95 protein-coding genes, 1 tRNA gene, 17 pseudogenes and 4 other annotated features (1 of these 117 cut by a window edge) are annotated in these 115343 nt (G+C 39.8%); of the genes and pseudogenes, 106 read left to right on the forward strand and 7 right to left on the reverse strand.

Translation table 11 applies throughout. The features are described from left to right. The 14 genes and pseudogenes from pnpS to rplT form a co-directional block, all read left to right on the forward strand. On the forward strand, window positions 1-1190 hold the 3' portion of the coding sequence (gene pnpS / locus RGF10_RS05915) for a two-component system histidine kinase PnpS (protein WP_318508063.1). It extends 577 nt beyond the left edge of the window; only the last 1190 of its 1767 coding nucleotides appear in the window; its start codon lies off the left edge, out of view; it ends in the stop codon at window positions 1188-1190. Between the two features lie 279 nt (window positions 1191-1469). Beyond that, a pseudogene (gene polA, locus RGF10_RS05920) lies at window positions 1470-4105 on the forward strand (DNA polymerase I). A gap of 25 nt (window positions 4106-4130) precedes the next feature. After that, window positions 4131-4957 (forward strand): annotated as a pseudogene (mutM, locus tag RGF10_RS05925) (DNA-formamidopyrimidine glycosylase). Between the two features lie 81 nt (window positions 4958-5038). Further along, window positions 5039-5674 (forward strand): sporulation membrane protein YtaF, encoded by a 636-nt coding sequence (gene ytaF, locus RGF10_RS05930; protein ID WP_318508065.1) that lies wholly within the window; start codon window positions 5039-5041, stop codon window positions 5672-5674. A 24-nt stretch (window positions 5675-5698) separates the two neighbouring features. Then, a complete protein-coding gene (gene coaE / locus RGF10_RS05935) occupies window positions 5699-6301 on the forward strand; it encodes a dephospho-CoA kinase (RefSeq protein ID WP_318508067.1) in 603 nt (200 codons plus the stop codon). Between the two features lie 891 nt (window positions 6302-7192). Beyond that, window positions 7193-8222: pseudogene (locus RGF10_RS05940) on the forward strand (glyceraldehyde-3-phosphate dehydrogenase). A gap of 171 nt (window positions 8223-8393) precedes the next feature. After that, window positions 8394-8852: a transcriptional regulator NrdR gene (gene nrdR, locus RGF10_RS05945; RefSeq protein ID WP_318508069.1), complete on the forward strand. Its 459-nt coding sequence runs from the start codon at window positions 8394-8396 to the stop codon at window positions 8850-8852. Between the two features lie 54 nt (window positions 8853-8906). Further along, a complete protein-coding gene (locus RGF10_RS05950; protein ID WP_318508071.1) occupies window positions 8907-10292 on the forward strand; it encodes a replication initiation and membrane attachment family protein in 1386 nt (461 codons plus the stop codon). Between the two features lie 15 nt (window positions 10293-10307). Further along, a complete protein-coding gene (gene dnaI, locus RGF10_RS05955; protein ID WP_318508073.1) occupies window positions 10308-11240 on the forward strand; it encodes a primosomal protein DnaI in 933 nt (310 codons plus the stop codon). A 136-nt stretch (window positions 11241-11376) separates the two neighbouring features. Then, the gene (gene ytxC, locus RGF10_RS05960; RefSeq protein ID WP_318508075.1) at window positions 11377-12249 is read left to right on the forward strand and encodes a putative sporulation protein YtxC; all 873 of its coding nucleotides are present in this window, start codon (window positions 11377-11379) and stop codon (window positions 12247-12249) included. Between the two features lie 419 nt (window positions 12250-12668). Further along, window positions 12669-14600, forward strand: a complete 1932-nt coding sequence (thrS, locus tag RGF10_RS05965) for a threonine--tRNA ligase (protein WP_318508077.1) — start codon at window positions 12669-12671, stop codon at window positions 14598-14600. A 241-nt stretch (window positions 14601-14841) separates the two neighbouring features. Then, window positions 14842-14972: a sequence feature (ribosomal protein L20 leader region), on the forward strand. A 154-nt stretch (window positions 14973-15126) separates the two neighbouring features. Continuing rightward, complete coding sequence (gene infC / locus RGF10_RS05970) at window positions 15127-15630, forward strand: translation initiation factor IF-3 (RefSeq protein WP_318508079.1); 504 nt, start codon at window positions 15127-15129, stop codon at window positions 15628-15630. A 16-nt stretch (window positions 15631-15646) separates the two neighbouring features. Further along, window positions 15647-15847 (forward strand): 50S ribosomal protein L35, encoded by a 201-nt coding sequence (gene rpmI / locus RGF10_RS05975; protein WP_318508081.1) that lies wholly within the window; start codon window positions 15647-15649, stop codon window positions 15845-15847. A gap of 28 nt (window positions 15848-15875) precedes the next feature. Next, window positions 15876-16235: a 50S ribosomal protein L20 gene (gene rplT / locus RGF10_RS05980; RefSeq protein ID WP_318508083.1), complete on the forward strand. Its 360-nt coding sequence runs from the start codon at window positions 15876-15878 to the stop codon at window positions 16233-16235. A gap of 321 nt (window positions 16236-16556) precedes the next feature. Here rplT and RGF10_RS05985 read toward each other — a convergent pair whose 3' ends face one another. Continuing rightward, window positions 16557-17468, reverse strand: coding sequence for a nuclease-related domain-containing protein (locus RGF10_RS05985; RefSeq protein ID WP_318508085.1), 912 nt, complete (start codon window positions 17466-17468; stop codon window positions 16557-16559). Window positions 17469-17552: 84 nt separating this feature from the next. On the opposite strand from RGF10_RS05985, the gene RGF10_RS05990 reads away from it, so the two are divergent. The 3 genes from RGF10_RS05990 to RGF10_RS06000 all read left to right on the forward strand — a co-directional run bounded on the left by RGF10_RS05990 (window position 17553) and on the right by RGF10_RS06000 (window position 19606). Then, window positions 17553-17816, forward strand: coding sequence for a DUF1294 domain-containing protein (locus RGF10_RS05990; RefSeq protein WP_318508087.1), 264 nt, complete (start codon window positions 17553-17555; stop codon window positions 17814-17816). Window positions 17817-17945: 129 nt separating this feature from the next. Then, complete coding sequence (locus RGF10_RS05995; RefSeq protein WP_318508088.1) at window positions 17946-18443, forward strand: dUTP diphosphatase; 498 nt, start codon at window positions 17946-17948, stop codon at window positions 18441-18443. A 77-nt stretch (window positions 18444-18520) separates the two neighbouring features. Further along, entirely contained in the window at window positions 18521-19606 is a 1086-nt protein-coding gene (locus RGF10_RS06000; RefSeq protein WP_318508089.1) for a M42 family metallopeptidase, read from the forward strand. A gap of 87 nt (window positions 19607-19693) precedes the next feature. Here the strand turns inward: RGF10_RS06000 and sspI are convergent, their stop codons facing one another. Then, window positions 19694-19903: a small acid-soluble spore protein SspI gene (gene sspI, locus RGF10_RS06005; RefSeq protein ID WP_318508091.1), complete on the reverse strand. Its 210-nt coding sequence runs from the start codon at window positions 19901-19903 to the stop codon at window positions 19694-19696. Between the two features lie 125 nt (window positions 19904-20028). On the opposite strand from sspI, the pseudogene RGF10_RS06010 reads away from it, so the two are divergent. From RGF10_RS06010 to uvrC, 15 genes and pseudogenes are all read left to right on the forward strand, one after another. Continuing rightward, window positions 20029-20791 (forward strand): annotated as a pseudogene (locus RGF10_RS06010) (TrmH family RNA methyltransferase). A 63-nt stretch (window positions 20792-20854) separates the two neighbouring features. Then, window positions 20855-21151, forward strand: a binding site (T-box leader). A gap of 266 nt (window positions 21152-21417) precedes the next feature. Beyond that, window positions 21418-22461 carry a phenylalanine--tRNA ligase subunit alpha gene (gene pheS / locus RGF10_RS06015; protein WP_318508093.1) on the forward strand — a complete coding sequence of 348 codons (1044 nt, stop codon included), beginning with the start codon at window positions 21418-21420 and terminating at the stop codon, window positions 22459-22461. An 18-nt stretch (window positions 22462-22479) separates the two neighbouring features. Beyond that, entirely contained in the window at window positions 22480-24894 is a 2415-nt protein-coding gene (gene pheT / locus RGF10_RS06020; RefSeq protein WP_318508095.1) for a phenylalanine--tRNA ligase subunit beta, read from the forward strand. Between the two features lie 160 nt (window positions 24895-25054). Further along, window positions 25055-25306, forward strand: coding sequence for a cell division protein ZapA (gene zapA, locus RGF10_RS06025; protein ID WP_318508097.1), 252 nt, complete (start codon window positions 25055-25057; stop codon window positions 25304-25306). A gap of 11 nt (window positions 25307-25317) precedes the next feature. Further along, window positions 25318-25857, forward strand: a complete 540-nt coding sequence (locus tag RGF10_RS06030) for a CvpA family protein (RefSeq protein WP_318508099.1) — start codon at window positions 25318-25320, stop codon at window positions 25855-25857. A gap of 177 nt (window positions 25858-26034) precedes the next feature. Next, window positions 26035-27753, forward strand: a complete 1719-nt coding sequence (gene polX / locus RGF10_RS06035; RefSeq protein ID WP_318508101.1) for a DNA polymerase/3'-5' exonuclease PolX — start codon at window positions 26035-26037, stop codon at window positions 27751-27753. 28 nt (window positions 27754-27781) lie between these two features. Next, entirely contained in the window at window positions 27782-30139 is a 2358-nt protein-coding gene (locus RGF10_RS06040) for an endonuclease MutS2 (protein WP_318508103.1), read from the forward strand. Window positions 30140-30172: 33 nt separating this feature from the next. After that, window positions 30173-30577: a DUF350 domain-containing protein gene (locus RGF10_RS06045; protein WP_318508105.1), complete on the forward strand. Its 405-nt coding sequence runs from the start codon at window positions 30173-30175 to the stop codon at window positions 30575-30577. 443 nt (window positions 30578-31020) lie between these two features. After that, window positions 31021-32727 (forward strand): AMP-binding protein, encoded by a 1707-nt coding sequence (locus RGF10_RS06050; RefSeq protein ID WP_318508107.1) that lies wholly within the window; start codon window positions 31021-31023, stop codon window positions 32725-32727. A gap of 269 nt (window positions 32728-32996) precedes the next feature. After that, on the forward strand, window positions 32997-33581 hold the full coding sequence (locus tag RGF10_RS06055) for a fatty acid metabolism transcriptional regulator FadR (RefSeq protein WP_318508109.1): 585 nt from the start codon (window positions 32997-32999) through the stop codon (window positions 33579-33581). A 41-nt stretch (window positions 33582-33622) separates the two neighbouring features. After that, on the forward strand, window positions 33623-34396 hold the full coding sequence (locus RGF10_RS06060; RefSeq protein WP_318508111.1) for an enoyl-CoA hydratase: 774 nt from the start codon (window positions 33623-33625) through the stop codon (window positions 34394-34396). Between the two features lie 91 nt (window positions 34397-34487). Next, window positions 34488-35261, forward strand: coding sequence for an electron transfer flavoprotein subunit beta/FixA family protein (locus tag RGF10_RS06065; protein WP_318508113.1), 774 nt, complete (start codon window positions 34488-34490; stop codon window positions 35259-35261). A 61-nt stretch (window positions 35262-35322) separates the two neighbouring features. Further along, window positions 35323-36300: an electron transfer flavoprotein subunit alpha/FixB family protein gene (locus RGF10_RS06070; protein WP_318508115.1), complete on the forward strand. Its 978-nt coding sequence runs from the start codon at window positions 35323-35325 to the stop codon at window positions 36298-36300. A gap of 186 nt (window positions 36301-36486) precedes the next feature. After that, a complete protein-coding gene (trxA, locus tag RGF10_RS06075; protein WP_318508117.1) occupies window positions 36487-36801 on the forward strand; it encodes a thioredoxin in 315 nt (104 codons plus the stop codon). A 277-nt stretch (window positions 36802-37078) separates the two neighbouring features. Further along, window positions 37079-38857: pseudogene (uvrC, locus tag RGF10_RS06080) on the forward strand (excinuclease ABC subunit UvrC). Window positions 38858-38925: 68 nt separating this feature from the next. On the opposite strand, the gene RGF10_RS06085 reads toward uvrC, so the two are convergent. Continuing rightward, window positions 38926-39384: a YslB family protein gene (locus tag RGF10_RS06085; RefSeq protein WP_318508119.1), complete on the reverse strand. Its 459-nt coding sequence runs from the start codon at window positions 39382-39384 to the stop codon at window positions 38926-38928. Between the two features lie 410 nt (window positions 39385-39794). On the opposite strand from RGF10_RS06085, the gene RGF10_RS06090 reads away from it, so the two are divergent. From RGF10_RS06090 to yihA, 25 genes and pseudogenes are all read left to right on the forward strand, one after another. Continuing rightward, entirely contained in the window at window positions 39795-40403 is a 609-nt protein-coding gene (locus tag RGF10_RS06090) for a succinate dehydrogenase cytochrome b558 subunit (protein WP_318508120.1), read from the forward strand. Window positions 40404-40474: 71 nt separating this feature from the next. Further along, window positions 40475-42232: a succinate dehydrogenase flavoprotein subunit gene (sdhA, locus tag RGF10_RS06095; protein ID WP_318508122.1), complete on the forward strand. Its 1758-nt coding sequence runs from the start codon at window positions 40475-40477 to the stop codon at window positions 42230-42232. 6 nt (window positions 42233-42238) lie between these two features. Further along, a complete protein-coding gene (gene sdhB, locus RGF10_RS06100) occupies window positions 42239-43000 on the forward strand; it encodes a succinate dehydrogenase iron-sulfur subunit (RefSeq protein WP_318508124.1) in 762 nt (253 codons plus the stop codon). Window positions 43001-43316: 316 nt separating this feature from the next. After that, window positions 43317-43541, forward strand: a complete 225-nt coding sequence (gene gerE / locus RGF10_RS06105) for a spore germination transcription factor GerE (RefSeq protein ID WP_019154738.1) — start codon at window positions 43317-43319, stop codon at window positions 43539-43541. A 160-nt stretch (window positions 43542-43701) separates the two neighbouring features. Next, entirely contained in the window at window positions 43702-44151 is a 450-nt protein-coding gene (locus RGF10_RS06110; protein WP_318508129.1) for a MarR family winged helix-turn-helix transcriptional regulator, read from the forward strand. A gap of 11 nt (window positions 44152-44162) precedes the next feature. Continuing rightward, window positions 44163-44978 (forward strand): glutamate racemase, encoded by an 816-nt coding sequence (gene racE, locus RGF10_RS06115; RefSeq protein WP_318508131.1) that lies wholly within the window; start codon window positions 44163-44165, stop codon window positions 44976-44978. Between the two features lie 265 nt (window positions 44979-45243). Continuing rightward, window positions 45244-46329 (forward strand): GerMN domain-containing protein, encoded by a 1086-nt coding sequence (locus RGF10_RS06120; protein WP_318508132.1) that lies wholly within the window; start codon window positions 45244-45246, stop codon window positions 46327-46329. A gap of 122 nt (window positions 46330-46451) precedes the next feature. Continuing rightward, window positions 46452-47196 (forward strand): annotated as a pseudogene (gene rph / locus RGF10_RS06125) (ribonuclease PH). Between the two features lie 52 nt (window positions 47197-47248). Further along, window positions 47249-47859 (forward strand): annotated as a pseudogene (locus RGF10_RS06130) (XTP/dITP diphosphatase). After that, window positions 47856-48380: a metallophosphoesterase family protein gene (locus tag RGF10_RS06135; protein WP_318508134.1), complete on the forward strand. Its 525-nt coding sequence runs from the start codon at window positions 47856-47858 to the stop codon at window positions 48378-48380. Before RGF10_RS06130 ends, RGF10_RS06135 begins: the two are co-directional and overlap by 4 nt. A gap of 144 nt (window positions 48381-48524) precedes the next feature. Continuing rightward, window positions 48525-48598, forward strand: a tRNA-Arg gene (locus RGF10_RS06140). 620 nt (window positions 48599-49218) lie between these two features. Then, window positions 49219-49477 (forward strand) — a binding site (T-box leader). Window positions 49478-49559: 82 nt separating this feature from the next. Next, window positions 49560-51278 (forward strand): acetolactate synthase large subunit, encoded by a 1719-nt coding sequence (gene ilvB / locus RGF10_RS06145; protein ID WP_318508136.1) that lies wholly within the window; start codon window positions 49560-49562, stop codon window positions 51276-51278. Then, window positions 51275-51793 (forward strand): acetolactate synthase small subunit, encoded by a 519-nt coding sequence (gene ilvN / locus RGF10_RS06150; RefSeq protein WP_318508138.1) that lies wholly within the window; start codon window positions 51275-51277, stop codon window positions 51791-51793. Before ilvB ends, ilvN begins: the two co-directional genes overlap by 4 nt. 37 nt (window positions 51794-51830) lie before the next feature. After that, a complete protein-coding gene (gene ilvC / locus RGF10_RS06155) occupies window positions 51831-52871 on the forward strand; it encodes a ketol-acid reductoisomerase (RefSeq protein ID WP_318508140.1) in 1041 nt (346 codons plus the stop codon). After that, the gene (locus RGF10_RS06160) at window positions 52838-54385 is read left to right on the forward strand and encodes a 2-isopropylmalate synthase (RefSeq protein WP_318508142.1); all 1548 of its coding nucleotides are present in this window, start codon (window positions 52838-52840) and stop codon (window positions 54383-54385) included. Before ilvC ends, RGF10_RS06160 begins: the two co-directional genes overlap by 34 nt. Window positions 54386-54667: 282 nt before the next feature. Beyond that, entirely contained in the window at window positions 54668-55780 is a 1113-nt protein-coding gene (leuB, locus tag RGF10_RS06165; RefSeq protein WP_318508143.1) for a 3-isopropylmalate dehydrogenase, read from the forward strand. 113 nt (window positions 55781-55893) lie between these two features. Next, a complete protein-coding gene (leuC, locus tag RGF10_RS06170) occupies window positions 55894-57309 on the forward strand; it encodes a 3-isopropylmalate dehydratase large subunit (RefSeq protein ID WP_318508145.1) in 1416 nt (471 codons plus the stop codon). Window positions 57310-57371: 62 nt separating this feature from the next. Then, window positions 57372-57956 (forward strand): 3-isopropylmalate dehydratase small subunit, encoded by a 585-nt coding sequence (gene leuD, locus RGF10_RS06175; protein WP_318508147.1) that lies wholly within the window; start codon window positions 57372-57374, stop codon window positions 57954-57956. A 331-nt stretch (window positions 57957-58287) separates the two neighbouring features. Then, the gene (locus tag RGF10_RS06180) at window positions 58288-58764 is read left to right on the forward strand and encodes a tetratricopeptide repeat protein (protein WP_318508149.1); all 477 of its coding nucleotides are present in this window, start codon (window positions 58288-58290) and stop codon (window positions 58762-58764) included. A gap of 13 nt (window positions 58765-58777) precedes the next feature. Then, window positions 58778-59314 carry a hypothetical protein gene (locus RGF10_RS06185; RefSeq protein WP_318508151.1) on the forward strand — a complete coding sequence of 179 codons (537 nt, stop codon included), beginning with the start codon at window positions 58778-58780 and terminating at the stop codon, window positions 59312-59314. A gap of 170 nt (window positions 59315-59484) precedes the next feature. Further along, window positions 59485-60774 carry a trigger factor gene (tig, locus tag RGF10_RS06190; RefSeq protein WP_318508153.1) on the forward strand — a complete coding sequence of 430 codons (1290 nt, stop codon included), beginning with the start codon at window positions 59485-59487 and terminating at the stop codon, window positions 60772-60774. Window positions 60775-61213: 439 nt separating this feature from the next. Further along, a pseudogene (gene clpX, locus RGF10_RS06195) lies at window positions 61214-62480 on the forward strand (ATP-dependent protease ATP-binding subunit ClpX). A 771-nt stretch (window positions 62481-63251) separates the two neighbouring features. Beyond that, window positions 63252-64925, forward strand: a complete 1674-nt coding sequence (gene lonB, locus RGF10_RS06200; protein WP_318508155.1) for an ATP-dependent protease LonB — start codon at window positions 63252-63254, stop codon at window positions 64923-64925. Between the two features lie 151 nt (window positions 64926-65076). Continuing rightward, window positions 65077-67410: an endopeptidase La gene (lon, locus tag RGF10_RS06205; RefSeq protein ID WP_318508157.1), complete on the forward strand. Its 2334-nt coding sequence runs from the start codon at window positions 65077-65079 to the stop codon at window positions 67408-67410. Next, a pseudogene (gene yihA / locus RGF10_RS06210) lies at window positions 67397-67977 on the forward strand (ribosome biogenesis GTP-binding protein YihA/YsxC). The gene lon and the pseudogene yihA overlap by 14 nt, the downstream one beginning before the upstream one ends. Here yihA and RGF10_RS06215 read toward each other — a convergent pair. Then, window positions 67968-68528 (reverse strand): LiaI-LiaF-like domain-containing protein, encoded by a 561-nt coding sequence (locus RGF10_RS06215; RefSeq protein WP_318508158.1) that lies wholly within the window; start codon window positions 68526-68528, stop codon window positions 67968-67970. The pseudogene yihA and the gene RGF10_RS06215 sit on opposite strands and share 10 nt — an antisense overlap. Window positions 68529-68896: 368 nt before the next feature. On the opposite strand from RGF10_RS06215, the gene hemA reads away from it, so the two are divergent. The 9 genes and pseudogenes from hemA (at window position 68897) to ysxE (ending at window position 78038) form a co-directional block, all read left to right on the forward strand. Continuing rightward, a complete protein-coding gene (gene hemA / locus RGF10_RS06220; RefSeq protein ID WP_318508160.1) occupies window positions 68897-70243 on the forward strand; it encodes a glutamyl-tRNA reductase in 1347 nt (448 codons plus the stop codon). A gap of 14 nt (window positions 70244-70257) precedes the next feature. Next, complete coding sequence (locus RGF10_RS06225) at window positions 70258-71091, forward strand: cytochrome C assembly family protein (protein ID WP_318508162.1); 834 nt, start codon at window positions 70258-70260, stop codon at window positions 71089-71091. Between the two features lie 15 nt (window positions 71092-71106). Next, the gene (gene hemC / locus RGF10_RS06230) at window positions 71107-72039 is read left to right on the forward strand and encodes a hydroxymethylbilane synthase (RefSeq protein WP_318508164.1); all 933 of its coding nucleotides are present in this window, start codon (window positions 71107-71109) and stop codon (window positions 72037-72039) included. After that, window positions 72039-72821: a uroporphyrinogen-III synthase gene (locus RGF10_RS06235; RefSeq protein ID WP_318508166.1), complete on the forward strand. Its 783-nt coding sequence runs from the start codon at window positions 72039-72041 to the stop codon at window positions 72819-72821. The genes hemC and RGF10_RS06235 overlap by 1 nt, the downstream gene beginning before the upstream one ends. A gap of 18 nt (window positions 72822-72839) precedes the next feature. Further along, window positions 72840-73821 (forward strand): annotated as a pseudogene (hemB, locus tag RGF10_RS06240) (porphobilinogen synthase). A gap of 225 nt (window positions 73822-74046) precedes the next feature. Next, window positions 74047-75336 carry a glutamate-1-semialdehyde 2,1-aminomutase gene (gene hemL / locus RGF10_RS06245; protein ID WP_318508168.1) on the forward strand — a complete coding sequence of 430 codons (1290 nt, stop codon included), beginning with the start codon at window positions 74047-74049 and terminating at the stop codon, window positions 75334-75336. Window positions 75337-75654: 318 nt separating this feature from the next. Beyond that, window positions 75655-76083, forward strand: coding sequence for a hypothetical protein (locus tag RGF10_RS06250; protein WP_318508169.1), 429 nt, complete (start codon window positions 75655-75657; stop codon window positions 76081-76083). Window positions 76084-76150: 67 nt separating this feature from the next. Beyond that, window positions 76151-76894 carry a LysM peptidoglycan-binding domain-containing protein gene (locus RGF10_RS06255; RefSeq protein WP_318508171.1) on the forward strand — a complete coding sequence of 248 codons (744 nt, stop codon included), beginning with the start codon at window positions 76151-76153 and terminating at the stop codon, window positions 76892-76894. Between the two features lie 91 nt (window positions 76895-76985). Continuing rightward, a complete protein-coding gene (ysxE, locus tag RGF10_RS06260; protein ID WP_318508173.1) occupies window positions 76986-78038 on the forward strand; it encodes a spore coat protein YsxE in 1053 nt (350 codons plus the stop codon). Between the two features lie 50 nt (window positions 78039-78088). Here ysxE and RGF10_RS06265 read toward each other — a convergent pair whose 3' ends face one another. Further along, window positions 78089-78280 carry a hypothetical protein gene (locus RGF10_RS06265; RefSeq protein WP_318509341.1) on the reverse strand — a complete coding sequence of 64 codons (192 nt, stop codon included), beginning with the start codon at window positions 78278-78280 and terminating at the stop codon, window positions 78089-78091. Window positions 78281-78496: 216 nt separating this feature from the next. Further along, window positions 78497-78732 (forward strand) — a binding site (T-box leader). Between the two features lie 79 nt (window positions 78733-78811). Between RGF10_RS06265 and RGF10_RS06270 the strand changes: the two genes are divergently transcribed. The 36 genes and pseudogenes from RGF10_RS06270 (at window position 78812) to pheA (ending at window position 110858) form a co-directional block, all read left to right on the forward strand. Further along, entirely contained in the window at window positions 78812-81457 is a 2646-nt protein-coding gene (locus tag RGF10_RS06270; protein WP_318508175.1) for a valine--tRNA ligase, read from the forward strand. A gap of 554 nt (window positions 81458-82011) precedes the next feature. Further along, window positions 82012-83319, forward strand: a complete 1308-nt coding sequence (locus RGF10_RS06275; RefSeq protein WP_318508177.1) for a bifunctional folylpolyglutamate synthase/dihydrofolate synthase — start codon at window positions 82012-82014, stop codon at window positions 83317-83319. Window positions 83320-83553: 234 nt separating this feature from the next. Further along, window positions 83554-83814: a type IV pilus modification PilV family protein gene (locus tag RGF10_RS06280; RefSeq protein ID WP_318508179.1), complete on the forward strand. Its 261-nt coding sequence runs from the start codon at window positions 83554-83556 to the stop codon at window positions 83812-83814. Between the two features lie 192 nt (window positions 83815-84006). Continuing rightward, window positions 84007-84135 carry a prepilin-type N-terminal cleavage/methylation domain-containing protein gene (locus tag RGF10_RS06285; protein WP_318508180.1) on the forward strand — a complete coding sequence of 43 codons (129 nt, stop codon included), beginning with the start codon at window positions 84007-84009 and terminating at the stop codon, window positions 84133-84135. Next, window positions 84132-84434 (forward strand): hypothetical protein, encoded by a 303-nt coding sequence (locus RGF10_RS06290; protein ID WP_318508182.1) that lies wholly within the window; start codon window positions 84132-84134, stop codon window positions 84432-84434. The genes RGF10_RS06285 and RGF10_RS06290 overlap by 4 nt, the downstream gene beginning before the upstream one ends. A 5-nt stretch (window positions 84435-84439) precedes the next feature. After that, window positions 84440-85141, forward strand: coding sequence for a hypothetical protein (locus RGF10_RS06295; protein ID WP_318508183.1), 702 nt, complete (start codon window positions 84440-84442; stop codon window positions 85139-85141). 384 nt (window positions 85142-85525) lie between these two features. Beyond that, window positions 85526-86542: a hypothetical protein gene (locus tag RGF10_RS06300; protein WP_318508184.1), complete on the forward strand. Its 1017-nt coding sequence runs from the start codon at window positions 85526-85528 to the stop codon at window positions 86540-86542. Between the two features lie 78 nt (window positions 86543-86620). Further along, window positions 86621-87931, forward strand: a complete 1311-nt coding sequence (locus RGF10_RS06305) for a VanW family protein (protein WP_318508186.1) — start codon at window positions 86621-86623, stop codon at window positions 87929-87931. A gap of 19 nt (window positions 87932-87950) precedes the next feature. Further along, complete coding sequence (locus tag RGF10_RS06310; RefSeq protein WP_318509343.1) at window positions 87951-89615, forward strand: GspE/PulE family protein; 1665 nt, start codon at window positions 87951-87953, stop codon at window positions 89613-89615. Window positions 89616-89626: 11 nt separating this feature from the next. Beyond that, entirely contained in the window at window positions 89627-90667 is a 1041-nt protein-coding gene (locus RGF10_RS06315) for a type IV pilus twitching motility protein PilT (protein ID WP_318508188.1), read from the forward strand. Window position 90668: 1 nt separating this feature from the next. After that, a pseudogene (locus RGF10_RS06320) lies at window positions 90669-91879 on the forward strand (type II secretion system F family protein). A gap of 105 nt (window positions 91880-91984) precedes the next feature. Beyond that, window positions 91985-92443 (forward strand): type II secretion system protein, encoded by a 459-nt coding sequence (locus RGF10_RS06325; protein WP_318508190.1) that lies wholly within the window; start codon window positions 91985-91987, stop codon window positions 92441-92443. A 38-nt stretch (window positions 92444-92481) separates the two neighbouring features. Then, window positions 92482-93231 carry a prepilin peptidase gene (locus RGF10_RS06330; protein ID WP_318508192.1) on the forward strand — a complete coding sequence of 250 codons (750 nt, stop codon included), beginning with the start codon at window positions 92482-92484 and terminating at the stop codon, window positions 93229-93231. 26 nt (window positions 93232-93257) lie between these two features. Continuing rightward, on the forward strand, window positions 93258-93422 hold the full coding sequence (locus RGF10_RS06335) for a hypothetical protein (RefSeq protein ID WP_318508194.1): 165 nt from the start codon (window positions 93258-93260) through the stop codon (window positions 93420-93422). After that, window positions 93400-94251: a type IV pilus biogenesis protein PilM gene (pilM, locus tag RGF10_RS06340; RefSeq protein ID WP_318508195.1), complete on the forward strand. Its 852-nt coding sequence runs from the start codon at window positions 93400-93402 to the stop codon at window positions 94249-94251. The genes RGF10_RS06335 and pilM overlap by 23 nt, the downstream gene beginning before the upstream one ends. Before the next feature lie 2 nt (window positions 94252-94253). Beyond that, window positions 94254-94643, forward strand: coding sequence for a hypothetical protein (locus RGF10_RS06345; RefSeq protein WP_318508197.1), 390 nt, complete (start codon window positions 94254-94256; stop codon window positions 94641-94643). Further along, entirely contained in the window at window positions 94621-94899 is a 279-nt protein-coding gene (locus RGF10_RS06350; RefSeq protein WP_318508199.1) for a hypothetical protein, read from the forward strand. The genes RGF10_RS06345 and RGF10_RS06350 overlap by 23 nt, the downstream gene beginning before the upstream one ends. Beyond that, window positions 94896-95732 (forward strand): hypothetical protein, encoded by an 837-nt coding sequence (locus tag RGF10_RS06355; RefSeq protein ID WP_318508201.1) that lies wholly within the window; start codon window positions 94896-94898, stop codon window positions 95730-95732. The genes RGF10_RS06350 and RGF10_RS06355 overlap by 4 nt, the downstream gene beginning before the upstream one ends. A gap of 148 nt (window positions 95733-95880) precedes the next feature. Further along, a complete protein-coding gene (locus RGF10_RS06360; RefSeq protein ID WP_318508203.1) occupies window positions 95881-96984 on the forward strand; it encodes an SPOR domain-containing protein in 1104 nt (367 codons plus the stop codon). A gap of 211 nt (window positions 96985-97195) precedes the next feature. Continuing rightward, window positions 97196-97769, forward strand: a pseudogene (locus tag RGF10_RS06365) (Maf family protein). Between the two features lie 69 nt (window positions 97770-97838). Continuing rightward, a pseudogene (gene radC / locus RGF10_RS06370) lies at window positions 97839-98511 on the forward strand (RadC family protein). Window positions 98512-98670: 159 nt separating this feature from the next. Further along, window positions 98671-99695: pseudogene (locus tag RGF10_RS06375) on the forward strand (rod shape-determining protein). Window positions 99696-99801: 106 nt separating this feature from the next. Then, a pseudogene (gene mreC, locus RGF10_RS06380) lies at window positions 99802-100687 on the forward strand (rod shape-determining protein MreC). After that, window positions 100684-101202 carry a rod shape-determining protein MreD gene (gene mreD / locus RGF10_RS06385; RefSeq protein WP_318508204.1) on the forward strand — a complete coding sequence of 173 codons (519 nt, stop codon included), beginning with the start codon at window positions 100684-100686 and terminating at the stop codon, window positions 101200-101202. Before mreC ends, mreD begins: the two are co-directional and overlap by 4 nt. Before the next feature lie 97 nt (window positions 101203-101299). Beyond that, window positions 101300-101980, forward strand: coding sequence for a septum site-determining protein MinC (gene minC / locus RGF10_RS06390; protein WP_318508206.1), 681 nt, complete (start codon window positions 101300-101302; stop codon window positions 101978-101980). A gap of 1 nt (window position 101981) precedes the next feature. Then, window positions 101982-102786: pseudogene (gene minD, locus RGF10_RS06395) on the forward strand (septum site-determining protein MinD). A gap of 177 nt (window positions 102787-102963) precedes the next feature. Further along, window positions 102964-103746: a peptidoglycan DD-metalloendopeptidase family protein gene (locus tag RGF10_RS06400; protein ID WP_318508208.1), complete on the forward strand. Its 783-nt coding sequence runs from the start codon at window positions 102964-102966 to the stop codon at window positions 103744-103746. Continuing rightward, entirely contained in the window at window positions 103739-104605 is an 867-nt protein-coding gene (locus RGF10_RS06405) for a M50 family metallopeptidase (RefSeq protein ID WP_318508209.1), read from the forward strand. Before RGF10_RS06400 ends, RGF10_RS06405 begins: the two co-directional genes overlap by 8 nt. A gap of 39 nt (window positions 104606-104644) precedes the next feature. Beyond that, complete coding sequence (locus tag RGF10_RS06410; RefSeq protein ID WP_318508211.1) at window positions 104645-106123, forward strand: Rne/Rng family ribonuclease; 1479 nt, start codon at window positions 104645-104647, stop codon at window positions 106121-106123. Between the two features lie 189 nt (window positions 106124-106312). Further along, entirely contained in the window at window positions 106313-106621 is a 309-nt protein-coding gene (rplU, locus tag RGF10_RS06415) for a 50S ribosomal protein L21 (RefSeq protein ID WP_318508213.1), read from the forward strand. A gap of 12 nt (window positions 106622-106633) precedes the next feature. Then, the gene (locus RGF10_RS06420; protein WP_318508215.1) at window positions 106634-106966 is read left to right on the forward strand and encodes a ribosomal-processing cysteine protease Prp; all 333 of its coding nucleotides are present in this window, start codon (window positions 106634-106636) and stop codon (window positions 106964-106966) included. 12 nt (window positions 106967-106978) lie between these two features. Then, window positions 106979-107269 carry a 50S ribosomal protein L27 gene (gene rpmA / locus RGF10_RS06425; RefSeq protein WP_318508217.1) on the forward strand — a complete coding sequence of 97 codons (291 nt, stop codon included), beginning with the start codon at window positions 106979-106981 and terminating at the stop codon, window positions 107267-107269. A 286-nt stretch (window positions 107270-107555) separates the two neighbouring features. After that, complete coding sequence (locus tag RGF10_RS06430; protein ID WP_318508218.1) at window positions 107556-108095, forward strand: sporulation initiation phosphotransferase B; 540 nt, start codon at window positions 107556-107558, stop codon at window positions 108093-108095. Between the two features lie 73 nt (window positions 108096-108168). Further along, a pseudogene (gene obgE, locus RGF10_RS06435) lies at window positions 108169-109462 on the forward strand (GTPase ObgE). A 29-nt stretch (window positions 109463-109491) separates the two neighbouring features. Then, on the forward strand, window positions 109492-109947 hold the full coding sequence (locus RGF10_RS06440; protein WP_318508220.1) for an ACT domain-containing protein: 456 nt from the start codon (window positions 109492-109494) through the stop codon (window positions 109945-109947). 59 nt (window positions 109948-110006) lie between these two features. Continuing rightward, on the forward strand, window positions 110007-110858 hold the full coding sequence (gene pheA / locus RGF10_RS06445) for a prephenate dehydratase (protein WP_318508222.1): 852 nt from the start codon (window positions 110007-110009) through the stop codon (window positions 110856-110858). A 78-nt stretch (window positions 110859-110936) separates the two neighbouring features. Here the strand turns inward: pheA and RGF10_RS06450 are convergent, their stop codons facing one another. Further along, window positions 110937-111467: a transcription repressor NadR gene (locus tag RGF10_RS06450; protein WP_318508224.1), complete on the reverse strand. Its 531-nt coding sequence runs from the start codon at window positions 111465-111467 to the stop codon at window positions 110937-110939. A 206-nt stretch (window positions 111468-111673) separates the two neighbouring features. On the opposite strand from RGF10_RS06450, the gene safA reads away from it, so the two are divergent. After that, entirely contained in the window at window positions 111674-112453 is a 780-nt protein-coding gene (gene safA, locus RGF10_RS06455; protein ID WP_318508226.1) for a SafA/ExsA family spore coat assembly protein, read from the forward strand. Window positions 112454-112464: 11 nt separating this feature from the next. On the opposite strand, the gene RGF10_RS06460 is transcribed toward safA, so the two are convergent. Then, the gene (locus tag RGF10_RS06460; protein WP_318508227.1) at window positions 112465-112692 is read right to left on the reverse strand and encodes a hypothetical protein; all 228 of its coding nucleotides are present in this window, start codon (window positions 112690-112692) and stop codon (window positions 112465-112467) included. 165 nt (window positions 112693-112857) lie between these two features. Between RGF10_RS06460 and RGF10_RS06465 the strand changes: the two genes are divergently transcribed. From RGF10_RS06465 to nadE, 3 genes are read left to right on the forward strand one after another with little or no spacing between them, the layout of a single operon-like run. Then, entirely contained in the window at window positions 112858-113535 is a 678-nt protein-coding gene (locus RGF10_RS06465) for a hypothetical protein (RefSeq protein ID WP_318508229.1), read from the forward strand. Beyond that, complete coding sequence (locus RGF10_RS06470) at window positions 113525-114499, forward strand: phosphotransferase (protein WP_318509345.1); 975 nt, start codon at window positions 113525-113527, stop codon at window positions 114497-114499. The genes RGF10_RS06465 and RGF10_RS06470 overlap by 11 nt, the downstream gene beginning before the upstream one ends. Before the next feature lie 34 nt (window positions 114500-114533). Continuing rightward, entirely contained in the window at window positions 114534-115274 is a 741-nt protein-coding gene (gene nadE, locus RGF10_RS06475; RefSeq protein ID WP_318508231.1) for an NAD(+) synthase, read from the forward strand. The last annotated feature ends 69 nt before the right edge of the window (window positions 115275-115343 follow it).

Consider the following 115343-nt stretch of genomic DNA (forward strand, 5'->3'; position numbering starts at 1 on the left):
TTGAATCGGCAACAAATGTTGCGATGGAACTGGCAAAAGGGAATTACCGAGCTAGAACCTTTGAGGATCATGTTGACGAAACTGGGATGCTCAGTACCTCTATAAATATTTTGGCCAGAAATCTTCAGGAAATGATGAAGGCAACAGAAATGCAACAAGACCGCCTGACCACGTTAATTGAAAATATGGGAAGTGGTCTCATTTTAATTGATAATCGCGGCTATATTTCGTTAATCAATCGGGCATTTAAAGAGGTTTTTCATGTAAGGCCTGAGAGATATTTATATCGTGTTTATTACGAGGTTATCGAACATCGAGAAATTTCTGATTTAGTCGAGGAAATATTCATTACAGAGCAGCAAGTTAAGCGCCATATGGTACTTCCACTTGGGATTGATATCCGCCATTTTGAAGTATTTGGAGCACCGATTATTGGGACAAATGATGTATGGAAAGGAACCTTACTTGTTTTCCATGACATTACCGAATTGAAGAAGCTAGAGCAAACTAGAAAAGATTTTGTTGCTAACGTTTCACATGAGCTTAAAACTCCGATCACTTCAATCAAAGGATTTACCGAAACACTTTTGGATGGGGCTAAGGATGACCCGGAATCGTTAGAGGCCTTTTTAAATATAATTTTAATGGAAAGTGATCGTCTGCAAACGTTAATTCAAGATTTATTAGAGTTATCGAGGATTGAACAGCACCGCTTTAAACTAGATATTAAAGAAATTAATCTTATTTCGATTTTGAATGAAGTAATTACGATGTTAAATAAAAAAGCGACCGAAAAAGGAATTGCGATAACGTTTGAAACACAACATGAAAGCCTAATGCTTGAGGGGGATTTGTTTCGACTTAAGCAGGTTTTTATCAATGTCATTAATAACGCCATTATGTACACTCCGAAAAATGGGAAAATCACCATATTAATGGAAGAAAAAGAGAGCAAAGTGCAAGTAAAAGTCGTAGATACAGGGATTGGAATCGAAAAACATGAGATTCCGAGAATATTTGAACGCTTTTACAGAGTTGACAAGGCAAGAAGTCGAAACTCAGGGGGGACTGGTCTTGGTTTAGCAATCGTCAAGCATTTAATCGAAGCGCACAAAGGGACGATATCAGTGAAAAGTGAGGTAGGAAAAGGTACCACCTTTACGATTTTACTGAAGAAAAAATTAACCTAACTGGAATTCTCGTAAAAATTAATGAAGATGTAATAGTCTGTTTATATTTTGTTAATAATTCACCAGTAAACTAAAAGATGTAATCCCCACCCCCATTAAATATGCATGGCTAAAAAAACGAAGGTTAATCCCCCCTTCGTTTTTTTGTCGTTCCCAATAGAACACTAGTCCCCCAGTCGCACATCTAATTCATAATCTCCCCTTTGGTTTTACTAAACAACTCATGATAAAATGGGGAAAAGATAGTGGCTGCATGCGTGATAAAGGAGGATAAATCGCTTGAGTAAAAAACTCGTTTTAATTGATGGGAATTCGATTGCTTATAGAGCTTTTTTTGCATTGCCTTTGTTAAATAATCAAAAAGGTATACATACAAATGCTGTTTACGGCTTTACGATGATTTTAATGAAAATTCTTGAGGAAGAAAAGCCAAGCCATATTCTTGTAGCTTTTGATGCTGGAAAAACGACCTTTAGGCATCAAACGTTTACTGAATACAAGGGTGGTAGACAAAAAACACCACCAGAGCTTTCTGAACAATTTCCGTTTATACGCGAACTGTTAGATTCATATGGGATCTCTAGGTATGAGCTTGAAAATTATGAAGCCGATGATATTATTGGAACCTATTCTCGCCAAGCAGAAAAGGACGGTTTTGAAGTTAAAGTTATTTCAGGGGATAAGGATTTAACTCAATTGAGTTCTGAAAACATCACAGTCTGTATTACAAAAAAAGGAATCACCGATATGGAGATTTATACTCCTGTACATATCCAAGAAAAATATGGACTAACTCCTGGCCAAATTATCGATATGAAAGGTTTAATGGGGGATTCCTCTGATAACATTCCAGGTGTCCCTGGAGTTGGAGAAAAAACAGCCATTAAGCTATTAAAGGAGTTTGATACGTTAGAACAGCTTTTGTCTTCTATTGACAAGGTGAATGGAAATAAATTAAAAGAAAAATTGGCAGAGTTCACCGAACAGGCGAAGATGAGTAAACAGCTTGCGACAATTACAACGGAAGCCCCTGTTGAATTAGAAATATCAGAAATGGAATACGAAGGATATCAAAAGGACAAGCTAGTCCAGCTTTTTAAAGAACTTGAATTCCAAACATTATTAGAGCGGATTGGAAACGACACAGAGGAGGAATCAACACAAGAATTACAAACGATTGATTTTGATGTCATTGAGGATGTAACGGAACAAATCCTAACCTGGAGAAACGGCTTTTTATATTGAAATTTTGGAGGAAAATTATCAGCATGGAAAGATCATTGGGCTTTCTCTTGCAAATGACAACGGGAATTATTTTATTACTTTAGAGAATGCCTTGAAATCCTCAACCTTTAAAGAATGGGCCGAGGATGAAACGAAGCAAAAAATTGTCTTCAATGCAAAACGAACTGAGGTGGCATTACGACATCATCATATACATTTAAGCGGGATTACATTTGATTTATTGCTTGCTTCCTATATTCTTAATCCGTCTGAAACGGGTAATGAGGTAGCTGCGATTGCCAAACGCTATGAATTTCATGATGTGATGACGGATGATCAAGTTTATGGAAAAGGGGCAAAACGCCAAATTCCAGAGGTTGATAAGCTTGCGGACCATATAGTTCGGAAAGCGTTCGCGCTGAAAATTCTATCAGAAAAGCTCGTTTTGGAATTAACAGAAAACCAGCAATATGAATTATTTACAGATTTAGAAATGCCTCTTTCACTCATTTTAGCCGATATGGAGTTCCAAGGAATCAAAATTGATGAAGACCGACTTCTTAAAATGGGAGAGGAGAACAATCATCGTCTAGCAAGTCTTGAAAGGAAAATTCATTTACTTGCAGGTGAGGAATTCAATATTAATTCACCGAAACAGCTCGGTATTATTTTATTTGAAAAATTAGGACTAACGGCAATCAAAAAGACTAAAACGGGATATTCCACTTCGGCTGATGTTTTAGAAAAGCTTGAACATCATCATGAAATTATTCGTGAAATCCTGCATTACCGTCAATTAGGGAAATTGCAGTCCACCTACATTGAGGGTTTGTTAAAGGTCATGGATCCGATCACGAAGAAAGTGCATACACGATTTAACCAGGCTTTAACCCAGACTGGAAGATTGAGCTCGACGGATCCTAACCTGCAAAATATTCCAATACGATTAGAGGAGGGGCGGAAGATCCGCCAAGCCTTTGTTCCATCTGAGCCAGGCTGGTTGATTTTTGCTGCTGACTACTCGCAAATTGAATTAAGAGTGTTGGCTCATATTGCCGAGGATCAAAAGCTAATTGAAGCTTTTAATGCAGGATTAGATATTCACACGAAAACCGCTATGGATGTATTCCATGTCGAAAAAGAAGAAGTGACGAGTAATATGCGTCGTCAAGCAAAGGCGGTTAACTTTGGTATTATCTATGGAATAAGTGATTATGGTCTTTCGCAAAATTTAGGGATTACAAGAAAAGAAGCAGGGCGATTTATCGAGCGCTACTTAGAAAGCTATCCAAGTGTAAAAGAATATATGGAAGAAATCGTTCAGGATGCCAAGCAAAAAGGGTATGTCTCAACATTGCTCCAACGTCGTCGTTATATCCCAGGAGATTACAGCACGTAATTTTAATGTCCGTAGCTTTGCGGAACGAACCGCGATGAATACTCCAATTCAAGGGAGTGCGGCTGATATCATCAAAAAGGCGATGATTGATATGGCAGCTAGACTAAAAGCTGAAGGAATAAAATCAAGACTATTGTTACAGGTGCATGATGAATTGATTTTTGAAGCTCCTGAGGAAGAAATTGAGATTTTGAAAAAAATTGTTCCAGAGGTTATGGAGCATTGCATCGAGCTGATGGTGCCATTAAAGGTCGATTATGCATACGGACCTACTTGGTTTGATGCGAAATAATCGTGGAGAAAGGTGGAAATAAAGCTTGCCAGAACTACCAGAGGTAGAGACTGTTAAGAGAACGTTAGAGGCCTTGGTCATAGGCAAAGAAATTGAGCGTGTTTCTGTTTTTTGGCCGAAGATGGTGAAGCGTCCCGATGAAGTGATCCAATTCCAGGATGCATTAAAGGGGCAGACAATTCATTCGATGGGAAGACGCGGTAAATTTATCATTTTTTACAGTGATGATTTTGCACTCGTTTCTCATTTAAGAATGGAAGGGAAATATGGTGTGTTCCAGGGACGAAGCCGGTTGAAAAGCATACTCATATCATTTTCCATTTTACTGACGGAACAGAACTTCGCTACAAGGATGTTCGTAAGTTTGGAACGATGCATTTGTTTCAAAAGGGAACGGAATTTGATCAAGAACCATTAGCAAAATTAGGCTTAGAGCCATTTTCCCCGCAATTTACAAAAGATTATTTGGCGCAAAAACTGTCAAAGACTAATCGAAAAGTAAAAGTACATCTGTTGGATCAAGGGACTGTTGTCGGTCTTGGGAATATTTATGTTGATGAAGCGTTGTTTCGGGCAAGGATTCACCCGGAGCGGATCTCATCGACTTTAACGAGCGCTGAAATTGAGGTGCTTCATGAGGAGATTGTTAGAACCTTATCAGAGGCGGTTGAAAAAGGCGGGAGTACGATTCGATCTTATGTTAATTCGCAAGGTCAAATTGGGATGTTTCAATTGGAGTTATTTGTTTATGGTAAAAAAGCAGAGCCGTGTCAAAGATGTGGTACTGAGCTTCAGAAAATAACAGTTGGCGGTCGGGGAACTCATTTTTGCCCGTCCTGTCAGAAAATATAAAGAACTTAAGAGCTTCATTTAACAATGGATGGGCTCCTTCCATATACTATCGTAGCGATTGACAGGAAGGAGCCCTATATTATGGCCCAGATGATCTCACTTTTTCTACTAGCGTTTGCTGTCAGTCTTGACAGTTTTAGTGTAGGCTTCACTTATGGTTTGCGGAAGATGAGGATACCGTTACTATCCATTTTAATTATTTCATGTTGTTCCGCTGGAATCTTAATTTTGTCGATGACGGTTGGGCATTTTATCGAAAAGCTGTTCTCACCGGATGTTGCCCAAAGCCTTGGAGGGATTGTTCTCATCTTGCTAGGGGCCTGGGTCTTATTTCAATTTTTTCGTCCAGAAAAAACAAAAGACCTACCTCATGATGAAAGTCCTTTGATTAATTTGGAAATAAAATCGTTGGGACTTGTTATCCAAATATTAAGAAAGCCAATGTCTGCCGATTTTGACCAATCTGGCACGATTACAGGTTTAGAGGCATTCATGCTCGGATTAGCTTTGTCACTCGATGCATTTGGGGCTGGAATTGGTGCAGCCATGTTAGGCTATTCACCTCTATATTTAGCCATCTCGGTTGCGGTCATGAGTTCATTATTTGTTTTTATGGGGATGAAATTAGGTGTGCTATTTGCACGATATGAGTGGATTCAAAAGTTTTCTTTTATCCCAGGTATATTATTAATCATAATTGGAATTTGGAAACTGTAGTAGTCAAAAGGGAAGGGAAAATATATGTCAGTCATTATTGGGTTAACTGGAGGAATAGCGAGCGGAAAAAGCACCGTTTCAATGATGCTGAAGGAGCTTAATATTCCGGTAATTGATGCAGATGAGGAAGCGCGCTTAGCGGTTGAAAAAGGTGAAAAAGCTTATTTGGAGATTGTCGCTTACTTTGGTGAAGAAATACTATTAGCGGATGGCTCCATTGATCGCCTTAAATTAGGAAGTATTATTTTTCCAAATGAAGATAAGCGTGCAATATTAAATAGTATCGTTCATCCAGCCGTGAGAGAAAACATGCTCCGAAAAAAGGAGCAGTATCTCATCGCAGGATATGAATTTATTGTATTAGATATTCCACTCCTATTTGAAAGTAAGCTAACGCATATGGTGGAAAAGGTCATTGTTGTATATGTGGATGAACAGACCCAACTGGCTAGACTAATGGAGCGCAACGGTTTTTCAGAAGAAGAAGCAATGGCGCGAATTGCCTCCCAGCTTCCGTTAAAAGACAAATTGACTTTGGCTGATGCTGTGATTGATAACAATGGTTCAATCGACGACACAAAAAAACAATTAATTAATATTTTAACAAATTGGGGTTTTACTAAATAGGATTGTAAAAGAGGAGCTTATTGTGGTGACTGGTTCTGTTAACTATCGCAAACATTAAATATGTAATGCAAAATGACCTTCAAATTTTATGCTAATTTGGAGGTCTATTTTTGTTGATATAAAAGGATTTCGATAAAAATTTTGGGAGAATTTATAGGGGAATTTGTATATTAAAATGTGGGGGTACAATTGCCAGTAAATAGTACCGCCGCAAAATACGCTGCAATTTACTGGCAAATGGGTATTAAGTTCAGGCTCTGTTGTATCTTAGTATCGACTTGACTAGAAACGAAAAATAAGGGAAGAAAATCCACTTAAATTGGGAAATATCCCCATTTCCCGAAAGATAAGGGAAGTTTTTCCCCTTATATGGTCCAAAGCCTTGAATTTTGTCCTATTTAAAGCCGTTAAAGGTAAATTCTTCCCTTATATCCACTTATTTAGCCTCCTCTATATACATTAGGGGAAAATTTTACGCTTATGAATTCTTATACCTACACAAAAACTTGTACGTTAGAAGGCAGAAATAATTCACAATCCAAAGCCCTTGCTAGTTCCAATGTTTTTTATTCTCTCTATCCTTACAAATTGTCCTACCTTTTATAGTACAAAAAAGGATTACATTTTTGTTTGCATTTTCCTGTGCATATAGATGTTTTGCAATAGGAAACGGAACCTATTATTATTTTGGCTCCTTTTTTTGTGTTTATTGTTTGCTTGTGTTCAACACATTCAATTTATTATGTAAGCATAATTAACGTAATTACTACTTTTAATTGTAAAACTTTTATAATTTCCGCATTTTATTGAGTACAAATTCGTTTTAATATGTTATACTAATTACAATAAAATGTTGAATAAAGTATAACATATTGCGAAAGGAGCCATAAAATGAAGACAAAGGTCGCGATTAATGGTTTTGGACGAATTGGAAGAATGGTATTTAGAAAGGCAATTCTTGAAGATGATATCGATGTGGTGGCGATCAATGCTAGTTACCCAGCAGAAACGTTAGCACATTTAATTAAATATGATACCACTCATGGCAAATTCCCTGGTGAAGTCATTCCAAATGACGATTGTCTTATTGTAAATGGAAAGCGTGTTCAGTTATACGCGAACCGTGATCCGAAGGAATTACCATGGGGCGCAATCGGAATCGATATCGTCATTGAAGCAACTGGAAAATTTAACGCACGTGAAAAAGCAGCATTACACTTAGATGCAGGAGCAAAAAAGGTCATCTTAACTGCACCTGGAAAAAATGAAGATGTAACGATCGTTATGGGTGTAAATCAAGACAAACTTGACATTGAAAAACACGATATTATTTCAAATGCCTCGTGTACAACGAACTGTTTAGCCCCTGTAGTGAAGGTGCTTGAAGAACAATTTGGAATTGTAAATGGTTTAATGACAACCGTACATGCCTATACAAATGACCAAAAAAATATTGATAACCCACATAAAGATTTGCGTCGTGCTCGTGCCTGCGCTCAATCCATCATCCCAACTTCTACAGGTGCAGCCAAAGCGCTTTCATTAGTGTTGCCACAAATGGCTGGTAAACTTCACGGAATGGCCTTACGGGTTCCAACACCAAATGTTTCATTGGTGGATTTAGTTGTGGACTTAAAAAGAGACGTAACGGCTGATGAAGTAAACTCTGCATTCTTAACGGCTGCTGCCATGTCCATTAAAAGGGATTTTAGATTTAACAGATGAGCCACTCGTTTCTGTTGATTTTAATACAAATGAACACTCAGCCATTATTGATGGTCTATCGACAATGGTTATTGGCAACAACAAAGTAAAAGTACTTGCATGGTATGATAATGAATGGGGTTATTCTTGCCGTGTAGTTGATTTATTAAAGCATGTAGCAAAAGTAATGGAGAATTCTCCCATAAAAGTTGGTTAATCAACCTTAATCTTTTTATCAAACTGCTTGCCGATTTTCGGTAAGCAGTTTTTTTTCGTCTTTTTTTGCGATTGTTTCTGGGAGCCCTTGTCCTAGCCACGTCTTTTTTATAAGATAGTATGTAGAATAAAGATGATAAAAATACCTTTAGGAATTGGAGCGCTGACGAATATGAAATGCCCTTCATGTCAACACCATAATACACGTGTTCTCGATTCTCGGCCTGTTGATGAAGGGAAGTCGATTCGCCGGAGACGTGAATGTGAACAATGCAGTTATCGGTTTACCACCTTTGAAAAAGTAGAAGAGATTCCGCTTATTGTCGTGAAAAAGGAAGGTACAAGAGAAGAATTTAATCGTGAAAAAATCTTAAGAGGTCTGATTAAGGCCTGTGAAAAACGACCTGTCGCCTTGAAAGAATTGCAGGACATTACTCATGATGTTGAAAAAGAACTCCGAAATCAGGGGGTTTCTGAAATAAAAAGTGACAGTATTGGCGAAATGGTTATGGATAGGCTGGCGAAAATTGATGAAGTAGCCTATGTGCGCTTTGCCTCTGTTTATCGCCAATTTAAAGATATTAATGTATTTATTGAGGAATTAAAAGAGTTAATTAAAAAGGAAATTTAACCCGAGCTAAGAGAACGATTTAGCTCTTCTTTTTTTACGAAAGGTATGATGCTCATGACCCAGCATTGGCAGGAGATAATTCCAATTGATCGTTATGTTGTAAACGCAAATGGATTACTCCATGAGTACGATCGGAAAGTACTGACATTTTTATATCAGCCATTGATTGGTGCTAAAAGCTTAAGCTTATATATGACGCTTTGGGGAGAGTTAGAAGAAAATCGCCTTTGGTCAAAGCCGAGCTCTCATCATCGATTAATGCTTTTAATGGACCTAAACCTAAACGAGATTTATGATGCAAGGCTAAGACTTGAGGGGATGAACCTTCTTACCACTTTAGTTCGTGATGAGCAAGAGGAAAGGGATTTCATCTATCAACTTAAACCACCACTTGCACCAGATAAGTTTTTTACAACGGATTTATTAAATATTCCTTTATATCGGAAAATTGGCGATCAACAATATGCTCGGATAAAACAATTCTTTAGTACAAAGCGGGCAGAGGGTATTAAAGGCTTTCAAAATGTAACGAAGGGCTATGAAGAAGTGTTTGAACTTATTCCTCCATCTGCTATGAACAGGTCACCAAATATGTTCATTGAAAAAGGGCAGGAGCACGTTAGTAGGAGGAAAAATGACGGGATTCAATTGGCCCATTCCTCTTTTAATTTTGAATTATTGACGGCAGGATTAACTGAAAACTTAGTACCAAAAAGTGCTCTAACAGAAGAGGTAAAGGAAGCGATTAGTCAGCTTGCATACCTATATGGAATTGACGCCATTCAAATGAAAAATATCGTAATCGATGCCACAGATCATAACGTGACCGATATTTCTGCTTTAAGAAAATATGCGAGGGATTGGTTCGAGTTTCACCATGGTGGACTGCCAACATTGGTGGACCGAACGCAGCCTGTTTTATATAAATCAATACAAACGGAACCAAACACTGAAGAAGAAAAGCAAATTTCTTATTTTGAAAACACCTCACCACGGCAAGTATTGCGTGATACTGGTGGCGGGGAGCCTTCAAAAGTTGATTTAAAGATTATCGAGGATATTCTATTTCAACAAAAGCTTCAGCCAGGGGTCGTAAATGTTCTAATTCAATTTGTCATGTACAAAATGGATATGAAGCTTCCAAAAAGCTATATTGAAAAAATTGCAAGTCATTGGGCCCGTAAAAAAATAAACAATGTTAAAGACGCAATGACGATTGCTAGAAGTGAGTATAAGGAATACCAGCAATGGGCTCCAAAGGATAATAATAATAAGAAAAAGACAACACAGAAAAAAGCGACAAGGACGGAATTGCTGCCTGATTGGTTTAATGAGACCGGCAATCAGAAACCGGCTGTTCAGGTCGACGAAGTCGATGATACTGATTTCGAAGCGAAAAAACGAGAGCTACAGGAAAAAATTAAGAATTTAAGAAAATAGGAGGTGAATCCTTCAATGGAAAATATTAAACAAACACTTAAAAGACTCGGGGCAAACGAGAGCTTTCAGCAGCGTTATCAAAAAATGCGCCAGGATATTATCAATAATCCGGATGTGCGGGCATTTTTAACTGAGCATCGAGATGAATTAACCAATGACATTGTTGAAAAAAGCTTAATGAAGCTCTATGAATATTCTACGCAAAGCAAGGAATGTCGTAATTGTGCGAGCCTTGATACGTGTGCGAATTTAATGAAGGGCTACCATCCAGAGCTTGTGATTAGACGAAATGTGATTGAAATTCAATATGATCGCTGTCCGCGCCAAGTCATGTATGATGAGAAGCGTAAAAATGAAAAATTGATCCAAAGCATGCATTTTCCAAAGGATCTGCTACATGTGACTTTTAAGGATATTGATGTAAACACAAACGGAAGATTACAAGCAGTTGAAAAGGCGTACCTCTTTGTTGAAGATTATGTAGCAGGTAAAAAGCAGAAGGGCCTGTACCTATATGGACAATTTGGCGTAGGGAAATCCTTCTTATTAGGTGCTATTGCCAACGAATTAGCCGCCCAACAGGTCCCTTCCATGATTGTCTTTGTTCCGGAGCTTTTCCGTGAGCTAAAAAATTCGATTGCCGATTCAACCTTAAATGAAAAGCTTGAAACGCTAAAAAAACAACCTGTGCTCATGCTCGATGATATCGGAGCCGAAACGATGTCGAGCTGGACAAGAGATGAAGTATTAGGTCCGATTTTACAGTACCGAATGCTTGAAAACCTACCTACTTTCTTTACTTCAAATTTTGATTTTCATGAGCTGGAGCATCATTTAACCTATACCCAGCGCGGTGAGGAAGAAAAAATGAAGGCGCGGAGAATTATGGAGCGCATTAAATATTTGACTGATCCCATTCAAATTGACGGACCGAACCGTCGTCAATAAATAATGATGTTAGTTTTAAGCCAGTGAAGTGTTCACTGGCTTATTTTTTATGTGCTGAATCGGTACGTTTGCTTCTATTTTTGGACATCCCCCCATATACATAGAATCAGAGATTTCAAAAAAAGGGGGAATTTGGTTGATTGAAATCCATTTTCAGCGGAGAGAGGATGCCATGCCTTTTTATCGCTTATTAAAAAAGAACCTATTAACCTCTCAACCTGACAATCATATTCTTCTTTCTGAGGACAGCACTATAATAAAAATCAAAACAGAGGCTTTGACTGACCAAGCCTTCGATGAAATAAAAAAACAATTTTATCACTTCATTCTTCATACAAAATGTGACGAATGGTTTCGTTCTATTATTACTGATCAGTTTTTTTATTCTGATGAGGAGGAAATTCAGCAAATCCTTGAAATCATCCATTCCATCTTAGAGGGAGAACGCAAGGAACTTGCTGAGCTTGTTAAAGACAGAGAAGAGAAAAATCTTTTAAAACAGGCAATTCATCAGGTGATGAAAAAGGAAATTGCGTTTTCATTCGATTCGTTTGTAACCTTTAGGTTGCGTGAATTTTTTTCCAGGCTAGAGAAGTATGTGGAGCTTTCAATAGACGAATACAAGCTGGAGCAGGAATATCAAATGTTTATTCAAACATTGCGTGATTTTGTTTCGACTCGGTCGGCGATGCTTCGTTGCTTGCATATTTTGATTGATGACGATGTGATGTTCTTTGATGAGCAATTCACAGAAATCAAGCGTATGCAGTTAACGAAGATGATTGACCGTAAGTTGCTCATCAATCATCCAGTCTATGTAGATTCAACAACGATTGCCCCCTTATTATCGATTGCTCCTAAATCCATTTACTTATACTCAAAAGAGCCCGAACAACCATTAATCCGTACAATTCGAAATATTTTCGAAGAGAGAGTATTAATCGAAAGTATTTCGCTCTTTAAGAAACGAAAGCTCGAGTGTATTGACAGTGAAAAAAGAATCCCTTGATTTTCCTAAAATGACACACTATAATTACGTACATAAAACAATAATCATTTTTGTGATGATAAGGACATGGGTATTCTTTTACGGTTTCAAGAGAGGGAAGACAGGGCTGGAAGCTTCCCAACACGAATCGAATGCTTACCACCTTTGAACTTCAGCTGTGAATGGGATGAAGCATAGGCTATAAGTCTTACTTTCATTAGTAGTAGCTGACGGCGCTGCCGTTACCAGAACCAAAGTCGTTTTCTGAATAGGTTGGCCGTTTGTGGCTAGATTCGGAAAAATGTGAACTAGGGTGGAACCACGTGTTTAATAAACTCGTCCCTTCTATAGGGACGAGTTTTTTTATTTTACCGCGCTAAAGCGGTGGGGGACAGTCCCCCATCGCGTTAAAGCGCTACATAAAAGAGGAGGAAAAATCAATGGCAGATGTTGTGAAAATTACGTTTCCAGATGGAACAGTAAAGGAGTTTCCTCAAGGAACGACAACAGAGGAAATTGCTGCTTCCATTAGTCCAGGACTAAAAAAGAAAGCCATTGCCGGTAAGCTTAACGGGCAAATGATCGATTTACGCCGTCAGATTGAAGAGGATGGAGCGATTGAAATCGTTACTCCTGAACATCAGGATGCATTAGAAGTGCTTCGCCACAGTACTGCTCACTTAATGGCTCAAGCCATAAAGCGTATATATAAAAACGTAAAACTTGGGGTTGGCCCAGTAATTGAAGGCGGTTTTTATTACGATATTGACTTAGAGCAATCGTTAACTCCAGAAGATCTACCTTTAATTGAAAAAGAAATGGCAAAAATCGTTAAAGAAAATATTGAAGTGGTTCGTGAAGAAGTGAGCCGCAATGATGCCGTTCAAATTTACAAAGAAATTGGCGATGAATACAAGCTCGAATTAATCGAAGCCATTCCTGAAGAAGAAACGGTTACTTTGTACAAACAGGGTGATTTCTTCGACCTTTGCCGTGGTGTTCATGTGCCATCAACAGGTAAAATTAAGGAATTCAAATTATTGAGCATTGCCGGTGCTTACTGGCGTGGAAATAGCGATAATAAAATGCTTCAACGAATTTACGGAACTGCTTTCTTCAAGAAAGAAGACCTTGCAGAGCACTTAAGACTTCTAGAAGAAGCAAAAGAACGGGATCACCGTAAAATCGGCAAAGAGTTAAATATTTTTACAAACTCGCAATTGGTCGGTCAAGGTTTACCATTATGGTTGCCAAAGGGTGCAACAATTCGTCGTATAATTGAGCGTTACATCGTTGATAAAGAAGTTAGCCTAGGTTATGATCACGTGTACACTCCAATCATGGGTAGTGTAGATCTCTATAAGACATCTGGTCACTGGGACCACTATCAAGAAGATATGTTCCCGGTTATGGATATGGACAATGAGCAACTCGTCTTACGTCCGATGAACTGTCCTCACCATATGATGGTTTACAAAAACTCCATTCACAGCTACCGTGAGCTGCCAATTCGTATTGCGGAGCTTGGAACAATGCACCGTTATGAAATGTCTGGTGCTCTATCAGGCTTGCAGCGTGTTCGCGGAATGACTTTGAATGATGCCCATGTTTTCGTCCGTCCAGATCAAATTAAAGATGAATTCAAACGTGTTGTAAACCTTATTTTAGAGGTATACAAAGATTTCGATCTTGGAGATTATTCATTCCGTTTGTCTTATCGTGATCCACAGGATACTGAAAAATATTTTGATGATGATGCAATGTGGGAAAAAGCGCAAAGCATGTTGAAGGAAGCGATGGATGATTTAGGTTTAGATTATTATGAGGCAGAAGGTGAAGCTGCATTCTACGGTCCAAAGCTAGATGTACAGGTGAAAACAGCTCTTGGTAAGGATGAAACATTATCGACTGTACAGCTTGATTTCTTATTACCTGAACGATTCGACCTTACTTATGTTGGCGAAGATGGCAAACCTCATCGTCCGGTTGTTATTCATCGTGGGGTTGTATCAACCATGGAGCGTTTTGTTGCCTTCTTAATCGAGGAATACAAAGGAGCCTTCCCAACATGGCTTGCACCAGTTCAGGTTCAAGTAATTCCAGTTTCTCCTGATGTTCATTTTGATTACGCAAAAGAAGTTCAGGCTCAACTTAAAGCAACAGGTTTCCGTGTTGAATTAGACGGCCGTAACGAGAAAATCGGCTATAAGATTCGCGAGGCACAAATGCAAAAAATTCCATACATGCTCGTGGTTGGTGATAAGGAAGTGGAAACGAAATCAGTGAACGTCCGCAAATATGGCGAACAAAATTCTGAAACTATTTCGTTTGAGCAATTTATTGCGGATTTAAAAGCGGAAGTGAATCGTTAATAGTAGAATTCACCAAATAGCTACCGCGTTACATGGTCAGATGGGCCGTGCTGCTTCATAAATAAGCGGTATGGCTCGTCGATGATGACCGTGTGTAAAGGCGTGTTTCTTTACTTTTAAAAAAAGTGCTTGTCAAAAGCCGAATTGTTTGTTAAGATTCTCTTTGTTGCTAAAAAAATTTCGGTTTGACACACTGTCATTCTTTGTGATATAGTTACTCTGGTAAATTGAATACGAGTTTGAGAAAAAGAAGAAGCACCCGCTTCTCACCTGATTGACGCTAAAGCGCTGTCGGCAGGTTTACGGATAAACATGACTGTTTTGTATTGTTTTCGTAAGTGTGGGTGAATTCATCCACACTTTTTTATTTGCATTATAAGCGGTTTTGTATGTGCCAATTCAACTTTGAGCGTAATCAAAAGGTGAGATTCGGTGTTAGGAAACAACTTCTCCGATTTTCTAATTCTTGATCCAAACGTTGTATTCGCTGAAAAAACCTTGGAGGTGTCTAACTATTAGCAAAGACATGTTGTTAAACGAGGGTATTCGTGCCCGTGAAGTTCGTCTCATTGACCAGAATGGCGAGCAGTTGGGGATTAAGACAAAAACTGAAGCTCTTGAAATCGCTGCACGCGTTAATCTTGATCTCGTTTTAGTTGCTCCGAATGCAAAGCCTCCAGTAGGCCGTATTATGGACTACGGAAAATTTAGATTCGAACAACAGAAGAAAGAAAAAGAAGCGCGTAAAAATCAAAAGATCATTACTACTAAAGAAGTTCGCTTAAGTCCAACAATCGATGAGCATGATTTTAATACAAAATTAAAAAATGCAATTAAATTCTTGGAAAAAGGCGATAAAGTAAAAGCATCAATCCGATTTAAAGGACGTGCGATTACTCATAAAGAAATTGGTCAACGTGTTTTAGTTCGTTTTGCGGAAGAGTGCAAAGAAGTTGCAACTGTGGAATCACATCCAAAAATGGACGGCCGTAGTATGTTTATGGTCTTAACACCTAAAAACGACAAGTAACAAGGAGGAAGCTCTAATGCCAAAAATGAAAACTCACCGTGGCGCTGCAAAGCGTTTCAAAAAAACCGGATCAGGTAAACTGAAGCGTTCACACGCTTATACAAGCCACTTATTTGCTAACAAATCTACTAAAGCAAAGCGTAAGCTTCGTAAAAGTGGAATTGTTTCTAAAGGCGATTTCAAACGCATTCGTTTCTTATTAACTAACATTAAGTAATCTCGAACGTATATAGGAGGGAAATTACATGCCACGTGTTAAAGGCGGTACAGTAACGCGCAAGCGTCGTAAAAAAGTTCTTAAATTAGCAAAAGGTTATTTCGGTTCAAAACATACTTTATATAAAGTAGCTAACCAACAGGTTATGAAATCATTACAATATGCATTCCGTGACCGTCGTCAGAAAAAACGTGATTTCCGTAAATTATGGATCACTCGTATCAACGCAGCTGCACGTATCAACGGTCTTTCTTACAGCCGTTTAATGCATGGTCTTAAGCTTGCTGGTATCGAAGTTAACCGCAAAATGCTTGCTGATCTTGCTGTAACTGATGCACAAGCATTCGCACAATTAGCAGATGCTGCTAAACAACAATTCAATAAGTAATTATTGATTAAAATGCCATTCTCGTTTTGCGAGGGTGGTTTTTTTGTTGTTTTGTTTTGGGGAGTGGATTCTTTCGGTGATTGTGCCCGTAAGCTGCGAAAAGAGGTGAGGAGGTAACAATCAACGCATGATCGTACCCGATAGCCCATGAAAAGAGGAGAAGAGGTAACGATCAAAATCTGATTGTACCCGCCAACCCTAGAAAACAGGAGGAGAGGTAACGATCAAAGTCTGATCGTGCCCGCCAACCCTCGAAAACAGGTGAAGAGGTAACAATCATCGCCAAAAAGCTCAATGCAAGACTCGCTACAAAATAAAATGTTAGATATAATAAGACGATTGGCCATGTCTCAAAAGTTTATAATTTTTCATCAAAATCCTACGTATCTTTTTCTTTGATTTAATCACATTGCACCAATCTGAGACCAATTTTACTGTGATTTTAATATCCGGAAAAAGGAATATTAATTCATTGACAGCGCGAGTGATTGCGGATTCAATATCTTCAAAATGCCCACATCTCTTACAAACCAGCTTGTCCTCTTTGTATTCGGTTGTTAAAGAATGACAAGGTCCACAAAGCATCCCCTTCGCTAGACTATCATAGCTATATTCCGGTATTTTCATGTTTTTTGAAACGTTAATATGATGAGATAGTATTTCTTCGGCGATCCGATAGTGTACGTCAGTTAATGTTGATGATGTCCTATTTAACTTATGGAGAAAACGCTTAAGTTGTGTTGGGAAAATAATCTGTTGATTTCTTGGGGCATGGTATAGGTGAAAATGAGGGTTAACAAAAATTAAATACGGCTTAATTGTAATTTGGATTCCAAGTTCCTTAGCAAATTGGCGAAATAATGTTTCGTTACGTTCCAATTGGATGAGTGGATTTTTTATATCAAATTTAGGAACGGCATACCATTTATTTTCCTCTATGTAAAAATCACCTTCAAAATTTTTGACTTCGAATTGGTATAATGTATTTTGTGAGAATAAAAAGGTATCGTTTTGAAATTCGTTGTTGTTTGATTCTAGGAGGATATCATTTAAGACGAGGCAGTTAAGCGAGAGGTTTGTGAGGAGTAGTTGGTCGAAGATTAGTTCACCAGCATAACCCTTTTCTAAATTAGAATAGTAAAGTCGTTCTTTGTCAGTTAACTTAAGTCTCGCGTTTAGAGACCTCATATACTTTAGTGTAACAGGAACGAGACGCTGTTTCAAAATTTCCATATTCCATCTCCAATCTTTATATTGATAGTTTTATTTTAGAAAAAATAAGAATGGTTTACAAGCAAGAATAAGGAGGTAAGAACTTTGAACATAATCATATGGATTTTAGTAATCATGAATGTTGTGGGATTCTTTTTAATGGGAGAGGACAAAAGAAGAGCCAAAAAGCACGAATACAGGATTTCGGAACGAACACTTTGGCTAACTGCGATCTTTGGTGGAGCCTTTGCGATGACGATTGCCATGTATTTCTTTCACCACAAAACTAAGCATATGGCCTTTAAAATTGGCTTTCCGCTCGTTTTCATAATCCAAGCAGTCGTTTCTATCTACTTTTTGTTAAAATAAAGATAGAGACTTAACCCATTTTTCGGGGATGCGTTAAAAGGTACACTCGTCATTTTCCTTGCAAAAGTCATTCAATATGAGAAAATTGCCACCTAGGCAAAATTAACAAAATGAGGAGCATTAAAATCAATGAATCTAGAAAAATTATTCACGATGCAAAAAGGCTTAGACAGCCATATTGAAGCACAACATAACCTGCAAGCAGAGGACTTGTTTGATCGCAAGGTCCTAGCACTCCTTGTTGAATTAGGAGAGCTCGCAAACGAAACTCGATGCTTTAAATTTTGGAGCTTAAAACCAGCATCCGCCAAGGAAGTAATCTTAGAAGAATTCGTTGATGGAATCCACTTTATTTTATCGCTCGGAATTGAAGCTGGATTTACTGAACAAATTAGCATTAGCGATGATGAACAGCAGAATCAATCAGAGTCGTTAACTGAACAATTTTTAGAGCTGTATCGCATCATCGAGGTGTTCAGAACAACGCGCTCCTTACAGGATTATCAAGCGCTATTTCAGGCTTCACTACATTTAGCTAAATTATTAGGTTTTTCGGCTGTCGAAATCGAACAGGCATATATTCAGAAAAACGAAGTAAATTATGAAAGACAGAAACAAGGGTATTAATCGGCACTTTTTACAATAGGGATGCCGTTTTGTATAATGAAGGACAACAATACTACATATTAAGGGAGTCGAACGACATGGCAAAATTTGATGAAACGTTAACAATGCTAAAGGACTTAACGGATGCCAAAGGAATTCCCGGCAATGAGCGCGAAGTTCGTGAGGTCATGACAAAGTACATAGCACCGTTTGCAGATGAAGTGACAACAGACAATCTCGGAAGCTTGATTGCGAAAAAGGTTGGAAAAGAGGGCGGACCTAAAATAATGGTGGCCGGCCACTTAGATGAAGTCGGCTTTATGATTACAAATATTGATGAAAAAGGATTTTTACGCTTTCAAACCGTTGGCGGCTGGTGGGGGCAGGTTATGCTGGCACAGCGGGTTACAATTGTAACAAGAAAAGGCGAGGTGACAGGTGTAATTGGTTCGAAGCCACCTCATATTCTGTCCGCAGATGCTCGCAAAAAGCCAGTTGAAATAAAAGATATGTTCATTGATATTGGTGCATCGAGTCGTGATGAAGTGAAGGAATGGGGCGTCAAGCCAGGCGATATGGTCGTGCCGCATTTCGAATTTACGGTGATGAACAATGAAAAAATGCTACTGGCCAAAGCATGGGATAACCGAATTGGCTGTGCCATTGCTATTGAGGTACTAAAAAGACTTAAAGGAACAGAACATCCAAACGTCGTTTATGGAGTCGGTACAGTGCAGGAGGAGGTTGGCCTTCGTGGTGCCAAAACTTCCTCGTATAAAATCGAACCAGATATTGCGTTTGGCGTAGATGTTGGAATTGCTGGAGATACTCCAGGGGTTTCAGAGAAAGAGGCGTTAGGCAAAATGGGTGCGGGTCCGCAAATTGTTCTTTATGATGCATCGATGGTATCCCATAAAGGCTTGCGCGACTTTATTACAGATGTGGCGGATGAACAGGAAATTCCTTATCAATATGAGGCGATGCCTGGTGGGGGAACAGATTCCGGTGCGATTCACCTGTCCCATAATGGCGTGCCAGCTTTATCAATAGGGATTGCAACGCGCTATATACATTCTCATGCTGCGATGCTTCATCGCGATGACTTCGAAAATGCTGTTAAATTGGTCGTCGAAGTGATTAAACGCTTGGATTGCGAGACTGTTGATCGGATTACCTATCAATAAAATAAAAAGAGGTTACTGTAATGAACTGCAGTAACCTCTTTTATATGCTCAGTTGTAAGTGCCCAAGCCGCTGCTTAAGTAAACGTCTTACTTCTTTAACCCACTCTCAAGCATCTGTAACATTTCAACACGATCATCCTCTGAGGCTGTTTGCCAAATTACTTCAAATAAAACGCCAAGACCAGGTAGCATCTTTTCCTCACCATTTTGAATCGCATCGACAATCGTGTCACGAAGCTCATCCTGTGAGTTCCCTGATACATTTTGTATAATAGCATGACGTAAATTTAAATTCATTTTTATTCGCTCCTTTATTATCCATTTCCATTACTACTCTAGCATTTGCGATAAAACGTTTTTTTATGTATCGTAATTAGGCTATAATATAGAAATTGAAATCGAAATTTAGAGGAGTGACCATTGTGAAGCACATTCACTCTGTTAAAAATCCACAGATAAAAGAATGGAAAAAGCTTTTAACAAAAAAAGAACGCGATAAAACGGGGACATTTTTAATTGAGGGCTTCCACCTCGTTGAGGAAGCGTTGAAAAAAGAAGGAGCCATCCTTGAGTTAATTATTCAAGTGGAAGTTGATATCCCTATGAAATGGGATGTTGGCGCAATTCCGATTACAAGTGTGACCGAGGATGTCATCAAAGTATTATGTGATACAGAGGCTCCACAAGGTGTAGTGGCAATTTGCCAACAAGAGCAAATGGATCGGACGAAAGTGTCAGGTAAAACATTCTTATTCATTGATGCTGTTCAGGATCCAGGGAATGTTGGAACGATGATTCGGACTGCAGATGCAGCGGGCATAGATGTGGTAGTCGTAGGGAAGGGCAGTGTCGACATTTATAATCCAAAGGTTTTGCGCTCGGCACAAGGTAGCCATTTTCATTTACCGATTATAACGGATGACCTTCAACCTTGGCTCGAAAAGCTCATACAAGCAGAAATACCAGGTATACGGGACAGCGCTTGAAAATGGACAGGTTTATACTGAGGTACTGCCATCAACAAGCTTTGCCTTAATTGTTGGAAACGAGGGCAGTGGCGTTAATAAAGACTTACTTGCTCAAACAACAAAGAATTTGTATATCCCAATTTTAGGTAAAAGCGAATCGTTAAATGTTGCAGTTGCATCGGGCATTTTACTTTACTACTTAAAAAAGGGCAGTTAATTTTCTAGAAACATTTGAATATGCTAGAAAAATATACTATAATTAACTGCAAATTGCATGAACAAAAAAACGATGATGGAGAAAAGTAGCTTATTGCCTGCCATTTAGGGAGAAAATGCCGTTGACTGCAAGCATTTTTATGGAATAAGGGTAAGTGAAGTTCACCTCCAGGAGTTGGCATTGGGACCAATTCATTAGTGTTTAGCCTAGGCGTCATTTTTCAGTCGCCGTTGAGCTAGTCGATTTCGCTTTTCGAATTGTAAAGATGTATCGGCCACAAGCCGTTATCGTAATGAAGCGAACAGGCTTATTTTTGCTTGTTAATAAGGGTGGTACCGCGAACCAAACCTCGTCCCTTTTTCGGGCACGGGGTTTTTTTGTGTTTGTGTTAATGTAAATTATTAATTTTTTTGCACAATGTTGATTGGAGCGGAAGGTGCGAGACTCCTGCCGGAGAAGGTGTCGCGGGAGACCCCACAGGCGCTAAAGCGCCGAGGAGGCTCCAGGACTCCCCGCTGGGTCGCTGAGCGCCTGGAGTGGAAATCAACATTCTAATTTAACACAACTTTTGTTAAAGAATGGTTTTGCTAAGAAGCAAAACGAAGTAAATAAAGGAGGAAGTACACATGCAGGAAAGATTACAGGAACTGCAAACTGAGGCTCTTGAAAAAATTGAGCAAGCTGCAAATTTGAAGGAGCTTAACGACATTCGTGTTTCATATTTAGGGAAAAAAGGTCCTATCACAGAAGTCCTTAGAGGAATGGGAAAGCTTTCTGCTGAAGAACGTCCAAAAATGGGTGCACTCGTCAATGAAGTGCGTGAGGAAATTGCAAGCAAAATCGAAGCAAAGCAACAACATTTAGAAGCAGCAGCAATCAACGAAAGACTTGCAGCTGAAACAATTGACGTTACCTTGCCTGGACGACCTGTTAAAACAGGAAATCACCATCCACTGACAAGAATTATTGAAGAAATTGAAGATTTATTCGTAGGCATGGGCTATACGATTGCCGAAGGACCAGAAGTTGAATCGGATTATTACAACTTTGAAGCATTAAATCTTCCAAAAGGACATCCAGCACGCGATATGCAAGATTCGTTCTATATTACAGAGGATATTCTGCTTCGTACCCATACGTCTCCAATGCAAGCGCGGACAATGGAAAAGAAACAAGGAAAAGGCCCTGTTAAAATTATCTGCCCTGGGAAGGTTTATCGTCGTGATAATGATGATGCGACACACTCCCATCAATTTATGCAAATTGAAGGACTTGTCGTAGACGAGAATATTCGTATGAGCGACCTAAAAGGTACACTTGATGTATTCGCAAAGAAAATGTTCGGTGAAGATCGTGAGATTCGCCTAAGACCTAGCTTCTTTCCTTTTACAGAACCATCTGTTGAGGTGGATATTTCTTGTAAAATATGTAGCGGTAAAGGTTGTAACGTATGTAAAGGAACTGGTTGGATTGAAGTATTAGGAGCAGGCATGGTGCATCCGAATGTACTGGAAATGGCTGGTTTTGATTCGAAAAAATACACTGGGTTTGCATTCGGAATGGGTGCAGAAAGAATTGCGATGTTGAAATATGGTGTTGATGATATTCGTCATTATTATACAAATGACATTCGTTTCTTAAAGCAATTCTCTTTACATGAATCATTATAAATAGGGGGACGTATTATTATGTTCGTATCATATAAATGGCTCCAGGAATATGTGGACCTAACTGGAATTTCAGCTAGTGAACTAGCCGATAAAATTACGAAAAGCGGAATTGAAGTTGAGGGTGTTGAAGTCCTTAATGAAGGAATGAAGGGCATTGTGGTTGGTCATGTTGTAGAACGTGAACAGCATCCAAATGCTGATAAATTAAGCAAATGCCAGGTCGACCTTGGTGGAGAAGCGCCTGTCCAAATCATTTGTGGTGCTCCGAATGTTGCAGCAGGTCAAAAGGTGGCTGTTGCGACCGTTGGTGCGGTTCTTCCGGGTAATTTTAAAATAAAAAAAGCAAAGCTGCGCGGAGAAGAATCGAACGGAATGATTTGTTCCTTGCAGGAGCTTGGAATTGAAAGCAAGCTAGTCGCTAAGGAATATTCTGAAGGGATCTTTGTTTTTCCGAATGATACTGAGGTTGGTCAAGATGCGTTGGCTATGTTGAACCGTGACGATCAAATCCTCGAGCTTAGCCTAACACCAAATCGTGCAGATGCATTAAGTATGCTGGGTGTTGCTTATGAGGTAGCTGCTATTTTAGGGAAAGAAGTAACATTACCACAAGCTCAAATCGAAGCTTCAGCCGAAAAAGCAGCTGATTATGTTAAGGTAACAGTTGAAGCAGAGGCTGATAATCCAATTTATACGGCAAAGATTATTAAAAATGTAAAAATTGGCCCATCGCCACTTTGGATGCAAACTCGTCTTATGGCAGCAGGTATTCGTCCACATAACAATGTTGTTGATATTACGAACTATATTTTGCTTGAATATGGTCAACCACTGCATGCGTTCGATTATGATCGCTTTGGTTCAAAAGAAGTGCTAGTTCGTCGTGCGCAGGCTGGAGAAGATATCATTACGTTAGATGATGTAAAGCGGACGTTAGCAGCTGATCATCTTGTCATTACAAACGGCTCCGTTCCTGTTGCATTAGCTGGTGTGATGGGTGGAGCGAACTCTGAAGTTCAGGCAGATACAACAACGGTACTGTTAGAATCGGCCTATTTTACTGGCGGTGTAATCCGCAAAGCATCGAAAGACCATGGCCTGCGCAGTGAAGCAAGCACTCGTTATGAAAAAGGTGTGGATCCTAGCCGCGTCAGAGCCGCGGCAGAACGAGCAGCAGCCTTAATCGCAGAATATGCTGGTGGGGAAGTTCTAGAAGGTACAGTTGAAGTGGATACGTATAAAGAGGGTCCAGCAGTTGTAGCGATTACCCTTGATAAAATTAATTCCGTTATTGGTACACAATTAACAATGGATGAAGTTCAAGATATTTTTAAACGACTTCAATTTGGAGTAGTTGTAGACAATGATTTATTAACGGTTACTGTACCTACTCGTCGTGGTGATATTACGATTGAAGAGGATTTAATTGAAGAAGTTGCTCGTCTTTATGGCTATGATTATTTACCAATGACATTGCCTATCGGTTCATCTAACCCTGGCTATTTAACAGATGTTCAGCAAAAACGTCGAGTAGTGCGTCGCTACTTAGAGGGTGCTGGACTGTATCAAGCTGTTACTTATTCATTAACAAGTGCTGAAAAGGCCGCGCAATTTGCGCTTGAAAAAAGAGAACCAATTCGCCTTGCAATGCCAATGAGTGAAGAGCGTAGTATGCTGCGCTTAAGCCTTGTCCCTCAGCTATTAGAGGGCTTAAAATACAACACAGCTCGTCAAAATGATAGCATTAGCTTGTATGAAGTCGGTGCGGTATTTTTAGCAAATGGAGCTGATGTATTACCTGATGAGCAGGAGCATGTTGCTGGGGCCATTACTGGACTTTGGCATTCACATTTATGGCAAGGAGAAAAGAAACCTGTAGATTTCTTCGTGCTAAAAGGAATTGTCGAAGGAATGTTTGCGAAACTAGGGCTTACGCAGCAGGTGGAGTATCGCCAGGCTGTACTTGATAATATGCACCCAGGTCGTACAGCAGCGGTATTGCTAAATGGTGTTGAAATTGGTTTTATTGGTCAAATTCATCCAAGCTTACAAAAGGAATTGGATTTGAAGGATACGTATGTATTTGAACTATCATTAAGTGCTATATTAGCAGCAACTGTTGAAGCACTAGCATATGAAGTAATTCCTCGTTTCCCATCGATTACAAGAGATATAGCACTCGTGGTTGATACGGAAAGGACAGCTGGTGAATTAGAGCAAATTATCATCGGAGCTGGCGGGGCATTGTTAAAAGATGTTCATGTCTTTGATTTATATGAAGGAGACAAAATGGAGCAGGGTAAAAAGTCGATTGCCTTCTCTTTGAAATACTTTGATCCAGAAAGAACATTAACAGACGAAGATGTAACAAAAGCACATGAAAAGGTGCTAGACGCTGTTAAGGAACAAGCAGACGCAGTATTAAGAGGATAATAACGAACGAAAGTCTGTAGGATGGAGGGACTCAAGCAATCATGTAAATGATTGAATTGAGTCCCTTTTTGTTGGGATTTGACGGATTATGGCTTTCCAGCCTATTCATCTTCATGTTATAGTATAGAGTAGGAATTTGTAGGAAAAGGTGGCAAAAACATTGTCAGGACCTGGGAAAAATCGAACAACAGTAGAAATATTTGGTCAACAATATACCATTGTTGGTACAGAGAGTAACAGCCACATTCGACTTGTTGCCTCGTTGGTAGACGAAAAAATGCGAGAAATTAACGCATCAAACCCGTCACTTGATAGTAGTAAGCTTGCTGTTTTGACTGCTGTAAATGCAGTTAATGATTTAATAAAATTAAAGAATTTATTTGAGCAATATGAGGAAGAAACTGAAAGGTAAAGGTCTAATACATGCTTGATCTTCTCATGATTATTTTATTCATTAGCGGTTTTTTCATTGGTTTAAAAAGAGGCTTTATTTTACAATTCATTCATTTTACTGGGTTTATTATTGCATTTATTGTTGCAAAAATGTATATGGCCGATTTAGCTGAAAAGCTGGTCCTGTGGATTCCGTATCCAAGCTTTAATTCAAGTGCACCTATTGAAATGATTTTTCAGGACGGAAACTTAGAGGATGCTTATTACCGAGGGATTGCCTTTGTTATCGTTTTTTTTGTGGTGAAAATTATTTTACAGGTGATCGGTTCTATGCTTGATTTTATTGCTCATTTACCAATTCTGAAGCAATTTAATTCTATGGCTGGCGGTATTTTAGGGTTCGTCGAGGTGTTCCTGATTACTTTTATTATTTTATATTTCGCTGCTTTGGTTCCAATTGAAGCAATTCAAAACGCACTACATAACTCTATTTTGGCAGAAAGTATGGTTAAACATACTCCGATACTGTCACAGGATATTAAAGAACTTTGGATTGATGTTAAACCATAACTTCTCTGGATCAGAGAAGTTTTTCTGTATTTTATTGGGTATCTTAAAAAGAAAAGCGAGAGTGGCTTGTCTAGCCGCTGCAACTAGACAAAGAAAAGCGAAAGCGACTTGCCCCTAACCTAGTTGATTGGAGCGGAAAAATCAACGGAATAGTTGAACAGAAGGCTGGTGCTAAAAATGAATGTAAATAAGAAGGATATCATCCGTTTATTGGAAACGATTGCAATTTATATGGAATTAAAAGGTGAAAATGCATTTAAAACGGCTGCATTTAGGAAGGCTGCCGCGGCACTAGAGGCTGACGACCGAAGCTTAACCGAAATAACGGATTTTACTGCACTCCCAGGAATAGGGAAGGGTACTGCAGCTGTTATTACTGAATACATCGACACAGCCCAATCTTCAGTTTTACAGGAATTAAAAGAAGAGGTACCTGCTGGTTTAATCCCTTTACTTCAGCTTCCAGGATTGGGAGGCAAAAAAATTGCCAAGCTTTATAAGGAACTTGCGATTGAGAATATAGGTGACCTTGAAGAGGCATGTCGAGAAGGAAAGGTCCAAGCATTAGCGGGCTTTGGTAAAAAAACAGAAGAAAAAATATTAGTCTCGATTTTAGAGGTTGGGAAAAGACCAGATCGGTTACCGATTGCCTTTATGCTGCCAATCGCCGAATCGATTGAAGCAGAATTAGAAAAATTTGCTGGTGTTGAGAAATTTTCGAGAGCGGGTAGCCTGCGCAGAATGCGAGAAACAATAAAAGATCTTGATTTTATTATTGCAACAAAACAACCTGAGAGAATTAAAGAACAGCTTCTCACCCTACCAAATATTAAAGAAACCATTGCTGCTGGAAACACAAAGGTCTCGCTAACATTTGAACTTACTTATGATATTTCGGTAGATTTTCGGATTGTTAGTCCTGAACAGTTTGCTACAACTCTCCACCATTTCACAGGTTCAAAGGATCATAATATCAAAATGAGGCAGCTTGCGAAGGAACGTGGCGAGAAAATCAGTGAGTATGGAGTAGAAAATATCGAATCAGGAGAAATTTCCACCTTCACAAGTGAACAGGAATTTTACGAGCATTTCGGATTGCCATGGATTCCGCCCGAAATTCGTGAGGATGGTTCAGAGGTTGAGCATTTTTCAAAGGATACAGGTCTTATTTCATTAAAGGACATTAAAGGTGACCTTCATATGCATTCTACTTGGAGTGATGGCGCCTATTCGATTGAAGAAATGGTTGATGCTTGCCGGGCGAGAGGCTACCATTATATGGCGATTACCGATCATTCACAATTTTTAAAGGTTGCCAATGGGTTAACTCCGGAAAGACTACGTCAGCAGCTTGAACATATTCGAAAGCTAAATGAACAATATGATGATTTTACCATCCTAGCTGGAGTCGAAATGGATATCCTGCCTGATGGGACTCTTGATTACGATGATGAATTGTTAGCACAAATGGATCTTGTCATTGCTTCAATTCATTCATCCTTTTCACAATCAAAGGAAAAAATCATGGATCGCTTGAAAACGGCGCTTAAGAATGCACATGTAGATATTATCGCTCATCCTACAGGCAGGCTAATTGGCCGAAGAACGGGATATGACGTCGACATTGACATGCTGATTGAGCTAGCGAAAGAAACGAATACAGCCTTAGAGCTAAACGCCAATCCACACCGCTTAGACCTCGCACCTGAAGCCTTGAAAAAGGCACAGGAAGCAGGGGTAATGGTCGTGATTAACACAGATGCCCATAAAATCGATACATTAAGTCATATGGAAATAGGGGTCTCGGTTGCGAAAAAAGGCTGGATTGAAAAGTCATCGGTGCTTAACGCATTGTCACTTGATGAGTTACTTACATTTTTACAACGAAGACAGTAATGGGTGTCTATAAAGGGAGGATCTCTCCATGCACGAACGAGTAATGAGAGTATTAGAATTTGATAAAATAAAAGAGCAATTAGCTGAACATGTATCCTCTTCCTTAGGAAGAGATAAAGCAGTGAAATTAACGCCTTCTTCTGACTTTGCTGAGGTTGTAAGGCTTCAAGAGGAAACAGATGAAGCAGCAAATGTATTGCGGATTAAAGGGAATATTCCGCTTGGTGGCATCTTTGATATAAGGGCTCATATTAAGCGAGCAGCGATTGGCGGGATGTTAAGTCCATATGAACTAATGCAGGTGGCAAGCACGGTCCATGCCAGTCGGCAAATGAAGCGGTTTATTGAGGCTGTGTCGGAAGAAGAAATAAGCATTCCAATTTTAGTGGACTATGCAGAACAAATCATCGTTTTAGCAGAGCTTGAAGAATCAATTAAAATGGCAATTGATGATAATGGTGAGGTGCTAGACGGAGCAAGTGAGGTACTCCGCTCCTTAAGACATCAGCTTCGTACTAAGGAAGCAAGAGTCCGTGAAAAGCTAGAGAGCATGATTCGGTCTTCCAATGCATCGAAAATGCTGTCAGATGCGATTATCACGATCAGAAATGATCGCTTCGTCATCCCGGTTAAACAGGAGTATCGCAGTCATTACGGCGGGATGATCCATGATCAAAGTGCTTCAGGTCAAACATTATTTATTGAGCCGCAAATGGTAGTAGAATTAAATAATGAGCTTCAAGGGATTCGCATCAAAGAGGAACAGGAAATTCAACGAATCCTTATTGAATTAACTGTTAAGGTGGCAGAACAACAGCCCGAGTTAGAAACAATCGTTGATATATTAACCGAGCTCGATTTTATGTTTGCGAAAGCGCGTTATGCAAAGAAAATAAAAGCATCTAAGCCGTTGATGAATAATGAGGGTAGAATATCCTTAAATAAAGCTCGCCATCCGCTGATTCCAATTGATGAAGTAGTCGCCAATGACATGAATATTGGGATTGATTTTACAACGATTGTTATCACAGGACCCAATACAGGCGGAAAAACGGTCACGTTAAAAACGGTTGGCCTTTGTACTCTTATGGCACAAGCCGGCTTACAGGTTCCAGCCTATGATGGTTCGGAAATGGCAGTTTTTGATGAGGTTTATGCTGATATCGGTGATGAACAATCGATTGAGCAGAGCTTAAGTACTTTCTCGTCTCATATGGTTAATATTGTCGAAATCCTAAAATCTGTTCATTATAATAGTCTCGTCCTATTTGATGAGCTTGGTGCGGGAACAGACCCACAGGAAGGGGCGGCGCTGGCGATTTCAATCCTCGATGAGGTATATAAGCGAGGAGCTAGGGTTATTGCGACAACCCACTATCCTGAATTAAAGGCATACGGCTATAACCGCGAGGGTGTTAGCAATGCAAGTGTGGAATTCGATGTCGAAACGCTAAGCCCTACCTATAAGCTTCTAATCGGCGTTCCCGGGCGAAGCAATGCATTTGAAATATCTCGCCGTTTAGGGTTGAATGAAAGTGTTATTGAAAACGCACGGAGCCATATTAGTGCTGATACAAACCAAATTGAAAATATGATTGCTTCATTAGAAAATAGCAGACGCCAAGCAGAGTCAGAGCGGGATGAAGCTCATGATTATTTACAGGATGCAGAGCGACTACATAAGGATTTGCAAAAGGAAATGATTGAGTTTTATGAGCATAAAGACCGAATGTTTGAAAAAGCATCAGAAGAAGCTTCGGAATTAATTGAAAATGCCAAAGCGGAAGCCGAGAAAATTATTCGTGATTTACGTAAAATGCGGATTGAAAAGCAGGCAGAGGTTAAGGAGCATGAGCTAATTGAAGCGCGGAGAAAGCTTGAAGAAGCGGCTCCTCCAAAAATAGTGAAAAAATCTGCAGTTAAAGCAGCAAATAAAAAGCATACTTTAAGTCCTGGTGATGAAGTCAAAGTGATAAGCTTTGGACAAAAGGGAACATTAATCGCGAAAAAGTCAGATGGTTTATGGGAAGTTCAAATCGGTATTTTAAAAATGAAGGTAGAGGAATCAGACTTAGAATATCTCGGCAGTCCTAAGCAAGAGCAGAAACGACATTTAGCAACGGTTAAGGGTAGGGACTATCATGTCAGCCTTGAGCTTGATTTGCGTGGGGAACGCTATGAAAATGCGTTAATGCGCGTTGAAAAATATATTGATGATGCCCTGCTTGCAGCGTATCCACGCGTATCGATTATCCATGGTAAGGGCACGGGTGCTTTGCGCCAAGGTGTCCAAGAATATTTAAAGAATCATCGTTCTGTAAAAAGAATTCGTTTTGGTGATGCTGGAGAAGGTGGAACGGGAGTAACGATTGTCGAATTTAAATGAGGCAAATGCTTGAATGAGGGTGAGTGGTTCTAAATGAATCAATTCTGGGAAAACGTATTTGTGAAAACAGCTGCCTACTACAGCGTTGTCATACTCTGCTTGGTTGTCTTTTTAGCCATATTTGAGCTAGTCACGAAATATCGAAACTGGGAAGAAATAAGACAAGGCAATGTTGCCGTGGCAATGGCTACAGGGGGAAAGATTTTTGGAATTGCCAATATTTTTAGATTTGCCATTTCACAGCATGATTCTCTTGTAGCGATGATTAGCTGGGGAATATTCGGTTTTTTTCTATTACTTGTTGGCTACTTTATCTTCGAGTTTTTAACGCCTTCATTTAAAATTGACGAAGAAATAAAAAATGATAACCGTGCCGTTGGTTTCATATCGATGGTGATTTCGATTGGGTTATCCTATGTTATAGGAGCTGGGATTTAACAAGGGAGAGATTTAGCATGGAAAGATTGGCAAAGATACTGTTTGTACTTTGCGGGGATTCATTCTCATCGGGTTAATTTATTTAGTGTTTTTTGTATAAGGTAAAAGTGGAGGTTGATTTTCGGATCAGCCTCTTTTTTATTGCTGTAAGTATCCTGTTGATTTCCGCTCCAGGTGCTCCCTTTCCGCGGGGAGACCTGGAGCCTCCTCAGCGCTAAAGCGCCTGTGGGGTCTCCCGTGCCACCTTCTCCCGCAGGAGTCTCGCACCTTCCGCTCCAATCAACAGAGTGCTCAAAAATCAACGCCGTTCTTTAATGCTAAAACATTATGGTCTTTAAGCCGAATCAAGGTTTCTTCATTCTCTCATTGCCACCATTACTAGGCTGTATTATAATTAAAGTGAATATTCTAAAATTTCTGTCTAGAATAAGGAGGGAATGATTTTGACAGAATCAAGACCTTGGTTGAAGCACTATCCTGCAGAAATTCCTGCTACCCTTCACTATGATAGGATTCCAATCCATGATTATTTATATCAGGCTGCTGCCGAATTCCCAAATAAAATTGCGATCCATTTCATGGGTAAAGAATTAACTTACAAATTCCTCTACCAACAATCGTTAAAGCTCGCAAGCTATTTACAGCATATCGGAATTGAAAAAGGTGATCGAGTAGCGATAATGCTTCCAAACACACCTCAGTCGGTGATTAGCTTTTTTGGTATTTTATTTGCCGGCGGTGTCGTTGTCCAAACTAATCCCCTTTACACAGAACGAGAATTAGAGTACCAAATGCGTGATTCAGGTGCTAAAGTAATAATTTGTATGGATATTCTATTCCCACGCGTTACAAAAATAAAAGAAAAGACCGAATTGCAGCACATTGTTGTAACCGCTATAAAAGACTATCTCCCCTTTCCGAAAAATCTCATCTATCCCTTCATCCAAAAAAAGCAGTACGGTCTTATTGTTAATGTAAAGCATGAAGGCCATCATCATTTATTTACCGAAATTATCAAATCCCCAATTGGAACATTATCTAAACCAGAAATCGATTTTGAAGAGGATTTAGCCGTGCTACAGTACACTGGAGGAACAACTGGCTCCCCAAAAGGGGTGATGCTGACTCATAAAAATTTAGCCTCCAATACAATCATGTGCAAGGCGTGGCTTTATAAAAGCAAAAAAGCAAAGGAAACGATATTAGGTATTGTCCCATTCTTTCATGTCTATGGTATGACAACTGTTATGCTGCTCAGTGTTTTAGAAGCGCAAAAAATGGTTCTATTACCTAAATTTGTTCCTGAAACCGCTCTTAAAACGATTCAAAAGCAAAAACCTACGCTTTTTCCAGGTGCGCCAACCATTTATATTGGCCTATTGAATCATCCTGATTTTAATAAATATGATCTATCATCGATCGAATGCTGCATAAGTGGGTCTGCCCCATTGCCTGTTGAGATTCAGCAACAATTTGAGGAAGTAACAGGAGGAAAGCTGGTGGAAGGATACGGTCTAACCGAAACATCACCAGTGACACATTCCAACTTTCTGTGGGATCGTCCTCGAGTTAGTGGTAGCATCGGTGTGCCTTATCCAGATACTGATGTAGAGATTCGTTCGCTTGAACATGATCAGTCTGTTCCATATTACGAAATTGGTGAAATTGTGATTAAAGGTCCACAAGTAATGAAAGGCTATTGGAATCGAGCTGAAGAAACAGCGATAACGCTTCGAGATGGATGGCTGTACACCGGTGACTTAGGGTATATGGATGAAAATGGATATTTCTATGTCGTCGACCGCAAAAAAGACATTATCATTGCCGGTGGATTCAATATATATCCACGTGAAATTGAAGAGGTATTATATCAGCATGAGGATGTTGCTGAAGTAGTTGCTGCCAGAGTTCCAGATCCATATCGAGGTGAAACCGTCAAGGCGTACATCGTCCTAAAGGAAGGCTCGACGGTCACACAGGAGGAATTAGACCGATTTACGCGCAAACATTTAGCAGCTTTTAAGGTCCCAAGAATCTATGAATTTCGAACAGAGCTACCTAAGAGTGCAGTCGGAAAAATCTTAAGGAGAGCTTTGATTGAACAGGAAAATATGAAAATTGAAGAAGAGGAGGAGGAAAAACGAGCCTAAATGGCTTCATTTGAAATACGTTGAAAAGGATAAAGGAAAGGGAAGAGCGCAAGCGCTTTTGAATTCGACAAAGAGTTATTCACGAAATCTGAAAAAGTCGCTTGCGCATATTAAAATAATTGCCGAAATATGGCTTTTTTTATTGAACTCTTAAACCTGATAAAATCTTGACAGATAATTTTCAGAATATTATAGTAAAACTTATGAATGGTTATTCATTCAATCTATAAATTCCCCCATACATAAATCTCTTAAAGGGAGAGATTACCTTGAAAAAAGATAAACCAAAATATCGACAAATTATAGATGCGGCTGTCATTGTTATTGCCGAAAATGGCTATCATCAGGCACAGGTTTCTAAGATTGCGAAACAGGCAGGCGTTGCTGATGGGACAATCTATCTTTATTTTAAAAATAAGGATGATATCCTTGTGTCGCTTTTTAGGGAAAAAATGGGGAATTTTGTAGAAAATGTTCAGACAAAAATTGCAGGATTTAGTACAGCGGCAGAGAAGTTATTAATCATGGTTGAAGCCCATTTTGACATGCTGTCAAATGATCACTATTTAGCAAGGGTCACACAGCTAGAGCTTAGACAAGCCAATATCGAACTTAGAATCAAACTCAATGATGTTCTGAAGGGGTATTTAAAGGTTGTTGACCAAATATTGGCGGAAGGAATCGAAAATGGAGAGTTTGAAAAATCTCTTGATACTCGCCTCGCTCGTCAAATGATTTTTGGCACGATTGATGAAACAATTACAACATGGGTCATGAATGAGCAAAAATATGATCTTGTTGCACTTGCCCCAAAGGTACAGCATTTATTGCTTAATGGTTGTGCGAATCATTAGCATGATAAATGGTTAATACGTACCACGAAGGAGGATTTAAATTGGAATTTTTAAAATGGTCTACAGCTGATCATATCGCAACGATTACGATTGCAAAAGCCCCAGCAAATGCACTTTCTTCAAAAGTCTTAAAGGAATTGTCGCTTATATTAGATGAAGTAGAGCAGGATGAAAATGTAAGGGTTATCTTAATTCATGGAGAAGGCCGCTTCTTTTCTGCAGGAGCTGACATTAAAGAATTCACAACCATTGAAAACGGTGAACAATTTAGCGAGTTAGCCAGATTGGGCCAAAATTTGTTTGAGCGGATGGAAGGCTTTGCAAAACCAATTATCGCTGCTGTTCATGGTGCTGCCCTTGGTGGAGGCTTAGAGTTGGCGATGGCATGCCATTTCCGCTTAGTTAGCGAAAATGCAAAACTAGGTTTACCAGAATTACAGCTTGGATTAATCCCTGGGTTCGCAGGAAGTCAGCGTCTGCCACGACTTGTTGGGACAGCTTTCGCTGCTCAAATGTTATTAACGAGCACACCGATTACAGGTGTTGAAGCAGTCAGAGCTGGGCTTGCTAATCATGCCTATCCAGAAGTGGAGCTATTGGAAAATGCCAATAAGATTGCCCGCCAAATTGCAAAGAAAAGTCCAGTTGCCGTAAAAGCAATTCTTGAACTCTTTAGCTATACTAAACCAGAAAAGTTTCATGCTGGTGTTGAGCGAGAGGCAGTGTTATTTGGGAAAGTGTTTGAATCACTTGATGGGCAAGAAGGGATTACAGCCTTCATTGACAAAAGGGAACCAAATTTCATTGGAAAATAACCAATAAAATTTTTTAACTTAAATATTTTCAATCTTTAGAACTAGTATAATGTTCCGACAATTAACGACATTATTTTCAGGAGGGAAATTTATGAACATTTTTGTATTGATGAAGAGAACATTCGATACTGAAGAAAAAATCACGATTTCAGGTGGCAAAATTAACGAAGATGGTGCAGAATTCATTATTAACCCATACGATGAGTATGCCATTGAAGAAGCCATTCAAGTCCGTGATGCTAATGGCGGGGAAGTAACTGTTATTTCGGTTGGGAATGAAGAAGCTGAGAAACAACTTCGTACAGCATTAGCAATGGGTGCTGATAAAGCTGTTTTAATTAACACAGAAGATGACTTAGAAGCATCAGATCAATTTACAACAGCAAAAATTATCGCTGAATATTTAAAAGATAAAAATGCTGATTTAATCATTGCTGGAAATGTAGCGATTGATGGCGGTTCTGGTCAAGTTGGCCCTCGTGTTGCCGAATTACTTGATATTCCTTATGTAACGACGATTACTAAGTTAACGATTGAAGGACAGAATGTCACAGTTGTTCGTGATGTTGAAGGGGATTCTGAAGTGATTGAAACAAAACTTCCAGTCCTAGTAACAGCTCAACAAGGTTTGAATGAGCCTCGCTATCCATCTCTACCTGGAATTATGAAAGCGAAGAAAAAGCCACTAGAGGAATTAGAGCTAGATGATTTAGATCTTGAAGAAGATGATGTAGCACCTAAAACAAAAACAATCGAAATTTATTTACCGCCTCAAAAAGAAGCAGGTAAAGTCCTTTCTGGCGATATCGCTGATCAAGTAAAAGAACTTGTAAACTTACTTCATACAGAAGCGAAGGTTGTTTAATACACAGAAATCGATTGAACGCTCGGTCACTTTTTGAAAACACACGCGGGAGGTTAATATAATGTCAAGAAAAGTATTGGTTGTTGGGGAAGTACGTGAGGGTACATTACGGAATGTTTCCTTTGAAGCCATTGCTGCAGCTAAAACCGTTGCAGAAGGCGGAGAAGTTGTTGGGGTACTAATCGGGGACGCGGTAAGCGGCTTAGGACAAGAATTAATTCAAAATGGTGCAGATCGTGTTGTTGTCGTTGAGGATGCTGCATTAAAGCAGTACACTTCTGATGGATTTACACAAGCGTTGATTGCGGTTGTCAATGCAGAATCACCAGAGGGAATTGTCATTGGACATACAGCACAAGGAAAAGATCTTGCTCCAAGAATCGCAGGTAAATTAGATTCTGGTTTAGTTTCAGATGTTACAGCTATCGAAGAAGCGGGTGGCAACATCGTATTCACACGCCCAATCTATTCAGGTAAAGCATTTGAAAAGAAAGTGGTAACGGATGGAATTATATTTGCCTCTATTCGACCAAACAATATTGCGCCATTAGCAAAAGATGAAGCAAGAACAGGTGAAGTAGCAACACTTCAGGTAGAAATCAAAGACTTACGTGCCATCATTAAAGAAGTTGTTCGTAAGGCAAGTGAAGGTGTTGATCTTTCTGAAGCGAAAGTTGTCATTGCAGGTGGTCGTGGGGTGAAAAGTGAGGAAGGCTTTGAACCACTTAAAGAATTAGCCAATGTACTTGGTGGAGCTGTAGGTGCATCACGTGGTGCGTGTGATGCGGATTATTGCGATTATTCTTTACAAATTGGACAAACAGGTAAGGTTGTTACTCCAGACCTTTATATTGCTTGCGGTATTTCAGGAGCAATTCAGCATTTAGCTGGTATGTCAAACTCTAAAGTTATTGTTGCAATCAATAAAGATCCTGAAGCCAACATCTTTAAAGTAGCAGATTACGGGATTGTCGGTGATTTATTCGATGTCGTTCCGCTGTTGACTGAAGAATTTAAAAAGCTTAAGGTCCTTCAATAAAATAATGAAACGGGCGGAACCTCCGTCCGTTTTTTCTTATATAAAAGGATGGATTTTGTCCTGAAAGTATAAGTATTTTTAATGGAGATTCTGGGCAAAGTACGTACGAAACATATCATTAGCAAGATAAAACAAAGGGTGTTATACTGACGATAAGATTTAAGTTTAATTATAGGAGGATTTAGAATGGCAATAACACACGCAACAGATGAAACTTTCAAAAACGAAACTGGATCCGGCACTGTGCTGGTTGACTTTTGGGCACCTTGGTGCGGCCCTTGTAAAATGATTGCTCCTGTACTTGAAGAGCTTGATAGCGAATTAGGCGAAAAAGTAAAAATCGTTAAAGTCGATGTAGATGAAAACCCAGAAACTGCTGGTCAATTCGGAATCATGAGTATTCCAACTTTACTCGTTCTTAAAAACGGTGAAGTGGTTGATAAAGTAGTAGGTTTCTCACCTAAAGAAGCTCTTGCAGGTGTACTTGAAAAACACATTTAATTCCCAACACCAAATGGTGTGTTTAAAAGCTAATCTTTTGCCCATGAAATCGGGTCAAGGATTAGCTTTTTCCTTTGTTTGTGCTAAAGAACGGTGTTGATTTTGAGCACTCTGTTGATTGGAAAGTGAGCACCTGGAGCGGAAATCAACAGACGAATTTAACACAGCTTACCTTTTTCCATTTCTTTGCTCCTATTTTGAATGAAAAATGGTTTTGCATCATCATTTAAATAAGGTAACATGATATCAGTGAGAAAAACAGCTTGGGGTGAAATAAATGAACGAAACCATAAAAAATAAGCTCACCCTTCTGCCAGATCATCCAGGTTGCTATCTGATGAAGGACAGACAAGGTACAGTGATCTATGTTGGAAAAGCAAAAATACTAAAAAATCGGGTCCGCTCTTATTTTACAGGTTCACACGACGGAAAAACTCTACGGCTTGTAAATGAAATCGAGGATTTTGAATATATAGTCACTTCGTCCAATATTGAAGCACTTCTTTTAGAAATTAATTTAATTAAAAAATATGATCCTAAATACAATGTGATGCTTAAGGATGATAAAACCTATCCTTTTATTAAGCTAACGTCCGAACGACATCCGCGCTTAATTACAACGCGCAAAGTCAAGAAGGATAAAGGGAAATACTTTGGACCCTATCCAAACGTTCAAGCAGCGAATGAAACAAAGAAATTGCTTGATCGAATCTATCCGCTCCGAAAATGTTCGACTCTTCCTGACCGTGTTTGCCTTTATTATCATATGGAACAATGCTTAGCCCCATGTATTAAGGAAGTTAGTGAAGCGGAATACAAAACACTAACCGATGAAATTACGCGTTTTTTAAATGGTGGATATAAGGACATAAAGGACGAACTGACAGTGAAAATGACAGAAGCAGCTGAGCAACTTGATTTTGAACGGGCAAAGGAATATAGGGATAAAATTATTCATATTGAAACCATTATGGAAAAGCAAAAAATGACCATGACCGATTTTACTGATCGCGATGTGTTCGGCTATCGGGTCGATAAAGGGTGGATGTGTGTCCAAGTTTTCTTTATACGTCAAGGAAAGTTAATTGAGCGGGATGTTTCGATGTTCCCAATCTATGATGAACCTGGAAGAAGAAATATTAACGTTTCTCGGTCAATTTTACAGTAAAGCCAATCACTTTAAACCAAAGGAAATCCTTGTTCCAGGAGAGTATCGATACAAATATCGCCGAACAAGTTCTGAATGTGAAAGTATTGGTACCTAAGCGAGGTTCGAAAAAAGAACTGGTAAAGTTGGCAGAAAAAAACGCATCCATCGCTTTAAAAGAGAAGTTTGCCTTAATCGAACGAGATGAACAAAGGACGATTAAAGCGGTTGAAAATCTTGGTGAGAGTTTGGGAATCTATACACCGCATCGAATTGAGGCATTTGATAACTCCAATATCCAAGGAACTGACCCTGTATCTGCTCTCGTTGTGTTTATCGATGGGAAGGCAAGGAAAAATGAGTACCTGGAAATATAAAATCAAATCAGTTACAGGTCCAGATGACTATGAGTCAATGCGTGAGGTAACGAGAAGAAGGTATTCTAGGGTATTAAAAGAAAATCTCCCCCTTCCGGATTTGATTATGATCGATGGCGGTAAGGGGCATGTTGAGGCAGTAAGAGATGTGCTCGAAAATGAGTTAGGTTTAGATATACCGATTAGCGGTTTAGTAAAGGATGATAAACATCGGACATCTCAGCTTCTTTACGGAAATCCGCTACAAATCGTCCCACTTGAACGGAATAGTCAGGAATTTTACTTGCTGCAAAGGATTCAAGATGAAGTTCATCGATTTGCGATTACCTTTCATCGCCAGCTGCGTGGGAAAAATGCGTTCCAATCACTACTTGATGATATTCCTGGTATCGGCGAAAAACGGAAAAAGCTTTTGTTAAAGGGCTTTGGTTCTGTAAAAAAAATGAAGGAGGCAAGTGTAGAGGAGATTGTTGCACTTGGAATTCCTGAAGCCGTTGCGAAAGAGCTGTTAGAGAAACTTCAAGCCAATTGATTTTAAAAGGTTATTTATTTTAAGCATGAATGGAGGCTGACTCACAATTTGAGTCAGCCTGATTATATTTATTCTTTTTCAATTATATCTTTTAAATCCCATTTTACAGTGAATTGGACCTTTGATCCCTTTTTTCGCGGATGCTCAAATGCCTCTGACAAGACCCCTTTTTGATATTCAGTTTGCTGAGCTAAAAAACCAGATTCAAGATGAAAGGTACAATCAGGAAATGATTTTAGCCGATCAGTAATAATCTCACTTTCAAGTTCAAATAACATTTCCTGTTTTGATTGAGATTTTATTGATAGATTTCCCCAGCCAGCTTTATGAAAAAATGCAAGAATCTCATCGACTGTGTGAAGAGGATATTTCCGTGCCAGTCTTTTTCCAGCCCAATAAAGATGTTCTGGTGTATCCTTTCCAAGTAAATCCTTCAATAAATCCTCCCGAATTAAATTGTAGCCGAATACCGGGACTGAATGCTCTTCCTTTTGAATCAATTTTTCTTGTAATGTAAGTTCAGTCAATGCTCTCCCCTCTTTCTCTAGGTCTATTATATACATTTTTAGTCCAAACAGTCATGAGATTTTCATCCAATCCCAGAATTCAAAATCTAACTTCATTCTACATATGCTATACAAAATTTGTAGAAAGCACCGATCTTAAATAAAGGAATTAAGAGAGGATGTGGCAGAATCAGACATTCTTCTGTTATTTATCTGAAATTTCTGAAAAACAAATTATTCTAAAAAAAGTTAAATTTCAACAAAATGTTGAATACGTTTTCTTGACGCGTTCAAAAGACAGGGGTAAAATATATTTGTTACAAAATTGTTAGAAATTGCTGAATCGTTCTTAAAATTGATGATTTTGACTCTTTTGAAAACGATGCAGAGCACTCGTAACGCCATTATATATCATTAGGGGGGGTAAGCTTATGGCAGAGAATCGAGAATTTTTTTATCGAAGATTGCATTCATTGCTGGGGGTCATTCCAGTTGGACTGTTCCTTACGCAGCATTTAGTCGTGAACCATTTTGCGACCAAAGGGGTAGAGGCTTTTAACGACGCTTCACATTTTATGGAAAATTTACCATTTAAAATGGTGCTTGAAACGTTTGTTATTTTCTTGCCATTATTATTTCATGCAATCTACGGGCTTTATATTGCATTCACAGCGCAAAACAACGTGGGTAGATTTGGTTTCTTCCGAAACTGGATGTTTGCCCTTCAACGGGTATCTGGGGTTATCACCCTTATTTTCCTAGCATGGCATGTTTGGGAGACCCGAATTGCTGCAGCAATGGGCGCAGATGTTAATTTCGACATGATGGCTAATATTTTATCTAATCCATTCATGTTAGCATTCTACATTGTTGGTGTCATTTCTGCAATTTTCCACTTTGCAAATGGCTTATGGGCATTCGGCGTTAGCTGGGGCATCACAGTTTCTCCGCGTTCTCAACAAATCTCTACATATGTAACGCTTGGAATTTTTGTTGCCTTATCCATCGTTGGTGTACGTGCATTATTAGCATTTGTTTAATAGCTTAGACGAATCATAGTTTAGTAGACCAATATGGAAAAAGACACTAGGAGTTAAGGGAGTGAACCACGATGAGTAAAGGAAAAGTAATTGTAGTCGGTGGTGGTTTAGCCGGCTTAATGGCTACAATAAAGATTGCTGAACATGGAACGCCAGTTGAATTATTCTCATTGGTTCCAGTTAAGAGATCTCACTCTGTTTGTGCCCAAGGTGGTATTAACGGAGCTGTTAATACAAAAGGAGAAGGCGACTCTCCATGGGAGCATTTTGATGACACCGTATATGGTGGAGACTTCCTTGCAAACCAACCGCCAGTTAAGGCGATGTGTGATGCAGCACCAGGAATCATCAATATGCTAGATCGTATGGGTGTTATGTTTAACCGTACGCCAGAAGGATTGCTAGATTTCCGTCGTTTCGGTGGAACACAGCATCACCGTACGGCTTTTGCAGGAGCAACAACTGGACAACAGTTATTATATGCATTAGATGAGCAAGTTAGAAGATTTGAGGTTGATGGCCTAGTAACAAAATATGAAGGCTGGGAATTCCTTGGAGCAGTCATTGATGACGAAGGAATTTGCCGTGGGATTACTGGACAAAATTTAGCATCTATGGAAATTAGAACATTTGCTGCAGATGCTGTTATTTTAGCAACTGGTGGTCCTGGGATTATTTTTGGAAAATCAACAAACTCTGTTATCAACACAGGATCAGCTGCTTCAATTGTTTACCAACAAGGTGTTTATTATTCAAACGGTGAGTTCATCCAAATTCACCCAACTGCGATTCCAGGGGATGACAAGCTTCGTCTTATGAGTGAATCTGCTCGTGGTGAAGGCGGTCGTGTATGGACATACAAAGATGGTAAGCCGTGGTATTTCTTAGAAGAAAAATATCCTGCATACGGGAACCTAGTTCCACGGGACATTGCGACTCGTGAAATTTTCGATGTGTGCGTAAACCAAAAACTAGGAGTCAATGGCGAGAACATGGTCTACCTTGACCTTTCTCACAAAGATCCTCATGAGCTTGACGTTAAGCTTGGTGGTATCATTGAAATTTACGAAAAGTTCACAGGTGAAGATCCTCGTAAATTACCAATGAAAATCTTCCCTGCAGTTCACTATTCAATGGGTGGATTATGGGTTGATTTCGATCAAATGACGAATGTTCCAGGATTATTCGCAGCTGGTGAATGTGATTATTCACAGCACGGTGGTAACCGCTTAGGTGCAAACTCATTGTTATCAGCTATCTACGGTGGTATGGTAGCAGGTCCTAATGCATTGAAATATATCGATGGATTAAGCAAGAGCGTTGATTCTATCTCTTCTACAGTATTTGATCGTTATGTACAACAAGAAGAAGCAAAATGGAATAACGTTATGTCTTTAAATGGAACTGAGAATGCCTATGTTCTTCATAAAGAGCTTGGTGAATGGATGACTGACAATGTAACAGTTGTTCGTTTTAATGATAAATTACAACAAACTGATGATAAAATTCAAGAGCTTCTTGAACGTTATAAAAATATTAATATCAACGATACGGCAAAATGGAGCAACCAAGGTGCTGCGTTTACACGTCAATTGGAGCACATGCTTCAGTTAGCTCGTGTTATCACTTTAGGTGCACTTAACCGCAATGAGAGCCGTGGTGCTCACTATAAACCGGAATTCCCTGACCGTGATGATGAGAATTTCTTAAAAACAACGATGGCGAAGTTTGTAGATTCAAATTCTGCGCCAGAAATTAGTTATCAAGATGTTGATGTTTCATTAATTAAACCACGTAAGCGTGACTATTCTAAGAAGAAAGGGGAGTAATTAAACATGGCTGAACAAAAAACAGTTCGTTTTGTTATCACTCGACAAGATGGCCCAAATTCTTCCCCTTATACGGAAGAATTTGAAATTCCATATCGTCCGAATATGAATGTAATTTCCTCTTTAATGGAAATTCGTCGTAATCCGGTCAATGTTAAAGGAGAAAAAACAACTCCTATTGCATGGGATATGAACTGTTTGGAGGAAGTTTGTGGTGCTTGCTCGATGGTGGTCAATGGTAAACCACGCCAGTCTTGTACTGCTCTAATTGATCAATTAGAACAGCCAGTAAGACTCGAGCCAATGCGCACATTCCCGGTTGTTCGTGACCTACAGGTTGACAGAAGCCGGATGTTTGATTCCTTGAAAAAGGTAAAAGCATGGATTCCAATCGATGGAACATATGATTTAGGTCCTGGACCTCGTATGCCAGAAGTGAAACGTCAATGGGCATATGAATTATCAAAATGTATGACTTGTGGAGTATGTTTGGAAGCTTGTCCAAATGTAAACAGTAAATCTGCTTTTATTGGACCTCAACCATTGTCACAAGTTCGTTTATTTAACGCTCATCCAACAGGGGCAATGAACCGTGGTGAACGTCTAGCTGCTATTATGGACGAAGGTGGATTAACAAATTGTGGTAACTCACAAAACTGCGTTCAATCCTGTCCAAAAGGCATTCCATTGACAACTTCAATCGCTTCTTTGAATCGTGATACAACGATTCAATCATTCCGTAATTTCTTCGGAAGCGATCAAGTTTAATAAATGATGCTGCCCTTTTCCGTAACGGAAAAGGGTTTTTTATAGGTTATAAGTTTGTAAGACGGGTAGAAAAAGGCTCGATTAAACAAAAATAGCCTGGCTTTTAATAAACTGATAAAATAGAACTAGAAGAAATGCTGCTCTTTGTCAATTAAATAAAAAAAGGTAAGCCTATTTTTTGCAAATAAATCACAAAAAGCGCTCTCTTTCAAGGAAAATTAGTCACTCGATAACTTTTTCTTACATATGATATCGTGACTAAATATATACCCACCCCGCGGTTCATAGCTGGCGAAGGCAAGGAGGGTTACAGTACTTGAAGGAGAATGAATATACTCACAAGCCATTACTTACCAAACGTGAAAGAGAAGTGTTCGAACTGTTAGTCCAAGACAAAACCACAAAAGAGATCGCTAGTGAATTATTTATAAGCGAAAAAACAGTTCGAAATCATATTTCGAATGCCATGCAAAAGCTTGGTGTTAAGGGGCGTTCACAAGCTGTTGTAGAGCTCCTTCGTATGGGAGAGCTAGAGCTTTAATGAAGACCGGCTTACCTTTACAGGGAGGCCGGTTAACATATTTTTGATAGGGTATGGTTATCACCGTTTATTGGCTATTATTGTTGCTTGAAATTTTTATTCAAAAGATAGAAAATAAGAGAAACGTCGGAGTCGTCAAGTTTATATGGGAGATGGGATTATGGGATTTGATGATAAAGTTCAAATGAACAATGTGGCTGACGTTGAAAAGGATTTACGATACATATCAGGAATCATTAAACAAAAGGGACGAGAAATCCTTAACAACTATACAATTACTCCACCGCAATTCGTTGCATTGCAATGGTTGTTTGAAGATGGAGATATGACTATCGGTGAGCTTTCATCGAAAATGTTTTTAGCCTGCAGTACAACGACGGATCTGGTTGATCGAATGGAAAAAAATAATTTGGTTTTGCGTGAGAAAGATCCTGCCGATCGTCGAGTAGTACGCATCCACTTATTAAAAGAAGGTTTGCGAATAATTGAAGAAGTAATTATAAAGAGACAAGACTATTTAAAAGAAGTTTTAAGAAATTTTACAACCGAAGAAATTTGTAGCTTACGTACAAATTTAATAAAATTGCACCAAGGTATGCGAGAAGAATGAGGCGATAAGTTTTGAATACACCAATTGGTATTATTGATTCAGGAGTCGGCGGGTTAACCGTTGCAAAAGAAGTAATGAGACAGCTTCCAAATGAAAATATTGTTTATTTGGGCGACACTGCTCGTTGTCCTTATGGGCCACGGCCTAGTGAAGAAGTGCGACTGTTCACTTGGCAAATGACCCATTTTTTATTGCGAAAAGACATAAAAATGCTCGTGATCGCCTGCAACACGGCAACAGCAGTCGTCTTAGAGGAAATAAGCAATAAGCTGCCGATTCCTGTAATTGGTGTTATCTACCCGGGATCTAGAGCCGCGCTCAAGCACACTCATAATCATAAAATCGGGATTATTGGGACAGAAGGAACGGTTAAAAGCAAAGCATATGATAAAGCATTAAAATCATTAAATAAGCAAATTCAAGTAAAGAGCCTCGCTTGCCCTAAGTTTGTACCGCTGGTAGAAAGTGGTGAATACTCGGGCTCGGTTGCAAAGAAAATGGTTGCAGAAACCCTGCAACCATTGCGTAAAAGCGAAATTGATACATTAATTTTAGGTTGCACTCATTATCCACTTCTTGATCCTGTTATTAAAAATGTAATGGGGAAAGGGGTTAGTGTTATCAGTTCTGGTGAAGAAACTGCCCGTGAAGTTAGTACAATCCTGTCCTATAAAGGAATCCTTAATGAAAGTGAAGTTGAGCCAAAGCATGAGTTTTACACTACAGGTTCAAGTACAATTTTTGCAAAAATAGCTTCAGAGTGGCTGGAGCGACCAATAGAAGTAGTAGAAACAATTAAATTAGGAAAACGGTTTGAATCATATTAGATTCAAGCCGTTTTTTTATTGTAAAAATAGTCTGTTGATTTCCGCTCCAGGTGTTCCCTTTCCGCGACACCTTCTCCCGCAGGAGTCTCGCACCTTCCGCTCCAATCAACAGATTGTCCAAAAATCAATAACGTTATTTCTCACATTTTTTTGTAGACAGTTTGAAATCCTTTATTTGTTTTGTCCAAAAATCTTTCACTAAGACGGTCTAAAATTGAAAAAGGCTCGTATATATGTAGTACAAACTGTCTTAGGAGGTATTATAATGTCTTTAAATAAAAGTACATGTTTTATTTCTGCTGTCTTCATTTTGTCAATGCTTCTAACGGGCTGCGGATTGCTGGGTGGAGAGGAAAAAAAGCAAATGGATCCTCCTCAAGAAGTAACATATGAAGATAAGGGAACGATTGATACAAAAGAAACAACTAAAGTGACAGAATCGACGAAAAAACAGTCGGCAAAAGAAAAGGAAGAAGCAAATACGACTGTAATGACAGAACTATATTTGCTCGATAAAGAAGGCTATGTCGTTCCGCAAACGATTGCGCTTCCGAAAACGGCTGGAATTGCCAAGCAAGCCATTGAACACCTCGTCATCAATGGTCCTGTTTCGGAAATGCTTCCGAATGGTTTTCAAGCAGTGATCCCGGCGGATACACAAGTATCAGTAGATATTAAAGACGGAGTGGCAGTCGTCGACTTCTCGAAGGAATTTGCAAATTATAAAAAAGATCAGGAGTTGAAAATTCTTCAAGCGATTACTTGGACACTTACGCAATTTGACTCAGTTAACTCAGTTAAAATACAAATGAATGGCAAACAATTAAACGAAATGCCTGTAAATGGTACGCCGATAAGTGATAAACAAAATCGTGCCACTGGGATTAATATCGATGCGAAAGATGTAGTGGATCTTGCCAATACAAAGGCAGTAACAGTCTATTTCGTTGGTGGAGAAGCTGGAGACTATTATTATGTACCAGTCACTCGACGGGTTGATAATAAAGAAAAGGATAATATTAAAGCTGCGATTGAAGAATTAGTAAAGGGTCCTAGCTATACAACAAACTTACTATCAGAGTTTGATGCAGGAGTCGCATTATTAGATGATCCTAAGATTGAAAATGGTAAAGTTACCTTAAACTTTAATGAAGCCATTTTCGGAAGTTTTAAAGAAAAAATAATTTCTGATCATTTATTAAATGCCTTAGTGTTAACTTTAACTGAGCAAAAAGGGATTGAAAGCGTTGCGGTGAAGGTTAAAGGAAAAGCGGAGCTTGTAACAGAAAAGGGAGAAAAACTTTCAGAACCCGTAACACGACCTGAAAATGTCAATACAGGTAGTTTTTAAAAATAGATATTTGATATACTATATATTGGGACATTAAAGGGGTTGGCATCTTTTTGCCAACTCTTCTTTATTTAATGGCAAGCTATGTTAATGAATATTGTTAATTTTGAGGAGGATAAAAAATGCGTGTTGATGGACGTGAGAATACACAGCTTAGATCTGTTACGATAGAACCAAATTATTTAAAGCACCCAGAAGGTTCAGTATTAATATCAGTTGGAGATACAAAGGTAATATGTAACGCTAGCATAGAGGAGCGTGTTCCTCCTTTTATGAGAAATACGGGTAAGGGATGGATTACAGCAGAATATTCGATGCTACCTAGAGCGACAGAACAACGCAATATCCGCGAATCCTCAAAAGGGAAGGTAACAGGCAGAACAATGGAAATCCAACGCTTAATTGGTCGCGCGTTACGTGCTGTTGTCGATTTGGAAGCATTAGGAGAAAGAACGATTTGGATTGACTGTGACGTGATCCAAGCAGATGGTGGGACACGAACAGCATCGATAACGGGAGCATTTGTTGCAATGTCAATAGCAGTAAATAAGCTCTTACAAGAAAAGAAACTTGCGAAACTGCCAATTATCGACTATTTAGCAGCTACTAGTGTTGGTGTCTTACCAGAGGGAAATGTTATTCTTGATTTAAATTACATAGAAGACTCACAAGCCGCTGTTGATATGAATGTGGTCATGACCTGGTAAGGGTGAGTTTGTAGAATTACAAGGAACCGGCGAGGAATCGACTTTTACCTATAGTCAGTTACAGGAACTATTAGCTGCAGCGCAAACAGGTTTAAACGAATTGTTTACCATTCAACAAGAAGCAGTTGGAGGTAGCATTGCCGCGAATATTGGTCAGTAAGTTATTTTTCAATCGTGCAAAGTGATAACTGCGTTTTACAGGGGGGATAAATATGAAGGAAATCATAATTGCAACAAAGAATGCCGGGAAAGCAAAGGAATTTCAGCAAATGTTTGAACCAAGAGGATACAAAGTGTTAACTCTACTTGATTTTCCTGAACTAGAGGATGTGGAGGAAACTGGGACTACCTTCGAAGAAAATGCAAAAATTAAAGCAGAACAAATTTCTCAAACTTTAGGAAAAATGGCCATCGCTGATGATTCTGGACTTGAAGTGGATGCGCTGGATGGAAAGCCAGGGTGTTTTCTGCTCGCTATGCAGGTGTTGCCAAAAATGACGAAGCAAATATTGATAAGGTGTTAGAAGAACTTACAGGTGTACCTGATAACGCGAGAACAGCTAGGTTCTATTGTGCACTGGCGATTGCAGTCCCTGGCAGACAAACGGCCACAGTCCACGGAACTTGTGAGGGTGTCATTTTACACGAGCGAAAAGGTACAAATGGTTTCGGTTATGATCCAATTTTCTTTTCACTCGATGAAAATCGTTCCATGGCCGAGCTATCGAGTGCGGAAAAAAATCGTATAAGTCATCGTGGCAAAGCACTGAACAAGCTAAATGAGCAATTTAATACTCTTTTTGAAAAGGAAGAGAAACGATGACCAAAATTTTGATTGTAAGCGACAGCCATCGTTGGATAGACGAGCTTGATTCGATTAAAAAAAGGCATCAGGCTGAAGTTGACTTGATGATTCATTGTGGTGATTCTGAGCTTGAAGCTGATCAGCCTGAAATGGAACGGTTTATTACGGTAAGAGGAAATTGTGATTATGAAGATAAATTTCCAGAGGAAGCAGAAGTTAACGTTGGAGGGCATAAAATATTCATCACTCATGGACATCTTTTTGCGGTTAAATCAACGATAATGAATCTAAATTACCGTGCTCAGGAGTTAGGGGCGAATATTGTTTGCTTTGGCCACTCACACTATCTTGGCATGGAGCAGATTGATCATACACTCTTTATCAATCCTGGTAGTATTAGGCTGCCTCGCGGGCGTAAGGAACGGACCTATTGCATATTGGAACTAATAGATAATAAGGCTGATGTAACAGTTTACGATCTTAATGATGGAGAACTTGAAGAGCTTAGACGAAGTTTTATTCTTTCCAACGATGCATAATTTTTTTATAATAAAGAGGAAGGATTGATTCTTTCCTCTTTCCTCAAAAAAAAATAATAATTGTGTTGACATATATATGTTGAACTAATATAATTAAAAATGTCCTCGTTACGAAGTAGTTTTGTAGCGAGAAGTTAATAAGATGTCCCAGTAGCTCAGCTGGATAGAGCAACGGCCTTCTAAGCCGTCGGTCGGGAGTTCGAATCTCTCCTGGGACGCTAAAGGAAAACGTCATGTCATTAAGACATGACGTTTTTTTTGTAAAAAGGATTAAATATATCTATCGTATGATGTTAGGAATTCTGACATACAGTACCGAGTTTCTTCTATTATAATAAATACCCCTATTAAATACTCTATACTTTAAACTTTCTGGTTACATTTATAGATTAAATTAAAGTAAAGAAGCTTCCGTCTCAAAATCAAATTCAATGAGATCCCATCCTTCATCCAACCAACAAAAAGTCTGAAAAAAACGGTAAATAAATTCTTTTCCTATTGCTAGCAATTGGCAAAAACGGTGATATATAGCACTTTAGAACTGTAACTAAAAAAACAAAATTAAAAAAAATCAAACTTTTTATAATTTGAAAGAATGTGAATATATCAACAATGTAAGCGGATTCACTATTCTGAACATATTAAAAAGTTCTAAAAATTAATAAAAATGTAGTTGACTAAGGTTAAAAATGACGGTAACATTATGCTCAAATATATAAACAAAATATTTCAAATCTAGAAAAATTAATGGCGAAATTTGATGAAATTTCAAAGATATTGTTTTCTGAAATTTTCATTAATTTATACATTTAGAGTAAACTAATTATTAATTGAATATACGAACACGATGATGAGGATAAGTAATTTTGTGATTAGGGATGTACAGAGAGCCGGAATAGCTGAGAACCGGTAATCCTTCATAGAATGAACTCACCTCTGAGTATCAGCCTGAAAGAATTTACAAGTAGGGGTGATCGGGTGTTACACACACTCGTTACTAAAAAGGAACAGATTAGTTCATAAGAGCACGCGAATGAAACATGCGTGAACAAGGGTGGTACCGTGGAACAGGTTTTCAAAGCCTTTTCATCCCTTTGCCTATAATATTTAGGCGAGTTGAGGGATGGGAAGGCTTTTTATTTTGAAAAAAAGGATTTGAAAAGAGGGGGTCAACTCACGATGTTGCAAGGAGCAGCCTTTACAGAATCAAAGGCAATCAAAAAAACGCTAACTGGTGCTGATTTGTTACTAGAAGCGTTGAAAAAAGAAAATGTTGAAGTTATTTTTGGGTATCCAGGCGGTGCAGTTCTTCCGATTTACGACAAGCTTTATGATGCAAATATCCTTCATATTTTACCTAGACATGAACAAGGTGGAATTCACGCAGCCGAAGGTTATGCGCGTATTACTGGCAAACCAGGTGTCGTAATTGCTACCTCAGGTCCAGGAGCTACAAATATTGTAACCGGCCTAGCAGACGCCTTTTTGGATTCCTTGCCGCTCGTGGTTTTTACCGGTCAGGTTGCAACTAGTGTAATCGGAACAGACGCTTTTCAAGAAGCGGACATTCTTGGGATTACTACACCGATAACGAAGTATAATTATCAAATTCGAAATATTGAGGATATTCCGAGAATCATTAAGGAAGCCTTCTATATTGCATCAAGTGGTCGTCCAGGACCAGTCATAATCGATGTACCGAAGGACATTGCGGCTACGATTGTTGAGACTGTTCCAGAAGAAGTGGAAGTTAATCTTCCAGGCTACCAACCAAATCTTCAACCAAATTACATGCAAACTCGTAAATTAGTTGATGCAGTTAGCCAAGCAAAGCGTCCAGTCATTTTAGCAGGTGCGGGCATTCTGCATGCTAAAGCTTCTGAATTATTAAAACAGTATGCTGAACAACAGCAAATCCCAGTTGTTCACACATTACTTGGGCTAGGTGGTTTCCCGGCAGATCATCCATTATTTTTAGGGATGGGTGGAATGCACGGATGCTATACAGCCAATATGGCTTTATACGAAGCGGATTTACTCATTAATATCGGTGCAAGGTTTGATGACCGACTAACTGGAAACCTTCAGCATTTCGCTCCGAAAGCAGCGGTTGCTCATATTGATATTGACCCTGCTGAAATTGGAAAGAATGTTCCGACTGAAATTCCAATCGTAGCAGATGCAAAGGCAGCCTTAAAGCAATTAATTGAACAAAATGGCAAACCACCTGTTCATGAAGATTGGATGGCAACGTTAAACACTTGGAAAGAAAAGCACCCATATCATTATGATGGGGACAAAGAGCTTAAACCACAAAGAATTATCGAAATGCTTTATGAAAAAACAAAAGGCGATGCAATCGTTGTAACGGATGTTGGACAGCATCAAATGTGGGCTGCACAATATTACAAATTTAATAAAGCGGATCGATGGGTTACATCAGGTGGTTTAGGAACAATGGGCTTTGGTCTTCCTGCAAGTGTTGGTGCGCAGCTGGCTGATCGGGATGCAACGGTATTGTCCATTTCTGGAGACGGCGGCTTCCAAATGTGTACTCAAGAATTAATGGTTATTTCAGAACAAAAATTACCAATAAAAATCATTATCTTGAATAACCAATCACTAGGAATGGTTAAACAATGGCAAGAGTTATTTTATGAAGAAAGATACTCATACAGCCAAATACCAGCACAACCGCAATTTGTTAAGTTAGCAGAAGCATATGGTATTAAAGGCTATACGATTACAACTGAAGAGGAAGCCGAGCGCATCTTGACAGAGGTAATCAATAGTCCGGAGCCAGTTCTATTAGATTTCAGAATTTCACCGACTGAAAAAGTTTATCCGATGATTGCACCTGGAAAGGGACTTCATGAAATGGTAGGTGTTAAAGAATGAAGCGAATAATCACACTAACAGTCTTAAACCGACCTGGCGTTCTGAACCGTATTACAAATTTGTTTTCAAAGCGTAATTATAACATCGAGAGCATTACGGTTGGTCATTCAGAGCAAGAGGATATCTCAAGAATTACCTGTGTAGTAAATGTTGATAATGACGGTGTAATTGAACAAATTACGAAACAATTAAATAAGCAAATTGATGTTATTAAAGTAACGGATATTTCTGAACAGTCAATTGTAGCAAGAGAGCTTGCTTTAATAAAAGTTGTGTCTAGCCCAAGCACACGTGGAGAGATTTATTCGTTAATCGAACCATTCCGTGCATCAGTAATCGATGTAAGTAAAGACAGTTTGGTCATTCAACTTACAGGTGAACCTGACAAAATTGAAGCTTTCATAGAATTAATCAGACCATATGGCATCAAAGAATTAGCGAGAACTGGTGCGACTGCATTCCCTCGTGGAACACAGCGTCCTTCTAATAATCAAAAAAATATTTCTATTTTATAACCACAAAACTATACGAGATTAAAAGGAGAAGATTACAATGGCAAAAATGTATTATAACGGAGATGCAAACCCAGCATATTTACAAGGAAAAACTGTAGCAGTTATCGGATATGGTTCACAAGGTCATGCTCACGCTCAAAATATGAGAGAAAGCGGAGTTAGCGTAGTAATCGGTTTAAGAAAAGGCGGTTCTTGGAACAAGGCAGTTGAAGATGGTTTTGAAGTATTATCGGTTGGCGACGCAACTGCAAAAGCAGATGTAGTAATGATCCTTCTTCCGGATGAGCTTCAACCAAAAGTATATAATGAAGAAATTAAACCTAATTTAACAAACCAAGCGTTAATGTTTGCTCACGGCTTTAACATCCACTTTAATCAAATCGTTGCACCAAAAGAAAGTGATGTATTGCTAGTAGCTCCTAAAGGTCCAGGACATTTAGTTCGCCGTACTTACACTGAAGGCGCTGGAGTTCCTGCATTATTTGCAATCTACCAAGATGTTACAGGAGAAGCTCGTGAATTAGCATTAGCTTATGCACATGCAATTGGTTCATTAAGAGCAGGTGCGCTTGAAACAACATTTAGAGAAGAAACTGAAACAGATCTATTCGGAGAGCAAGCAGTTCTTTGTGGAGGTACTTCTGCACTAGTTAAAGCTGGTTTCGAAACTCTAGTTGAAGCAGGTTACCAACCAGAATTGGCTTATTTTGAAACTTTACACGAATTAAAATTAATCGTTGATTTAATGTACGAAGGTGGATTAGCGAACATGCGCTATTCAATCTCTGATACAGCTCAATGGGGCGATTTCGTAACAGGCCGTCGTATCGTAACAGATGCTGTTAAAGCTGAAATGAAAGAAGTATTAAAAGATATCCAAGAAGGACGCTTTGCTAAAGGCTGGATCTTAGAAAACCAAGCTGGTCGTCCTGAATTCACTTCAATCAACAGACAAGAAAACGAACACCAAATTGAAGTGGTTGGTAGAGAATTAAGAAAAATGATGCCATTCGTTAACCAAAAGAACAAGGAAGTGGTTGCCAGGTGCAAAAAATTAAAATCTTCGATACAACGTTAAGAGATGGAGAGCAATCTGCCAGAGTCAATTTAAACCATACAGAAAAGCTTGAAATAGCGAGACAACTTGAACGTGTAAACGTAGATATTATTGAAGCTGGATTTCCCGCTGCTTCAAAGGGTGATTTTCAATCCGTACAAAAAATTGCCCAAACTATCAGAGGTTGTTCTGTCACTGGCTTAGCGCGTTCCGTCGTTAACGATATCGATGCTGCTTGGGAATCCTTAAAGGATGGAGCAGAACCGAGGTTGCATACGTTTATCGCAACCTCCCCGATTCATCGGGAATATAAGTTGAGACAATCTAAAGAACAGGTAATAGAGACTGCTGTTGCTGCGGTTAAATACGCAGCTCAAAAGTTCCCGATTATTCAATGGTCTGCTGAAGATGCAAGCCGGACTGAATTACCATACCTAGCTGAAATTGTTGAAGCTGTTATACAAGCTGGAGCAAGAGTAATTAATTTACCTGATACAGTCGGCTATGGTACACCTCAAGAGTATGGCCAAATGTTTGCATACTTAAGAGAACATGTACCATCGATTGACAAGGTAAGCCTTTCAACGCACTGTCACGATGATTTAGGAATGGCTGTTGCCAATTCCTTAGCAGCTGTGGAAAATGGCGCTACTCAAGTCGAGGGTACCTTTAATGGAATTGGTGAACGGGCAGGAAATGCTGCACTTGAAGAAGTGATTATGGCACTGTACATTCGAAAAGATTTCTATAAAGCAGAATCTCGAATCGTTCTAAATGAAATTTTCCGTACGAGTACATTAATCAGTAAACTGACTGGTATGCCGATCCCTGCAAATAAAGCAGTGGTTGGGCGCAACGCGTTTGCGCATGAGTCAGGCATCCATCAAGATGGTGTGCTAAAAGAAAAATCGACGTATGAAATTATTTCTCCAGAATTAGTGGGAGTCAAATCTAACTCATTAGTGCTTGGAAAACATTCTGGAAGACATGCGTTTAAAATCCGTTTGCAAGAACTTGGGCTAAATGTTCCTGATGAAGACATTGCTCACTTGTTTACAATTTTCAAAGAGTTAGCTGATCGCAAGAAAGAAATGACAGATGATGATTTAGTCGCGATTGTTCTTGATGAAAGACTTTCAAAAGATCAAGAAAGTTTCTACGAATTAAAATCTGTGCAAATTCATAATACTTCTGATCAAATACATACGGCGACAGTAACTTTGTCTGGCCGTAATAATGAGATCATTGAAGAATCAGCTAGCGGTGCAGGAAGTGTTGAAGCACTATATAATACGTTGGAGCGGTGCGTGAAGGAACAAGTACACCTTCTTGATTATCGCATTCAATCTGTAGGTGCTGGTCGTGATGCTCTTGCCCAGGTGTTTGTCAACCTAAACTATGCAGGAAAAGAATCAAGCGGCCGTGGGCTTGCGCAGGATGTTATTGAAGCATCTGCAAAGGCATATTTAAATGCCGTTAACAGAGTCATTTATTTAGAAGAACAGTCCCAAGTGTTTAGTGAGGGATCTCGATAAAAAAAAGAAAGGCGCCGCAAAATGACTTAAGAAATATAAAGTCGCTGGCGCCTTCTACTTTAAATTTTTTAGGCTGTGTTAAAGAACGTTTTTGATTATTTGAGCATCTGTTGATTGGAGCAGAAGGTGCTAGACTCCTGCGGGAGTAGGTGTCGCGGGAGACCCCACAGGCGCTAAAGCGCCGAGGAGGCTCCCGAACTCCCCGCGGAAAGGGAGTACCTGGAGCGGAAATCAACAGACAAATTTAACAGAGTCTAAATTTAAAAAAGGGGATGAGATTACGTGGAAAAACGTATTGCTGTCTTACCTGGTGATGGTATTGGTAAAGAGGTAACAAACGGTGCAATCGCTGTATTACAGGCTGTTGCAGAACGTTTCAATCATCAATTTCATTTTTCCTTTGGGAAAATTGGTGGAAATGCAGTCGATTCAGATGGTACACCATTACCAGATGAAACAATTAAACTTTGTAAACAAAGCGATGCTGTATTACTTGGTGCAGTCGGTGGACCAAAGTGGGATAAAATCGCAGTGGAGCTTCGCCCAGAGCAAGGCCTATTAAAAATTCGTAAAGAATTAGAGTTGTTCGGAAATCTTCGTCCAACTATTTATTACCAGAGTCTAGCCGATTCTTCACCGCTCCGTAAAGAAATCATTGAGAACATCGATATTCTAATGGTGCGTGAATTAACAGGCGGTATTTATTTTGGAACGCCAAGAGAACGGACCAATCGTAATGGCGAACCAGGTGCGCTTGATACCCTTTACTACTCCCGCCGCGAAATCGAACGAGTGGTTCGAACTGCCTTTGAATTAGCGAGTACGCGTAAGAAAAAGGTTACATCTGTTGATAAAGCAAATGTATTAGAATCTAGTAGATTATGGCGTGAAGTAGCTGAAGAGGTTGCCAAGGAATTCCCTGAAGTAACACTTGAGCACATGCTTGTTGATAATGCCGCGATGCAGCTCATTAAAAATCCTAAACAATTTGACGTTGTTGTAACGGAAAATATGTTTGGTGATATTTTAAGTGATGAAGCATCAGTTATAACTGGTTCCCTTGGAATGCAGCCATCAGCAAGTATTTCTGAAAATGGACCATATTTATATGAGCCAATTCACGGCACTGCGCCTGATATTGAAGGTTTAAACCTTGCTAATCCAATTGGAGCCATTTTATCAGCAGCGATGATGCTCCGTGTATCCTTTGGATTAACGGAAGAAGCAGATGCAATTGAAGCAGCAGTAAATCAAGTCCTTGCTTCAGGCTACCGTACGGCTGATGTTGCACAGGCTGATAGCAAAAAGGTTTCAACCACTGAAATGATCGATGAAATCAAAGCTTCTATTCTTGATACAGAAGCTCTATTGAAAATCCAAAGCTGCTATTCATAAGGCTTTGTAATGCCGATTGTTGACTATTGAGCAATCTGTTGATTGGAGCGCCTGGAGCGGAAATCAACAGAAACAAATTATAAAGCCTAATACAGTAAGGGGAAAGAGTGTACATGGGTAAATCAATTATCGAAAAAATCTGGGCCAACCACATCGTTCATCAAGAGGAAGGCAAACCGGATTTATTATATATCGACTTACATCTTGTTCATGAAGTGACCTCTCCACAGGCATTTTCTGGATTAAGATTGAAACAACGGAAAGTAAGAAGACCAGATAAGACGTTTGCGACAATGGATCACAACGTTCCTACTGATAATCCTTTTGATATAAAGGATACAATTGCATTAAATCAAATTACAACACTTGAGCGTAACTGCGCTGAATTCGGCATTACATTAGCCGATTTAGAAAGTCCAGAACAAGGTATCGTCCATGTAATTGGTCCAGAGTTAGGACTAACTCAACCTGGAAAAACGATTGTTTGTGGTGATAGCCATACATCTACTCACGGTGCTTTCGGAGCCTTGGCATTTGGTATTGGAACAAGTGAAGTCGAGCATGTATTAGCAACACAAACTCTTTGGCAAACAAAGCCAAAAACATTGAAATTAGATATTAAAGGTCGTCTAGCAGAAGGTGTAACAGCAAAAGACGTCATCCTTTATATTATTGCTAAATACGGAATCAATTTTGGTACCGGATATGTTATTGAATATTGCGGTGAAGCAATCCGTAGCATGTCAATGGATGAGCGTATGACCATTTGTAATATGTCGATTGAAGGTGGCGCTCGAGCAGGCCTTGTTAGTCCTGATGAAACAACGTTCTCTTATTTAAAAGGGAGAAAATATGTGCCAACAGGAGAAGCATATGATGCATTAGTAGAAAAATGGCGCGAGCTTGCTTCTGATGCTGATGCAGAATATGACTTAGTCATCGAAATTGATGGTGATGACATTGCTCCGATGGTGAGTTGGGGAACAAATCCTTCTATGACTGCACCAATCGATGGAAGAACTCCTTTGTTATCAGAGTGTGAAACAGAAAATGATCGTAAGGCTGTAGAGCGTGCGCTTCAATATATGGGACTTAAAGAAGGCCAATCAATTGAAGATATCGCCGTCCAACATGTATTTATCGGCTCCTGTACGAACTCTCGAATTGAAGACCTACGTGCAGCAGCAGAAGTGATTAAAGGAAAAACGGTACATCCAAATGTGCGAGCACTTGTTGTTCCTGGATCACAGCAGGTCAAAGCAGCTGCTGAAGCAGAAGGCATAGATAAAGTGTTTACAGATGCAGGTTTTGAATGGAGACATGCGGGTTGCAGTATGTGCTTAAGCATGAATGCCGATGTTGTTCCGGCTGGTGAACATTGTGCCTCAACTTCAAATCGTAACTTTGAAGGAAGACAAGGTTCTGGTGCACGTACCCATTTAGTAAGCCCGGCAATGGCAGCTACAGCAGCTATTTATGGCCATTTTGCTGATGTAAGAAAGCTTCATGCTTCAGAAGTAGCTAATTAATCTTCTAGTCGAACCTTTGATTTTTATTAGATAGATTGAACGAATTGAGAGGAGGCGCTAATGTGAGCGGATTTAAAGAGTTAAAAGGAAAAGCCGTTGCTCTTGACCGAGTGAACGTGGATACTGACCAAATTATTCCTAAACAATTTCTTAAAAGAATAGAAAAAACAGGTTTTGGACAATTTCTCTTTTTCGATTGGCGTTTCAAAGCAGATGGGGAACCAAATCCAGAATTTGAATTGAATTTTCCGGAAAATCAAGGTGCATCCATTTTAATTACAAATGAGAATTTCGGTTGTGGATCTTCTCGTGAGCACGCACCATGGGCGTTATTAGATTATGGATTCCAGGTTGTTATTTCAACCTCTTTTGCCGATATTTTTCACCAAAACTGTTTGAAAAATGGGATGCTGCCAATTAAATTGACTCCAGAAGAAATTAAATACCTTCTAGAGGCAGCAAAGCAGCAGCCATACAACCTAACCATTGACCTAGAAGGGCAAGTGGTGAAGGATGAAGCAGGTTTCAGTGCATCATTTGAAATCCACCCTTATTGGAAGCATATGCTCTTAAATGGATGGGATGAAATCGAAATTACGCTGCAACTTGACGAAACAATTGCCAAATACGAAGCAGCACATTCTTAATTTATAGGCTGTGTTAAAGAACGTTGTTGATTTTTGAGCAATCAGTGATTGAAGCGGAAGGTGCGAGACTCCTGCGGGAGCAGGTGTCACGGGAGACCCCACAGGTGCGATAGCACCGAGGAGGCTCCCGAACTCCCCGCGGAAAGGGAGCACTTGGAGCGGAAATCAACAGATATATTTGACAAAGCTAATTTATAAAAAAGATTCACAGTTCTATCTGTGAATCTTTTTTTAGGATGAATGGAAAATCAGCATGATTAGTTCAAAGCTTTTTGTATTTTCAAAAGTCTCATGCTAAACTAACCTCAAACTAAAAAAAGGGAGTACCTTCATGAAAAAGAGGGAACGGTTTAAAAAAAACGGCAATATCATCCTCTTTCCAGATTTAGATAAAAGGTTGGTTGAAAAGGGGCTTGATCAACTTAAACAAAAAAACTTTTCTGCCGCTATCGAGTTACTAAATGAAGCCAGTCAGCTAAATCCTGATAACGAGGATGTTTTCATCGGACTAGTTCTTGCCTATTTTGAAGCAGGCAACTATAACGAAGCAAATAAGCTTGCAAAAAAATTACTTCAAACAGGTATCGGTGACTATTTTAAAATAGTGGATATGTACATAATGATTCTCGTTCAGCAGCATGAGTATGCTGAAATTGTCATGACAATCGAAGCGTTATTAGAGGAAAAAGAGGTACCGCCTGAAAAGATAGAGCATTTTATGAACATGCTTCAATTTAGTCGTAAGGTGGCTAATTCCGTTCAGGAACAACCGGAACCTGGATACTATCGATCACCGTCAAAAGACTGAGCTAAAGTTTGATTTGTTCTCCATCATCGACCCTGGAGAACAAGTCCAGCTTGCTGGTCAATTAGCGAGCTCCAATGTGCGTGCCTACATCGATGAGCTTGCAGACTATCTTGAATCAGATGCAGGCGATCCTTTTTTTAAAACGATTTTGTTAACGGTTTTAAAAGAGCAGGACTACGACAAAAAAGTTTTAGTAAAAAAGTTTTCTAGACAAGTTGCAATAACACCTAATCAATTATTTGAAGTTGATTCACACCCTGATTATCAAGCGTGTGTTCGAATTGTAGAAGCTGAGCTAGAAAATGAGGATCCGATTCTTTTGGACAGTATTAAACAATTAATGGAACGATATTTCTTTCTTCTTTACCCCTTTCGAACGGAAACGGGAAGCGCAACGGATTGGTCTGCTGCTTTCTATTTTATTGCGTCGGCTTATTTTGGATTGGAAAAAGAGATGGACCAAGTTTTAGAATTATACGGCGCAAATGATAGCGCAGTAAGGGATGCGGTTGAGTTAATTGGTAGGATAGAAGAAAATTCTTCTTTCTAAATAAGGCTTGGCTGTTGAAACAAAAGGAACCTATGTTATAATATAGTGGTTGTATTGTGCGAAAAACACAAAAATACTTATTTTATGGATTTTGATTGCTAGTCATGAAAGATTCATACCATTTCGTTAAGAATGAAAATGAGAATAGATTGTTGGAGGGAAAAAATAGTATGTCAGCAAAGTTCGAAAAATTAGAAGGGAACCAAGTGGTTCTTACAGTTGAAGTAGATGCAGAAAAAGTAAACGAAGGTTTAGACGCTGCATTCAAAAAAGTTGTTAAACAAGTTAACGTACCAGGCTTCCGTAAAGGGAAAATGCCTCGCCAAATGTTTGAAAAGCGTTTTGGCATTGAATCATTATATCAAGAAGCAATTGATTATCTTCTTCCTGAAGCTTATTCAAATGCAATCGATGAGACAGGTATTGATCCAATCGACCGTCCTGAAATTGATGTAGAGCAAATCGAAAAAGGAAAAAGCTTCATCTTCACAGCTAAAGTACAAGTTAAACCAGAAGTTAAACTTGGCGAATACAAAGGCTTAGAAATTGAAGCATTCGATACAAATGTAACTGACGAAGAAGTTGATGCAGAAATCAAGAAGCTTCAAGAGCGTCATGCTGAATTAGTCGTTAAAGAAGAGGGTACTGCTGAGCTTGGCGATACAGTAGTTATCGACTTTGCTGGTTATGTAGATGGAGTAGCATTTGAAGGTGGTACTGCTGAAAACTACACACTTGAACTTGGTTCAGCTTCATTCATTCCAGGATTTGAAGATCAATTAGTTGGTCTTGCTACTGGCGAAGAAAAGGATGTAGAAGTTACATTCCCAGAAGAATACCATGCTGCTGATCTTGCTGGCAAACCAGCTGTATTCAAAACAAAGGTTCATGAAATTAAAGGGAAAAGTGTTCCTGAGTTAGATGATGAATTTGCTAAGGATGCAGATGATGAAGTTGAAACACTTGATGCATTAAAAGCGAAAATCAAAGATCGCTTAGCTCATGATAAAAAACATCAAGAAGAGCACCACATTCAAAATTCAGTAGTTGAAAAAGCTACTGCAAATGCTGAAGTAGAGGTACCTGAAGTAATGATCGATTCAGAAGTAGGTCGTATGCTTCAAGAATTCGAACAACGCTTACAAATGCAAGGGATGAACCTTGAGTTATACTTCCAATTCTCAGGTCAAGACGAAGCAGCTCTTCGTGAACAAATGAAAGAAGAAGCAGCACAACGCGTTCGTGGAAACCTTACTTTAGAAGCTATCTCTAAAGCTGAAAACATCCAAGCTACTGATGAAGATGTTAATGCAGAATTAGAAAAAATGGCTGAAATGTACAAAATGTCTGTTGAAGATATCAAGAAGGCAATTGGCGGAGCAGAAGGAATCAAAGCAGACCTTTCAATCAGAAAAACAGTTGAATTCTTAGTAGAAAACAGCACTACAAAAGCTGAATAATTACAAAAAGTAATCTAAATTTTATACTGTTAGTACTTTAAAAAAACAAGGCGCGATTTTATCGTGCCTTGTTTTATACAAAACACACATACATATATTATAATAGAGCTAAGGGAAATCCTTTCCTAAAAATTCTGTAAGTTTAAGAGGGTAAGGAATTTCCAAAATTTTTTTCGGAAGATTTTTAACACACCGATTTAAGAAGTTGTTTTATGGTTAAGCTTAATTAGTACATATTTTTTTCTTATTGTGAACTCGGGTTAGCCTCCCTGAAATGAAAACTTTATTCGTTCAAGTGTTATCATTTCCTGTCTGCTTCAAAAGTGTGTTACAATCCAATATACATAACTGTAGGAATATTGAAAAAATAGGCTAATCAGAGTTCGATTGATTTGATCCAAACAATAAATGTAAAAGTTTTTATCGAGGGGTGAAGTCATTGTTTAAATTTAATGATGAAAAAGGACAATTAAAGTGTTCATTCTGCGGTAAGACGCAGGATCAAGTCCGCAAATTGGTTGCTGGACCAGGTGTATATATATGTGATGAATGTATTGAGTTATGTACTGAAATTGTTGAAGAGGAATTAGGAACAGAAGAAGAAGTAGAATTCAAAGACGTTCCAAAACCGAAAGAAATTCGCGATATTCTTGACGAATATGTTATCGGACAGGATCAGGCCAAGAAGTCACTTTCCGTAGCTGTGTATAACCACTATAAACGGATTAATTCGAATAGTAAGATTGATGATGTTGAATTGTCAAAAAGTAATATTTGTATGATTGGACCTACAGGTAGCGGGAAGACCTTATTGGCTCAAACATTAGCTCGTATTCTAAATGTACCGTTTGCGATTGCTGATGCCACTTCCTTAACTGAAGCAGGTTATGTTGGTGAGGATGTCGAAAATATCCTTCTTAAATTGATTCAAGCAGCAGATTACGATGTTGAAAAGGCAGAAAAAGGAATCATCTATATTGATGAAATCGATAAAATTGCCCGTAAATCTGAAAATCCTTCTATTACTCGTGATGTATCTGGTGAAGGTGTTCAGCAGGCGTTACTTAAAATTTTAGAAGGTACTGTTGCAAGTGTTCCGCCTCAAGGTGGAAGAAAGCATCCACACCAAGAATTTATTCAAATTGATACAACGAATATTTTATTTATTTGTGGTGGTGCTTTTGATGGCATCGAACCAATTATTAAACGCCGTCTCGGCCAAAAGGTAATTGGATTTGGTTCTGATTCAAAAACAGTAGAAATTGCCCAAAAAGATTTGTTATCAAAAGTTCTTCCAGAAGACCTTTTACGTTTTGGGTTAATTCCAGAATTTATCGGTCGTCTTCCGGTTATTGCTAGTCTTGAGCAGTTAGATGAAGACGCATTAATCGAAATTTTAACGAAGCCGAAAAACGCGCTTGTTAAGCAATTCCAAAAAATGCTGGAGCTTGATGATGTTGAATTAGAGTTCGAGCAAGATGCATTAAAGGAAATTGCGAAAAAAGCAATTGAACGTAAAACCAGGTGCTCGCGGCTTGCGCTCCATCATTGAAGGAATCATGTTAGATGTAATGTTTGATCTTCCTTCACGTGATGATATCACGAAATGTATCATTACTAGTGATACTGTGATTGAAAATAGCATACCAAAATTAGTCCTTGAAGATGGGACTGTAGTAGAAGAACAACGTAAAACATCTGCATAATATGTAAAAATCCAACCGAGTTAATAGCTCGGTTGGATTTTTGTTTTTAATGTAGTTTTGAAGCCGAAAAAAGAGAGAGGAAGGTAACGATAGCCGATTTATCGTGCCCGTGAAGCCGAAAAAAGAGAGAGGAAGGTAACGATAGCCGAGTTATCGTGCCCGTGAAGCCGAAAAAAGAGGGAGGAAGGGAACGATAGCCGAGTTATCGTGCCCATGAAGCTGAAAAAAGAGGGAGGAAGGTAACGATAGCCGATTTATCGTGCCCGTGAAGCCGGAAAAAGAGGGAGGAAGGTAACGATAGCCAAGTTATCGTGCCCGTGAAGCCGAAAAAAGAGGGAGGAAGGTAACGATAGCCGGGTTATCGTGCCCATGAAGCTGAAAAAAGAGGGAGGAAGGTAACGATAGCCGATTTATCGTGCCCATGAAGCCGAAAAAAGAGAGAGAAAGGTAACGATAGCCGATTTATCGTGCCCGTGAAGCCGAAAAAAGAGAGAGGAAGGTAACGATAGCCGAGTTATCGTGCCCATGAAGCTGAAAAAAGGGGGAGGAAGGTAACGATAGCCAAGTTATCGTGCCCTTGTAGTCGCAATAAGAGATTGAGAGGTAACGTTAAGCAGCCAAGAGTCACTAACAGTCACAACACTTCTGGTTACTATTCCAATCACAAACGGGAGCCATTTTTTTCAAAAAAATTCTTGTTTATTCCTTTCTATGCTCGGAAATACTAGCTATTATTATAAGCTACTATTAACTCCAGGAGGGAATACGACGATGAATTGGACGGGGATTGCCTTATTTATACAGCTTTTTTTCGGAGTAGTTATCGGTATTTATTTTTGGAACTTATTAAAGAATCAGCGGAGCCAAAAAGTATCCATCGACAGAGAGTCACGCAAGGAAATGGAGCAACTCCGCAAGATGCGGTCAATCTCCTTAACTGAACCACTATCTGAGAAGGTTCGCCCAACTAGTTTTGATGATATCGTCGGACAAGAAGATGGGATCAAATCCTTAAAGGCTGCTCTTTGCGGCCCAAACCCGCAGCATGTAATTATTTATGGTCCTCCAGGAATCGGGAAGACTGCAGCAGCGAGATTAGTACTTGAGGAAGCCAAAAAGAATGAAAAATCGCCTTTTAATAAATCGGCAGTATTTATTGAATTAGATGCTACGACTGCACGATTTGATGAGAGAGGGATTGCCGATCCACTAATTGGCTCCGTCCACGATCCGATTTATCAAGGAGCAGGTGCGATGGGACAGGCAGGAATACCGCAGCCAAAGCAAGGGGCTGTAACCAATGCGCATGGAGGAGTACTCTTCATCGATGAAATCGGAGAGCTACATCCTATCCAGATGAATAAACTGTTAAAGGTGTTAGAGGATCGAAAGGTGTATTTAGAAAGTGCCTATTATCATGAAGAAAATCCGCAAATTCCAAGCCATATCCATGATATTTTTAAAAATGGACTACCAGCTGATTTCAGATTAATTGGTGCAACAACGAGAACACCAAATGAAATCCCCCCTGCGATTCGCTCACGTTGTATGGAAGTGTTTTTCCGTGAGCTAACACAAGAAGAAATTTCAACGGTAGCGAAAAAAGCAGCCGATAAAGTGAGTCTACTAGTAAGTGAAAAAGGTCTTGATATTTTATCTACATATGCAAGGAATGGTCGTGAGGCAGTCAATATGATCCAAATTGCTGCTGGCATTGCCATCCAAGAGGAACGAAATTTTATAAAAGATGAAGACTTAGAATGGATCATCCAATCTAGTCAGCTAACCCCAAGAATAGAGAAGAAAATCAATCCAAGTCCTGTAATTGGATTAGTAAATGGATTAGCCGTTCATGGACCGAATTCTGGCTCTTTATTAGAAATTGAGGTTACGGTCATGCCGGCAAGGGACAAGGGTTCAATTAATATTACCGGTATCGTCGAAGAGGAAAGCATTGGCAATCAAAGTAAGTCAATTCGTCGTAAAAGTATGGCAAAAGGTTCAATCGAAAACGTGATTACCGTTCTTCGGTCGATTGGTGTTCCAGCCGATGAATACGATATTCATGTTAATTTCCCTGGTGGAGTTCCAGTTGATGGACCGTCAGCCGGAATTGCGATGGCAACCGGAATCTATTCGGCGATTTATAAAATCCCCATTGATCATACGGTGGCCATGACAGGTGAAATAAGCATTCATGGAAATGTGAAGCCGATTGGTGGAGTGTATCCAAAGGTAAAAGCAGCGAAAAAGGCAGGAGCAAAGGCTGTGATTATCCCGCAGGAAAATATGCAGTCACTCCTCCATGAAATAAAAGGAATCGAGATTATTCCGGTTTCCCATTTACACGAAGTATTTGATCACACATTCGTTAAGGAAAGTCAGAGCACTCGTGACCAAATTATCACCGCAGCAATCGATTTATCGAAAAAAGAAAGCGTATAGGAAATTTTTGCCTTCGGTTTGCCACCACCTGTGTGTCAGGCCGGAGTTTTTCTTTGATTACTATCTTTTAATACGTTAAGATTGTACAAAGACTTTATCTGAATTATGATGAAAGAGTAGATAAAGATATTGCATTTGGAGGTGTTATTGTATGACGAAAACTGAAGAGATCATCGTTCCCCTCCTACCGCTTCGGGGATTACTGGTCTATCCATCCATGGTCCTACATTTAGATGTCGGTCGGGAAAAATCGGTGCAAGCCCTTGAAAAAGCGATGGTAGAAGACCATTTGATCTTTTTAACAACACAAAAAGACGTATCAATTGATGAGCCATCCGAAGAAGACCTTTATCATATTGGGACATTGACACGGGTGAAGCAAATGCTGAAGCTTCCAAATGGCACGATTCGTGTGCTGGTAGAGGGTTTGAAACGAGCGGAAATAGTTCTTTTGCACGATGAAGAAAGTCACTATGTGGCAAGTCTAAAAACGTACGAGGATATCCCGACAAAGGATGTAGAAGATCAAGCGTTAATGAGGACGATGCTCGAGCACTTTGAACAATACATAAAACTGTCAAAAAAAATATCTGCAGAAACGTATACATCGGTTGCTGATATCGATGAGCCTGGTAGAATGGCTGATATCATTGCTTCTCATCTTCCGCTCAAGCTAAAGGATAAGCAAGAAATCCTGGAAACGGTCGATATAAAAGAAAGAATGAATCGCGTCATTGATATTATTCACAATGAACGTGAAGTATTAAATCTTGAAAAGAAAATTGGCCAGCGTGTTAAACGCTCGATGGAAAGAACACAGAAGGAATACTACCTACGCGAGCAAATGAAGGCAATTCAGAAGGAATTAGGCGATAAAGAAGGAAAAACAGGCGAAATCGTTGAGCTAACAGAGAAAATTGAGGCTGCTGGGATGACGGAGGCTGTCAAGGAAGCGGCTTTAAAAGAATTGGACCGATATGAAAAGGTACCAACGAGCTCAGCCGAAAGTGCAGTTATCCGTAATTATATTGAATGGTTGATCTCATTGCCGTGGACAAATGCGACTGAAGACGATCTAGATATCCATAAGGCTGAAAAGATCCTTCATAAAGACCATTATGGATTAGAAAAAGTCAAGGAACGCGTACTTGAGTATTTAGCAGTCCAAAAGCTGACGAATTCACTTAAAGGTCCGATACTATGTTTGGCAGGTCCTCCTGGAGTAGGGAAAACAAGCTTGGCTCGTTCGATCGCCACCTCGATGAACCGGCATTTCGTTCGAATCTCTTTAGGTGGGGTTCGGGATGAATCCGAAATTCGTGGACATCGACGGACGTATGTGGGAGCGATGCCAGGTCGTATCATTCAGGGTATGAAAAAAGCTGGAACGATTAATCCAGTATTCCTGTTAGATGAGATTGATAAGATGTCCAGTGATTTCCGTGGTGATCCATCTGCTGCGATGCTTGAGGTGCTCGATCCTGAGCAAAATCACAATTTCAGTGATCATTATATCGAAGAATCCTATGATCTTTCGAAAGTCATGTTTATTGCAACGGCAAATAACTTAGCAACCATTCCAGGCCCACTGCGCGACAGGATGGAAATAATCACGATTGCAGGCTATACTGAGCTTGAAAAGCTGCATATTGCGAAGGATCATTTACTACAAAAGCAAATTAAGGATCATGGTTTGTCAAAGAGTAACCTTCAAGTCCGAGATGATGCGATCTTAAAAGTGATTCGTTTCTATACAAGAGAAGCTGGAGTTCGAAGTCTTGAACGACAGTTAGCAACGATTTGCCGTAAAACAGCGAGAATCATTGTAGCTGGGGATAAGAAGAAGGTTGTTGTCACAGATAAAACGATTGAGGAATTCCTAGGAAAACCAGTATTCCGTTACGGTCAAGCAGAGCTTGAGGATCAAGTAGGGGTAGCAACTGGTTTAGCCTATACAACCGTCGGTGGCGATACTCTCCAAATTGAGGTATCCTTATCACCTGGTAAAGGCAAGCTTGTCTTAACAGGGAAGCTTGGCGATGTGATGAAGGAATCAGCACAAGCCGCATTTAGCTATATCCGCTCTAAGGCTAATGAACTAGGAATTGATGTCGATTTTCATGAAAAGTATGATATTCACATCCATGTTCCGGAGGGTGCCGTTCCAAAGGATGGACCATCAGCAGGGATCACCATTGCAACAGCGCTTGTGTCTGCGCTAACCGGTAAGCCGATTAGACGTGAAGTTGGGATGACTGGAGAAATAACCTTAAGAGGTCGAGTTTTACCGATCGGTGGGTTAAAAGAAAAAACATTAAGTGCTCATCGTGCCGGATTAACGAAAATTATCCTGCCAAAGGATAACGAAAAGGATATTGATGATATTCCGGAAAGTGTTCGAGACGAGCTTGAATTTGTGCTTGTATCAAGCATTGATCAAGTATTGAAGCATGCATTGATTGGAGAAGGAAATGAAAGTAAATAGTGCAGAAATAGTAATAAGTGCGGTCAAGCCGGCACAATATCCAGATGTTGATATGCCGGAATTTGCATTAGCGGGACGATCCAATGTTGGAAAATCTTCGTTTATTAATAAAATGCTAGGCCGCAAAAGCTTAGCCAGAACATCGTCAAAGCCGGGAAAACGCAAACCTTAAATTTTTATTTAATCAATGAGGCATTTCACTTTGTTGATGTACCTGGCTATGGATATGCTAAAGTATCAAAAAAAGAGCGAGAAGCATGGGGAAAAATGATTGAAACGTACATTACGAGTCGCGAGCAATTAAAAGCGGTGGTCCTACTAGTCGATTTGCGCCACCCACCAACTGCTGATGATTGCTTAATGTACGACTTTTTAAAGCATTACAATATCACGTGCATTATCGTTGCGACTAAGGCGGACAAAATTCCAAAGTCAAAATGGCAAAAGCATGTAAAAATTACTAAAGAAACATTGCAATTGCATGAGGAAGACCAATTGGTGATGTTTTCTTCCGAAACAGGCGAAGGGAAAGACAAAGCCTGGGCAATTCTAGAAAACTACATGTAATAATAAGAGGAGCCCACAAAAGCTCCAATAAAAAAGCGGGTATGGATTCGATGAATCCTGCCCGCTTTATTTTTTTGAATCATAAAAAAGAATAAGCCAACTGCAATTAGTAAGACAGGCCAATATTTTAAAATTAAAGCGCCATTTGACTCAATCGTTCCAACCCAGTCGATTAGTTGGTCTTGGAATAAAAGGACTGCGGAAATTCCTAAAAATAATAGGCCTTGTGCAAGACCAATCCCGGTCATTTGATATTTTAGAATAAAGGCAAGGGCTACAATTAGGATGAAAACGCCAATATGATCCGGCCAAATATGTAGATGGGTCACAACATGAAAATGAAGGCCAAAACCGAAAAGAATCACACCTGGAAAGATCATATCATGCTCGCCGCCAGCATATCCTTGCCATAACATCGCTGTACCGACTATCATCAATAGCGTTGGCCAGCCAGCGAATTTTTGAAGAAAGTCAATATTTGTGTGCTGTAGGAGAAAATATCCCCCAAAGCCGATTAATAGAATCCCAAGAAAATATCGTTGGTTTTTCAATTCATTCACCACTTCCAGAAAGTTCGCTTGAAATAAATCCAATTATTTGGTACTGTACAAAAGAAGGAATATGTCGATTTATATACAAACGTTACTATGAATAAGTTACCTTGCATGACCATGAATGGTCAATAAGGAATTTACAATTTATTGTAATATTTTTAAAAATAGATTAATTCTTGTTTTAGAAATTTTGTAACGTGAAGAGGTATATAATTTAGGGAAACAAATCGTTTATAGGTATTTTGACTTATTTTTATCGCTTGATTTCGGTATATGTTCACATTTCTAAAACAGATAAAAAAAACACACATGATATAATGAGTTAGGTGAATATGCAAGTACTATTTGGGGGTGTCAATTAGAAAATGCATATTATAGTCGTCGGTCTTAATTATAAAACTGCCCCTGTTGAGATCCGTGAGCGTTTGACATTTAATGAGGCAAACATCGGGAATGCTATGCAGACATTGAGATCGAAAAAAAGCATCCTAGAGAATATAATAATTTCTACCTGTAACCGTACGGAAATATATGCGGTCGTTGATCAGCTTCATACCGGCCGATATTATATTAAAGAATTTCTGTCCGAATGGTTTCAATTAGACCAGGAGGAGTTTTCTCCATATTTGTTTATTTATGAGCAGGATGGTGCAATTGAGCATTTGTTCAAAGTAACCTGTGGTCTTAATTCAATGGTTTTAGGCGAAACACAAATTTTAGGACAAGTGCGCTCAAGCTTCTTATTGGCTCAAAAGGAAGAAACATCTGGAACCGTATTCAATCAGCTTTTCAAACAAGCAATTACTGTTGCAAAACGCGGGCATTCAGAAACGGACATTGGTGCAAACGCTGTCTCAATCAGCTATGCGGCAGTGGAATTAGCCAAGAAGATTTTTGGTACGCTAGATGAAAAGCATGTATTAGTTTTTGGTGCCGGCAAAATGGGTGAGCTTGCCATTCAAAACCTGCATGGTAATGGGGCAAGCAAGGTAACGGTCATAAACCGGACATTTGAGAAAGCCCTTGACTTAGCCAGTCGGTTTGCTGGTGAAGCCAAAACACTGCAAGAACTTCAATGTTCTTTAGTTGAAGCAGATATTTTAATTAGTTCAACGGGTGCAACTGAATTTGTTATTACAAGAGAAATGATGCAAAACATCACAAAAATGCGAAAAGGCAAACCATTATTTATGGTGGACATTGCGGTTCCGCGTGACATCGATCCACAAGTTGCAGAGCTTGAAGGCATGTTCTTGTATGATATTGATGATTTAGAAGGAATTGTTGAAGCAAATCTTCAAGAACGCAAAAAGGCCGCTGAGATAATCATGCTGATGATTGAAAAAGAAATCGTTGATTTTAAACAATGGCTCAACCTGCTAGGGGTTGTCCCAGTAATTTCAGCATTGCGAGAAAAAGCCCTTTTGATTCAATCAGAAACGATGGACAGTATGGAAAGAAAGCTTTCTCATCTTTCTGAACGTGATATCAAAGTAATTAATAAGCATACGAAAAGTATCATTAATCAAATGTTAAAGGACCCAATTCTTCAAGCAAAAGAGCTTGCGGGAGAGTCAAATGCTGCGCAACAACTCGAATTATTTGCTAAAATATTTAATATCGAGGAGCTGGTTGAGAAACAACGCATGCTAAAAGCAGCCGAAACGAAACAAGATAAGGTTCGCGTTCCACAGGCTTCCTTCCAAGTATAAGTGAGGTTCTGTCTATGTTTGATTTTTATATGACGCGGCTGCACGAGCTAACGGTTATAGTGTATGCCTTAAGTGTGCTCTTATATTTTATTGATTTTCTTCACAGTAACCGGAAGGCTAATCAAGTGGCCTTCTGGTTACTTGCATTTGTATGGGTGCTGCAAACAACCTTTTTTTGTCTATATATGGCAAAGACGGGACGGTTTCCAGTCTTGACGGTGTTTGAAGGATTGTATTTTTATTCGTGGGTATTGGTATCGCTTTCGGTCGGGATCAATAAGTTATTAAGAATGGATTTTATCGTCTTTTTTACAAATATCCTCGGCTTTGTGATCATGGCGATTCATACCTTTGCGCCTGTTCAATATAATTCAGTTGTTATTGCCAAGCAGCTCGTTTCAGAATTGCTGCTCATTCATATTACAATGGCGATTCTTTCTTATGGAGCCTTTGCTCTATCGGCTGTATTTTCCCTATTGTACTTGATTCAATATAATTTATTGAAACAAAAAAAGTGGGGGAAAAGACTGGCTAGGATTGCTGATCTATCGAAGCTTGAGCGATTATCCTATGTTTTAAATGTGATTGGGGTTCCGATTCTGTTTATTAGCCTCGTCCTGGGCTTGCAATGGGCGTTTATCAAATTACCTAACATGGACTGGTATGATCCGAAAGTCATCAGCTCTTTCGTCATGCTTTGCACATACAGTATTTATATTTATTTGCGCCTGCGAAAGGAGCTTTTTGGCCGATCGCTGGCACTTTGGAATATCGCATCATTTATCATCGTTTTACTAAATTTCTTCTTATTAGGAAAACTATCAACATTTCATGTTTGGTATGTATAATTCAAGGAGGCTGTCATGAGAAAAATTATTGTAGGTTCAAGACGTAGCAAGCTAGCGTTAACACAAACGAACTGGGTGATCGATCAATTAAAAAAATTGGATGCTTCTTTTGATTTCGAAGTGAAAGAAATCGTAACAAAAGGCGACCGCATTTTGGATGTGACACTATCAAAGGTTGGCGGTAAGGGCCTTTTTGTTAAAGAAATCGAGCAAGCCATGATGGATAAAGAGATCGATATGGCAGTCCACAGTATGAAAGATATGCCAGCAGTCCTACCTGAAGGATTGGTAATTGGATGTATTCCTTTCCGTGAGGATCATCGTGATGTACTTATTTCAAAGGATAACGTTCCATTTAATCAATTAAAGCAAGGTGCTGTGATTGGGACAAGCAGTTTGCGCCGGAGTGCTCAGCTGTTAGCAAAACGACCAGACCTTGAAATTAAATGGATACGTGGAAATATCGATACTCGTGTTGAAAAGCTAAAATCAGGTGAATACGATGCGATTATTTTAGCAGCAGCTGGACTTAAGCGGTTAGGCTGGGCAAACGAAGTGATCACGGAGTTTATTGATGCTGATTTGTGTGTCCCTGCCGTTGGGCAAGGTGCACTTTCAATTGAGTGCCGTGGTGAAGACGAAGAACTATTAGCTTTATTTGATAAATTCACATGTAAAAATACGGAACGTGCGGTGCGTGCAGAGCGTTCATTCCTTCAAAAAATGGAGGGTGGCTGTCAGGTTCCAATTGCCGGATATGCTTATATTAATGAGCAGGATGAAGTCGTGTTAACCGGGTTAGTGGCTTCTCCTGATGGAAAAATAATCTATAAAGAACAATTTACAAGTCAAAATCCTGAAGATGCTGGCGTCATTGTGGCTGAGCGTTTAACGGAAAAGGGTGGTAAGGCGTTAATCGATCAAGTGAAGCAGGAGCTTGATCAGTAATGAGTGACTCCGCTCCATTACAAGGGAAAACGATATTAGTACCAAGAGGAAAAGGGCAAGCAAAGCCCTTTTCCGATTTGGTGAGACAATACGGTGGGGTTCCTGTTGAAATCCCACTCATTGCTTTTCGTCCTGTACCCAAAAATGACGAGTTAATGGAAATCATTAATAAACTTTCTACATATGATTGGATTATTTTCACAAGCAATGTCACAATCGAGACGTTTTTCAAGATTGCAGGAGACAAAGCGTTCTCCCTTTTACCTAAGGTTGCCGTTATCGGTGTAAGAACAAAGCAGATATTAGAAGACAGAGGAATTCCAGTCGAGTTTACTCCAAGCGAATATGTTGCTGAAGGATTCTTGCGAGAATTTATGCCCCTTGTTCACCCTGGAATGAAGGTGCTTATTCCAAAAGGAAATTTAGCACGTGATATCATTGCGACAACATTAAGTGAGGCAGGGGCAATCGTAACGGAGTCCATTATATACGAAACCTATGCTCCCGAAGACAGCAAAAGTAAACTAGTCGAAATGCTCAAAAAAAACGAGCTAAATGTATTAGCTTTTACAAGTCCATCAACCATTGATCATTTTATGGAAATTGTGACAGAATCAAATCTTGAAGACAAGCTCCATTCCTGTTTGGTTGCCTGTATAGGGCCTGTCTCAACATTAAAGGCACAAGAGCTTGGCTTAACGGTGCACGTTTCGCCAGCCAATTATACTATTAAGGACATGCTTCTTGCCTTAATAGATCTATTAAATCAACGTACTACATAATCAGGGGGTTATTTTACGATGAAAGAGTTACAATTTACACGCCATCGCCGTTTGCGTTCAAGTGCTAATATGCGTGCATTAGTTCGTGAAAACCACTTAAGCGTGAATGATTTTATTTATCCGATTTTTGTGATTGAAGGTAGCAACATTAAGAATGAAATTTCATCTATGCCAGGGATTTATCAGCTTTCACTTGATAATCTTGCTGCTGAAATGGATGAAGTCGTAGCATTAGGAATTAAATCTGTTTTATTATTCGGGATTCCTGCAGAGAAGGATGAATGCGGAACTGGTGCATTCCATGACCACGGTATTGTCCAAGAAGGAACTCGTTTTATTAAGGAACATTACCCAGAAGTATTAGTTGTCGCGGATACGTGCCTTTGTGAATACACAAGCCATGGCCATTGTGGTGTGATTGAAAATGGGACTGTGTTAAATGATCCTTCCCTAGATTTACTTGTTCAAACAGCCGTTAGTCAGGCGAAGGCTGGTGCGGATATCATTGCCCCATCGAATATGATGGATGGATTCGTCGTAGCAATTCGCCAAGGCTTAGATAAAGCTGGCTTTGAGCATATTCCAATCATGTCCTATGCTGTGAAATATGCTTCTGCATTTTACGGTCCGTTCCGTGAAGCAGCTGAAAGCACGCCGCAATTTGGCGATCGTAAAGCTTATCAAATGGATCCGGCTGAATCGCCTAGAAGCCCTTCGTGAAGCAGAGTCTGATGTGATGGAAGGCGCTGATTTCTTAATTGTTAAGCCTGGTTTACCATATCTGGATATTGTTCGCGATGTGAAAAATAATTTCAACCTGCCAGTGGTGATTTACAATGTGAGCGGCGAGTATTCCATGATTAAAGCGGCAGCACAAAACGGTTGGGTTGATGAGAAAAATACAGTTTTAGAAATGCTCACTGGCATGAAGCGTGCCGGCGGAGATTTAATCATTACCTACTTCGCCAAAGATGCGGCAAAATGGTTATCGGAACAGTAATAGAATTTGTTTTTTAACAGAACCTATAGGAAAAGCGCAAGGCGCCCGCCTATCGGCGACAAGCACAAGACGAGCCTGCCGAAAGGTTGTTCTTTGACCTTTTGGCCGGATTGGCTTGTGACCTCGAGCCGATGGCGCCTGGAGCTAGACACCCATCAAAATTTTATACTTTCTTTACTTCTATAAAAATAGTTGATAAACGATAAACATCATAAGGAGATTACGATGCGCTCTTACGAAAAATCTATCGCAGCTTTTAATGAAGCCAAAACTTTAATGCCTGGTGGAGTGAATTCACCTGTACGTGCCTTCAAATCTGTAAACATGGATCCAATTTTCATGGCAAGTGGAAAAGGTTCTAAAATTTACGATATTGATGGCAATGAATATATTGATTACGTTTTATCATGGGGTCCACTTATTTTAGGTCATACGAATGATCGTGTTGTGGAAGCTATTAAAAAGGTAGCAGAGCTTGGCACAAGCTTTGGTGCGCCATCTTTAATCGAAACTGAAGTCGCAAAGCTTGTTCGTGAACGTGTCCCTTCAATTGAAGTGGTTCGCATGGTTTCTTCTGGTACAGAAGCGACAATGAGTGCGTTGCGTTTAGCTCGCGGCTATACTGGCCGAAATAAAATCTTAAAATTCGAAGGCTGCTATCATGGCCATGGAGATTCTCTTCTAATCAAAGCTGGATCTGGTGTGGCGACACTTGGTTTGCCTGATAGTCCTGGAGTACCGGAAAGCGTTGCGAAAAACACGATTACGGTCGCTTATAATGATTTAGAGAGCGTACGTTATGCTTTCGAACAGTTTGGCGAGGATATCGCTTGTATCATCGTTGAGCCAGTTGCTGGCAACATGGGCGTTGTACCGCCACAACCAGGGTTCTTAGAAGGTTTACGTGAAATTACGACTCAGTACGGTGCACTATTGATCTTTGATGAGGTTATGACTGGCTTCCGTGTCGGCTATAATTGTGCGCAAGGTTATTTTGGGATTACTCCTGATTTAACTTGCTTAGGAAAAGTAATCGGTGGTGGACTTCCTGTTGGTGCATACGGCGGTAAAGCAGAAATCATGGAGCAAATCGCACCAAGCGGTCCAATTTACCAAGCCGGTACGTTATCTGGTAACCCACTTGCGATGACAGCTGGACTTGAAACATTAAGTCAGCTCACTCCTGCTCATTATGAAGAGTTCATTCGTAAAGGAGATATGCTGGAAGCAGGCTTTAAAGCGGCTGCTGCAAAGTACGATGTACCACTTACATGCAACCGTGCCGGTTCGATGATTGGTTTCTTCTTTACAAATGAAGATATCATTAATTATGAAACGGCTAAAACGTCTGATCTGGAATTTTTTGCAAACTATTTCCGTGAAATGGCGAACGAAGGTGTATTCTTACCACCTTCACAATTCGAAGGAATTTTCCTATCGACTGCCCACTCGGATGAGGACATCCAAAAAACAATTGCAGCTGCTGAAGTGGCATTTTCAAAACTTCGCGGTTAATCTAAAAAATAAAACAGCCTAGGACCTCGGATTAGAGGTTCTAGGCTGTTATTTTTTTAATAGGGAGGAGTTTTGTGATTTCTCTTCCGATTTTATTCGCTTACATTGCAATGTTATTCGCCAAAATTAGGATTTATTTGCCAAAATCAAGATTTATTCGCCTAAATGAGAATTTATACGCCAAAACCTAAGATTTATTAGCCGACCTCCTTTCAGCCGCTAATTTCGCGCTCTTTTTATCATAAAAAAATCTTCTTTTTCATAGAGTGTTAATGACATGGTGATTACATGGAGTGGGAAAAGAAGGGAGGAGTCGCTTTGTCTCAAGAACATCAATCGTTTTTACGATTTTCATTAGAAGAGTCAGTTTGGTTTCAAAAAGGACAGGAAGTTGCAGAATTAGTTTCGATCTCTTTAGATCCGAACATCACCATCATTGAAAATGATCAGTACGTAGCCATTCGCGGCTCGCTTGAATTAACAGGCGAATATAAGAGAATTGATGAGGATTCATCAGGGCAAGAGGACATCATATCTGCACCGAAATTTGTGCAATCTGTTGAGGAAAGAGAAGAAGGAATTTGTGAATTTTTGCATCGCTTTCCGGTTGATATCACAATCCCAAACAATCGAATACAAAGTGTTTACGATATCGATGTAACCGTAGATTCCTTCGATTATGTTGTGCCAGAGCGGAGCTGCTTAAAGCTTGTGGCTGAACTAACGATTTCCTGGACTTTATGGTGAGCAACAAAATGTTCCGAATGATGAGGAGGAACAGACACCAGAATTTGTCTTTGAGCTGGAGCGAGATGTGGAGGAAGCTGAAGAACAAGCCGAAGAGTTTTCTAATGTCAGTTTGGAAGAGACTGAACAGGAGGAAGACCTAGAATTAGAGCCTATGTATCGATCTGAACAAGAAGAAGATCGAGAGGAAAGTCATACTTATTCTCCTAATTTTATATTGTCCTATCCAACTGAGTCTATAGTCGATGAGTTAGAGGATGAATCTGCTCCATTCGATTATTCTCAGCCGTTCTCTGCTGAGGCAAAGAAGCAAGGAGATCCAGTGCAAACTCCTGAGTATAAATGGGGAAATCCTACGGCTATACCAGCCCCGTCGATACCAAAGCTACCTGATTTTTCTTTTGCGGGAAAAAGGGCAGAAGGGCAAAGCATTCAAGAAGAGGAAGTGCCACCATCACCAAGCTTTGAAGTTGATGTTCAAGAAGTTGCCGGTCAGGTGGCTGAGGTGGAAAGTGTCCAGCAGGAATCCTCCTCATCCTCTTCATCCTCTGATGAGAAGCCGGGATTACTAAAGAAATTTACGAAGAAAAAGAGCATGTCAATCGCTGAGTTTTTAGGTAGAAAAAGCGAAAATGAGCTCCAAGCAAAACTAAAAGTTTGTATTGTCCAACAAGGAGACACGCTCGATAGCATTTCGGAACGTTATGCACTTCCAATTCAGCAAATTCTGAGGGTAAACCATTTAGAGGCAAACCAAGATGTTTACGAGGGGCAAGTGCTCTATATTCCAGAAACGGCAGGCAGCCGATAGATTGTGCAACAGAGCAGGTATCCTTTCGACCTGCTCTGGTCTTTTTTTATAACCAACAGCTCCTTTGATCTGAAAGAGAGTGACCAAACTTATGAATCTTGATGAAGCTTCAGTTATTTTAGCCCAATATGGAGTGAGACCTTATTTTGTTGAGGACTTAGGGAAAATAAAGCGGGTTACGGCTGATAAAGGTGTATTTGCGTTAAAAGTGGTGCCACCAGCACAAGGGACAGAATTTATCCGCCACGTCCAAACATTGTATCAAAAAGGCTATTATCGTGTAGTCCCGATATATCCGACGCTCGATGGCCGTTATGCAGTGCTCCATCAATCTGCACTGTACTATTTAATGCCTTGGCTTCCGAATGAAGAAAAAGAGGATACCTCGCAAAAAAATAAAAAATTGTTTCGGGAGCTAGCTCGCCTGCACACCTTATCATCGAAAGAGTATCCAATCAAGAAAGAAGATCGCAAGGAGCATTATGAAAATACGTTGCTGCTTCTTGAAAAGGATGAAGAGTTTTTAGTTGGGTTTCTTGAGCAATGTGAAAAAAAAATCTATATGTCCCCGTTTGAATTGCAATTTTGCCTCTATTACCATGACGTCCATCAAGCATTGCGCTTTTCAAAGAAGCAGCTCGAGGCTTGGTATGAAAAAACGAAGGAAGAGGAAAAAATCCGAACGGTACTGATTCACGGTAAGTTTTCGTCCGATCATTTTCTGTTTGATAACAAAGGCTATGGCTATTTTATGAACTTCGAAAATGCAAGACAGGGATCACCCTATCAGGATATCCTTCCTTACTTATTTCGCTCGTTAAAAGGATTCCCGATGCGGAGTGAGGATTGTATTGATTGGCTCTTGATTTATTATAAATATTTCCCGTTAAAGGAAGAGGAAAAGCAATTAATGCTAAGCTATTTCACCCATCCGACTGCATTTCTTCGAGTTGTAAAAAAATATTATAAACAGCCCACAGCAGTAAGGAAGAAGGAGCGAAAGTTCTCGCAGCAGCTTCAGCGGCAATATTGGCAGCTGAAAAACACGGAATATGTAGTCAGCCGCTTAAATGAAATTGAACGGCAGAGGAAAGCCCAGGCTGAAGCACAGGCCCAGGCGCAACAAGAAGGAGCCCAGAATTGACATGCGTCAACTGCGGGCTCCTTTTTTACCGTGGTATCAACGAAACATTTTTATAAAAATTCTAATTGGAAAGCAATAGCAAACAATATAAGGACGGTCAGAAATAACACATCAAAGGTGGTTGGCAAGAAAATCGTGCGAATCCCTTGAAAAATACAAAAGGGAATTGAAAATTGCGCACAGACATTGCGGATTGTTCTTAGCCATGGCGGAAGTGTATAAGGGCTATATCTTCGCTTCAACATTCTTCCCCTCTTTTACATCTTTATTGTTCTAGTGTATGCCCAGTTATTTTGAAAAGTGCTATCAAGCTAAGAAACAATTGTGCAAAAATGTATATACTAGAAAAAAATCGGTGAGAATGATTGACGACAAACACCTTTTTTAGGTAGTATAGCTTATGAATCAATTTCATCCTGAAATATGACACAAGCCAACTTTTTTCAGGGAAAATCAAATAGTATGCAAAGATAGGGAAGAGTACGATGGACAACTGTTTTTAGAGAGGGAAGCATAATGCTGAAAGCTTCCTAAACAGATCATTGGAAGGTCGCCCTTGAGCATCTCCTGTGAACGAGCGTAATGCGATTAGTAGCTGGAGACGGGAAATCCGTTAATGTGTTAAGTGCCAGTTAGCCTGTTTGCTAATTGGAAAAAAGGTGGTACCGCGAAGCAAACTCCATTCGTCCTTTTCATGACGAATGGGGTTTTTTGTTTTATAAAGAAACGCATTTAACGAAAATGATATATTTTTTTAATTGGAGGAAAGTGCAATGGAAACAAAAGAACTATCAATGCCGACGAAATATGATCCGCAGGCAATCGAACAAGGTCGCTATGATTGGTGGCTTAAAGGAAAATTCTTTGAGGCGAAGGGTGAAGCGGACAAACAGCCTTACACGATTGTTATTCCACCGCCAAACGTAACCGGAAAGCTACACCTTGGACATGCCTGGGATACGACGCTTCAGGATATTCTAACAAGAATGAAGCGGATGCAGGGCTATGACGTGTTATGGCTGCCAGGAATGGACCATGCCGGTATTGCCACCCAAGCGAAGGTTGAGGAAAAGCTTCGTGGAGAAGGAAAAAGCCGTTACGACCTTGGTCGTGAGAAATTTGTTGAAGAAACATGGAAGTGGAAGGAAGAGTATGCCGGCCATATTCGTCAGCAGTGGGCGAAGCTAGGTCTTGGGCTCGATTATAGCCGTGAGCGTTTTACGCTTGATGAAGGCCTATCAGATGCTGTTAAAGAGGTATTCGTGAAGCTTTACAAGAAGGGCTTAATCTACCGCGGTGAATACATCATCAACTGGGATCCTTCTACGAAAACAGCACTTTCTGATATTGAGGTTATCTACAAAGACGTACAAGGTGCGTTTTACCATATGAAATATCCGTTTGCCGATGGAACAGGATATATTGAAGTGGCGACTACTCGTCCGGAAACAATGCTTGGAGATACAGCAGTAGCAGTACATCCAGAGGATCCTCGCTACAAGGATATGATTGGCAAAACCGTTGTTTTACCAATTGTTGGCCGTGAAATTCCAATCGTTGGCGATGATTATGTTGATATCGAGTTTGGATCTGGCGCGGTTAAAATTACCCCAGCACATGACCCTAATGACTTTGAGGTAGGAAATCGCCATAATCTTGAGCGCGTGTTAGTGATGAATGAAGACGGAACGATGAATGCACGTGCTGGCAAGTACCAAGGCATGGATCGTTTTGAGTGCCGCAAGCAAATCGTCAAGGACCTACAAGAAGCTGGTGTTCTATTCAAAATTGAAGAGCATCTTCATTCAGTTGGTCACTCTGAGCGTAGTGGAGCGGTTGTTGAGCCTTACCTTTCAACACAATGGTTTGTTAAAATGCAGCCACTTGCGGATGCTGCGATTGCTCTTCAGCAAGAGGAGGAAAAGGTTAACTTCGTACCGGATCGATTTGAAAAGACGTATTTACGCTGGATGGAAAATATCCGTGACTGGTGTATTTCGCGTCAGCTATGGTGGGGTCACCGAATTCCAGCCTGGTACCATAAAGAAACAGGGGAAATTTACGTGGAAAACGAGCCTCCAGCAGACAGTGAAAACTGGGTTCAAGACAATGATGTATTGGATACATGGTTCTCGTCAGCACTGTGGCCATTTTCAACATTAGGCTGGCCAGATGGTGATGCTGCTGACTTTAAGCGCTACTATCCAACCGCAGCACTTGTAACAGGATACGATATCATTTTCTTCTGGGTATCGCGCATGATCTTCCAAGGGATTGAGTTCACAGGCGGACGTCCATTTAATGATGTATTGATTCATGGTCTAGTTCGTGATGCGCAAGGTCGTAAGATGAGTAAATCACTTGGTAACGGGGTTGACCCAATGGAGGTTATCGATCAGTACGGTGCCGACTCCTTGCGTTACTTCCTGTCAACTGGAAGCTCACCTGGTCAAGACTTACGCTATAGCACGGAGAAAGTTGAAGCAACCTGGAACTTTGCTAATAAAATTTGGAACGCATCTCGTTTTGCCTTAATGAATATGAACGGCATGACTTATGAGGAGATCGATTTAAGCGGAGAAAAATCCGTTGCCGATAAGTGGATCTTAACTCGTTTGAACGAAACAATTGAAAACGTAACACGCTTGTCAGACCGCTATGAGTTTGGGGAAGTGGGCCGTGCCCTTTATAACTTCATTTGGGATGATTTTTGTGATTGGTATATTGAAATGGCGAAACTGCCATTATACGGTGACGATGAAGCGGCAAAGAAAACAACTCGTTCGATTTTAGCTTATGTATTGGATCAGACGATGCGTCTATTGCATCCATTCATGCCATTCATTACCGAAGAAATTTGGCAGAACCTCCCTACTTCAGGTGAGTCAATCACAACGTCAAGCTGGCCAGTTGTTGACCCAGCGCTTGTCGATGATCAGGCTTCTAATGAAATGAAGCTTCTTGTTGAAATCATTCGTTCAGTGCGTAATAGCCGTGCAGAAGTAAATACACCGCTTAGCAAGAAAATTAACATCATGCTTAAAGCGAAGGATGCAAGTGTGGAAGCCGTTCTTGAGAAAAACCGCGGCTACATCGAGCGCTTCTGTAATCCAGAGGAGCTTGTAATCGGTGTTGACTTAGAAACACCGGACAAGGCGATGACTGCCGTTGTGACTGGTGCTGAAATCATCCTACCGTTAGCTGGCTTACTTAACATTGAAGAGGAAATCGCTCGTTTGGGCAAAGAACTCGATAAGTTAAACAAAGAGGTTGAACGTGTTCAGAAGAAATTGAGCAACGAAGGTTTCGTGGCCAAGGCTCCAGCCAAGGTTATTGAAGAAGAGCGTGCGAAAGAAGCGGATTACATTGAAAAACGTGCCGCAGTAGAAATTCGCTTAAATGAAATGAAGTCTCTTTAAGAAGTTTTGAGGAGGCGAACCTGGTCTGTCGGGTTCGTTTCCTTTTTTGAAAAAGAAAGATGGGAAAGACTGTTGCAGAGTTAGTGTTGGTTGTGTCTAATTTTACAAATCGGCTAATAGAAATAGAAAATTGTCTAATAGAAGTCAAAAATTAGCTAATAGAAACCGGAAATCAGCTAATAGGAGTCGAGAATCGGCTAATAGATAGCAGAGAACAGCTGGATTTTTTAAAAAACGAGTTTAAATTTAGAGAAAATCTCAAAATTAACACGGAGCGAGGCACTAATTCCTTAGATTACGGCACACCAATCCCTGGATTTTGCCGTGCTAACCGTGGATTCCGATACTCTATCCATGAGTTTTGTTGTGCTATCCGTAAATTTCGATACTTTATCCGTAGATTTTATCTTGCTATCCGTAGATTTGGAAACTGTATCCGTAAATTTTACCGTCCTATCCGTAGATTCCGGCATCCTATCCGTAAATTATAATAATTCTAACATTCACACCCAACACAAAACTCAATATTTTAGTAATTCGGAGGTGAACCTTCAATGTTTCTAACATATGATGAAGCACTAAACTGGATCCACGGACGACTTAGATTGGGGATTAAGCCAGGTCTTAAGCGAATGGAATGGATGATGGAGCGCCTTAACCATCCTGAACGAAAAATAAAAACGATTCATATTGGCGGTACGAATGGCAAAGGCTCAACCGTTACCTTTCTACGCTGCATATTAGAAGAAGCTGGATACAAGGTCGGTACGTTTACCTCGCCCTTCTTTGAGCAATTCAACGAGCGTATTAGCGTAAATGGGAAGCCGATTTCAGACGAGGACATGCTCGAGCTGACAAATACAATCCTGCCACTTGCTAACGAATTAGAGGCTACAGAGCTCGGTGGCCCGACCGAATTTGAAGTGATTACAGCAATGGCCCTTTACTATTTTGCTAAAAGTAATCCAGTCGATGTGGCACTATTCGAGGTGGGGCTTGGTGGACGATTCGATTCGACGAATGTGATTCATCCGCTGCTATCCATTATTACGAGCATTGGCCTCGATCACACACAAATTCTTGGTGATACCTATGAAGAAATTGCCTTTGAAAAAGCAGGGATTATCAAAAATGGAACAGCAATTCTCACTGCTGTGAAACAGACGGAAGCCAGACAAGTAATTCAAACAAAGGCAACTGAGCTAAAGGCACCTATTTACCAGCTAGGGAGCCAATTTCAAATCTCGGAACAAAAGCAGCTTCAATATGGTTGGGAGTTTGACTTTAACTCCCTATTCCAAAATTATCAGCAACTGAGAATATCGATGCTCGGTCAGCATCAAACGGAAAATGCCGCATTAGCCGTTATGGCTACGCAAATTCTTAATCAATACTATGCGTTTATGATTGAGGGCAGACATATTCATGATGGCCTTGCGCGTACCTATTGGCCGGGCAGGTTCGAGTTAATTTCGGAGCAACCGCTAGTGATTATTGACGGGGCACACAACCAAGAGGGCATTGATGCCTTAGTCTCGGAATTAAGAGAGCGCTATCAGGATAAAAACATTCATATCATTTTTACGGCGCTAGCTGATAAAAAACTAGACAAAATGATTGCGAAATTGGATGAGGTAGCGGATTCGATTACTTTCACTCAATTCGATTTTCCTAGAGCATCAACAGCAGAGGCATTAGCATCATTGAGTAAATCAGCTAACAAGTTTGTACTTCCAGATTGGAGCGAAGCAATCAAACGGGAGCTCCAAACCGAAACTGAAAATGACCTACTTGTCATTACGGGATCACTTTATTTTTTATCCGAAGTGAAGCCGGTGCTTAGTAAACTCTTAACAAAATAAAGGGAGCAATATTTTGCTCCCCCTCTAATTTCCTCCTTTCCTCCAACAATACCTCCTAAATTTCACCTTAAAAAGTTATTCCAATCAATATAAAATTAATATATCAGCATAATTTGACTGTTAAATATGTAATTTTTAGAATAATTTTATGTGTAAAGTTTTTTTGAAATTTTATTTGCTATGATTAAGAAATGAGATGCAATTTTTGTGTTAAAAACTAGGAGAGATGTAGAGATGATTTCAATAAAAAATGAAAAAGGATACCTCCTGCTTGAAATCCTTCTGTCAATAACACTGTTATCCATTGTGTTGACTGTTTTTTTCGGTTATTTCATTCAAACAAAGAATCATGTTTACGAAAATGAATCGATTGGTTCGGCTGCTCAATTAAGTCAGGAAATATTGATCAAGGTACGTGATTCTGATTTCCAAACTAATCTAACGTTAGCCAATTTTAAAAGCCTTTATGGATCTGATTTTACCTGGAGCAATTAACGTCAATAATCGAAACTACTATCCAGCCGTAAATATAAAGCACGCCGACCTCGCAATGAAACAGGAAAATACTTCAGTCCTCACGCATTATTTAGATAAACTAGATTTTATCCAAGTAGTGATCATGGGAGACAGAAATGGAGAACGCGTTAAACTATATGAAACTTTTGGCTACAAAGTGAGGGAATCCAATTGAATAATAAAGGTTTTACCCTCATTGAATTACTAGCAGGAATAGCTATTGCAACCTTGGTAATCCTCATTACGATGTCCATTTTTATGACTGGAATGAAACAAAGCGTTGATACAAAAAAGAAGTGAATCTGCAACAAGAAGTTAATTATGTCGCAACTGTATTACGAAAAGAATATCTTTCAGTAAATAACTATTCGGAAAATGCTCCTTATTTACTCCAAGTATCAGACAGTCAAATCGTTCTAAACGGGAAGGTCATATCAGGTAAATATCAGTACACGGCTGAAATCCAATATGACGGAAAAACATATATAACCAATCAAGAAGTGCTGGTCAAAAATAATTCGCCTGTGATGGTTAAGATTACATTGATTAATGGGAATGATCGCTACACGCTAAGAACGACTTTATCGAGAGGAATGTAAGTAAAATGGGGAACGAGAATGGTTCAAGCTTAATTGTAGTGTTACTGGTTGTGGCTGTTTTTTCAATTCTTGGACTTAGTTTAATCACCTTAACAGCCTCAACGACCACACAAGTTTCGAAAACAGGAAATAATCTAAAAGCGACCAACGTTGCTGAAATGGGTGTCGTCCATTTACAGGAAGAAATCCATCAAATCGTTACCACAAATAATGGAAAAACTTTAGAAGAACTCAAAGTGCTTTTAGAAAATAATTTGCCATCAAATATACGGTTTCAATCGCAAACAGGAAATACCCCAAACTATCGTGTCGTAAGAAATGAGCCAGTTAAAATAGAAAAAGTAAACAATACAGACCGTTTAATTATTCCCTTTACAATAAGTGGCTACTCTAATCAAGAACAAAAGAGCATAACAGGCCGGGTTATTGTGAAAAATTCCTTTCCGCTTGTACCAGTTGGTGTCGACCCCATAACGGGAACTCCAACCTATCAAAAACAAGGATTGGACGATGAGGAGGCTTTTGATAACACGGTTTATTACAGTGAAGGTTTTTCAATTGCATCCAATTTTTCATTAACTTATCAAATGGACCTTTATTCGCAAGGTGAAACAACACTTGTAAGTAATACTGATATTTGGGTGAAAGGCGACGCATATGTAAATGATCTCTCCCTTAAAACCACCTGGAAGCGATGGAGGAAATGAAGCTAATCAGTCACTCATGTGTGTGGAGGGCACGTTAACCATTTATGGTCCAAAACCAAATATGGCAATGCAGGAGGTCGTAAATATCAATTGTCAAGATATCATAGACCATAATAACTATAGTGGGATCTTTGCCACGAAAATCATTTATGAGCCACGTTGGGAATTAATAACAGATGCAAACTATTAACGAGTTTATAAAGGAAAACATATTGTTTTATGGGAAATGATTTATATTATTCTAAAATACTGACACTTCTATAAAGAATAATTCTTTTAAACCAATATTACATATAATACAATAATAATAAACGTCAAATTATGGCGAAATAAGCCTAATAATTGTTGAGTTTTTTTACCGATTCTACCATTAGGAGTGGAGATATGCAGAGTTTACTATTTGCAGCAGTATCATTGCTCATCCTTCTTCCGATACTTTATTTTTTGCCGTTGGGTTTTACATTAAAAGGAAAAATATTTATTGTTATGGCCTCTTTGTTGATCGGGATCTTTGGATTAGTATCGGTAGCCGTCATGCCTGTATGGCAAACAGGGTTGATTCTCTTAGTATTTATTAGTGCTATCGTGTACTTATCAAGTAAGCATAATCTGGACTGGCTCTATGTCTCAGAGGATGATGTAGACCCCTTTGAGCTTGAAAAAGTGGCAGAAAAGGCATTACCAGTAAAGGAAATAAATGAAGCATATTCATACATAGCCTCTTCAGAAAAAATTCCAAGAGGCAATCTTTTTGAAGAATCCCTTCCACCTATACGAAAGCACGATTCTGCTCCGATCGAAATAGATTTCCTAGATAAACTTGTCACCCAAAGTCAAAAAAATTTGACCATGATTAACAGGTCCACCGATTTAAATGACAGAGAGGACAATAAGAGACTTGTGAAGGTGGATGAAAATCCAATTCTATCAGAAATTGACGAACAGCAAATTGCTGTGAATCAAAAGGATGTTAGTGAGACTGGATTGATAGAAGATATTGAATCAATAGATCTCATCACGTTTGAAGATTCTAAACCGAAAATGGAAATGTTGTTTCAAACATCTGAAAATCTTGATGACTCAGCTATCGAAGCAATTGTTGGAAATCCGGTTGATATTACGGAAGAGACCGAACCTATGTCCATACAAGCGGATGATTCTTTTTATTATTTAAGTGAAATAGAAAAAATGCTTGATGCCGAAAATGGGCTAGAAGAATTAGAAATAATCGAAGAACCTTCACGTGAAACAATCAATTTAGCGTTAATGGAACAAACCTTTAAGGATGATGATGAGTTCGAGCTTGAAGAGCTCATGTTTGCAAAACAGGACACACTTCCAATAAAAGAAAAGCAGAAAGAGAAAGATCAGACTGAAGATCGTCATATGATTAAGCAATAATGGTTTCAATGGTGAAATCCCAAGCAGGGTAGCCCATGCGAGAAATCAATTTAATGACATTGGTAGAGGGTGGGGTATTTGCAGAAAAAGCCAGAATTTAAGCTCTTCATTATATTATTTATTTGTACAGCCTTTATTTTTAGTTTCTCTCATTTTGGTGCATCGGCCTATAATAATGTTCGGACAAATAGCGGTGGTTTCGGGGCTGGTACGATTATCGGACCAATCGATGTATCGGGTAAATCAAAGGATGAAGCACTAGAATTATTAACTGAATCCTTAAAAAAATGGCGTAGTGATACAACCATTCATTTGCAGTATAAGGAAAAAAGTATTCCGATAGATGTGACCGGTTTCAACTTTGACTTAGAAAACTCAGTTGAAATGGCAAAGGAAGGTCAACAAAACGAGATAATTGTAACCTATAAATCGGGCGAATTATACCAATATTTACAAAATCTATCGTCTGAGCTTAATCAATCAACTGTTAAAATCGATCCGTTGCTGTCTGAATTAATTGGCTATGGTACCATTTTTCAGAATGGTGAGCACTATGTCAAAGTTGAAAAGCATTTAACCATTGCTCTAAATGAGCATGATGCGATCAGTAGCGCTTTGATCACTCCTGAATATATACCTCTTGAACTGGGTCTGTTAGTCAAGGAATTATCTCCCATTAAAGTGAAGGCAAAGTCACAGGTTTCTCTGTTGAAATTATTGGAACAGCGCCAATTTACGACGTTTCCAGCTGATGCGTCCACGATGATTGCATCTGTCATTTATGAAACGATCATGGCAAGTAACTTTACGATTGTTGAAAAACATACAAGTCAGATTTTACCAGAATATGTGAAGCTAGGTCTAGAAGCAAAGGTCGATAATGCCAACCATCTTGACTTCATTTTTACTAATCCAAATGAATCAAATTATGAAATCACCTTGCAATTGGAAGGGAACACGCTCACAGCCTACTTAAAAGGAAGTACATTCCTAAATCATTATGTGTTAAAGCTAGCGGACAAAAAAGAATACAAGCCAAAAACAATCGTCCAATATAGCCCGCTTTTATCACCTGGTGAAGTAAAGGTTGAGCAAACAGGAAGCAACGGAGTGACGATCAAAGTATTTCGTCAAACTTATGGAGAGAAGGAAGAATGGCTTCGAGATGAATTGATTTCCGAGGACTACTATCCGCCGCTTCATCGGATTGAAATCCATGGTTTGAAATCAACCGGTACAACTGATGGGACAGGGACAACAGATCAAGGAAATGTTTCTCCTGATGATGGAAGTACTAGTGAGCAAACTCCAGCTTTGCCAACAACACCTAATCCATGGGGTACAGAAGATGATAATTTATTTGGCAAACCGAATGAAACCACCAAATAACAGTATGACGGGGTGAGCCATATTGAAGCAAACACGTAAACGTTTAGGGGATTTATTAGTTGAGGCAGGACTTATTTCTGAGGACCAGCTTCAACTTGTTTTAACGCAGAAAGCTCAAGGGCAGAGGTTAGGCGATGCCCTTTTACAAAGAGGTTATATTACAGAGCAGCAACTAATTGAAGTCCTTGAGGTCCAACTTGGTATTCCTCATATCAGTTTATATGGGTATCCGTTTGAGACGAATTTATTTTCGCTCATTTCAAAGGAAACGGCGATGCGGAATTTACTAATCCCAATTAAAAAGGATGGGGACAAGTTATTTGTGGCCATGGTTGATCCGATGGATTTCTTCGCGATCGATGATCTTCGACTTGCTACTGGGTTTCAAATCGAAGCAGTACTTGCGACAAAGGATGATATTGTCCGCGCTATTAATAAATATTACGACATTGATGAAGAATTTGATGATCTGCTCGATGGCGGGAAAATAGGTGAGAGTAATCGGGAGGAAAGGATAACCGATGAGGATTCACCGATTGTCCGTCTTGTCAATCAAATTCTTTCAAATGCGGTGATGCAGAAGGCCAGTGATATTCACATTGATCCGCAAGAAACAAAGGTGATTATCCGTTACCGAGTTGATGGAATGCTACGAGTTGAACGAGTCCTGTCAAAAAATATGCAGAGCTTCTTGACAGCAAGAATAAAAATAATGGCCAATCTTGATATTACGGAAAATCGTATCCCACAGGATGGACGGATAAAGGTTAATCTGAGCGTTTACCCAGTAGATTTACGTGTATCTACCTTACCGACTGTACATGGTGAAAAGATTGTCCTACGGATATTAGACTTAGGGAACGCATTGATTGATTTAGATAAAATTGGTTTTAATAAACTAAACCTAGCACGTTTTTCAAAGATGATTGACCGCCCAAATGGTATCGTTCTGATTACAGGCCCAACAGGTTCAGGGAAATCCTCCACCCTTTATGCGGCGTTAAACCAATTGAACAATGAAGCAGTCAATATTATTACAATTGAAGACCCAGTCGAATTTCAGCTCGAAGGAATCAGTCAAATTCAGGTCAATTCCAATATTGGGATGACCTTTGCAACTGGACTACGCTCGATCTTACGACAAGATCCTAATATTATCATGGTCGGGGAAATTCGTGATAAAGAAACGGTAGAAGTGGCGATCCGCGCGTCGTTAACCGGGCATCTTGTTCTAAGTACATTGCATACGAATGATGCGTTAAGCTCAATTAACCGCTTAATTGATATGGGAATGGAACCATTCTTAGTCGCAACCTCGTTGGCAGGGATTGTAGCCCAGCGTTTGATTCGCAAGGTTTGTCGCGATTGCGGGGAACCACATGAGGCGACACCTCGTGAAGTTGAGATTTTTGCGAAGCGTGGATTGAAAATCGACAAAATTATGCGCGGCAAAGGCTGTGCCTCTTGTAATATGACAGGGTACAGGGGCAGAATTGCGATTCATGAAGTTGTAACGATTAACGAAGAAATGCGCCGAGCGATTATGACAGATGATTCGGCGGGAACACTTAGACAAATAGCGATAAAAAATAAAACGATCTTCTTAATTGATGATGGGTTATTAAAGGTAAAGCAAGGTCTTACCACCACAGAGGAAGTGCTAAAAGTATCCATTTCGGATTAGAGGTGTAAAGGTTGAAAGAAAGAATTGATCACTTGTTAAGAGCTGCCTTTGAGCTGAAGGCATCAGATATTCATTTAACGGTCGGGGTGCCGCCAATTTTTAGGCTGCATGGAGAATTAAAGCGCTATGGGAAGGATATTCTCAGGCCGGATGATACGGAAGGATTAGCAAGGACTATTGTTCCGGAAGGAATGTGGGAGCAATTTCAGGAGATGGGGGAATTGGACTTCTCCTATTCAATTCCAAATGTCTCACGCTATCGTGTTAATGCCTTTAAACAAAGGGGCTGCGTGGCTCTGGCGATCAGGACGATTCCAACGAAAATACCGACGATTGAAGAGCTCAATCTACCCGAAATCTGTTCGAAAATTACAGAAAAGCCTCAAGGCTTGATTCTCGTTACGGGGCCAACAGGAAGTGGAAAGTCTACGACTTTAGCGGCAATGATCAATCATATGAACCAAACGATGCGTGACCATATTATCACGTTAGAAGATCCAATTGAATTTTTGCATAAACACGGCATGTCGATTATTGACCAACGTGAGGTTGGTTTTGATACGAAAAATTTTGCAAATGCTTTACGGGCAGCACTACGCCAGGATCCTGATGCAATTCTTGTCGGGGAAATGCGTGATTTGGAAACAATTCAAATTGCGATTACTGCTGCAGAAACGGGTCACCTTGTGTTTGGAACGCTCCATACATCAAGTGCACCAGCGTCAGTTGAACGAATCATTGATGTATTTGAGCCAGCTCATCAGCCGCAAATTCGGACCCAGCTTTCCACGGTATTAGTGGCAATCATTTCGCAACGCTTATTTAAAACTGCAGATGGCAAGGGGCGCCGCGCAGCATTAGAGATTTTAGTCAATAATTCTGCTGTTGCCAATCTGATCCGCAATGATAAAATAAACCAAATTGAATCAGTCATGCAAACATCAAGGGCGCAAGGGATGCAGACATTAGAAACGAGTATTAAGGACCTTGTTGCTTCTGGACAAATTTCACGCGAAGATGCCCAGACATATTTAAAGGATTCGGTGATATAGGATGGGCCGTTATAAATATAGTGGTCGAGACCTTAAAGGGAAGAGGAAAGGGACGTTGAACGCCCCTTCCAAACGTGAGGCAATTGAAAAGCTTCGGGGCGATGGAATCCGAGTCGTGGAATTAATAGAGATACCTGAAACAGCATTAACGAAGGATATTTCGTTTGGAAAACCAGTCAAGCTTCAGCATTTAGTCATTTATTTACGTCAAATTGCGACGTTAATAAAAGCGGGTGTAACGATTGTCGATGCAACCGCGATTCTCGCTGAGCAAACAGATAGCAAGGCATTAAAGAAAGCTTTGATTGACATCGAATCAGAGCTTAGAATGGGTCGATCTTTTTCCGCTTCTGCTGAAAAGCATAAGAAAATTTTCTCATCGATGTTTATTAACCTAATAAAAGCTGGTGAAGTCGGCGGTAATATGGAGGAGACGCTCGAACGCTTGGCCGTTTTTTTTGAAAAACAGCACAATACAAGGCAAAAAGTAAAATCAGCCCTTTCGTATCCAATCGTAATTGGGGTTATTGCAATCAGCGTCGTGATTTTCCTACTAACCTCAGTCGTTCCGACGTTTGTTACAATGTTTGCCGATATGGGGCGGACCTTCCAGTTATTACCAAGTTTGTGTTGGGTGCCAGTGAATTTATGCAGAAGTTTTGGTGGCTTGTTCTATTATTTCTTATTGGGCTTGCAATTACGTTTGTGAGTTTAAAAAGCAATCCTAAAACTAAATATTATTTAGATTATATCGCCTTGAAAATGCCGGTATTTGGAAAAATGCAACAAAAAGCAGCATTGGCACGATTTACAAGAACACTCAGCTCGCTTTTTTCAAGCGGTGTTCCGATTTTACAGGCACTAGTGGTGGTTGAAAAGGTGGTTGAAAATGAAATCATCGCTGGGGTGGTACGCGCTTCTCGTGATGAATTAGAAAAAGGAAACTCATTAACGGTGCCGATGGTTAAGCATTGGGTGTTTCCGGCATTGGTGACACAAATGATCGCGATTGGCGAAACCACTGGTTCATTGGATGCGATGCTTTCAAAGGTTGCTGATTTTTATGAACAAGAGGTTGAAAATGCCACAGATCAGATCAAAGCATTAATTGAACCACTAATGATTGTCTTTCTAGCCGCGATTGTAGGTGTAATTGTTCTAGCAATTATGACACCAATGTTCGATATGTTTAACCATGTTGATCAAATGTAGAAGTTTGTAAAATATTCATTATTATTATGACCATTCGTTATGTATAATCGAGTTGATAGAATTGAAAAATACTATCATACAAAAACAAAAAAGGGAGAGAAAGTTATGTTGCAAAAGCTTAGAAAACGTCTAAAAGAGCAAAAAGGCTTCACTTTAATTGAGTTGTTAGCAGTAATCGTTATTTTAGGAATTATTGCGGCTATAGCAATTCCTGCTATTGGGAATATTATTCAAAAATCACGCGTTGATGCTTTAAAATCAGATGCATCACAAGTCATGAATGCAGCTAGATTATATAATACCCAAAATTCTTCTGATTCAACTATTACAGGAGCTGAACTTACTGTTCAACACCTTGATAATACTCAAATGAATGATATTACCGTTAAAGTGGATAGCAACGGAGTATTAACTCTATATGGTTGGGGTCAAGCTGGTACAACTTACTATGAAATACTCGGTGCAACTATTGAAGAAATCAATAAAGACTCAAATTGGACAACTGAAGCATCAAGTACAAAGATAAATCAATCTGCATCTCAACCAACTATTACTGTACCTTAAGTATCTTTGTTAATCTTAAAAAGTAAGTGAGGTAACCCTTGATACACACATTACTCTTTTTATACGGTATTACCCTCGGCTCCTTCTATAACGTAGTCGGACTTCGAGTGCCAGAAGGCAAGTCAATCATTTCGCCACGTTCAGCATGCCCAACATGCGGTCATCAGCTAAGAGCCTCAGAATTAATTCCAGTACTATCCTATTTATTTCAAAAGGGGAAATGCCGCGTCTGTCAGACGGGCATTTCGCCTATTTATCCGGCGATTGAATTGTTAACGGGGATCTTGTTTGCAACAGCCCCGATAGTAATTGGCTGGACCAGTGAATTAGTGATTGCCTTATCGTTGATTTCATTGTTTATTGTCATCACCGTTTCTGACTTGGCGTATATGATTATCCCTGATAAAGTATTGCTTGTATTTGCAACGTTTTTTTTGGTAGAACGTCTCTTAATTCCGCTTACCCCATGGTGGGACTCTTTAATAGGTGCTGTAGTTGGCTTTGTGTTACTGCTCGCGATTGCATTGATTAGCAAGGGCGGTATGGGTGGCGGAGACATTAAACTATTCGCACTCATTGGCTTTGTTGTGGGGGTCAAGCTTGTATTATTAGCCTTTTTTTTATCGACGCTATTAGGGGCAGTCCTTGGTTTAGCGGGAATGGCTTTGAAACTCGTAAAAAAAGGGAAACCGATTCCGTTTGGACCTTTTATTGCTGCGGGGACGATGCTGGCCTATTATTACGGAGATGATCTTATTAACGCCTATCTTCAAATATTTTTTTCATAACATTCACGAATAAAGGGGTTGGAAAGATGGCTTTACCCCGCTTAGCGGTTGGAAGTCGGCCAATCGACATTATTATTAATGATCACTGTATCCGTTATATTGAAATAAAACCGTCTAATCCTTCAGGTTCCGCTTCACTGGGGCGAACGTTTTTTACCTCCAGGATTAGTGAAGGAAGGCAAGATTATTGATCAGAACACGCTGGCGGTCATCCTTGATCAATGTATAGATGCCTGGAAAATTCGCAGACGCAAAGTGCGCTTTCTGGCACCTGATGCCTATGTGACGATTCGGAAAGTACCGATTCCGACAGATGTTCACGATGATGAAATCAAGGGGTATTTATATTTAGAAATGGGAGCAAGTATTCACCTTCCATTTGAGGACCCAGTCTTTGACTATCTTGTCCTGCCACACGAGGAGGATAAGAAGGAAATTTTGCTCTTCGCTGCCAATCGTCAATACGTGATGCAATATTCACAGTTGCTTACTTCTTTGAAATTGTTTCCAGATGCAGTGGATCTTTCTTCATTAGCCCTTTATCGTCTTTACGATCGAGTGAGGTCAAAAAAAGCTGACGAGAAAATCCTTGTCTTGCAATTTGATTTGGATCTAGTTGTAATGAGTATATTCGAAAATATAATTCCGGCTTTTATGAGACATTATTACCTCCATTACCATGAAGATGATTGGGATATTCAAATGGGTCGCAGCGGTTTCCAACAATTATCCTTTGTTGGTGACCAAGACGAATTAAAGGAGCAGTTTGATGAAGCATTTAAAGAAATCAACAAGTTGATTGATTTCTATCAGTTTTCACTTCATCAAGGGAAAACTGAAATTCATAAAATCGTTTTAACGGGTGATCATCCTTTATTGGAAGAAATCTGTCAGGCTCTTAAGGTAGTATTGGATATAAACGTTGAGCTGCTTGATCTAAATGAGTTAGAAACATCGAAAAATAGACCTTTACCTAGATCCCATTATCTAGCACTTGGTTTAGCTTTAAAAGAGGTGTAGTCATGCTAGTAGAAATTAACCTGCTACCGAAAAAGGAACCAAAAAGTATAACTTTATTGGTGTTCATTCTATCAGCATTTTTCATTATCTTGGTAGCAGGGCTCCTTATTTTTTGGCAGGGCACCCGCTTAAATGATGAAATATCACGTCTGAAAAATGAAATTACGACCACCCAAAAGCTTGTGGAAACGGAACAAGCCAAGCAGGGTAAAAATAATGTTGCATCAGATTCGCTTGCACAGCTGGAAAGTGCGGTAAATTGGGCGAATGATGAACCGTTGCAATCGGCACCGATCATTAAAAGAGTGGTGGCACTTCTGCCGGCACGTGGTTTTGTTCAGACGATTTCGTATGCAGAATCCAGGCACGATGACAATGGCGATTCAATTTGATAGCAGCCGAGAAGCAGCCTATTTCTATAAGACATTGCTTGATCAAACTTGGATTACTAAAGCAACCTTATCTAGTTTAGCAACCTCTAATTCTGAACAGAGCGATAGCGAAGGAACAACTGAAAATACAAGCGCAGATGAACAATTTGTCCCGCGTTATCTGGGTCAATTTGAAGTCATATTAAATCGCGACAATATCAATAATGAGGAATTAGCAGAGAAGAATGAAAGCAAACAAGGGGGGACTGAATCATGACCTTCCGCTTTTCAAAAAAAGAAAGCATAGCCCTCATTTTTATTGTCTTGTTGACGATCTTGTCTATTTTTGCAGGTTATTATTTTTATCTCGAACCGAAGTATAAAGAAATTGATACTAAAAATGATACGCTAAAATCAGAGCAGGAGGTCTTGACGACTCTTCAGCAAAAACAAACTGAAAAAAGTAGTGTAAGTGCTGAAAGTATTGCTGAATTGCAACAAAAGGTGCCCGTTAAGCCACAGCTTGAGCAGCTTATTCTTGATTTAGAAAAAGCTGAGGTGTTATCTGGTAGTATCATTAAAAATATGGCGTTTACGGAAGGTGACGTAGCCTCAACAGAAAATGCAGCTTCCACCGAAAACAAGGAGGCAACCAAAGAAAGCGCTGAAACCGAAAAAACAGATTCTGACGCAAATGCCACTGAGCAAGAAAGCGACCAAGCTACTGATCAAAACAATTCGGGTTCAACTGAAAAAAATAACGAAAATGGTACTGAAAATACGGCTAAATACGTTCCAACCCCATTACCAGAAGGGGTAAAAAAATTGACGGTTGCTCTCCAGGTAGAATCTTCTAATTATGAAGAATTAAGAAGCTTTATTGAGGCATTAGAAGACCTGCCGAGAACGATTGTTGTGGAAACGGTAAGTTTTTCAGGAGTAACTGAAGTGACGGATTTGGATACTGAAGCAGAAACATTATCCTATAGCTTAACACTGTCAGCCTTCTTCATGCCGGCATTAACGGATTTGCAGGATAAGCTTCCAGAATTAGTAACACCGCCACCAGCCAATAAAACAACGCCGTTTAATCGATTCCCTGACCTTTAAAACAACAATAGGATTGATTCTAGTAATTGGTTCTAGTAAAAAATTTGGCGAAAGCATTGTATAACAAGACGACAAAAGTCTTGTTATTTTTTTTTGCCAATATGATAGGATGAAACCAATTCACCTAGATGCAAGGGGAGGGATGAGGGTGGACAAGCGGGAAGCGGGTAAAACAATCACGATTAAAATCAATGGAAAGCAACAGGCTTTTGATGAACCAAAGCAGAAGCCGGCAAAGAGACAGGGGCAAATAATCGATAAATCGGTTATGGTGTCTACAGAAGATGCTCAGCCTAAAAAGGAAATGATAGATAATAAAGAGACGCAGGAATCTATTACGATAAATGAAACAACGATAGCAGATGAACAGGGTGGGGAGCAATTCGACTGGATTCTTCCTGAGCCTTCACCTGTGGAATATGACCTCAAAGAGGATGCCCCACCCCTGGCCTACGAAAAAAAGCCTTCGAACCATAAAAGTGCTAAAAAATGGCCAGTAGGAAAATCAAAACTGAATCGGGGCGTATTTGCCACTATTTTTTTCGCCGTTTTTTTAGCAGTAATTCTAGGGACTAGCTTTGGCTTTACGATGCTTAAGCTTGTTTTTATTGAAAGGCCGGAAGAAAGTGATGTTGTTTTAAATGCCACAACTATCCCCAAAACCAATCAAGCTGAAGTGAAACCAAGCGGAAATTTGACTGTAGCTCTACCAACGATTACGACTTGGGTTATTCAGGAAGGAGCCTATTCAAATAAAGACTCAGCGAAACAAGTTGTTTCCTCTTTAAAGGAAAAAGGAAATCCAGCCATGCTATTTGAGGACACGGAGCGGATGTTTATCCTCTTAGGAGTTGCCGATACTAAAGCCCATGCCAAGGAATATGGGACAGGTTTATCAGGGATTGACGAACCATTTGCAAAGGAAATCAGCACAGGCGGAAAGAAAATCAGTGGTGTGAATGAACAGGAAAAGGTCTTCCTTGAAGGGCTGCCATCGATATTTAACAATATGACACTCGCTGCTTCGACAGGAGTGGTATCGGAAAATGCCATCAGTAGTGTGAATGCATCGACCAAGGAGCTTGGTGACGGCAATGAGATCAAACAAGATCAAATAAAAACATTAAAGGAACAAACTGACGAGGCGATACAAACACTCACTTCACTAAAAAAGTCAGCAGATAAGAAAGATCGTTTAGCCCTTCAACAAGACCTTTTAGCCATATTTGCCAGCTATCATATGTTAAAATAATGATCTGGTCGAAAGCAAGGCATGTCGAATATTTTCCGGGCAATAACAGAAAATAGTGGATGACTCAATGGAGGGCTCCCCTTTATTGTTGAGTCATCCATTTTTATTTGTGGAACAAATCCTTCTAAGTAAAAATTGTTTGTGATGCTAAATTTTGATAGTATAGTACTGTATCTCCCCTTAAAATTTGCGATGAAAGGTAAGTGGTGAAATGCAACACCTCATTTTAGCCTCATCTTCTCCACGGCGAAAAGAACTTCTTGAAAATCTTCATTTAACATTCGACATTTCTAGCAGTGATGCAGATGAAAGCTATGCTCCAGGGACGCCTCCAGCACAAATTGTAATGGAGCTGGCTGAGCGCAAGTCAAAGGATGTAGCACAACGGTTTCAAGATTCCTTTGTGATCGGTGCTGATACGATTGTTGTCTGTGACAACGAAGTATTGGGAAAACCAAAGGACGAAGCACATGCAACGGAAATGCTAATGCTGCTATTCCGGAAAAACTCACGCTGTATATACTGGAGTGGCCATTGTTCACGGTGAAAAGCTAGTACGTTTTTATGAAAAAACAGATGTAACGTTTTGGGAATTAACTCAATCAGAAATTCATGCTTATATAAAGAGCGGGGAGCCGTTCGATAAAGCAGGGGCATACGGAATTCAGGGCTATGGGTCGATGCTGGTTAAAGGTATTTCTGGCGATTATTTTTCTGTTGTTGGTCTTCCAGTCTCGCGAACGATTCGCGAATTACGTCAATCAGGATATGATTTGCCTTATTAGCCTAGATTCTAATCTGCGTAAGCTTCCCGTTCCAAAAAGGGAGGATTTTAATTGAAGGCAGAAACACTGATGATTCGCGATTTTCCACAAGATGAACGACCTCGAGAGCGCTTTATTCAAAATGGCCCGACTAGTCTGTCGAATCATGAACTGATTGCAATCATGCTGAGAACAGGTACGAAGGATGAATCAGTCTTGCAGTTATCAAACCGCTTGCTGAGCCATTTTGAAGGGCTTAGGTTATTAAAGGAAGCCTCATTGGAGGAAATCACTTCGATTAAAGGAATTGGTACTGCAAAAGCGATCCAAGTATTAGCGGCAGTGGAGATTGGACGGCGGATTTCGAATCTTGTTCATGAGGACCGGTATGTGATTCGCTCTCCAGAGGATGGAGCAAAACTGATGATGAACGAAATGCGATTCCTCACGCAAGAGCATTTTGTTTGTTTATATCTCAACACAAAAAACCAGGTGCTTCATAAGCAAACGATCTTCATTGGTAGCCTCAACGCCTCGATCGTCCATCCGCGCGAAGTATTTAAAGAAGCTCTCCGTCGCTCAGCAGCCTCAATCATTTGCTTGCATAATCACCCTTCCAGGAGACCCCTCGCCAAGTCGCGAGGATATTGACGTAACAAAACGGCTTGCGGAGTGTGGAAAAATAATTGGTATTGATCTGCTAGATCATTTGATAATTGGTGAAAATAAATATGTTAGTTTGAAGGAAAAAGGTTATTTGTAACACTATGATTTTGGTTTTCGTTAAGCTATAATATTAGTTATGATTTTTTGACTCAATATGGCTAATAGATCTTAAATAATGAAAATCATGTGCGAACATTTTATGTTAATAATTGCGCTTATCATCACATCGCTTTACAAAAAAAGGGGAGATTCATTCATGTTTGGATTTGGAACAAAAGACCTAGGTATTGATCTAGGAACCGCCAACACACTTGTATACGTTAAAGGGAAAAGTATCGTTTTAAGGGAGCCGTCTGTCGTTGCGTTTCAAACAGATTCGAAGCAAATTGTTGCTGTTGGAAATGATGCGAAAAATATGATTGGCCGGAACACCTGGCAATGTTGTCGCATTACGTCCAATGAAGGATGGCGTCATTGCTGATTACGAGACAACAGCGACGATGATGAAATACTACATACGTCAAGCAACAAAACAAAAAAGCTTGTTTGCTGGAAAGCCTTATGTAATGGTTTGTGTTCCATCAGGAATTACGGCCGTTGAAGAGCGTGCTGTCATCGATGCAACTCGCCAAGCTGGTGCTCGTGATGCTTATACGATCGAAGAACCATTTGCAGCAGCGATTGGTGCTAACCTGCCAGTTTGGGAACCAACAGGAAGCATGGTTGTTGATATTGGTGGTGGAACGACTGAAGTGGCAATCATCTCATTAGGAGGGATTGTAACGAGTCAATCGATTCGCATCGCTGGAGATGAAATGGATGATGCGATTATCCATTATATTCGCAAGCATTATAATTTGATGATTGGGGAAAGAACAGCAGAAATCATCAAAATGGAAATTGGTTCCGCTGGAAATCCAGAAGGTGTTGACAATATGGAAATCCGTGGTCGTGATTTACTGACCGGAACTGCCGAAGACCATCGAAATCACGGCCTTAGAAATTTCTAAAGCACTTCGTGATACAGTCTTTGCCATTGTTGATGCAGTAAAAGTAACACTTGAAAAAACACCACCAGAGTTGGCAGCTGATATAATGGATCGAGGCATTGTTTTAACTGGTGGAGGGGCGTTGCTTCGCAATCTGGATAAAGTCATTAGTGAAGAAACAAAAATGCCTGTATTAATAGCGGAAAACCCGCTTGATTGTGTCGCAATTGGAACAGGTAAGGCATTAGACCATATCCATTTATTTAAAAATAAAGCAAGAGATTCAAGATAATACGGTATACTGCGATTAAGAGGACCTGATTAGCTCGTGAGGGGGACAAGTCTGTTTGTTCCCTTCATGGGCTATCGCAGTATGAAACTAAAAAAGAGGTGTACTCATGCCACCGTTTTTGCTAAATAAACGACTGATTATTTTACTTGTCAGCATGATTATTCTCGTGGCATTAATTGGGTTTTCATTAAGAGAGAGAGAGCAGCTCACATGGCCAGAGGAATTCATGAAGGATACAACCAGGTTTGGTACAAACCATCGTGTCTCGGCCTGTTAATTATGTTGCTGGTTTTTTTGAGAACTTAAGCGATTTGCAGGATACATACCATGAAAATAAAGAATTAAAAAAGCGTGTTGACCAAATTGCCCATCTTGAAGCTGAGGTTCAATTGCTGGAAAAAGAAAACAAGCAATTAAATGAAGTGCTGGATAAAAAGGAAACTCTACGAGATTATAAATCTACTCAAGCCACCGTCATTGCCAGAAATCCAGACCGCTGGCATGAACAGGTTATTATCAATAAGGGAAAAACGAATGGAATTGCCAAGAATATGGCGGTTATTACGGCTACCGGATTAATTGGCAAGGTGAAAACCGTGAATCAATTCACTTCGACGATTCAATTATTAAGTGCAAATGATCCGAAAAACCGTATTTCTGCCGTTATTTTAGGTGGCGATACAAAGGTCCATGGCCTAATTATGGGCTATGATGAAAAAAAGGAGTTATTACTTTTAAAACAAATTCCTGCTGATGCAAAGGTTAGCAAGGATCAAAATATAGTAACATCCGGCTTAGGTGGCATCTTTCCAGAGGGACTTCCAATCGGGAAGGTTGTTGAGGTGGTTCCGGATGAATATGGGTTGACACAAACCGCTTATGTGAAACCAGGAGCCAACTTTTATGATATTGAACACGTGATCGTGATTGAAAGGGTCATGCTGCAACCAGAAGCTTCTGATATGGTAGATGACAAGGGGGAGGAACTGTGAGGAGATTTCTTCTACCTGTCTTATTCACAGCCTGCTTTCTTTTTGATAGCATTTTTCTAGAATTGTTGCCTGCAAAGTACTTCCATCATGATAATATTCTAGTGCCACATCTAGTTGTGATTGCCCTAATTTTTCTTACCATCTATGGAAATCGGAATTTAGGGATATTGTACAGTTTCATTTTTGGACTGCTCTATGATGTTATTTATATTGAAATTATTGGGATTTACTTATTCATGTTCCCGTTAATCTCTTACATCATTTCAAAGTTAATGAAGATACTTCAGAACAATTTATTAATCATAACAGTCGTCACGCTTTTGGGGATTGTGTTATTAGAACTTGGCGTTTATGAAATGAACTTTTTAATTCATAAGACGACGATGGATTTTTCAACCTATACGTCAGCACGCTTGCTTCCGACACTCCTTTTAAATCTTGTCTTTACAGTCGTTGTTGCTTATCCGTTAAAAAGACAATTTGAAAAATTAGCCGAGCAGCTGCGCAATGAATAAGTCTTTTTGCGGAAAAATATTATCCTAATCTGTTTTATTAAAAAGGATTTTTCAGGTTCCTGTCGAATTCTTCTTCCATTGAGGTGAACATTCTAGCATGAAAAGAACGCAAAATGTAACCATAAAAGGCACAAAAGAAGGCATTACTCTGCATCTAGATGATTCCTGCTCCTATCAGGAATTAAAAAGAGAACTCGATCAAAAGCTGTCAGCTAATTCTAGAACAAATGAGGGGCAACCACTTACATCTGTAAAGGTACAAATGGGGAATCGCTTTTTAACAGATGATCAGCATGAAGAAATTAAAGAACTCATCCGCCAAAAAAAGAATTTGGTCGTTGATGAGATTATTTCAAACGTAATGACAATTGAAGAGGCGCAAAGATTAAAAGCCGAAAACGAAATCGTGTCAGTCTCTCGGATTATTCGGTCGGGACAAATTTTAGAGGTTCCAGGAGACTTATTATTAGTGGGCGATGTGAATCCTGGTGGTACTGTTAAAGCGGGTGGAAATATCTTTATCCTTGGTACCTTGAAAGGAATCGCTCATGCAGGCTGTTACGGTGATGATGATGCGGTCATTACGGCCTCAGTCATGAATCCTCAGCAATTACGAATCAGCGAATGCATTAACCGTGCGCCTGATCAAAAAAGCGACAACGAAGCAAGGCTACTTGAATGTGCTCTTATTGATGAGAATCGACAAATTGTCGTTGATAGATTACAAGTTTTGATGCAACTTAGACCAAATTTAACAAAATTGGAAGGGGGACGCTAGTATGGGAGAAGCAATAGTGGTTACTTCAGGAAAAGGCGGAGTAGGCAAAACCACCACATCAGCGAACTTAGGGACTGCATTAGCATTGCAAGGAAAACGTGTATGTTTAGTTGACACTGATATCGGTTTGCGTAACCTTGATGTCGTAATGGGTCTTGAAAATCGCATTATTTATGATTTAGTTGACGTTATTCAAGGGAGATGCAAAATCCATCAAGCACTTGTAAAGGACAAGCGTTTTGATGATTTGCTTTATCTATTGCCGGCGGCTCAGACTCTTGATAAAACGGCTGTTTCACCAGAGCAAATGAAGAATTTAATGATCGAATTAAAGCAAGACTATGATTATATTATTATTGATTGTCCGGCAGGAATTGAACACGGATACAAAAATGCAATTGCTGGTGCTGACAAGGCTATCGTCGTGACGACTCCTGGAAGTATCGGCAGTCCGCGATGCAGATCGTATTATTGGTCTGTTAGAAAAAGAAGAGGGGATTGAAGCCCCTAAATTGGTCATTAACCGTATTCGCAACCATTTAATGAAAAATGGGGATATGCTTGATGTTGATGAAGTTACAGCTCATTTATCGATTGATTTAATCGGGATTGTGGCTGATGATGATGATGTCATTAAGGCGTCTAATCACGGTGAACCAATCGCTTTAAATCCGAATAGTAAATCAGCGATTGCTTACCGAAATATCGCACGACGTATTTTAGGTGAGTCGATTCCACTTCAATCACTTGAAGTTGATGAAAAAGGGATGTTTTCAAAGTTAAAGCGCTTCTTTGGCGCAAAATAATAATCAGCCTGTTTTCGATGTGCTAATCGAGGACAGGCTTTTTTTATTATGTGTTTTCTCTCAATCTATCAAACCTTTAGCGCATAATTGCTTAAATATCCTCCTTATTGTTTGGCATACTTCCATTGGACAACTCATACACTTGTACAAAATGTGTTATAGATTGGTGGGGAGATAATGCGTTCTAATGCGGATGATGTGCGGAAAAGGATAGCCAATAGAAAGAAGAAAAGCCGCGGCGACAATCAGGTCGAGCCGAAGCGGACGAGTTTGATTGTCCAGGATGACGAGGAGCGGTATGGGTTTGATCGCCTTCCATCCTATGAAGTAGGTCCAGGTGAAGGAAACCACCCGCTTTTTCGCAAAGAGGTTTTTTTATTCAAAGTGTTAGCTGCTGCCTGTTTATTTCTTGTCATGGCTATTTTATTTCGAAATGAATCTGCTTCACTAGATCAAGCACGTCATTTTGTGAAGCAATCGTTCGAAAAGGATTTCCAGTTTGCAACGGTATCCAATTGGTATGAACAACAATTCGGAAAGCCGCTTGCACTCTTTCCGGTTTCAAATGAAAAGGACGCGAGTGAAGGAGAAACAGATGGTCAAGCATATGCACTGCCTGCCTCTGGGAAAATATTAGAGGACTTTGAGCAAAGCGGTCAGCGAGTCAGTATCGAGACATCTAAGGATGCTGCCGTAGAAGCGATGGGCGAAGGCGTGGTTCGTTTTGTTGGCGAAAAAGAAGGCTTTGGTAAAACAGTCGTCATTCAGCACGCTGACAAAAGCGAATCGTGGTACGGTAATTTAAGTGATGTATCGGTTAGTTTGTATGATTATATTAAAAAAGGGAAAAAGGTTGGTACGGTAACCAATAGTTCCTCAAGCGAAAAAGGTTCTTTTTATTTTGCGATAAAAAAGGACGAGAATTTTATCGACCCGATTCAGGTGATTCAATTTGAGTAAACTTACGTTCCTGCTGAGTCAGGTAAAAATTCATCCGCTCCTGTGGCTTGTGATTGCACTGGCAGTATTAACCGCAAGATTTTTCGAGGTAACGATTCTATTTGCCATTATTCTCATCCATGAGCTAGGACACGCGCTGGCAGCTAGTTTTTTTTCGTGGAGAATTAAACACATTACGCTTTTGCCATTTGGTGGCGTCGTCGAAATGGATGAGCATGGGAATCGTCCATTATTAGAAGAATCCATTGTTATTTTAGCAGGACCATTGCAGCATCTTTGGTTAACCGGTGTTGCTTTTTGTTTTTATCAGCTGGACTGGTTAAGTTTAGATCACTATTCACAATTTCTTTCATTAAATTTAATGGTGCTGCTCTTTAATTTATTACCGATTTGGCCACTTGATGGCGGAAAGCTCGTGTTTTTACTCATGTCCTATCTAAAGCCATTTCCCGATGCTCATCGTTGGACGCTCTATGTATCGTGCATTTCGATTATTTTATTCACTGGTTTTACCATCATCCTCATGCCAACAAATTTAAATGTGTGGATTATCCTCGCTTTTTTATTGTTTACGCTATATCATGAATGGAAGCAGCACCGCTACGTGTTTATGCGTTTTTTATTAGAGCGCTATTATGGGAAAAGAAATGACATGCGTGTATTAAGGCCGCTTAAAGTGGCAGAGGAAGAGCTTGTTGTTCATGTATTAGAGCGCTTCTGTCGGGGCTGTAAGCATCCAATTATTATTGAAGAAAATGGTAAAGAAAAGGGTACCCTAGATGAAAATGAAATTCTTCATGCTATTTTTGCTGAAAAATTGTTAACGGCCAAAATTCGTGATTTACTTTATTTATACTAAGACATACTCATTGTTGTAGCAAAAGAGAGGCCAAGAAAAGTGAAAAAACTAGTCATTAATTATTCATTAACAGAAAAGCGCTACGCTTCTTTAACTGAAGCAGGTGTAGACAAAATCACCATTCAACAGCCCCAACAGCAATCCTCTGTGGGGCATATTTATTTTGGGACCGTCACAAAGGTACTCCCAGGGATGAATGCTGTATTTGTCGATATCGGTGAAGAAAAGAATGGGTTTCTTTATATCGATAAACTCCCTGCATTTTTCCATTCACAAGAGCCGTTTAACATTAGAAAGAAAAAACCAATCTCTTCCTTTGTCCATCAAGGCGAAAAGCTATTTGTTCAGGTAGAAAAGGATGAAACAGGTGATAAAGGTCCAAGGCTATCAGGGTTAGTCGAGCTCCATGGAGAGTATGTGATTTACATGCCAACCGGTAATACGATTTCAGTATCAAAAAAAATAAAAGATGCTAAATTGATTCAACATCTGCAAAGTCTTGGAATAGAAAATAAAGTCGACAAGGAAGGCTTCATTTTCCGAACAGCTGTGATTGGCCAGTCACGAGAAAAGATTGTTGTGGAAATAGAAAAGCTAAGAGAGCAGTATCAAGAACTCGTGAAAATAACTCAACAAATGAAAAAGCCTGGTCTGCTTCATAAAAAGGATAGCTTTGTCGAACAGATTAAGAATGAATCCCATTCTAATCAATATGAAGAAATTGTCGTTGATGATTTAGTGTTGAAACGTGAGCTAGAATCGTTTGTTTCACCGAATCAATCACTCCTCTATTATCAAGGGAAAGAAAATATATTCTCATTTTACCATCTGGAGCAAGAAATTGAGCAGGCATTACAGCGAAGAGTTGATCTAGATAATGGTGCTTATATAATCATCGATGAAACGGAAGCGATGACGGTCATTGATGTCAATACTGGTGGGTATTCTGGTAAAAGTCGGCTAGCGGATACGGTGCTACAGACCAATCTTGCCGCCGCCATACAGGTCGCAAAACAGCTTCGTTTACGAGATATTGGTGGGATTGTTTTAATTGATTTTATCGATATGAAAAATGAACATGACCGACTCAAGGTTCAAAGAATGCTTGAGCAGGAGTTAAATAGAGACGAAAAACCGACGAAGGTTCTGGGTTTTACTTCACTAGGAGTCTTGGGGCTAACTCGGAAGAAAACGAAGCAAGCCATTTCTGAGGCATTGACTGTTCCTTGTCCTGTTTGTAGTGGGACAGGTAAAATACTAAGTCCTGAAACGATTGCCTTTCGACTGGAACGCGAGCTGTGGGACCATCGTTATTCTGATCATGAAGCCGTTTGGATTGAAAGTTCCGAGGACGTTCGTGCTGTTTTTTCTGGTGAAAAGAATGTCCATTTGTTCCGTCTTCAAGAAATGCTTGGATTATCGATTCTTTTTTCAACTATGGCTAGTTTGAAACCTTTTTACCAGATTCGTCAATTTGGACGGCTAGATGAGCTCCAAGCAAGAATTGAAAAAGTCTGAAATAAAAAGCTATAAAGCTCAGCTCCTTCATTCTTGTAGCTAGATTTTGTATTGACACTCTTAGGCTGAGTATGATAGGATTTTAATGTTATGTTTATAGCATACCGCGCATTTCAGGTAGTAAGCTTTTGCATTTAGTGCAAGACGCCTGTCTATGGCGAGTCCCCAAATTTTAAGGAGGTGCAGTTCATGTACGCAATTATCGAAACTGGCGGTAAGCAAGTAAAGGTAGAAGCTGGTCAAGCTATCTACATCGAAAAGCTTAACGCAGAAGCAGGCGAAACAGTTACTTTTGATAAAGTTCTTTTCGTAGGCGGAGAAAATGTAAAAGTTGGTAGCCCACTAGTTGCAGGCGCTACAGTTACAGCTAAAGTTGAGAAAAATGGCCGTGGTAAGAAAATCATCGTTTTCAAATACAAAGCGAAGAAAAACTACCGCAAAAAGCAAGGTCATCGTCAGCCATACACTAAAGTTGTTATTGAAGCAATCAACGCGTAAGGTTTGATTTAGATGATTAACATTACGATTAATCGTACTGAAGCTGGAAGAATTTCATCCTTTTCAATGAGCGGACATGCCGATTTTGCACGTCACGGCGAAGATATCGTCTGTGCGGGAGCATCTGCAGTTTCCTTTGGTTCCGTTAACGCGATCGAGGCGTTAACTGGAGTTGTTCCAGAAATCGAACAAGGAAATGGCGGCTTTCTCCGATGTGCGTTCCCAAATGACTTACAACAGGAAGTACAAGAGAAGGTTCAATTGCTTCTTGAGGCAATGGTTGTTTCATTAGAAACGATTGAAAGAGATTACGGAAAGCACATAAAAATAACCTTCAAAAAGTAGGAGGTGGAACAAATGTTAAGATTAGATCTTCAGTTTTTCGCATCGAAAAAAGGGGTAGGTTCTACAAAGAACGGTCGTGACTCTCATGCAAAGCGTCTTGGCGCTAAGCGTGCTGACGGCCAATTCGTAAGTGGCGGTTCTATCCTTTATCGTCAACGTGGTACTAAGATTTATCCAGGTGTAAACGTTGGCCGTGGTGGCGATGACACTCTATTCGCAAAAGTTGACGGTGTTGTTAAATTTGAGCGTGTAGGACGCGATCGCAAACAAGTGAGCGTATATCCTGTAGCACAAGAAGCGTAAGCTTTTGTTAGAAAACTCTAACCGTAGCGGTTAGGGTTTTCTTTTTTTCTACTTTATACTAGTTTTGGTGACTAGTTGCATCAGCAAGGGGCTCGGGGTCATAAGTCAAATCACTCTAGAGGGTATCACCTCTTGCGTGATTCGTCTTATACTTGTCGCCCCTGGGCAAGCCGATTCCGCTTTTCGTTGTTAAATTTTTCATTTTTTGCTTACGGCTTGTAGGTTTTTTGATATACTATCAGCAAGCAGTCTTCAACCACTATATTGACTGTGTGGGAGTGCATGTATGAGAAAAGAATGGAATACAGTCGATATCCTGCGCCATGCACGACACGACTGGTTAAATAAAATACAGCTGATTAAAGGCAATCTAGATTTAAATAAAACAGACCGGGTAAAGCAATTAATCGAAGAAATTGTGTTTGAAGCTCAGCAGGAAGCCAAATTATCTAATTTGAAAATTCCGCTGTTTGCGACATTGATCTTAACTGGAAACTGGCAGTCCTATGCCTATCAGCTTGAATATGAAGTTTTCGATGAGAAGGAAGTATTAGCGGTAGACGATTCGCTTTTAGCAGATTGGACTAATCTCTTTTTCACAACTTTACATACATCAGTGGAAGCTTTTGGTGATAACCATCTTTCAGTAACAATTGAAACACAAAAAAATGGAATTCGTTTCTTTTTCGATTTTAGCGGAATAATAAAGGATAAAGACAAATTACAACAATTTCTTGACTTCAATCTAATACAAACAGCAATGATTAAGGTCTTGGAATTCTCTCAACAGGAACTCGCATTAGAAGTTTTTATGCCATTTCAATAAATGGCCATAAAAGCGCGATTCTCGTCTTGAAAGAAGACTAGTTTGTTACAAATAACAGACGGGAGGAACAAAAATGTTCGTCGATCAGGTAAAGGTTTATGTTAAAGGCGGAGACGGCGGTAATGGAATGGTCGCCTTTCGCCGTGAAAAATATGTCCCTAAAGGTGGCCCTGCAGGGGGAGATGGCGGAAATGGTGGAGACGTCGTATTTGAAGTAGAGGAAGGCTTACGTACGCTTATGGACTTCCGTTACCAGCGCCATTTCAAAGCACCACGCGGTGAGCATGGTATGTCAAAAAACATGCATGGAAAAAATGCTAAGGATCTCGTTGTTAAAGTCCCACCAGGGTACGACGATAACCGATGAAGACACCAATGAAATCATTGCCGATTTAACCCTTCATGGTCAAAGGGCAGTCATTGCCAGAGGTGGTCGAGGTGGTCGCGGAAACTCAAGATTTGCGACTCCGGCTAACCCAGCACCAGAGCTTTCTGAAAATGGTGAACCAGGACATGAGCGCAATATTATGATGGAATTAAAACTATTAGCCGATGTTGGCTTAGTTGGGTTTCCAAGTGTAGGAAAATCAACACTCCTTTCAGTAGTCTCTTCAGCACGGCCAAAAATTGCGGAGTATCACTTTACAACGATTGTCCCTAATTTAGGGATGGTTGAAACAGCTGACGGTCGGAGCTTTGTTATGGCTGATTTACCTGGACTAATCGAAGGGGCTCATTCTGGTGTTGGACTAGGACACCAATTTTTACGTCACATCGAAAGAACTCGGGTTATTGTTCATGTGATTGATATGGCCGCAACAGAAGGTCGCGACCCGTATGAGGATTATTTAACGATTAACAAAGAGCTTGCACAATACAATCTCCGTCTTACAGAACGACCGCAAATTATTGTCGCAAATAAAATGGACATGCCAGATGCAGAGGAAAACTTACAGGTATTCAGAGAAAAACTAAATGAAGAGTATCCAATTTTTCCTATATCGGCGTTAACTAAAAGCGGTTTACGTGATTTATTATTTGCGATTGCTGATAAACTTGAGGAAACCCCAGAATTCCCTCTTATCGAGGAAAAAGAGGAAGATACAGGCATTCATCGAGTTGTTTACAAGCATGAAGCAGAGCAGGATGAATTCTTCATCACTCGTGAGCCTGATGGCAGCTTCGTACTTTCCAGGGAGAAATTAGAGAGATTGTTCAAGATGACTGATTTCTCACGGGATGAATCCGTTCGAAGATTTTCACGTCAGCTTCGTGGAATGGGTGTTGATGAAGCGCTCCGGGCAAAAGGTGCCAAGGATGGAGACACCGTTAAGTTGTTGAACTATGAATTCGAATTTGTTGAGTAAACCTTCGCATTATATTACGGGGTGGAGAAATGAGAGAGAATAGATTCGATAAAAAATTTTATTTAGTGCGTGAGGACGTTTTGCCTGAAGCGATGAAAAAGACGCTTGAGGCAAAAGAAATGATCGAACGCGGCAGGGCGGAGTCGGTTTGGGATGCGGTGAATAAGGTGGACCTGAGTAGAAGTGCTTTTTATAAGTATCGGGACACCGTATTCCCCTTCCATACGATTGTCAAAGAAAGATTGATTACGCTGTTTTTTCAGCTTGAAGATCGTTCTGGAACCCTGTCCCAGCTGCTTGGAGTTGTTGCTTTGTCCGGATGTAATTTGTTGACGATTCACCAAACGATTCCAATTCAAGGACGGGCAAACGTGACACTTTCTTTAAACGTTGCACAAATGGGAATTGAAATTGATGAACTTCTAATGAAGCTGCGTCAGCTTGAATTTGTAGAAAAAGTTGAGGTGCTGGGATCCGGCTTGTAGATTATTCTAAAGTCGGATTTTACGCCTGATTTTTTATTTAAAAGGGAGAGGGAAAAATCGTGAAGGTAGGATATTTGGGTCCGCGGGCGACCTTTACAGATATTGCGGTTCGTAAAATGTTTCCAGAATACACTGGGGTCCCGTATTTAACCATCCCAGCCTGCATGGATGCTGTGGTGGATGGTGAGGTAGATATTGCGGTTGTCCCGCTTGAAAATGCGTTAGAGGGTTCGGTGAATATTACGCTTGATTATTTAGTTCATGAGGTTGATTTGCCGATACTTGGAGAAATTCGAGTTCCGATTCGCCAGCATTTTATGGTGCACCCTAAGAATTCGGAAAATTGGCAAGAAACAGACCGCATTATGAGCCATTCTCATGCAATCGCACAATGTCATAAATTTCTCCATTCGCAGTTTAGAGGCGTTTTCTGTGAAAATACAACTTCTACTGCAGCGGCTGCACAGTTTATTATTGAGCACCCTGAAGTGAAGGCAGCTGCGATTGCCAATGAGTTAGCTGCTGAGGAATATGGCTTAACGATTGTAAAACGGGATATTCACGATATTTCGTTTAATCATACAAGCTTTGTTATTTTAGCAAAGAAGCCAATCCCTTTGACAGAGGAACTGCCTTATTTCAAAGGCTATAAGACAACTCTTATGGTTACATTGCCTTCTGATCATCCAGGTGTACTCCATACAGTGTTATCGGCATTTGCGTGGCGAAAGCTAAATTTATCAAAAATTGAGTCTCGACCAATGAAAACAGGTCTCGGGAACTATTTCTTCATCATCGATATCGAAATGAAGATGGATGAAGTGATGCTTCCGGGTGCGATGGCTGAACTTGAAGCCGTCGGCTGCGGCGTAAACCTATTAGGAAGCTATCCATCGTATCATGTAAAATAGGTAGTATGTAAAAGAGGCCCGTCACTGACTGGCCTCTTTTGTATTTTGGGAGTTTACCTCCGATTTGCCTTCAACCATTTACTCAATCAAAAAATCTGCTTGTCGTAATGCTGCAACGGCTTCGTCCAAGGCTTGTTTCGTTGGTGCAGAAATCGTATGGAGATGAATCCCGTTAGTTAACTCCGATAAATAGGCCGCCCCAGTCGCTCGCACCTTTTCCATAAAATGCTTTACGTCATTACGATTCGATACCATAATCGATGCGGTTAAATCCCCGTATACAGGGTGCTCGATTTTGACATCTTTTACGGTGATACCGTGATCAACCAGAATATATAATTCCTCTTCTGTTCGCTCTGGTACATGAGAACAGGCAATAGTAAGCTCGAACATCTGATCATTTGCATGTTGTTGGAGATATAAATATCCCATGCTTGTCGCAATAATCGGCTCTTTTTTTGCTTTTAAAATCGTTATATCGCCAACGATAACCTGTCGTGATACGTTTGTTTTTGCTGCAAGCTCACTGCCAGTAATCGGCTGATTGCTTTTTTTTAATAAGTTCAGTAGAAAAGAACGCCTTTGTTCACCTAAAATCTTTTTTTGCATCTTTGACTCACCCTTACGTCTTGATGATTTCCAATTTTATCACATATTGAATTGGACATTAAGTGTGTTTGCCGTAAAATGTAATGAAAAAAATAATAAACTCATATTATTTACTAAAATGAATAATTATTTGTGTGGATGATTAGCATTTTGCCCACTTTGACATACAATGTATGGACTTATGCCACCTTAGGAGGGGAATCAGTGTGAAGATCCATATCGTACAGAAAGGGGATACTCTTTGGAAAATCGCCAAGAAGTACGGCGTGAACTTTGAAGAGCTGAAAAAAATGAATACACAGCTCAGCAACCCTGATATGATTATGCCCGGTATGAAGATAAAAGTTCCAACCACAGGGGGAACAATTAAAAAAGAAGCCCCGTTCGGAGGAGCGCCGGCCAAAATCAATATGGGCGCTAAAAAAGAAATGCCAATCCAACAACAGCCGATTGCCAAGGAAATACCCATGATTAAGGAACAACCTATTATCAAAGAACAACCAATTGTAAAAGAACAGCCGATCGTCAAGGAACAGCCATTGCCAGTTGTCGAAGCTCCTGCCCAGGTGAAAGAAATGCCAATCAAAGAGGCGCCGATTAAAGAAATACCAAAAAAGCCTTTCATCCCAAAAATGCCACTTCCAGTTATTCCGGAAATTGATATTAATAATTATTACATGATGAACATGGCAAATGTGTCAGTTGAACAACCACCAGTACCAGCACCACAACCTAAACCAGAAATAAAAGAAATGCCAAAAATGGTTGAGGCTGCGCCGATTGTTGAAAAACCAATTGAAGGAGGTTGTATTCAACCTATGTTCCCATGTCCTCCAGGGTTATATGTATCCAATTTCTCCAGTATTACCAGGGTCTGGATTGCCGTCATATCAACAGGGTGTGCCATATCCACAGGTACAAGGAGCAATGGATTTCCCAACAGCCGAAATGCCAGCACAAGGGTATATGCCACAATCATTAGATGAGTCTTCATCGTTTATGCCGCAAGCGCCTGTACAAATGCCAACTCAAGTTGCTGGACTGCAAGATATGCAAAATCCGATGGGCTTTCCAGTTGGCTATCCACAGACAGCGTCCATGATGCAAGGTCCATATGGTCAACCTGGATATGGTCCGCAATATCCAATTTCACCAGTTTTGCCTGGTTCAGGTCTTCCTCACGGTCAAATTCCGTTTGGTGTTGGTGCTCATACTCCGACTCCATTTTCACCGATGCAGGGGATGCCTCAAGTTCAAGGGGTTATGGAATCACCTGAAATGATGCAAAATCCATACCTACAAGGTGCACCTATGATGAATCCGACTCGGCCTCCAGTTGCCAGGAACAGCAGATTGTGGCTGTGGTTCGAGTGTACCGGTAGGAGGCCCGATGCTAGGTGTGGACTTCCAGCAAGGAGGAGCGCCATTCGTAGGAGGAATGCCATATCAAGGAGGAGCGCCATTCCCACAAGGAGGAATGCAGTTCCCACAAGGAGGAGCGCCATTCCCACAAGGAGGAATGCAGTTCCCACAAGGAGGAATGCCATTCCCACAAGGAGGAATGCCATTCCCACAAGGAGGAGCGCCATTCCCGCAAGGAGGAATGCCGTTCCCACAAGGTGAAATGTCATTCCCGCAAGGAGAAGCGCCATTTCCGCAAGGAGGAATGTCATTCCCACAAGGAGGAGCGCCGTTCCCACAGGGAGGAATGCCGATGGCTCCACAGGGAGGAATGTCGATGGCTCCACAGGGAGGAATGTCGATGGCTCCACAAGGAGGAATGTCGATGACTCCACAGGAAGGAATGTCGATGGCTCCACAGGGAGGAATGCCGATGGCTCCACAAGGAGGAATGCCGATGGCTCCACAGGGAGGAATGCCGATGGCTCCACAAGGAGGAGCGCCATTCCCACAGGGAGGAACGCCATATACAGGAGGACCTTATTTCCCACAAGCTGGTCAAATCTATTCACCAATGCTTGCCCAGCAATATATGAATCCATTTGGCTCTAGTCCAATGGATGACGGATATCCAATGAGAGACGAAAGCAGTGAATATGAAGGCTAGAAATAAAGGAGACGATGCGCTTAACAATCGTCTCCTTTCCATTTTAACTAGAAGTGTCCCATTAAAGATTAGGAAAATCCGGAACATTCGTCATCATGTTTTTTATCTCGAAACCGATGCTTGTCCGATTATTTTAAAGGGATATTCATCAATGCAACGCTTGCAACTACAAGAGGCCTTTGCTGCATCGCTGAAAGCGGAAGGTTTTAGACATTCGTATAAATTTTATCAGTTTTTAGAAAATCCAATTTATTTTAATAAGAAATATTATGGGTGGATTGAATATATTGAACCGCACCCGGAACCTTTTAATTATTTAACAACGGCGAATCGAAAAGCTGGAATTAATTTATTACAATTGTTTCATGGAACTACAAAAAAACTTGCCAAGCGCTATGAACGAATTTTACCTGAATTTAACCTTCGTGATAAATGGAACGAACGCTTTATTCAATTTAAAAAAAATCAACAGATCGTTCAGCATTATGTATCAAAAGAAATAATAAATGAGATAGATGATTGGGGAAAAATTTCTTTAATAGGGATGGAGACAGAGAAATATAAATTTAGTGATACTTTTGACCCTGTTATTCTCCATGGAGATGTAGCTCATCATAATTATTTAAGGGCAAAAACGGGAAAGTTATATTTAATTGATTATGATCTTATCTCAATTGGTGATAGGAGTGCAGACCTTCTGCAGTATGCGAACAGGATTCTACCTTCTATGAACTGGTCATGGGCTATGCTTTCACAATTCCCAGTTTTACAACCATATTTGCAAAATCGGGCATTTTTATTTGCCTTAATGTACCCAAGTGATATTTTTCGGGAGTGGAATCGAATTATTAAAGAGGGGACGTATTTAATGCCGAAAAAGTTACTTCCTGTGGTAGAATTAACGACACGACAGTTCGATTTACGACAACAATTCATATCTGAACTAAAAAATATGGTAAAATAACAAGGAAATATTGTACTCGAAAGGAAGAATTACGATGGAGCATGTGATTGAAAAGCTAGTTCAATGGTTACAGCAAAAGGTAAAGGAAGCGGGAATGAACGGCTTAATCGTCGGTGTCAGCGGTGGGATTGATTCAGCCGTTGTGACCCATTTAATTAAGCGTGCGTTCCCCAACGACTCTCTCGGGGTTATCATGCCGCTTAAAAGCAATCCTAAGGACGCTGAAGATGCGCGAAAGGTCATCGAGAGCTGTGGAATTAAACATGTAACTGTTGAATTATCAGAAACACATAAGGTATTATTTTCTACCATTGAAGAGCAGTTAAAGCAATCTAATGATTGGAATGAAGAAAAATCAAAGCTGGGAGATGCCAACACGCGTGCACGTTTGCGGATGACAACTCTTTATGCTGTTGCAAATAACTTTGGTTATTTAGTGGCGGGAACTGATAATGCTGCAGAATGGCACACTGGTTATTTCACTAAATATGGTGACGGTGGTGTTGACTTAGTTCCGCTCGTTCATTTTACAAAAGGTGAAGTGCGCGAATTGGCGAGAGCATTAGGTGTTCCAGAAGAAGTTATTACAAAAGCTCCAAGCGCAGGACTTTGGGAAGGTCAAACAGACGAAAACGAAATGGGCACGACCTATGATATGATTGATCGTTATTTAAAGGGTGAGCAAATCCCTGAAAAAGATCAGCAAATCATTGATCGACTTCATCGTATTTCTGAGCATAAGCGCAGTTTGGCAGCGGCACCACCTAAATTCTAATTGGCCAATATCCACATTAACGGACAGCAAGATGCCGTTATAATCTTTCAAGTAAAGTAAGTGGGAGAT

The organism is Bacillus sp. T3 (assembly GCF_033449965.1).
Lineage (GTDB): Bacteria > Bacillota > Bacilli > Bacillales > Cytobacillaceae > Bacillus_BU.

What these genes read in the sequence shown, in the direction of transcription:
- RGF10_RS06460 (WP_318508227.1), bottom strand. Translation starts at nt 112,692, where the DNA reads ATGGAGTCGGAGTATGAGCACCAACACCAAACGGAATTTGACCGTGAG.
- RGF10_RS06465 (WP_318508229.1), top strand. Translation starts at nt 112,858, where the DNA reads ATGCTAGGTGTGGACTTCCAGCAAGGAGGAGCGCCATTCGTAGGAGGA.
- ilvC (WP_318508140.1), top strand. Translation starts at nt 51,831, where the DNA reads ATGGCAAAAATGTATTATAACGGAGATGCAAACCCAGCATATTTACAA.
- RGF10_RS06235 (WP_318508166.1), top strand. Translation starts at nt 72,039, where the DNA reads ATGAGTGACTCCGCTCCATTACAAGGGAAAACGATATTAGTACCAAGA.
- sdhA (WP_318508122.1), top strand. Translation starts at nt 40,475, where the DNA reads ATGAGTAAAGGAAAAGTAATTGTAGTCGGTGGTGGTTTAGCCGGCTTA.
- RGF10_RS06430 (WP_318508218.1), top strand. Translation starts at nt 107,556, where the DNA reads ATGAGAAAAGAATGGAATACAGTCGATATCCTGCGCCATGCACGACAC.
- RGF10_RS05950 (WP_318508071.1), top strand. Translation starts at nt 8,907, where the DNA reads ATGACCCAGCATTGGCAGGAGATAATTCCAATTGATCGTTATGTTGTA.
- rplT (WP_318508083.1), top strand. Translation starts at nt 15,876, where the DNA reads ATGCCACGTGTTAAAGGCGGTACAGTAACGCGCAAGCGTCGTAAAAAA.
- lonB (WP_318508155.1), top strand. Translation starts at nt 63,252, where the DNA reads ATGAATTGGACGGGGATTGCCTTATTTATACAGCTTTTTTTCGGAGTA.
- RGF10_RS06030 (WP_318508099.1), top strand. Translation starts at nt 25,318, where the DNA reads ATGCTTGATCTTCTCATGATTATTTTATTCATTAGCGGTTTTTTCATT.
- thrS (WP_318508077.1), top strand. Translation starts at nt 12,669, where the DNA reads ATGGCAGATGTTGTGAAAATTACGTTTCCAGATGGAACAGTAAAGGAG.
- RGF10_RS06350 (WP_318508199.1), top strand. Translation starts at nt 94,621, where the DNA reads ATGACAATGGCGATTCAATTTGATAGCAGCCGAGAAGCAGCCTATTTC.
- RGF10_RS06225 (WP_318508162.1), top strand. Translation starts at nt 70,258, where the DNA reads ATGTTTGATTTTTATATGACGCGGCTGCACGAGCTAACGGTTATAGTG.
- RGF10_RS06135 (WP_318508134.1), top strand. Translation starts at nt 47,856, where the DNA reads ATGACCAAAATTTTGATTGTAAGCGACAGCCATCGTTGGATAGACGAG.
- hemA (WP_318508160.1), top strand. Translation starts at nt 68,897, where the DNA reads ATGCATATTATAGTCGTCGGTCTTAATTATAAAACTGCCCCTGTTGAG.
- RGF10_RS06065 (WP_318508113.1), top strand. Translation starts at nt 34,488, where the DNA reads ATGAACATTTTTGTATTGATGAAGAGAACATTCGATACTGAAGAAAAA.
- RGF10_RS06325 (WP_318508190.1), top strand. Translation starts at nt 91,985, where the DNA reads ATGTTGCAAAAGCTTAGAAAACGTCTAAAAGAGCAAAAAGGCTTCACT.
- coaE (WP_318508067.1), top strand. Translation starts at nt 5,699, where the DNA reads ATGTCAGTCATTATTGGGTTAACTGGAGGAATAGCGAGCGGAAAAAGC.
- sspI (WP_318508091.1), bottom strand. Translation starts at nt 19,903, where the DNA reads ATGAATTTAAATTTACGTCATGCTATTATACAAAATGTATCAGGGAAC.
- hemL (WP_318508168.1), top strand. Translation starts at nt 74,047, where the DNA reads ATGCGCTCTTACGAAAAATCTATCGCAGCTTTTAATGAAGCCAAAACT.
- RGF10_RS06045 (WP_318508105.1), top strand. Translation starts at nt 30,173, where the DNA reads ATGAATCAATTCTGGGAAAACGTATTTGTGAAAACAGCTGCCTACTAC.
- pheS (WP_318508093.1), top strand. Translation starts at nt 21,418, where the DNA reads ATGCAGGAAAGATTACAGGAACTGCAAACTGAGGCTCTTGAAAAAATT.
- lon (WP_318508157.1), top strand. Translation starts at nt 65,077, where the DNA reads ATGACGAAAACTGAAGAGATCATCGTTCCCCTCCTACCGCTTCGGGGA.
- RGF10_RS05995 (WP_318508088.1), top strand. Translation starts at nt 17,946, where the DNA reads ATGAATCTAGAAAAATTATTCACGATGCAAAAAGGCTTAGACAGCCAT.
- rplU (WP_318508213.1), top strand. Translation starts at nt 106,313, where the DNA reads ATGTACGCAATTATCGAAACTGGCGGTAAGCAAGTAAAGGTAGAAGCT.
- RGF10_RS06420 (WP_318508215.1), top strand. Translation starts at nt 106,634, where the DNA reads ATGATTAACATTACGATTAATCGTACTGAAGCTGGAAGAATTTCATCC.
- pheT (WP_318508095.1), top strand. Translation starts at nt 22,480, where the DNA reads ATGTTCGTATCATATAAATGGCTCCAGGAATATGTGGACCTAACTGGA.
- nadE (WP_318508231.1), top strand. Translation starts at nt 114,534, where the DNA reads ATGGAGCATGTGATTGAAAAGCTAGTTCAATGGTTACAGCAAAAGGTA.
- dnaI (WP_318508073.1), top strand. Translation starts at nt 10,308, where the DNA reads ATGGAAAATATTAAACAAACACTTAAAAGACTCGGGGCAAACGAGAGC.
- RGF10_RS06120 (WP_318508132.1), top strand. Translation starts at nt 45,244, where the DNA reads ATGTCTTTAAATAAAAGTACATGTTTTATTTCTGCTGTCTTCATTTTG.
- RGF10_RS06470 (WP_318509345.1), top strand. Translation starts at nt 113,525, where the DNA reads ATGAAGGCTAGAAATAAAGGAGACGATGCGCTTAACAATCGTCTCCTT.
- RGF10_RS06275 (WP_318508177.1), top strand. Translation starts at nt 82,012, where the DNA reads ATGTTTCTAACATATGATGAAGCACTAAACTGGATCCACGGACGACTT.
- rpmA (WP_318508217.1), top strand. Translation starts at nt 106,979, where the DNA reads ATGTTAAGATTAGATCTTCAGTTTTTCGCATCGAAAAAAGGGGTAGGT.
- RGF10_RS06070 (WP_318508115.1), top strand. Translation starts at nt 35,323, where the DNA reads ATGTCAAGAAAAGTATTGGTTGTTGGGGAAGTACGTGAGGGTACATTA.
- leuC (WP_318508145.1), top strand. Translation starts at nt 55,894, where the DNA reads ATGGGTAAATCAATTATCGAAAAAATCTGGGCCAACCACATCGTTCAT.
- RGF10_RS06300 (WP_318508184.1), top strand. Translation starts at nt 85,526, where the DNA reads ATGCAGAGTTTACTATTTGCAGCAGTATCATTGCTCATCCTTCTTCCG.
- RGF10_RS06280 (WP_318508179.1), top strand. Translation starts at nt 83,554, where the DNA reads ATGATTTCAATAAAAAATGAAAAAGGATACCTCCTGCTTGAAATCCTT.
- ysxE (WP_318508173.1), top strand. Translation starts at nt 76,986, where the DNA reads ATGAATCTTGATGAAGCTTCAGTTATTTTAGCCCAATATGGAGTGAGA.
- RGF10_RS06355 (WP_318508201.1), top strand. Translation starts at nt 94,896, where the DNA reads ATGACCTTCCGCTTTTCAAAAAAAGAAAGCATAGCCCTCATTTTTATT.
- rpmI (WP_318508081.1), top strand. Translation starts at nt 15,647, where the DNA reads ATGCCAAAAATGAAAACTCACCGTGGCGCTGCAAAGCGTTTCAAAAAA.
- sdhB (WP_318508124.1), top strand. Translation starts at nt 42,239, where the DNA reads ATGGCTGAACAAAAAACAGTTCGTTTTGTTATCACTCGACAAGATGGC.
- polX (WP_318508101.1), top strand. Translation starts at nt 26,035, where the DNA reads ATGAATGTAAATAAGAAGGATATCATCCGTTTATTGGAAACGATTGCA.
- RGF10_RS06450 (WP_318508224.1), bottom strand. Translation starts at nt 111,467, where the DNA reads ATGCAAAAAAAGATTTTAGGTGAACAAAGGCGTTCTTTTCTACTGAAC.
- hemC (WP_318508164.1), top strand. Translation starts at nt 71,107, where the DNA reads ATGAGAAAAATTATTGTAGGTTCAAGACGTAGCAAGCTAGCGTTAACA.
- RGF10_RS06000 (WP_318508089.1), top strand. Translation starts at nt 18,521, where the DNA reads ATGGCAAAATTTGATGAAACGTTAACAATGCTAAAGGACTTAACGGAT.
- infC (WP_318508079.1), top strand. Translation starts at nt 15,127, where the DNA reads ATGTTGTTAAACGAGGGTATTCGTGCCCGTGAAGTTCGTCTCATTGAC.
- RGF10_RS06335 (WP_318508194.1), top strand. Translation starts at nt 93,258, where the DNA reads ATGGCTTTACCCCGCTTAGCGGTTGGAAGTCGGCCAATCGACATTATT.
- minC (WP_318508206.1), top strand. Translation starts at nt 101,300, where the DNA reads ATGAAAAGAACGCAAAATGTAACCATAAAAGGCACAAAAGAAGGCATT.
- RGF10_RS06110 (WP_318508129.1), top strand. Translation starts at nt 43,702, where the DNA reads ATGGGATTTGATGATAAAGTTCAAATGAACAATGTGGCTGACGTTGAA.
- RGF10_RS06440 (WP_318508220.1), top strand. Translation starts at nt 109,492, where the DNA reads ATGAGAGAGAATAGATTCGATAAAAAATTTTATTTAGTGCGTGAGGAC.
- RGF10_RS06090 (WP_318508120.1), top strand. Translation starts at nt 39,795, where the DNA reads ATGGCAGAGAATCGAGAATTTTTTTATCGAAGATTGCATTCATTGCTG.
- RGF10_RS06270 (WP_318508175.1), top strand. Translation starts at nt 78,812, where the DNA reads ATGGAAACAAAAGAACTATCAATGCCGACGAAATATGATCCGCAGGCA.
- RGF10_RS05985 (WP_318508085.1), bottom strand. Translation starts at nt 17,468, where the DNA reads ATGGAAATTTTGAAACAGCGTCTCGTTCCTGTTACACTAAAGTATATG.
- tig (WP_318508153.1), top strand. Translation starts at nt 59,485, where the DNA reads ATGTCAGCAAAGTTCGAAAAATTAGAAGGGAACCAAGTGGTTCTTACA.
- trxA (WP_318508117.1), top strand. Translation starts at nt 36,487, where the DNA reads ATGGCAATAACACACGCAACAGATGAAACTTTCAAAAACGAAACTGGA.
- nrdR (WP_318508069.1), top strand. Translation starts at nt 8,394, where the DNA reads ATGAAATGCCCTTCATGTCAACACCATAATACACGTGTTCTCGATTCT.
- ilvN (WP_318508138.1), top strand. Translation starts at nt 51,275, where the DNA reads ATGAAGCGAATAATCACACTAACAGTCTTAAACCGACCTGGCGTTCTG.
- RGF10_RS06295 (WP_318508183.1), top strand. Translation starts at nt 84,440, where the DNA reads ATGGGGAACGAGAATGGTTCAAGCTTAATTGTAGTGTTACTGGTTGTG.
- ilvB (WP_318508136.1), top strand. Translation starts at nt 49,560, where the DNA reads ATGTTGCAAGGAGCAGCCTTTACAGAATCAAAGGCAATCAAAAAAACG.
- RGF10_RS06345 (WP_318508197.1), top strand. Translation starts at nt 94,254, where the DNA reads ATGCTAGTAGAAATTAACCTGCTACCGAAAAAGGAACCAAAAAGTATA.
- RGF10_RS06400 (WP_318508208.1), top strand. Translation starts at nt 102,964, where the DNA reads ATGCGTTCTAATGCGGATGATGTGCGGAAAAGGATAGCCAATAGAAAG.
- ytaF (WP_318508065.1), top strand. Translation starts at nt 5,039, where the DNA reads ATGGCCCAGATGATCTCACTTTTTCTACTAGCGTTTGCTGTCAGTCTT.
- RGF10_RS06040 (WP_318508103.1), top strand. Translation starts at nt 27,782, where the DNA reads ATGCACGAACGAGTAATGAGAGTATTAGAATTTGATAAAATAAAAGAG.
- RGF10_RS06180 (WP_318508149.1), top strand. Translation starts at nt 58,288, where the DNA reads ATGAAAAAGAGGGAACGGTTTAAAAAAAACGGCAATATCATCCTCTTT.